This window comes from Amycolatopsis sp. (assembly GCF_025464955.1).
In the GTDB taxonomy this organism is placed as follows: Bacteria; Actinomycetota; Actinomycetes; order Mycobacteriales; family Pseudonocardiaceae; genus Amycolatopsis.
Genome location: NZ_JAODNM010000081.1, coordinates 1 through 83,582 on the forward strand (window position 1 = coordinate 1; position 83,582 = coordinate 83,582).

General features: G+C 67.2%; 79 protein-coding genes and 1 pseudogene. 37 read left to right on the forward strand and 43 right to left on the reverse strand.

The window, feature by feature from the left end; translation table 11 throughout:
* Positions 1 to 400: 400 nt before the first annotated feature.
* Complete coding sequence (locus JWQ81_RS18165; RefSeq protein ID WP_297543010.1) at positions 401 to 1,846, reverse strand: M4 family metallopeptidase; 1,446 nt, start codon at positions 1,844 to 1,846, stop codon at positions 401 to 403.
* Between the two features lie 403 nt (positions 1,847 to 2,249).
* Here JWQ81_RS18165 and JWQ81_RS18170 point away from each other — a divergent pair, with 403 nt between their 5' ends.
* Positions 2,250 to 2,492 (forward strand): hypothetical protein, encoded by a 243-nt coding sequence (locus tag JWQ81_RS18170; protein ID WP_297543012.1) that lies wholly within the window; start codon positions 2,250 to 2,252, stop codon positions 2,490 to 2,492.
* On the opposite strand, the gene JWQ81_RS18175 is transcribed toward JWQ81_RS18170, so the two are convergent.
* Positions 2,484 to 3,074 carry a hypothetical protein gene (locus JWQ81_RS18175; RefSeq protein WP_297543014.1) on the reverse strand — a complete coding sequence of 197 codons (591 nt, stop codon included), beginning with the start codon at positions 3,072 to 3,074 and terminating at the stop codon, positions 2,484 to 2,486. The genes JWQ81_RS18170 and JWQ81_RS18175 overlap by 9 nt on opposite strands.
* 286 nt (positions 3,075 to 3,360) lie before the next feature.
* On the opposite strand from JWQ81_RS18175, the pseudogene JWQ81_RS45000 reads away from it, so the two are divergent.
* The 3 genes and pseudogenes from JWQ81_RS45000 to JWQ81_RS18195 form a co-directional block, all read left to right on the forward strand.
* Positions 3,361 to 4,005 (forward strand): annotated as a pseudogene (locus JWQ81_RS45000) (serine/threonine-protein kinase); the annotation flags it as partial.
* Between the two features lie 91 nt (positions 4,006 to 4,096).
* Complete coding sequence (locus JWQ81_RS18190) at positions 4,097 to 4,651, forward strand: hypothetical protein (protein ID WP_297543020.1); 555 nt, start codon at positions 4,097 to 4,099, stop codon at positions 4,649 to 4,651.
* Between the two features lie 157 nt (positions 4,652 to 4,808).
* Entirely contained in the window at positions 4,809 to 6,257 is a 1,449-nt protein-coding gene (locus JWQ81_RS18195) for a hypothetical protein (protein ID WP_297543022.1), read from the forward strand.
* 11 nt (positions 6,258 to 6,268) lie between these two features.
* Here JWQ81_RS18195 and JWQ81_RS18200 read toward each other — a convergent pair whose 3' ends face one another.
* On the reverse strand, positions 6,269 to 8,401 hold the full coding sequence (locus JWQ81_RS18200; protein WP_297543024.1) for a diguanylate cyclase: 2,133 nt from the start codon (positions 8,399 to 8,401) through the stop codon (positions 6,269 to 6,271).
* A gap of 167 nt (positions 8,402 to 8,568) precedes the next feature.
* Here JWQ81_RS18200 and JWQ81_RS18205 point away from each other — a divergent pair, with 167 nt between their 5' ends.
* On the forward strand, positions 8,569 to 8,778 hold the full coding sequence (locus tag JWQ81_RS18205) for a hypothetical protein (protein WP_297543026.1): 210 nt from the start codon (positions 8,569 to 8,571) through the stop codon (positions 8,776 to 8,778).
* Between the two features lie 18 nt (positions 8,779 to 8,796).
* Here the strand turns inward: JWQ81_RS18205 and JWQ81_RS18210 are convergent, their stop codons facing one another.
* Complete coding sequence (locus JWQ81_RS18210) at positions 8,797 to 9,978, reverse strand: mannosyltransferase family protein (RefSeq protein ID WP_297543029.1); 1,182 nt, start codon at positions 9,976 to 9,978, stop codon at positions 8,797 to 8,799.
* A gap of 82 nt (positions 9,979 to 10,060) precedes the next feature.
* Between JWQ81_RS18210 and JWQ81_RS18215 the strand changes: the two genes are divergently transcribed.
* A complete protein-coding gene (locus tag JWQ81_RS18215; protein ID WP_297543031.1) occupies positions 10,061 to 10,342 on the forward strand; it encodes a hypothetical protein in 282 nt (93 codons plus the stop codon).
* A gap of 115 nt (positions 10,343 to 10,457) precedes the next feature.
* Here the strand turns inward: JWQ81_RS18215 and JWQ81_RS18220 are convergent, their stop codons facing one another.
* The 8 genes from JWQ81_RS18220 to JWQ81_RS18255 all read right to left on the reverse strand — a co-directional run bounded on the left by JWQ81_RS18220 (position 10,458) and on the right by JWQ81_RS18255 (position 21,511).
* The gene (locus tag JWQ81_RS18220; protein WP_297543033.1) at positions 10,458 to 11,012 is read right to left on the reverse strand and encodes a SigE family RNA polymerase sigma factor; all 555 of its coding nucleotides are present in this window, start codon (positions 11,010 to 11,012) and stop codon (positions 10,458 to 10,460) included.
* Positions 11,013 to 11,202: 190 nt separating this feature from the next.
* Complete coding sequence (locus tag JWQ81_RS18225; RefSeq protein WP_297543035.1) at positions 11,203 to 12,228, reverse strand: S1 family peptidase; 1,026 nt, start codon at positions 12,226 to 12,228, stop codon at positions 11,203 to 11,205.
* Between the two features lie 432 nt (positions 12,229 to 12,660).
* Positions 12,661 to 13,524, reverse strand: coding sequence for an ion transporter (locus tag JWQ81_RS18230; RefSeq protein ID WP_297543167.1), 864 nt, complete (start codon positions 13,522 to 13,524; stop codon positions 12,661 to 12,663).
* Between the two features lie 118 nt (positions 13,525 to 13,642).
* Positions 13,643 to 16,630, reverse strand: coding sequence for an arabinosyltransferase domain-containing protein (locus JWQ81_RS18235; protein WP_297543037.1), 2,988 nt, complete (start codon positions 16,628 to 16,630; stop codon positions 13,643 to 13,645).
* Positions 16,631 to 16,828: 198 nt separating this feature from the next.
* Positions 16,829 to 18,628 carry an acyltransferase family protein gene (locus tag JWQ81_RS18240; RefSeq protein WP_297543039.1) on the reverse strand — a complete coding sequence of 600 codons (1,800 nt, stop codon included), beginning with the start codon at positions 18,626 to 18,628 and terminating at the stop codon, positions 16,829 to 16,831.
* Positions 18,629 to 18,822: 194 nt separating this feature from the next.
* Complete coding sequence (locus tag JWQ81_RS18245; RefSeq protein WP_297543041.1) at positions 18,823 to 19,350, reverse strand: LCP family protein; 528 nt, start codon at positions 19,348 to 19,350, stop codon at positions 18,823 to 18,825.
* Positions 19,351 to 19,479: 129 nt separating this feature from the next.
* Entirely contained in the window at positions 19,480 to 20,421 is a 942-nt protein-coding gene (locus JWQ81_RS18250; RefSeq protein ID WP_297543043.1) for an alpha/beta hydrolase, read from the reverse strand.
* A 52-nt stretch (positions 20,422 to 20,473) separates the two neighbouring features.
* Positions 20,474 to 21,511, reverse strand: a complete 1,038-nt coding sequence (locus JWQ81_RS18255; RefSeq protein WP_297543045.1) for a lysylphosphatidylglycerol synthase transmembrane domain-containing protein — start codon at positions 21,509 to 21,511, stop codon at positions 20,474 to 20,476.
* Positions 21,512 to 21,684: 173 nt separating this feature from the next.
* Here JWQ81_RS18255 and JWQ81_RS18260 point away from each other — a divergent pair, with 173 nt between their 5' ends.
* Positions 21,685 to 22,314, forward strand: coding sequence for a TetR/AcrR family transcriptional regulator (locus tag JWQ81_RS18260; protein WP_297543047.1), 630 nt, complete (start codon positions 21,685 to 21,687; stop codon positions 22,312 to 22,314).
* A 3-nt stretch (positions 22,315 to 22,317) separates the two neighbouring features.
* Here the strand turns inward: JWQ81_RS18260 and JWQ81_RS18265 are convergent, their stop codons facing one another.
* The gene (locus JWQ81_RS18265; protein ID WP_297543049.1) at positions 22,318 to 23,688 is read right to left on the reverse strand and encodes an APC family permease; all 1,371 of its coding nucleotides are present in this window, start codon (positions 23,686 to 23,688) and stop codon (positions 22,318 to 22,320) included.
* 294 nt (positions 23,689 to 23,982) lie between these two features.
* Here JWQ81_RS18265 and JWQ81_RS18270 point away from each other — a divergent pair, with 294 nt between their 5' ends.
* Entirely contained in the window at positions 23,983 to 25,116 is a 1,134-nt protein-coding gene (locus JWQ81_RS18270; RefSeq protein ID WP_297543051.1) for a nitric oxide synthase oxygenase, read from the forward strand.
* 82 nt (positions 25,117 to 25,198) lie between these two features.
* Here the strand turns inward: JWQ81_RS18270 and JWQ81_RS18275 are convergent, their stop codons facing one another.
* From JWQ81_RS18275 to JWQ81_RS18290, 4 genes are read right to left on the reverse strand one after another with little or no spacing between them, the layout of a single operon-like run.
* Positions 25,199 to 26,662, reverse strand: coding sequence for a glycoside hydrolase family 3 protein (locus JWQ81_RS18275; protein ID WP_297543053.1), 1,464 nt, complete (start codon positions 26,660 to 26,662; stop codon positions 25,199 to 25,201).
* 3 nt (positions 26,663 to 26,665) lie between these two features.
* Positions 26,666 to 27,496, reverse strand: coding sequence for a carbohydrate ABC transporter permease (locus JWQ81_RS18280; RefSeq protein WP_297543055.1), 831 nt, complete (start codon positions 27,494 to 27,496; stop codon positions 26,666 to 26,668).
* Positions 27,493 to 28,479, reverse strand: a complete 987-nt coding sequence (locus JWQ81_RS18285; protein ID WP_297543057.1) for a carbohydrate ABC transporter permease — start codon at positions 28,477 to 28,479, stop codon at positions 27,493 to 27,495. The genes JWQ81_RS18280 and JWQ81_RS18285 overlap by 4 nt, the downstream gene beginning before the upstream one ends.
* Positions 28,479 to 29,759 (reverse strand): extracellular solute-binding protein, encoded by a 1,281-nt coding sequence (locus JWQ81_RS18290; protein WP_297543059.1) that lies wholly within the window; start codon positions 29,757 to 29,759, stop codon positions 28,479 to 28,481. The genes JWQ81_RS18285 and JWQ81_RS18290 overlap by 1 nt, the downstream gene beginning before the upstream one ends.
* Positions 29,760 to 30,216: 457 nt before the next feature.
* Here JWQ81_RS18290 and JWQ81_RS18295 point away from each other — a divergent pair, with 457 nt between their 5' ends.
* The 5 genes from JWQ81_RS18295 to JWQ81_RS18315 all read left to right on the forward strand — a co-directional run bounded on the left by JWQ81_RS18295 (position 30,217) and on the right by JWQ81_RS18315 (position 35,178).
* Positions 30,217 to 31,143, forward strand: a complete 927-nt coding sequence (locus JWQ81_RS18295; protein ID WP_297543061.1) for an aminoglycoside phosphotransferase family protein — start codon at positions 30,217 to 30,219, stop codon at positions 31,141 to 31,143.
* Between the two features lie 65 nt (positions 31,144 to 31,208).
* A complete protein-coding gene (locus tag JWQ81_RS18300) occupies positions 31,209 to 32,078 on the forward strand; it encodes an alpha/beta hydrolase (protein ID WP_297543062.1) in 870 nt (289 codons plus the stop codon).
* A gap of 67 nt (positions 32,079 to 32,145) precedes the next feature.
* On the forward strand, positions 32,146 to 32,646 hold the full coding sequence (locus tag JWQ81_RS18305) for an ArsR family transcriptional regulator (protein WP_297543063.1): 501 nt from the start codon (positions 32,146 to 32,148) through the stop codon (positions 32,644 to 32,646).
* Positions 32,647 to 32,677: 31 nt separating this feature from the next.
* Positions 32,678 to 33,805, forward strand: coding sequence for a serine hydrolase (locus JWQ81_RS18310; protein WP_297543065.1), 1,128 nt, complete (start codon positions 32,678 to 32,680; stop codon positions 33,803 to 33,805).
* An 80-nt stretch (positions 33,806 to 33,885) separates the two neighbouring features.
* Positions 33,886 to 35,178, forward strand: a complete 1,293-nt coding sequence (locus JWQ81_RS18315) for an ATP-binding protein (protein WP_297543070.1) — start codon at positions 33,886 to 33,888, stop codon at positions 35,176 to 35,178.
* Between the two features lie 40 nt (positions 35,179 to 35,218).
* On the opposite strand, the gene JWQ81_RS18320 is transcribed toward JWQ81_RS18315, so the two are convergent.
* From JWQ81_RS18320 to JWQ81_RS18330, 3 genes are all read right to left on the reverse strand, one after another.
* On the reverse strand, positions 35,219 to 35,767 hold the full coding sequence (locus tag JWQ81_RS18320) for a DoxX family protein (RefSeq protein WP_297543072.1): 549 nt from the start codon (positions 35,765 to 35,767) through the stop codon (positions 35,219 to 35,221).
* Between the two features lie 87 nt (positions 35,768 to 35,854).
* Positions 35,855 to 37,162 (reverse strand): MFS transporter, encoded by a 1,308-nt coding sequence (locus JWQ81_RS18325; RefSeq protein ID WP_297543074.1) that lies wholly within the window; start codon positions 37,160 to 37,162, stop codon positions 35,855 to 35,857.
* Positions 37,163 to 37,304: 142 nt separating this feature from the next.
* A complete protein-coding gene (locus JWQ81_RS18330) occupies positions 37,305 to 38,414 on the reverse strand; it encodes a cupin domain-containing protein (RefSeq protein ID WP_297543076.1) in 1,110 nt (369 codons plus the stop codon).
* A 153-nt stretch (positions 38,415 to 38,567) separates the two neighbouring features.
* Between JWQ81_RS18330 and JWQ81_RS18335 the strand changes: the two genes are divergently transcribed.
* The 5 genes from JWQ81_RS18335 (at position 38,568) to JWQ81_RS18355 (ending at position 43,703) form a co-directional block, all read left to right on the forward strand.
* Complete coding sequence (locus tag JWQ81_RS18335) at positions 38,568 to 39,575, forward strand: carbon-nitrogen hydrolase family protein (RefSeq protein WP_297543078.1); 1,008 nt, start codon at positions 38,568 to 38,570, stop codon at positions 39,573 to 39,575.
* 66 nt (positions 39,576 to 39,641) lie between these two features.
* Positions 39,642 to 40,544: a fumarylacetoacetate hydrolase family protein gene (locus JWQ81_RS18340; RefSeq protein ID WP_297543080.1), complete on the forward strand. Its 903-nt coding sequence runs from the start codon at positions 39,642 to 39,644 to the stop codon at positions 40,542 to 40,544.
* A gap of 2 nt (positions 40,545 to 40,546) precedes the next feature.
* Positions 40,547 to 41,302 carry an Asp/Glu racemase gene (locus JWQ81_RS18345; protein WP_297543081.1) on the forward strand — a complete coding sequence of 252 codons (756 nt, stop codon included), beginning with the start codon at positions 40,547 to 40,549 and terminating at the stop codon, positions 41,300 to 41,302.
* Entirely contained in the window at positions 41,302 to 41,988 is a 687-nt protein-coding gene (locus JWQ81_RS18350) for a GntR family transcriptional regulator (protein ID WP_297543082.1), read from the forward strand. The genes JWQ81_RS18345 and JWQ81_RS18350 overlap by 1 nt, the downstream gene beginning before the upstream one ends.
* Positions 41,989 to 42,086: 98 nt before the next feature.
* Complete coding sequence (locus JWQ81_RS18355) at positions 42,087 to 43,703, forward strand: amidohydrolase (protein WP_297543085.1); 1,617 nt, start codon at positions 42,087 to 42,089, stop codon at positions 43,701 to 43,703.
* 107 nt (positions 43,704 to 43,810) lie between these two features.
* Here JWQ81_RS18355 and JWQ81_RS18360 read toward each other — a convergent pair whose 3' ends face one another.
* Entirely contained in the window at positions 43,811 to 43,954 is a 144-nt protein-coding gene (locus tag JWQ81_RS18360; protein WP_297543087.1) for a hypothetical protein, read from the reverse strand.
* A 9-nt stretch (positions 43,955 to 43,963) separates the two neighbouring features.
* On the opposite strand from JWQ81_RS18360, the gene JWQ81_RS18365 reads away from it, so the two are divergent.
* Positions 43,964 to 44,302 (forward strand): hypothetical protein, encoded by a 339-nt coding sequence (locus tag JWQ81_RS18365; protein WP_297543089.1) that lies wholly within the window; start codon positions 43,964 to 43,966, stop codon positions 44,300 to 44,302.
* 36 nt (positions 44,303 to 44,338) lie between these two features.
* On the opposite strand, the gene JWQ81_RS18370 is transcribed toward JWQ81_RS18365, so the two are convergent.
* Genes JWQ81_RS18370 through JWQ81_RS18385 form a run of 4 tightly spaced genes read right to left on the reverse strand, consistent with a single transcriptional unit; the run spans position 44,339 to position 47,647 of the window.
* Positions 44,339 to 45,169 (reverse strand): alpha/beta fold hydrolase, encoded by an 831-nt coding sequence (locus JWQ81_RS18370; RefSeq protein WP_297543091.1) that lies wholly within the window; start codon positions 45,167 to 45,169, stop codon positions 44,339 to 44,341.
* Positions 45,166 to 45,840 carry a class II aldolase/adducin family protein gene (locus JWQ81_RS18375; protein ID WP_297543093.1) on the reverse strand — a complete coding sequence of 225 codons (675 nt, stop codon included), beginning with the start codon at positions 45,838 to 45,840 and terminating at the stop codon, positions 45,166 to 45,168. The genes JWQ81_RS18370 and JWQ81_RS18375 overlap by 4 nt, the downstream gene beginning before the upstream one ends.
* Positions 45,837 to 46,730 (reverse strand): VOC family protein, encoded by an 894-nt coding sequence (locus JWQ81_RS18380; protein ID WP_297543095.1) that lies wholly within the window; start codon positions 46,728 to 46,730, stop codon positions 45,837 to 45,839. The genes JWQ81_RS18375 and JWQ81_RS18380 overlap by 4 nt, the downstream gene beginning before the upstream one ends.
* Positions 46,730 to 47,647 carry a VOC family protein gene (locus tag JWQ81_RS18385; protein WP_297543097.1) on the reverse strand — a complete coding sequence of 306 codons (918 nt, stop codon included), beginning with the start codon at positions 47,645 to 47,647 and terminating at the stop codon, positions 46,730 to 46,732. Before JWQ81_RS18385 ends, JWQ81_RS18380 begins: the two co-directional genes overlap by 1 nt.
* A gap of 196 nt (positions 47,648 to 47,843) precedes the next feature.
* Between JWQ81_RS18385 and JWQ81_RS18390 the strand changes: the two genes are divergently transcribed.
* Genes JWQ81_RS18390 through JWQ81_RS18410 form a run of 5 tightly spaced genes read left to right on the forward strand, consistent with a single transcriptional unit; the run spans position 47,844 to position 52,308 of the window.
* Positions 47,844 to 48,758: a fumarylacetoacetate hydrolase family protein gene (locus JWQ81_RS18390; RefSeq protein ID WP_297543099.1), complete on the forward strand. Its 915-nt coding sequence runs from the start codon at positions 47,844 to 47,846 to the stop codon at positions 48,756 to 48,758.
* Between the two features lie 30 nt (positions 48,759 to 48,788).
* Entirely contained in the window at positions 48,789 to 49,937 is a 1,149-nt protein-coding gene (locus tag JWQ81_RS18395; RefSeq protein ID WP_297543101.1) for an NADH:flavin oxidoreductase, read from the forward strand.
* Between the two features lie 11 nt (positions 49,938 to 49,948).
* Positions 49,949 to 50,410 (forward strand): SRPBCC family protein, encoded by a 462-nt coding sequence (locus tag JWQ81_RS18400; RefSeq protein WP_297543103.1) that lies wholly within the window; start codon positions 49,949 to 49,951, stop codon positions 50,408 to 50,410.
* Positions 50,411 to 50,419: 9 nt separating this feature from the next.
* Complete coding sequence (locus tag JWQ81_RS18405; protein ID WP_297543105.1) at positions 50,420 to 50,815, forward strand: nuclear transport factor 2 family protein; 396 nt, start codon at positions 50,420 to 50,422, stop codon at positions 50,813 to 50,815.
* A gap of 47 nt (positions 50,816 to 50,862) precedes the next feature.
* Positions 50,863 to 52,308, forward strand: coding sequence for an FAD-binding oxidoreductase (locus JWQ81_RS18410; RefSeq protein ID WP_297543107.1), 1,446 nt, complete (start codon positions 50,863 to 50,865; stop codon positions 52,306 to 52,308).
* 371 nt (positions 52,309 to 52,679) lie between these two features.
* Here the strand turns inward: JWQ81_RS18410 and JWQ81_RS18415 are convergent, their stop codons facing one another.
* The 4 genes from JWQ81_RS18415 to JWQ81_RS18430 form a co-directional block, all read right to left on the reverse strand.
* On the reverse strand, positions 52,680 to 53,927 hold the full coding sequence (locus tag JWQ81_RS18415) for an HNH endonuclease signature motif containing protein (protein WP_297543109.1): 1,248 nt from the start codon (positions 53,925 to 53,927) through the stop codon (positions 52,680 to 52,682).
* Positions 53,928 to 54,303: 376 nt separating this feature from the next.
* On the reverse strand, positions 54,304 to 55,077 hold the full coding sequence (locus tag JWQ81_RS18420; protein WP_297543111.1) for a GntR family transcriptional regulator: 774 nt from the start codon (positions 55,075 to 55,077) through the stop codon (positions 54,304 to 54,306).
* A gap of 113 nt (positions 55,078 to 55,190) precedes the next feature.
* Positions 55,191 to 56,225, reverse strand: a complete 1,035-nt coding sequence (locus tag JWQ81_RS18425; protein ID WP_297543113.1) for a hypothetical protein — start codon at positions 56,223 to 56,225, stop codon at positions 55,191 to 55,193.
* A 519-nt stretch (positions 56,226 to 56,744) separates the two neighbouring features.
* Positions 56,745 to 57,146, reverse strand: a complete 402-nt coding sequence (locus JWQ81_RS18430) for a MerR family transcriptional regulator (protein ID WP_366942311.1) — start codon at positions 57,144 to 57,146, stop codon at positions 56,745 to 56,747.
* A 210-nt stretch (positions 57,147 to 57,356) separates the two neighbouring features.
* On the opposite strand from JWQ81_RS18430, the gene JWQ81_RS18435 reads away from it, so the two are divergent.
* The gene (locus JWQ81_RS18435) at positions 57,357 to 57,995 is read left to right on the forward strand and encodes a cyclase (RefSeq protein WP_297543117.1); all 639 of its coding nucleotides are present in this window, start codon (positions 57,357 to 57,359) and stop codon (positions 57,993 to 57,995) included.
* 205 nt (positions 57,996 to 58,200) lie between these two features.
* Positions 58,201 to 60,657, forward strand: a complete 2,457-nt coding sequence (locus JWQ81_RS18440) for a beta-L-arabinofuranosidase domain-containing protein (RefSeq protein WP_297543119.1) — start codon at positions 58,201 to 58,203, stop codon at positions 60,655 to 60,657.
* Between the two features lie 345 nt (positions 60,658 to 61,002).
* On the opposite strand, the gene JWQ81_RS18445 is transcribed toward JWQ81_RS18440, so the two are convergent.
* Entirely contained in the window at positions 61,003 to 62,334 is a 1,332-nt protein-coding gene (locus JWQ81_RS18445) for a S8 family serine peptidase (RefSeq protein ID WP_297543121.1), read from the reverse strand.
* Between the two features lie 222 nt (positions 62,335 to 62,556).
* Between JWQ81_RS18445 and JWQ81_RS18450 the strand changes: the two genes are divergently transcribed.
* On the forward strand, positions 62,557 to 62,856 hold the full coding sequence (locus tag JWQ81_RS18450; protein ID WP_297543123.1) for a hypothetical protein: 300 nt from the start codon (positions 62,557 to 62,559) through the stop codon (positions 62,854 to 62,856).
* 7 nt (positions 62,857 to 62,863) lie between these two features.
* On the opposite strand, the gene phoU is transcribed toward JWQ81_RS18450, so the two are convergent.
* The gene (phoU, locus tag JWQ81_RS18455) at positions 62,864 to 63,514 is read right to left on the reverse strand and encodes a phosphate signaling complex protein PhoU (RefSeq protein ID WP_297543125.1); all 651 of its coding nucleotides are present in this window, start codon (positions 63,512 to 63,514) and stop codon (positions 62,864 to 62,866) included.
* Positions 63,515 to 63,671: 157 nt separating this feature from the next.
* On the opposite strand from phoU, the gene JWQ81_RS18460 reads away from it, so the two are divergent.
* The gene (locus tag JWQ81_RS18460) at positions 63,672 to 63,908 is read left to right on the forward strand and encodes a hypothetical protein (protein WP_297543127.1); all 237 of its coding nucleotides are present in this window, start codon (positions 63,672 to 63,674) and stop codon (positions 63,906 to 63,908) included.
* 50 nt (positions 63,909 to 63,958) lie between these two features.
* On the opposite strand, the gene JWQ81_RS18465 is transcribed toward JWQ81_RS18460, so the two are convergent.
* Positions 63,959 to 64,924 (reverse strand): LLM class flavin-dependent oxidoreductase, encoded by a 966-nt coding sequence (locus tag JWQ81_RS18465; RefSeq protein WP_297543129.1) that lies wholly within the window; start codon positions 64,922 to 64,924, stop codon positions 63,959 to 63,961.
* Positions 64,925 to 65,116: 192 nt separating this feature from the next.
* Between JWQ81_RS18465 and JWQ81_RS18470 the strand changes: the two genes are divergently transcribed.
* The 4 genes from JWQ81_RS18470 to JWQ81_RS18485 all read left to right on the forward strand — a co-directional run bounded on the left by JWQ81_RS18470 (position 65,117) and on the right by JWQ81_RS18485 (position 68,029).
* A complete protein-coding gene (locus JWQ81_RS18470) occupies positions 65,117 to 65,653 on the forward strand; it encodes a YbaB/EbfC family nucleoid-associated protein (RefSeq protein WP_297543130.1) in 537 nt (178 codons plus the stop codon).
* Positions 65,647 to 65,982, forward strand: coding sequence for a type VII secretion target (locus JWQ81_RS18475; RefSeq protein WP_297543132.1), 336 nt, complete (start codon positions 65,647 to 65,649; stop codon positions 65,980 to 65,982). Before JWQ81_RS18470 ends, JWQ81_RS18475 begins: the two co-directional genes overlap by 7 nt.
* Complete coding sequence (locus JWQ81_RS18480) at positions 65,979 to 67,487, forward strand: hypothetical protein (protein WP_297543134.1); 1,509 nt, start codon at positions 65,979 to 65,981, stop codon at positions 67,485 to 67,487. The genes JWQ81_RS18475 and JWQ81_RS18480 overlap by 4 nt, the downstream gene beginning before the upstream one ends.
* A gap of 89 nt (positions 67,488 to 67,576) precedes the next feature.
* Positions 67,577 to 68,029: an SRPBCC family protein gene (locus JWQ81_RS18485; protein ID WP_297543136.1), complete on the forward strand. Its 453-nt coding sequence runs from the start codon at positions 67,577 to 67,579 to the stop codon at positions 68,027 to 68,029.
* An 81-nt stretch (positions 68,030 to 68,110) separates the two neighbouring features.
* On the opposite strand, the gene JWQ81_RS18490 is transcribed toward JWQ81_RS18485, so the two are convergent.
* Positions 68,111 to 69,535: an AlkA N-terminal domain-containing protein gene (locus tag JWQ81_RS18490; RefSeq protein WP_297543138.1), complete on the reverse strand. Its 1,425-nt coding sequence runs from the start codon at positions 69,533 to 69,535 to the stop codon at positions 68,111 to 68,113.
* A gap of 161 nt (positions 69,536 to 69,696) precedes the next feature.
* Between JWQ81_RS18490 and JWQ81_RS18495 the strand changes: the two genes are divergently transcribed.
* Positions 69,697 to 69,993: an antibiotic biosynthesis monooxygenase family protein gene (locus JWQ81_RS18495; protein WP_297543140.1), complete on the forward strand. Its 297-nt coding sequence runs from the start codon at positions 69,697 to 69,699 to the stop codon at positions 69,991 to 69,993.
* A 70-nt stretch (positions 69,994 to 70,063) separates the two neighbouring features.
* Entirely contained in the window at positions 70,064 to 70,885 is an 822-nt protein-coding gene (locus JWQ81_RS18500; protein ID WP_297543141.1) for an isocitrate lyase/phosphoenolpyruvate mutase family protein, read from the forward strand.
* Here JWQ81_RS18500 and JWQ81_RS18505 read toward each other — a convergent pair.
* Together JWQ81_RS18505 and JWQ81_RS18510 are read right to left on the reverse strand one after the other, a co-directional pair.
* Positions 70,825 to 71,103 carry a hypothetical protein gene (locus JWQ81_RS18505; protein ID WP_297543143.1) on the reverse strand — a complete coding sequence of 93 codons (279 nt, stop codon included), beginning with the start codon at positions 71,101 to 71,103 and terminating at the stop codon, positions 70,825 to 70,827. The genes JWQ81_RS18500 and JWQ81_RS18505 overlap by 61 nt on opposite strands.
* A gap of 19 nt (positions 71,104 to 71,122) precedes the next feature.
* Complete coding sequence (locus tag JWQ81_RS18510; protein WP_297543145.1) at positions 71,123 to 71,308, reverse strand: hypothetical protein; 186 nt, start codon at positions 71,306 to 71,308, stop codon at positions 71,123 to 71,125.
* Positions 71,309 to 71,883: 575 nt separating this feature from the next.
* Here JWQ81_RS18510 and JWQ81_RS18515 point away from each other — a divergent pair.
* Positions 71,884 to 72,936, forward strand: coding sequence for a YbhN family protein (locus tag JWQ81_RS18515; protein WP_297543147.1), 1,053 nt, complete (start codon positions 71,884 to 71,886; stop codon positions 72,934 to 72,936).
* A 27-nt stretch (positions 72,937 to 72,963) separates the two neighbouring features.
* Here JWQ81_RS18515 and JWQ81_RS18520 read toward each other — a convergent pair whose 3' ends face one another.
* The gene (locus JWQ81_RS18520; protein ID WP_297543149.1) at positions 72,964 to 73,989 is read right to left on the reverse strand and encodes a right-handed parallel beta-helix repeat-containing protein; all 1,026 of its coding nucleotides are present in this window, start codon (positions 73,987 to 73,989) and stop codon (positions 72,964 to 72,966) included.
* Positions 73,990 to 74,249: 260 nt separating this feature from the next.
* Here JWQ81_RS18520 and JWQ81_RS18525 point away from each other — a divergent pair, with 260 nt between their 5' ends.
* Both JWQ81_RS18525 and JWQ81_RS18530 read left to right on the forward strand, forming a co-directional pair.
* Positions 74,250 to 75,161 carry an oxygenase MpaB family protein gene (locus JWQ81_RS18525; protein WP_297543151.1) on the forward strand — a complete coding sequence of 304 codons (912 nt, stop codon included), beginning with the start codon at positions 74,250 to 74,252 and terminating at the stop codon, positions 75,159 to 75,161.
* Positions 75,162 to 75,254: 93 nt separating this feature from the next.
* The gene (locus tag JWQ81_RS18530; protein WP_297543152.1) at positions 75,255 to 76,670 is read left to right on the forward strand and encodes a hypothetical protein; all 1,416 of its coding nucleotides are present in this window, start codon (positions 75,255 to 75,257) and stop codon (positions 76,668 to 76,670) included.
* Positions 76,671 to 76,729: 59 nt separating this feature from the next.
* Here the strand turns inward: JWQ81_RS18530 and JWQ81_RS18535 are convergent, their stop codons facing one another.
* From JWQ81_RS18535 to dnaE, 7 genes are all read right to left on the reverse strand, one after another.
* Positions 76,730 to 77,956, reverse strand: a complete 1,227-nt coding sequence (locus JWQ81_RS18535; RefSeq protein WP_297543154.1) for a styrene monooxygenase/indole monooxygenase family protein — start codon at positions 77,954 to 77,956, stop codon at positions 76,730 to 76,732.
* 43 nt (positions 77,957 to 77,999) lie between these two features.
* Positions 78,000 to 78,629, reverse strand: coding sequence for an ATP/GTP-binding protein (locus JWQ81_RS18540; protein ID WP_297543156.1), 630 nt, complete (start codon positions 78,627 to 78,629; stop codon positions 78,000 to 78,002).
* Positions 78,604 to 78,981, reverse strand: coding sequence for a DUF742 domain-containing protein (locus JWQ81_RS18545; protein WP_297543158.1), 378 nt, complete (start codon positions 78,979 to 78,981; stop codon positions 78,604 to 78,606). Before JWQ81_RS18545 ends, JWQ81_RS18540 begins: the two co-directional genes overlap by 26 nt.
* Before the next feature lie 24 nt (positions 78,982 to 79,005).
* Positions 79,006 to 79,443, reverse strand: a complete 438-nt coding sequence (locus JWQ81_RS18550) for a roadblock/LC7 domain-containing protein (RefSeq protein ID WP_297543160.1) — start codon at positions 79,441 to 79,443, stop codon at positions 79,006 to 79,008.
* A complete protein-coding gene (locus JWQ81_RS18555) occupies positions 79,440 to 80,693 on the reverse strand; it encodes an ATP-binding protein (RefSeq protein ID WP_297543162.1) in 1,254 nt (417 codons plus the stop codon). The genes JWQ81_RS18550 and JWQ81_RS18555 overlap by 4 nt, the downstream gene beginning before the upstream one ends.
* A 252-nt stretch (positions 80,694 to 80,945) precedes the next feature.
* Positions 80,946 to 81,410: a hypothetical protein gene (locus JWQ81_RS18560; RefSeq protein WP_297543163.1), complete on the reverse strand. Its 465-nt coding sequence runs from the start codon at positions 81,408 to 81,410 to the stop codon at positions 80,946 to 80,948.
* A gap of 169 nt (positions 81,411 to 81,579) precedes the next feature.
* A partial coding sequence (gene dnaE / locus JWQ81_RS18565; RefSeq protein WP_297543165.1) for a DNA polymerase III subunit alpha occupies positions 81,580 to 83,582 on the reverse strand: 2,003 nt, incomplete at its 5' end.

Sequence of the window (83,582 nt, forward strand, 5' to 3'; positions counted from 1 at the left end):
TCGGACACGTCACCGAGCCAGGCACTCCACTCACCACACTGGCCCAGTTCCACGACTACCTGACCGCTTCGGGCATCACACCGGAAGACCCCAACAAACCAACGCTTTAATTATCGGCAAGGCCTTAGGGGTGTCTGGTGGTTGGTCGGTTGAGGTGGCGGGATCGGCTTTACTGCAGCAAGGACCGGGGCGAGCTGGTGAACGCGCAAGGGGGTCCGAGGGCCTGTCGCGTCATGTCGGGACTGGCGGGGCTGGTGTGGCGTTGTGACGTGTCGTGGAGGCCACCTTCACGGCGTAAGGCGTACTCAACTAGGCCATGACGACGTCTCTGCCCTACCGAGAGCGTCCAACGCATTCAAGGTGGCCCCGAGGGGCCCGTGAACGTCGGCGACCAGCAACCCTACTTCGGGTCCTGCTCAAGCTGGGTGGCGGTGACAGCGCCGGCGACCTGGGTGCAGTCGTCGGCGGTGATGCCCCCGGTGCCCGCCTGAGCCAGCGTGGTGCACGAGGAGTTGAGAGCCTCGCCCACGTCCTTGAACGTCGCGCTCGGCGTCAGGGTGTTCTCGACGCCCCACCAGACCTGGACAGCCTTGTCGAGTCCGATCCCCTTGACCGTCTGCCCGTTGAAGGTGTCCCCGTCGGTGATCAGGTAGTCGGTCTTGTTCACCACGCCGTCGTTGATGTGCACGTCGGGGTTGTTGGTGTCCCAGCCCGGGCCGTTGACCATGTCGGGCTGCGCCTTCAGCGACGAGCGGGGGTCCTTCATGTTCCGGATCGCGCCGAGCGAGGAGCCCGCGCCGAGCAGCCAGCGGTTGGTGCCGGTGTCGTTCGGGTCATTCGAGGTGATGCCGATGAACTTCCCGAACACGTCGGAGAGGCCCTCGTTGATCGAGTCCGCCTGACCGCCCTGAAGCCCGGAGGTGTGCTGGGTGACGCCGTGGGTCAGCTCGTGGCCGGTGATGTCGTCGGTGGTGACGCCCTCGCCGAAGGCCATCTGCTCACCGTCCCAGAACGCGTTCGCGAACGGGCATTCGTTCGCGGTGCAGATCCGCACGGTGCCGCGCAGAGCTTTCCCAGTACCGTCGCCGTAGTCCGCACCGATGAGGCCGGTCAAGTCGGTGCCCACGAACTTCGAGTAGAAGTCGGACGCTTCGCCGAAGAAGTTGTAGACGTTGTTGACGTCGGTGACGCTGGATTCGGCGCCGCCCTCGGCCCGGGTCACGTCGAACGCGGTGCCGCAGCGGACCGCGGTGTTGCTGTTGTCGTCGACCACGGTGTGGTTGGCGTCGCAGACGTCGCGGTTGACCGCCTCGTGCACCTCGGACCACGAAGCCAGCACCTCCTGGGTGCCCGCTTTGACGACCTCGGTCCACTTGTCGTCGAGGTTCTTGCCGTGCACGGTCACCTGGTAGGTCGGGACCGCGACGGAGTCCCCGCGCGCACCACCGAGCGTGGCGTCGAACCAGAACGGCTTCGCGGCTTCAGCGGTTAGGGTGGTCGCCGGCAGGCCACTGCGCTTGACGACGTCAGCGATGGCTGTCGCCGTCGCGCCGGCGTCGCTGGCGGGGAACTGCCCAGCGGTCTTCTTCGTGGTCTTGCCGTGCGTAGCGACAACCTTGCCCACGCTGTTCAGCGTCTGTACGAGCTGGCCACCGAACACCGGCACGCCGGAGAACTCCTGCTGGAACCGCACCACACTGCCGAACGGCATCGCCTTGGCGCCCAGTTGCTGCATGGACGACTCGGCCGCCGTGGCCGGTGCGGCCGTGGCCATCGCCGTGGACGCCAGCAAGACCGCTGTCGCCCCGGCGATCACGACGCCCGGAATTCCTCGTTTGAGTGACACTGACTTACCTCCGCAGGATTTTGATCACCTGGAGTGATCTCCATGAAGGATGACTTGCCCATGCGGATGAACACACCATTCGAAAGTAGGTAATTCACCACCCTGTCTGAATTTCCGAGATCAAGTGACCAACAGGAGAGCTTGTCGCGTTTGGCCTCGCCGCGCAGTCATGTGACATGGACCACAGAGAGGTTGCGGGTCTCCCTGCGTTACGCCCGATGCCGCGTAACACCCTCGGACCACCCGGACCAGCGCACTGTCGTACCCAACGTCGGCCGGGTCCTGGGAACAAGTTCTGGGGATATAGCTACCAATCCCTGACTTGCGTGGTGAGATACACCTATGCGGTCAACTCCGAACCGGCTTCAGCGAGCCGGTTGAGCCAGGCCAGTACGCTGCTCGCATGGCACCCGAGGAAAAGTCGCCGCTGAATCCGGAATCCGTGCTGGCGGCCGCGTTCGCCGACCATGACTTCATCGGCCCGATCGGCAGGCAAGCCGTGCACATCCAGACCAGTGACGTCGAGGTCGACGGCTCCGGCCGCACGTTCATCGTCGTCGACGCCGTGACCGACCCGCCGGACTACGCCACGAAGTACCGCTACCGAGTCACTTTCGACCGCGTGGAAGCAACACCGTCAGTGTGAGACAGGCAGTCGCAGGAGCTGGGGCTTGAGCTCGATCCAGGCCCGCAGTTCGTCGGCCACCGCAGCTGACTTCAAGTGGGGCAGGGCGGGTCCGACCTCGTGGATCTGGTTTCGCAGCGTGCGGGACAGCCGAATGTCGGCCGGGCCGAGTGCCCGGCCGGCACTGAGCCCGGCGGCGTCCGACCAACTGCCGTAGATAGGTCCACCAGTGGGTCCGCTCGCGGCCTGCATCAGGTTGTGTTCGTCCAGCCACGCGATCCGCCGCGCTTCGGTCAGCGCGAGCAAGTGGGAAACATAGCCCTCGAACGAGTCTTCGCGTTCTCTGAACCGCTCCCAGGCCGACGAGTCCGTGCCGGCGCTGAGCATCTTGAGTACGGCGCCTGCTGTTGCCCCCTGCCCGGCCTCTTCCGGGTCCGACACCGCGATGAGTCCCATCCTGGACGTGGGCTCCCAGTACTCGGCAATGCCGTCGCCCCAAGCGTGACGCTCCTCCAGCGGGAATCCGCGAGCTTCCGTCGCCGCGCGGAGCTCGTCGACGTCCAACGAAGGCCGGGACCTGCCGTAGCGTTCCACCAACGGCACCCCGACCTGCTTCTTCCGGGATTTGCGGGCGAGCCAGGGCAGCCGGTGATCATCAGCTCGACGAAGAAGTCCAGGTCGCTCACACCTACAGCATCGCAGGCAGTGACAAGCGGTCATCCGCGTCGAGAAGGCGCGACTGTCCACGCCGATGGCTTAAGGTGGTCACGCATTGCTGAGGGGGCGAGCTGCCCTGAATCCACGGGCGGAGTGGCGAGTGCAGGTCGGCCAGGTGGTCAGCGGGCGGTACCGGCTGGAGGAACAGCTGGGTTCGGGCGGCGGCGGGGTCGTGTGGCGGGCCACCGACGTCCAGCTGGGCCGGGTCGTCGCGCTGAAGCGGACCCTGCCAGGCGACGCCGAGCGGCAGGCGGAGCTGATCGGCAGGCTCCGGCAGGAGGCCCGGCTCCTGGCCATGCTGAACCATCCCAACGTCGTCACGCTGCACGACGTCGTCGACGACGGCCCGGAGTGCTGGCTGGTGATGGAGTACGTCGCGGCGCGGAGCTTGGCCGAACAGGGCCAGTTGGCATCCGAACGGGTGGCAAAGATGGGCGTACAGCTCGCCGACGCGCTGCAGGCCGTGCACGCCACCGGCATCGTGCACCGCGACATCAAACCCGCCAACGTCTTCGTGACCGGGAACGACACCGTCAAGCTGGGCGATTTCGGCATCTCCCGGGTCATCAGTGCCGACGAGACGATCACCAGCGCCGGGACGGCCTTGCTCAGCGGAACGCCGGGCTACGTCGCGCCCGAGGTGGCCCGGGGCGGGTCGCCGACAGCGGCGTCCGACATCTTCTCGCTGGGATCCACCCTGTTCGCCGCGATCGAGGGGGTCTCACCGATCGGCGACAAAGCCGACAACGTGCTGGTGCTCATCCGGCGCGCGGCGGACGGGAAGATCGCGACCTCTCAACGCGGCGAGCACCTGACTCCGGTGCTCGCCGCGTTGCTGCAGGTCGATCCCGCGAAGCGGCCCACCGCAAGGAAGGCCGCCGCTCGGGGTCGGCGCACTCGTCGTCGTGGTGGCCGTTGTCGCCTGGGTCCTGTTTTCCGGCGAGACTCCGGCAACCCGTGCCGCGCCGCCTGTCCCCTCCTTCGGAACCATCGCCACGGCGGACCCGTGCTCCCTCATCGACACCACTGCGCTCGGCAAGTTCGGCGACCCCAACCTGGTGAGCGACAACGACAACTTCAACCAGTGCGACGACATCGTGAAATCCGACGGCGGCGAAGTCAATATTACCGTGGTGCTGGAAAACGAAGCGCCGCCCAATACCATTCCGGACGGGACGATCGAGAACACGCCAACGGTGAGCATCGTGCGGATTCCCGAAAGTCGCGGGCACTGCGACCGGCAGATCCTGCTGCTCGCCGACCACCACCGCGTGGTGATCAGTGCCCAGCTCAACAAGAAGCCCGTATCCCACGACCTGTGTGGTATGGCCGACGCGACCACCGCGACCGCGGCCGACGAGATCGTCGTGGTCGACGTCACCGGCACAAAGGGCGCCGGCCATTACTGCGACTTGGCCCAGCAGGTCGCCGTCACCGTGGCACCGGCGCTCCCCGGCCCCTAACGCTCGGGAAAGTAACACAGGCCACACCGGACACTCAAGAAACGCAGCGTCGCGTTGGCAGTAAATGGATAATTCCGCCGCGCGCCGGGTAAGACTGTAAGGTTACGCGGGACTTTCCCCACGCTGCCCGAGAAACCGCGAGCGAAGCGAGAAAAACGTGAAGACCACCGGGCGATCCACCGATTCCGCGGCCGCGTTGGAACGGGGCACCGAACACGATTACTCCACTAGTCGTACCGGTGTGGTTCCTTTGGCGGAACGGCGTTCCCGCTACCATTTCCTGTCGCTGTGGATCACCCTCGCCGCCGGTTTCACCTATCTTTTCCTCGGCTTCCAGTATCACGACGCCGGCTATTCGCTGGTGAAAGCCGTCGGGGCGGGCGCGATCGGCGCGATCGCCTACCTCATCTACGCGCTGCCCGCGGCCTATCTGGGGTCCACCACCGGTCAGACGCACGCGCTGCTGACCAGGTCGATCCTGGGCCGGGTCGGGTCGGCGCTGGTCACGGTGCTGCTCATCGGCATCGCCGCCGGGTGGACGGCGTTCGCGTTCAACCTGCTGGCGACCCTCTACGACGGGCTGTTCGGCTGGGGCCACATCGTGGTGATCAGCGTGGTGCTCGCGGTGGTCGGCATCACCAACAACCTGTTCGGCTTCACCGGAATCGCCGCGTTCGCGCGGTACCTGGTCGCGCCGCTGATGATCCTCTGGATGCTCTACCTGGTGATCAAGGGCTTCGCCGAGATCCCGGCGTCGGTGCTGTCCTCCGGCACCGGCGGCGACACCCTGCCGTTCCTGTCCGGGATCGGGGTCGCGATCGGCTCGGTGATGTGGGGCAACGAGCCGGACACCTGGCGGTACGGCAAGCCGAAACTGTTCTGGCCGGCTCTGCCGATGCTGGTGGCCTTCGCCGTCGGCCTGGTGCTGTTCGTGGCCGGCGGCTGGATGATGGCCCAGCTGTCCAAGGCAGGCCAGTTCGACTTCGGCCCGGCCTTCCGCTACACCGTCGAATACTCCCTGTTCGGGGTGCTGGCGCTCGGCGCGGTGGTCGCCACGGTGCTGCAGATCGCCATCAACGACGGCAACTACTACGAGATGGTCAACGCCGGGCAGAACGCGCTCGGTGGGGTTCGCGGCTGGCGCCGCTGGTACACCTGCCTGCTCATGGCCGCCATCGCCGCGCTGTTCACCTGGTGGTTCCCGTCGGTCGAGGACGGCTTCTTCAAGGTGGCCAGCTGGTCGTCCATCGCCTTGCCGTGCGTCACGGTGGTGATGTGCGTCGACCGCTTCGTGCTGCCGCGGCTCATCCCCGCCCGCCGCCCGATGGACACGATCCCGTCCTGGCGCACCGCCGGCGTCGCGAACTGGCCGGGGATCGCCGCGGTGCTGATCGCGGTGGCGTTCGGCGCGTGGGGCCTCGGCCTGCTGCCCGGTCAGGCGAGCATTCCTTCGGCCGGGCTGCCGGCTGTCGAGGCTTGGCTGCTGGCCGGAATCCTCTACACCGCACTGGCCTGGGCCGCCGGTCGAGGCTCGCGTTCGGCGGCCCTGCTCGGTTTCAGCAGGGAACCGCAGGCGGCCGCCGAATCTGACACCGACAACGGTTAGTCGGGCCAGGGCTAAGGCGTCAGCAGCGCACCGGCCTGCTGTCCCAGCTTGCGCAGTTCACCCAGGCGATCCTGCCGGTGCAGTTCCAGGAAGACGTCGACCACCGCGGAGTCGAACTGACCGCCCTTGCCTCGCAGCAGCTCCTCGCAGGCTTCCTCGGCCGGTTTCGCGGCGTGGTAGGGCCGATCCGCGCGCATCGCGGCCCACGAGTCGCAGACCGCGATGATCCGGGCCTCCAGGCTGATCTCCTGACCGGCCAGGCCGAGCGGGTAGCCCTGGCCGTCGACGCGTTCGTGGTGCTGGCGAACAGCGTCGGCGACGTCCGCCAGCCCGGGCACCACGCGCACCATCTGGAAGCCGTAGTCCGGGTGCTGCTCGACGAGTTGCCGTTCGTGCTTCGACAGCGCGCCGGGTTTGCGCCAGATGTCCTCCGGGATGCAGACCTTGCCGACGTCGTGCAGCCGCCCGGCCAGCTCGACCCGCCGGACCAGCGCCTCGTCCTCGCCGAGGGTCGCGGCCACCAGCGCCGACCAGCGGCCGACGGCGCGCCCGTGCTCACTGCCGGACAACCAGCCGTCCACCTCGTCGGCGACCCGCTGCAGGTAGGCCAGCAGCTCACTGGTCGGCTCGGGAACGGGCCGACCGGCGGGCAGCACCAGTTTCGCCGGCAGTGAGACATCACCCACGACGACGCGGTCGCGGCCCTGGGACTTGGCGGCGTAGAGCGCCCTGTCCGCGGCGGTGATCAGTTCCGACGGGGTGCTGCCGTGCCAGGGGTAGCCCGCGGTCCCGACCGACACGGTCACGGCGATCCAGACCTCCGGGGAGACCAGGAACGGACTGGACGCGATCTCCGTGCGCAGGCGCTCCCCGATGCTCGCCAGCTCCTGCGGACTGGCGTCCGGCACGACCAGTGCGAACTCCTCGCCGCCGTAGCGGGCCAGGAAATCGGCGTGGCGGACCGAATCGCGCAGCCGCCGGGCGACTTCGACGAGCACCCGGTCACCGGCCGGATGGCCGTAGCGGTCGTTGACCGACTTGAAGTGGTCGACGTCGACGATCAGCACGGCGACGTTGGTCCCCGCGCGGCGGGCCCTGGCGATCTCCATCGGCAGCTGGGTGCTGAAGAACCGGCGGGTGCGCAGCCCGGTGAGGACATCGGTGATGGCCAGCAGCCGCTGGTCGGCGACCAGCCCGGCGAGTCGCCCGATGGTGAGGATGAACAGGATGGCGCAGGCGGCGGCGATGACCGGGATGTCGCGCAGGGAGCCGAGCGCGTGCTGCACGAACAGCGTCGCCGGCGCGATGAGCGCGGCGGCCGCCAGCAGGAAAAGGCGGAACGGGGTCAGTCTCGCGTCGTCTTCGGACGCCCGCTCCGCGACCTTGCCCGCGGTCGGATGCAGGGCCGCGGCCCCGAGCGCGAGGTTGCCGCAAAGCCAGATCGCGTCCAGTGCGTTGCCCGTCTGGTAGGTGCCGTCCAGCTGCTGGATCACGTAGACGGTGTCCGCGGTGAGAATGGCCAACAGGTTCACGCTCAGCAGCACGAACGATCCGGGGCGGCGGCCGGGCCCGAGCAGGAGCCGCAACGCCACCGCGAACATCAGCAGGTCCATCACCGGGTAGAGCCCGGAGAAGATCTTGACCAGCGCCGACGAACTGCCCTGGGCCGAGGGCTCGATCAGGTAGAGCCACGACAGCATCGTCGCGGCGACCGCGACCGTGGCCGCGTCCAGCAGCCCGGCCCGGTCGTGGCCGGGTGTCCGGCGCCGGATCAGCAGGAGCAGGCCGACCACGACCAGCGGGTAGTGAGCCAGGTAGAGGCTATCGGCGGGGGCCGGGAACTCGTTGTCGTCGAGGATGTTGTGCGAGACGTAGAAGAAGACATCCGCGACCGCGTAGACGACCTGGCTGCAGCCGAGGACCAGCCAGGGCAGCCGCGCCCGGCCGGGCGGCAGGTTGTAGAGGCAACCCACCAAAACCGCGAGCGCCGCCGAAGCGCTGACCGCGCAGTACAACACGACCCGGACGACCGGCAGGGCTCTGACCTCGACGGAGACGTAGTACGCGACGATCACCAGTACCCCGGCTGTCAGATAAGCCAGCCACCAGCCACCCGTTGCCCTGTGCGCCTGCCGCGTACCCATTTGCACCTCTCGTCGGAACATCGGCCCCGCGCGGGCCGTGTTCGCCGTTCCAGCGGCAAGGGTATCCAACATCCGACACGCTGGGCACTGAACCAGTCACCATTGGTGAGAATTAGTGATTATCGGTAGTCCGCCGGGCATATTCGTCACGATTCGCCGACGCTCACGTGCGCACCGTACTTACCGAGGATACCGGCGAAGCGTTGTCCGGCGTCGGTTCCCCGGCTCAACGGGCACGGCGGATCGTCGCGACGGCCGGATGGATCAGCGGCGGCACCGCCCCGAGCGCGACCAGTACCGACGCGACGACGACCAGCGGCTTCCTGTTCCAGTACCCGACCGAGTTCACCGCCGAGGCGCCAGCCTTCCTCGACTGAAGCTCCCGCACAGGCCGCTCAGATGGCGTATCGCCAGCCGGTCAGCGAATAGGCGCTGAACCAGCAGCCCAGCAGGACAAATCCCACCGCCACGGTGATCTGGGTACTTCGCCGCCGCCCCGCCAGCCCCACGGCGACCGGCAGTAACAACGTGAAAGCCGGCAGGAGGAAGCGCGCTTTGGCGAACGGCAGGCCCGCGGTTCCGGTGATCAGGACGACCACTCCGGCCCCGTAGCCGGTCAACGGCCACGGAACCCGCGCGGTGAACGAAGACTTCGCCAGCAGGACAGCCAAAACCACGGTCCCGAGTACGACGAACGCGGTCATCGGCTCCATTACCGACGAGCCGGAAACCAGCGTGGACTTGACGAACTCCAGGGTCTCCTTACCGCCGTCGAACCTGGTCGCCCACCCGCGCCGCTCAAGGTCGAACCAGCCGGTCCAGCTGTTGGTCCGATTCGCCACGTAGAGCCAAAAGCCGAGTAGCCCCAGTGGGGAAAGGAAAATGCAGACCACCTCGGGCCAGCGGGCGCGTTTCCGGAACACTTCGATCAGCGCGGCGAACACGACGATTCCGATGAGGACGATCGCCGTCGACCGGGTGAGTCCCGCACCGACGCAGCACAACGCGGCGAGGAGCCACTTCTTCTCCAGCACTGCGACCAGCGTCCACGCGGCAAGCGCGGCGAACAGCGCTTCGGTATAGGCCATGGACAACGTGATGGCCATCGGAGCGCCGGCCCACAGCGTCACGAGCAGGATGCCGACCCGCGGCCGGTCGTCGACGAGCGTACCGATCCGGTGGATCCCGCACGCCGCCACGATTCCCGCGATCAGGCTCACGACCAGTGCGGCGTTGACGGGACTCAAGCCGGTGCCCGAGGCGAGCCCGCGCAAGAGCGTCGGATACGCCGGGAAGAACGCCAACGGCGTGTTGGGCGCGAAGTTCCCGGCGGCGTCGACCAGACCGTGGGTGATGCCACGGTAGCCGTGTTCCGCAATGGACAGATACCACTGACCGTCCCAAGCGGTCAGTCGGTCAAGCAGGGGCTTGTTGTAGTTACTGGCGAAGAGAGCCAGCAACGCGACGCTGAACGCCCTGACGATCAGATAGGCGGCGACGGCCTGCACATACGGCCGTCGGGTCCAGACTGTCGCCTCCTTGAGGGCCAGCGGCCGGCGTTCGAGAGTGGTGGTCACATCCACGGTCCTTTTTCGGGCAGCCCGAACGAACCCGGCGAGTCGGCATCGCCGCGGCGAGGATCGGGCTAGGGGTTACGGAGTGGTGGTTGCCCCGGCAGGGTGCGTCGGCGTTGTCCCCACGGTGCTGGAACTGCGGCCCGAAGACATCGGGGTGCTCGGGGTGTTCGGAGTCGTGCCGGTTCGCGACGTTGTCGTCGGACTCGGTGTCAGCACGTCGGTCGTGCTCGAGGTCATGGGTGGGGCAGCGGGCTGGTCCGCCGGTACCAGCTGGGCCCCACCGGCCGAACGCCCCACCGCGAGCGCGACGATGAGCACCGCCACCGCGGCCGTGCTCACCGCGCTCCCAGCAATGACCAGGTAGCCGCGAATCTTTCGTTTATGTCGGCCACGGCCGAGCAGCTCCGCCAAGTCGGCGGCAGTCGATGGCTGCTCCCGCGGTGCCGCGTGCAGGAGCAGGGAACGGATCTCGTCTTCGTTCATGTCCGGTGTTCCTTCTCCTCGCTGCGGAACAAGTCGTCGAACTGCGGACCGAGCTGCTTGCGCAAGGCGACCAGGCCGCGCGCGGCCTGGCTCTTCACCGTCCCCGGAGAACACCCCAGCGCGACGGCGGAGTCCTCGACGCTGAGGTCGCTCCAGTAACGCAGCACCAGGACAGCGCGTTGTTTCGGCGGAACTCCGGCCAATGCGGCCCGGACCGTCAGCTGCTGCGCCACATCCGAGTCTCCGAATCCCCGCGGTTCGGGGAGCTCACCGCTGACCTGCTCCCGCGACCGCCACAGGCGCCGGTTCTCCCGGAGGAAGAGCCGGAACATCACGCGGCGCGCGAACGCGTCCAGCTCGTCACGCCGAGCCAGCCTCGGCCAGATCACGTACAGCTTGAGAAAAGTGTTCTGCAGGATGTCCTCGGCGCGATGCCAGTCCCCGCAGAGGACGAACGCCGTCGAGCGCAAGGCTGGCGCCCGTGCCTCGAAGTAGGCACTGAACTCACCCTCCCACCCCGACCCGGCCCGGTGAGTTCGATCCTCTGGCACATCGTCCTCGCTGTTCGCCGAACTGGGGCTGACCTCGCCTGTCACCTACTTGCAGGCCTCGACCCCGCCGCGGGGTTGCACGACACCTCAGGAGACCTGGATCACAGCGCCCCCATCAGCCCGAACCACCCCCGAAACGCGACTCGCCGCCGGCTTGCGATCGCAAGCCGGCGGCGAGTTGTCGTTCAGGTCAGGCGAGCGTCAGGCCATAGGACGAGAGCTCGCGGGTCAACGGGTAGAAGTAGCTGGTCACGGTGTCGCCGCCGGACAGCGTGCCGAGGCCCTTCGCACCGTCGTAGGCCGGGCCGCCCGAGTCACCGTGGTCAGTGTGCGCGGTGGTCCCGAACTCGTGGTTGAGCACGCCGACGTCGAAGTTCACCGACTGGTCGACCGACCGCACCGTGCCGGTGCCGCCGCCGGTGGTCGAGCCCTGCTTCGAAATGCGCTCGCCGACGACCGGGGCCGCGGCGCTGGTGATCTTCTGGCCGGTGTTGATCGCACCGGGGCCGGTGCCGTTCGGCCGCGTGAGCAGACCGGAGTCGGCGCCGGGGCAGTCGCTCCGGACGACACGGGCGCCGCTGACGTTGCCGCCGGACCAGGTCCCGCCGAGGTTGGTGCAGTGGCCGGCGGTCAGCAGGTACGGCGTGCTGCCCTGCTTCACGTTGAAGCCGAGCGAGCACCGGGCGGAGCTGTTCTGGATCGCGTCACCGTCGGAGATGTACAGCTCGAGCTTGCCGGTCTTGTACTCGATCCGGGCGCTATCGCCGTACTGCCGGGCAGCGGCGATGACCTTGTCCGAGGTGGCCTTCGTCGCCGCCGAGTACACGGTCACCACGACCTGGTCGGTCGAGGTGTCGATGCCCCACGTCGTCTGCGGGACGTTTCGCACGCCGTCCAAGGCGTCTTTGACATTGGTGAGCGCGGCGAAGCTGTGTTTGACCACCTTCGCGGTGAGGCCTGCCGCCTCGACCTTCTGCGCGGCCGCGGTGTCGAGCACGTTGACGACGGCCTGGCCGTTGTCATTGAGGTAGTAGCCGCCGGACGCGGCACCGAGTGTGTCGGCCACCTGGGTCGCCTGGGTGATCGCCGCGGTCTGGGCGACCGCGAGCGACGCCTCGGCCGAGGGTGCGGCGTTCGCCGCGGGAGCGCAGAGCGCGCACGCGAGCGCGGCCGACGCGAACACGGTCAGACCGGTGAGGGTTCTCCGGGATGTCATCAAATCCTCCGGTTCATCTTGGGGGAGAAGACTTACGTGAGGGACGTACAACACGGTGGGGCAGCGAGGAACGATTCCGGTTTGTCGGGTTCGGCGCCACCGACGAAGGTTCGTTATTAACCAAGCGCCCTCGGAAAATCGGTACAAATCGGACGTATCAGGATAAAACCCTAATGGGCTGAACGAGTGCAATTCCGGATAGCTGCAATTCTGTGCCACTGGACGCACCGGATAGCTGCTCTTGTGTCGTATCCGTGGGTCCTGTCCAGGGCAGCAACGACCAGGTCGAATGGGCGGTCGTAGCTGAGCTGAGGGGCAGAGACGTCGTGAAGGCCTAGTTGAGTGCGCCTTACGCCGTGAAGGTGGCCTTCACGACAGGTCACAGAACGACGCCGACTCGCGGTAAATGACGTACCCGGTACCAGGACACCGCTAACCGCCTGGTTTGCCGCGATGGTTCTGGTCGAACTCGCGCGCCGCCGAACGCTGGGTGCGCACGGCGAGCAAACGCTCCTTCTCCGCGGAATCCTGTTCGTTGAGACCGAGTTCCACCGCTCGCCGGATCTGTTCGCGGTTGTCCCGGACGACCGACGAGAAGAAGTCGTCGATCCGCGGATCCAGCAGTACCTCCAGGATCACCCGGAACGAGGTGTCGACCGCGGCGTGCACGATTTCGCCGTGGAACGGAATGCGCCGCAGTTTGCTCAGCTGCGGGTCTTCGGTGAGTTTCTCGGTGATGATCGCCTGCAGTTCGGCCTTGTTGTCACTGAGCGACTTGGCGAGGTTCTCGGGATAGTTCCCGGTTTCCAGTACCTTGACGACCTCGTCGAGCACCGCGACGGTCACCGGTTTCTTGATCGCGTTCACGATCGGCTCGGACAGTTTGTCGACCAGCCGGTAGGTGAACTGCTCCCCCACCGCCCGGTCCGCCGCGCGGCCGATGCGGACCAGCAGCAGCACGACGGCCAGGAAGTGGTGCGACGCCGCCGCCGGGTAGGTGAACGGGATCATCGCGAACAGCTCGTACCAGTTGCGGGTCAGGAACCGCACGTCCCAGTGGCGCTTGCGCCAGCGCCACACGAACTCGACGAGGAACATCGCGCACACGGCACTGTCGACGTAGAAGATCCACAGCCAGGTCGCGTGGGCGGGCGGGCTGAGCACCACGAACCCGAGCGCGCCCACCGAAATCACCGCGAGCACGAACATCACCCAGTCGTCGGCGTGCACGTTGCCCGGGAGGATCCCGCTGTTGAGCTCGGACGCCGGTTTCCCGGTGTGACGGGTGGTGGCCATACTCGCGTCTCCCAGTTCGGCGTCGACGATTCGCGGATGCCCGATCATGGCACGCGCACCTGCGATGAGCCGGTTGGCCGCACCGCCGCGACGACGACTTCTCCCCCGATCCGACGGTTCAGGAAGGCGTCTTCCAGCCCCCGAGGGTCTGGTGGCCGAGGTGCAGGTCGTAGGCGTTGTCGGCGTACGGCCGGGTGAGCCGGTAAACCGTGCGCAGCGGATAGCCGGGATCCGTGCTGAGCACGGTGTACATCCTCGTGACCGTCGACGCGCGGACCTGCGAACCCAGCAGGCCGCCCATCCCGGCCGCCCAGGTACCGCCGTTGCGGATGTCGTACTCGCTGCCGACCGGACCGAAACCGTAGCCGAGGGTGTACGACACCGCACCGGAGATCCCGTTGGTGATGGCCGGCTGGCCCATGCACGGATACAGCCAGTCCACCTGCCAGTCGATCAACGCGCGCCCGTCGCGGGGCAGGAAGTCGGCGACCGGGACGAGATCGCGCTCGGTCGGCAGGGCGAAGGCGAACCAGTTCTGCGTCGCGGTCGCGGTCAGCCTGACGGCGACCATGCCGGCAGGCAGGTTGCCGCCGTCGGTGATCGCGACGTCCCGCCAGCCGACGTCGTCCTCCGGAACGGCGTACTCCTTGCTCCCAGCCACTTTCAGGCCGTCAGGAGTAGACACCGCGAACTCGGCGTCGATCCGGTTGGCGCCCCCGATCTGCCCGCTCATCGTCGTCACCAACTGGTGCTGCGGAGAGAGGTCCGCGGGCAGGCGCAGCCACGGGGTGGTCATTCGCGCCGGCGAGCCGGACTCGTTGCCGTACACCGTCGCGGTCGCAGGTCCGGCTGCGGGCGGGCTGCCTGGCCACCACACGTCCACGGCGAAACCGTCGGTCTGGACAGCGCCCGACAGCACCTCGAGCGGACGCGCGGTGTCCGGGTCGGCGACGCGGAGTACCCGGCCCTCGCCGCAGTTCCGGCCGAGCGGGTCGGACACCGCATCGGCCCACGGGGACCAGGTGTCCCAGGTGCGCACGGTCGCGACGGCGAACCCACCCACCAGGAACACGAGTTCACCGACCAGGAAGCAGCCCACGAGCAGGCCCGCGGCCGACCCGGGGGCGAACTGCCCGCCGCGCCGCCGCGTGACCAGGTATCCCCCGGCGAGCGCGATCCCGACCGCGACCAGTGGTGTCGGCCCGGCCAGCAGCGGTTCGCCGGTCCCGGGCACGCCGGGCATCGAGGTGTCTGCCCACCAGTTGCGGCCCTGCCCGGCCAGCCACACCCAGCCGCCTGTCGCGGCGAGCAGCAGCATGCCGGCCGCGAAGACCACCCGCCGATCGGGCGCCAGACGCTTGACCAGCGCAGGCAGGGCCAGTGCGAAACCGCCCAGGAAGATCGCCGCGACCCCGGAGAACGCCCCGAAATGCCACGTCCATTTGGACGGGGTCACCACCAGCAGCCCGAGTCCCAGCACACAGGTCCACCCCGTGAGCCACACCGTGCGCGGCAACGGGCGCCGACGGCGTCGGGCGAGCACGCACACCACGACGAAAACCGGGATGACCATCAGGAGCAGCAGCACCGGTGTGCGCAACGCGTAGTTGCCGAGCGCGGTATCGCCCAGGAGATCCCGGTAGCGGCTCAGTTCGTCTTTCACCGGGTCCGCGACCACCTCGCCGGAACCACCGAAGGAAGCGCTTCCCCGGAGGAAGTCGTTGAAGGAACCGTCCGCGAAACCGGCGAACGCCGAGATGGCCGCGCAGGACAGGATGCCGAGCACCGTGCCCACGGCCTCGGACACCGACTCGGAGTTGCGCCGGATGAGGCGGGCAGCCGACGGGATGCTGAGGAGTAGTGGAAGGACTACCAGCGTTCCCGCGGTGTGCGCGATGAGGCCCAGTGACGCCGCACCGACGGCGAGCCCGAGGTATACCGGACGCTGGCGACGATGGGCGGCGAGCAGCGCGCCGACAGTGACGGTGAGACAGGCGGCGACCGAGGCTTCCTGCCTGGCCCCGAAGTCGAACGGCAGCCACCAGGCCAAGAATAGGAGCGCCGGGACTATCAGGCGTCGGCCTTTGGCCAGATCGCCGAGTGCGCCGCGTACACCTGCCCAGGTGAGGAGCGCGAACACCAGGGACGGGACGCGCAGCAGTACCGGCGCCGAGCCCAGTTTGACCCACCACGAATAAACCCACAGCAACCAGGTGAACGGTACGTAGGAATTGTTGTGGTACATGTAGTAATTACCGACGAAACCGGCATGGTCGTAATTCCTCGCCATGGCGTACATCCAGCCGTCGTCATGGGTCATCGGCGCGAGGAACAGCCATCCCAGCAAAGCCGCGCCGACGAGCAGATCGGCCGCACCAGGCCGGCGGCGCGCCCGTTTACGCCGTTTTCGCCCGCTGATCACCAAACAGGTCACGGCCGTGATTGCGCTCAGCGCAACGATGACCATAAGCGCCACTTTCACGGGCGACGGAACGGTGGAAAAACGATCGTCGACGCCAACAGTGACAGCCAAATCCGGACCGGGTAGCGTCGTGACAGCCGTGATCAACGCGTCGACGTCCGGCAGGGCGGACTCGCCCAGCCGATGCCCGTCCCTGCTGAAAACCAGCTGACCGGCGTCGGTCGAGATCCGATAGCGGCACGAGTCCGCCGGCACCGGGTCGCGAAAAAGTATTGTTGTGCCCAGCGTCGCGACGAGCGCCCCGTCCTCGGCGGTGAGGGCGAGCCCCTGCCTCTGATCCGGTTGGTCCGGATCGGTCGTGGCAAACAGGACATGCGCCGCGCGCAGGGTATCGGTCGCCGCGGCGGCGGCCACCGCACGGCAGGTGAATTCCGCCGTCAGGCTGGACGGCTTTCCCGCTTCGAGGGAAAGCAGGGTGGACACCGGTTCGCTCGAATGCTGCGGCCAGCTCACCGTCGGATCATTGACCGTGACCGGCGCGAATGGTAACGCCAGCGCGCCGGCAATCGTGACCAATCCGGTCAAAATCCCGAAAAACCTGAGTTTCTTTCCCGTTGAGCGGTACCCTTTCGGCTCGACAACGACGTCCGCGAGCGCGCTTCCGAGCATGGGCGGAGCGGACATCGGGACTCCCTCATGAACGGCAGGCGTGTGTCGGCTCGCAGCGACACTGCGCGGGCAGCACAATAATGCCGGTTCAGAGGTCTTGGATGTCTGTGGATTTCACTCGAATTCGAAGTTACGACATTCGGGGGTAACACCAGACCACTTTCTGTTGCGCCGCATGCAATCTCGACGTTTCGCAGCACCTACCGGCAGCGCTCACTGCTCGGTCGCGGTATGGGCGACCAGATCGGTGTAAGGCTGGAAAGCGCTGGGGCGGAGGTGGATGCCGTCCGAGTAGAGCAGGTCGGTATGCGCTTGGGCGAACCCATGCCAGTCGGCGACGCGGACGTTGGGGTATTTGGCCGGCATCGACGAGATGAGCTGGTTGTTGATGCCCTGCCAGTCCCGGTCGACATACAACGTCATCAGGACGACCCGCTTGCGGTCCCGCAGTTTGTCCAGTGCCGCGGTCAGCCGCGACTCGCCGATCAGGCCGTTGTCGCCGACGTGCAGGACGACGACCGGCGCCTGGTTGCCGCTGTCGTGGTCGGCGACGACCTGGTTGAGCACTTTGGCGGCTTGCGCGCCCTCCACAGCATCGGCGTTCACCGAACCGAAGGTCTGCTTCATCGTGGGCACCGCGCCCAGCATTACGGAGTCGCCGTAGGCCGAAACGGACAACGCGCTGGCGGCGATGCCGCTGACCGCACCCGCAGCACCCCCGGTACTGGCGGAGCCAGCCGAAGCGGCGGGGCTGTCGGTGCCCCGCACGACGAAGGTCGCGGCCACAATGACGGCGACGACGAACGCGACCAGCGCCACGCCGGGAACCGGCCCCAGCCGCCACGTCCGCAGTGTGCGCCAGGTGTTCCGGAAGCCGTTCTGCCGAAGAGGTTTCTCGATCATCTGATAACTCATTTCCGTGAGGGTGAAAACCAGGACCAGTCGGACGAACAGCAGTGCAGGCCCGTCGAGCGCGAGATCGAGGCCCGGCCGGGTGAACTGGAAGACCGGCCAGTGCCAGAGGTATAGGCCGTAGGACCGCTTCCCGATCGCGCGCAGCGGCTCCCAGGACAGCCAGCGAGCCACCGCTGTCTCGCGTGTCACGGCCGCGGTGAGGACCACCGCCGTGACACTCACCGCCGGCAGCCCATAGGAGTAGAAGCCCGGGCGGTAGGAATTCAGCCAGGGCACCGCAGCGATCAGCACCGCGAGACCGGCCAACCCCGCCAAACCCAGCCACCGAGGGGTACGACCAGGAGAAGCCGGAAGCCCGAGCTGGTCGCCATCGCGCAGCAACGCGAGCCCAGCGCCCAAAAGCAGGCCGAACGCGTGACTGTCGGTGCCGAAGTACCACCGCGAACCGTCGTTGTCATAAGGCACGCTCGCCGCGACGGTGCCGACCACCATCCACAACGCCGACGCTGCCGTCAAACCGAAAGCGACGGTCATCGCCAGCGCCTTCCTGGCGCGCCAAGTCGTTCCCCAGGCAAGGATCCCGGCCAGTACCAGCGGCCATACGAGGTAGAACTGCTCCTCGACCGCCAACGACCACAGGTGCTGCAGAACCGGCGGACGACCGGTCGCCGCGAAATAGGACCGGTGGTGCAGCACGTACCACCAGTTGGAGACGTAACCGAGCGCGGCCAGGAAGTCCCCGCGGAACTCGCGCAGCTGATCGCGCCCGGACACGGTCATCGCGACCGCCGTGGCGAGCACCACGACCACCAGTGCCGGGAACAGTCGTCGAGCACGGGCGACCCAGAACGACCTGAGCTCGATACGCCCCCGGACGAGCGCGCGGGACCACAGTTGCCCGGTGATGAGATAGCCGCTCAACACGAAGAAGACGTCGACGCCGATGGCTCCACCGCTCGCCCACGGCAGGTCCGCGTGAAAGAGGATGACCATGACCACGGCGAGGCACCGGAGACCGTCCAGCGCCGGATAGCGTGTGGATCGGCGGTCGATTTCCGCCATCGACGGCCGAGCGAGCTGAATCTGGGCATGGTTCACCCCGGGACCGTCCTTTCTGGATTCGGCGGGAAGTGCTACGACACGGTCTGCGGTGGTGGAATCTGGTCGGCGCGCACCTGGTTCCACAAGGTCGTCGCGCCGGGTTCCTTCGGAATCAACCGGTTGTGGTCGGCCGGGTAGAGCGAATGGGCATTGTCAGGTATTCGATGTTCTGCGGATCCACAGCGGACAGTTCATGGGCGAAGGACAGCAGCGGCGCCAACCCGGCCATCGATCTGGATCACGTGGTTCATCCGGAGCCCGGTCAGCGTCTCGGTGGCCTTGACCGCACACGCCAGCCCGCCGGTGTTCAACGCGGTGTTGTACATCGCCAGGCCGACCGCAGCGGGACGGCCACCGCCGGACGGGCACGAAGGTATGCGCACCATGGTGTCGCGGGGAATGCTGACCACCGTGGCACGCCGCCGATCGGCCGACAGGTGCACCACCATGGCGGTGTCCGAGCGGCTCCCGGTGTCCTGGCCGTAGGCCGCGTCGGCACCGGCACGGCTGTCCGAGCCGAGCAGCAGGATGTTCTCGGGCGCGCCCGCGGAATCCGCCCCCGCCGGCCGATCCGTGCCCAGCGCGGCGTCCACGTCCTGGCCCGCGATGTTCGCGTCCAGTTTGGCGTACGCGTACCCGGCACCGGCCGGCAGGACGATCAGCACCGCCAACAGCGTGAACCACCGTTTCGGATGACGACGCCTGGCCTCAGTAGTCATGCATCCAACAGTGCGGCCCGCGGGTCATCTCCCTGCGCGCGCTCTGTCACAGCTCTGTAATGCCCATCGCAACTCGCCGTCGAGTTGCGGTGCTTGGCGTCCGCAACCATCGCAACTCGCCGTCGAGTCTCAGAGTCCTTTGAGGAACTCCAGCAGGGCGGCGTTGACCTCGTCCGGGCGTTCCTGCTGGATCCAATGCCCACAGCCCGGCAGGTCCAGCACCCCGGTCAGGTTGGGCAGGATCTCCGGCAGCCGCGGAATCGTGTCCGGCGAGCTGAACGAGCGAACCGGGTCCCGGTCGCCGGTGATGTACAGCGACGGCGGCGTGATCTGCGTGTTCTGCCAGGGCGTGGTCAGTTCCCAGTTTCGGTCGATGTTGCGGTACCAGTTGAGCCCGCCGGCGAAACCGTTGCGCTCGTACTGGGCGACGAACGCCGCGATGTCCTCGTCGGTCAACCACGACGGCAGCGTTTCGGGTTCGCGTATGGGGTCCAGGAACCCGCCGCCCGGCGCGGTCAGCAGCGGCTTCGGCGCCTCACCCGCACCCCCGGCGAGCACCTTGCGGAACGTGGTAGTGACATCCCTGCTCAACTCGGCCTCGGCGATCCCGGGCTGCTGGAAGTAGATCTGGTAGAACTCCTCGCCGAAATGGCGACGCGCGATGCTCAACGGCGGTGCGGGTGAACGACGAGCGGGTGCGACGCTCAGGCCGGCGACGCCGCGCACGATGTCGGGCCGCATCAGGGCGGTGTTCCAGGCGACCGGAGCGCCCCAGTCGTGGCCGATGACCACGGCCCCCTCTTCGCCGAGCGCGCCGATGAGCCCGATCACGTCACCGACGAGGTGGAAGATCGTGTACTGGTCGACCCCCTCGGGCCGGTCCGTGCCGCCGAAACCGCGCTGGTCCGGGGCAACGACGTGGTAGCCCGCATCGGCCAGCGGCTGAAACTGGTGGCGCCACGAGTACCAGCTCTCGGGCCAGCCGTGCAGGAGCAGGACGAGTGGTCCCTCACCCTGCTCGGCGATGTGCATCGTGATCCCGTTGACCGATACTTCGCGATGAGTGGGCAAGACGTCTTCCTTACCTGGATGATCACTGACTTTCCCACCGTAGCAGGGGAGATCAGGCGCGAGCTTGCCGCCGCGAGAGGAGCCACCAGGCGCCGAGGCCGATCGGGATGATCAGCCAGCAGGACAGCAGCCGGTAGCCGAGCGCGGCGGCCGCGGCGGTGGCGTTGTCCGCGCCCAGCACCAGCAAACCGGCGGTGAGGCTGGTCTCGATGATCCCGAGACCGCCGGGGCTCAGCGGGATCTGCCTGATGACCTGGATGGTCAGGTACACCGCGCCGAGCTGCACGATCGAGATGTGCAGGCCGAACGCGTGCCCGACCAGGCTCAGGCACACGACGTCGGTCGCCCAGTTGGCCGCGGCCAGCCCGATCGCACCCGCCCAGTAGCGGCCCGAGAGCGAGCGGATCTCGATCCACTGGGTCCGCACGGCCGCGCGGATCTTCCCCCAGCGCGTGCTGACGACGGCGACGTCGAGGACGGGCCGGACCACCGACTGCACACCACCGCGGCGCTTCACCCACGTCACAGCCAGACCGGCGACCAGCACACACGACACCGTCGTCACCACGGCCCCGGAATGACCCACCGCGCCGAACAGCGCGACCGCTCCCCCGCCGACGCCGTACAACACGAACAGCCCCGCGATCGAGGCGATACCGGACAGCACCGTGACTGTGACCGCGGTGGCGCGCTCGGCACCGATCCGGCGGAACTGGTCGACCGCGAACGCCGCCGACACGATGCCGCCGGCGGGGAAGGTCATCGACATGGCCGAGCGGCTGTAGGTGATCGCCAGCACCGACCGCATCGGGGCGCCGACGCCGAACCCGGAGAACAGCCACTGCTGCTGGCGGGCGAACAGCCACATCGACAGCACCTCCGCCACCGCGGCCAGCCCCAGCAGCCCGAGGTTGACGCGGTCGACGGCGGCGACCAACTCGTCCCAGGCTGGGAACTCACGACGGACGAACCACACTGTCACGATGACGACCAGCCCGACCGCGGCGAGCGACATCCACCGGCGCCGCCAGGGCGCGGCCGACGTCTTCGCTTCGGTGGCGGTGGTCAGCGGAGCTGTCGCGCTCGTCATCGCCGACCTTCCCCAGACCGAGGGTAAGCGCTGGTCAGCGCCACGGCCGAGGCCTTCTCGGTGATGATGATCATGAACCCCTCGCAAAGTCGTCAATCGACTACATAGGTTAGAGTAGTCTTAGTGACCGACTAAGTCGCCAGTTGACTACATCACAGGCCCGGGAGGCATCGATGGTCACCCCCCAGCCGGCCGCCGAGCCCTGCGGACCACGTCGCCGTGACGCCGCGGCGACACGCAGCGACCTGCTCACCGCCGCTCGGCTGCACCTCACCCGCGGCGGGTTCGAAGGCACCAGCACGCGGGAGGTCGCCGCGACGGCCGGCGTCAACCAAACCCTGGTCTACCGCTACTTCGGCTCGAAGGAAAAGCTCTTCGAGGAGGCCGCAGCGCAGTCCGACGCGCACCGGGAAGCCCAAAAGGCACTCAAGGACGTCCCCCTCGAGCAACTGCCTAAGACCCTGCTCGACGTCGTGCTCGACGCGGGCACGACCTGGGGCGGCTCCGGTCCGCCCGACGGGTTCATCGCGTTCCTCACCGCCGCGAGCCACGATTCGATCCGCGAGCTCATCTGCGACCGGCTCACCACGACGTTCAGCGAAGACCTCGGTTCGCGGCTGCCGGGCGCCGACCCCGAACTCCGCGCGGAACTCTTCGCCGCGACGCTGATCGGCCTCAGCCTGATGCGGCACAAGATCGGCACCCCCGCGCTCGCCGTCACCGACCGGGACACACTGGCGCCTTACGTGGACTCGATCGGCCAGGTCCTCTTCGCCGCACCGGCGACCAAGGCCCCCGAATAGGCGCTACTGCTCGACGTCGGCGGGTGCGTCCAGACGGCTCGGCAGACGGCCGCGGAGCAGCCAGTAGACGACGAGCGCGACCAGCGCGAGCCCGAAGGCGATGATCAGGTCGCGGCCGGACTGCTGGGTGAGCGCGATGACGACCCCGGCGATCGCGATCACCGGCGGCAACGGCCACAGCGGCATCTTGAACGCCCGCACGAGTCCCCGATCTCGGATTCGGCTGACCACGGCAGACACCGCTACCAGCACGTAGATGGTGACGATCACGACGCCGGTGAAGGTGATCAGGTCCGCGAGCGAACTGAACACGCACAACAGCCCGTTGCCGACGAACAGGAACGCGAACCCGTAGACCGGCACCTTCGACTTCGCCGACACGTGCCCGAAGAACCGGCCGACCGGTCCGGGGAACAGCCCGTCCCTGGCGGCGGCGTAGTAGATCCGCGCGTAACCGAGGTTGGCCGCCAGGCCCGTGTCGAACATCGCCACCACCACGCCGGCCAGCAGGATCGTCGCGCCGACCGGCCCCATCACCTGGTGGGCGATCAGGGACAGCGGCGAGTCGTCGGCCATCGTCGCCCCGAGATCACCGATGGCGAAGGTCGCCGCGATCACCGCGAGCACCTCCACGACGACGGCGATCCCGACCGCGGCCATCACGGCCCGGGGCAGCGTCCGCCGCGAACCGCGAGACTCCTCGGCGAAGTACAGCGGCCAGTCGTAGCCGTTGAACGCGAACAGCGCCGGAACGACCGCGGCGAACAGCCCGGCGGTGCCGACGCCGCCGAGTACGCCGCCCTTGGCCGTCGTCGGCTGCGTGAACGGGTGGCTGGCCGGGTCGACATGGCCGAACGCGAGCACGGTGAACACGAGAATGACGGCGAGTTCGAGGACGAGCATGGCGCCGGCCACCCAGCTGACCGGCGTGATCCGGCCGACCGACAGCGCGGTGACCAGCACCATCATGCCCAGAGCCACCCAGGCGACCGGCAGACCGCCGGGCACCAGCGAGGAGAGGTAGGTCGACGCCGCCGTGAGGATCGACGCTGTCGACGTCAGCCCGAGCAGCAGGAACAACACGGCGGTCATGCCACCCCAAACCGGCCCCAGCGCGCGCCGCACAATCGTGTAAGCGCCGCCGGCGGACGGGAAGACAGAGCCGACCTCCGCGTAACACAGCGCCATACTCACCGCGATCACGGCGCCGATCACGAACGCCCACACCACCCCCGTGCCCGCCGAATCCAGGCCCGAGCCGTAGACGAGGAACACCGACGTCGTCGGCGAAATCGCCGAGATCGCTATCGCCAGCACGTTCCACGGCCGCAAAGCCGCAGCCTCCAGTCCGCCCGCGGGCGCGCTCCTGATCATCGACGAAGGATGCCAGACGGTGCGGTTCGCGGCGAGCCATTCCGGCGTCCCGGCAGCAAGAATTCACCGAATAGCGCGGACGGAAAGTCCTTTGATCACCATCAATGGTGAAGTCGAGGTAGCGCTGAGCGATGACGATAGGCCGAACGGGTTTTCCTCTTTCCGGCGATCTTTTCGTGACCAGTGGGAATGGGAATGCGCGTTTGATCGACTTGATTCGACTGAGTTCCGGCCGTGGAATCCGTGGCAGGATGCCACGGATTGACGCAGCAGCCCCGACGACAAGAGGTACTGGTGACGACTTTCGAGTCGCGAGTGAGGGAAACCACGCGCGAGGAGATCGTCGATCCGGCGGAAGCGGAGGACTTCCTTCGGCAGTTCCACGCCGAGGAACCCGCCGCGCGCGAACAGAACCTGCGATCGAGGATCGAAGAGGCGCGGGCGGAGATCGGCGAAACGGGCGGATACCGCCACACTTCGGCAGAATTGGCGTTCGGTGCCCGCGTCGCCTGGCGCAATTCGGCGCGCTGTATCGGCCGGCTCTACTGGCGCGGCCTGCGGGTCCGGGATCGGCGGAACGTGACCGAGGCCGCCGACATCGCCGCCGAGTGCGTCACGCACCTGCGGGCGGCCACGCACGGCGGGAAGATCCGCTCGGTCATCACCGTGTTCGCCCCCGACACCGCGGCCGGCCCCGGACCGCGGATCTGGAACGAGCAGCTCATCCGGTACGCCGCCTACCCGACGCGTGACGACTTCGTCTGCGGCGACCGGCGATCGCTCGCCTTCACCGAACTGGTCCGCGCGCTGGGCTGGAACCCGCCCGCCCAGCGCGGGCCGTTCGACGTGCTGCCGCTGGCGATCGGGCGCGGCCGGGACCGGCCCGAGCTGTTCGACCTTCCCGGCGACGCCGTGCTGGAAGTACCGCTGATCCATCCCGACTTCGGCTGGTTCGCCGAGTTCGGCCTGCGCTGGCACGCGGTCCCCGCGATCAGCAACATGTGCCTCGAGATCGGCGGCGTCCGGTACCCGGCGGCGCCGTTCAACGGCTGGTACATGGGGACGGAGGTCGGCGCGCGCAACCTGGCGGACGTCGACCGGTACGACCTGCTCCCCTCGATCGCCCACGGAATGGGCCTGTCGACCGAGTCCGAGCGCACGCTCTGGCGCGACCGCGCGCTGGTCGAACTGACACTGGCCGTCCAGCACTCCTTCGACGTCGCGGGGGTCACGATGACCGACCACCACACGGAGTCGAAGCGCTTCCTGACCCATCTCGAACGCGAGGAGAACGCCGGACGGCGATGCCCGGCGGACTGGAGCTGGATCGTCCCGCCGGTCTCGGGCAGCCAGACGCCCGTTTTCCACCGCTACTACGACGAACCCGACGACTCCCTCCGCCCCGCCTTCCTGCCGCCGGATCGGTGAGGGCGGGCGCGAAAGACCCCTCGGGGCCACCCTTGTGGCGTTAGAAGCCACAAGGGTGGCCCCGAGGGAACGCCACACCCCCTCAGGAACCCGCCAGGTATTCCGCGGCGGTGCGGAGGCTGACGTAGGAGCCGCTAAAGGTGTCGATGCGGTCGCCGTCACCGTGGTCGAGGCCAGGTGCTCCGGTCTCGACACGGATGTAAGCCAGGCCGGCCGTGGCCAGGGCGGCGAGCATCGAGCGCACGGTGGCGTGCCGGTGGGCTTCGCGGGTCACCACGACGACGTTCCGGAACCCTTCTGCCGCTTCGAGAACCGTGTCGACGTCGACGCCGGACACCTTGAGCGCGCGGCTGCCCGGGACCAGCTCGGTCAGGTGCGCGCCAAGACCCCAGGGCATCGGGCCGGCCGCGATACTGGGCTCCGACACGACGTCGACGACCAGTGCCGGACCTTCCAGCCGGGGGTTTCCCTGGATCCGGAGCGCCTTGCGGGCCGCTTCGAGGCCGAGCCGGCGGTCCACCGGTTCGACCCGCGCCGGGGCCGGTGGTTCACCCAAGGCGGCCGTGCGTGCGGACGCCTCGGCCAGCCGTTCGATCGGCAGCTCGCCCGACTCGACGGCCGCGACGATGGTGGCGGTGATCCGGTCGAGGACGTCCGCGTCGAACGCGGCGCCGCCGATGCACAGCGCGTCCGCGCCGGCCGCCAACGACCGGACGGCCGCGCTGCCCAGGCCGTCGTGCCTGCCCAACTCGCCCGAGACCGCGCCCATCTCCAGCGCGTCGGTGATGATCGCGCCGGTGAACCCGAGCTCGCCGCGGAGCACTTCGGTGAGCGCCTTGGCATTGAGTGTCGCGGGCTGGTCGCCCCACGCGGGGACCACCAGGTGACCGGTCATGATCGACCGGACGCCGGCCCTGATCGCCGCGGCGAACGGGACGAGCTCGACCGCGCGCAGCTCCTCCTCGGTCCGCTGCAGTACCGGCAACGCCACATGCGAGTCCTCGGTGGCCGCGCCGTGCCCCGGGAAGTGCTTGGCACACGCCGCGACGCCGTACTTCTGCATCCCGGTCACGTACGCCGCGACGTGCGGCGACGCCCGTACAGGATCCGAACCGAACGCCCGCACCCCGATGATCGGGTCGTCGGGCGTCAGCGTCAGATCCGCGCACGGCGCCAGGTTCACCGTCACTCCGCAGGCCGCCAGCCGCTCACCGAGCGCGGCCGCGACCGCGGTGGTCAGCTCGACGTCGTCGGCAGCGCCGAGGGCGAGCGGGCCGGGCACGAACGACCCGGTCGCGACGTCGAGCCGCGTGACGTCCCCGCCCTCCTCGTCGACACCGATCACGACATCGGCCCGTTCCGACCGCAGGCCGGCGGTCAGCGCGGCCACCTGCTCGTCGTCGACCACGTTGCGGCCGAACAGGATCACCCCGCCGAGGCCCTCACCGAGTCTGCGGCGCAACCACTCCGGCGCGGTCGTGCCCGCGAAACCGGGCAGCAGAACGGATTCGGCGAGCTTTCGTGGAGACTCCGCAGCAGAGGACAACAGCTATCCCTTCACCGCGCCGGCGGCCACGTTGGCCACCAGCTTGCGCTGGACGAGGAGGAAGAACACCAGTGCGGGCACGGCGTAGATGACCGACGCGGCCATGATGCCGCCCCAGTCGACGGTGAACGCCGTCCGGAACGAAGCGAGCCACACCGGCAACGTCTTCTTGTCGTCATCGGTCATGAACACCAGTGCGAAGAGGAACTCGTTCCACGCGGTGATGAAGCTGAACACCGACGTGGTCACCAGACCGGGTCCCAACAGCGGCAGCGTGGCCCGGCGGAACGCGCCCGTCCGGCTGCAGCCGTCGATCATCGCTGCCTCTTCGAGCTCGTACGGGATGCCGTTGATGAAGCCGTACAGCATCCAGACCGTGAACGGCAGCGTCGTGGCGAAGTACACCAGCAGCAGCGACGGCAGCTGGTTGAGCAGCCCAGCGTCCCGCATCAGCAGGTACAGCGGGATGAACAGCGCCTCCACCGGCGCCAGCTGGGCCACCAGCACCAGCAGCAGGAAGCCTTTGCGGCCGCGGAAGCGCATCCGAGCCAGGGCCGCGGCGGCGAGCACGCCCGCGACCAGTGCCAGCAGTACCGAACCGATCGTGACGATCAGGCTGTTGGTCAGCGCGGTGAGCAGGCCGGCCTTGGACAGCGCGGTGGTGAAGTTCGAGAACGTGGCCGAGAACGGGATCAGGTCGTAGCGCGGTGACAGGACGTCGCCGGGCGTCTTCAACGCCGTGGTGAACAACCAGTACGTCGGGAAACCGAACAGGATCGCCGCGAACACGCCGATCACCGACAGCCCGATCCGCTGGGGCAGGGTCTTGTTCACGAGAGGTCGCCCTCCTTCGTCCGGACCAGCAGCTGCACGTACCTCGCGGTCAGCAGCAGCAACATGAGCAGCATCAAGGATGCGATCGCCGACGCGGCGCCGAAATGGCTACCGCCGATGCCCTTGAGGTACAGCGAAATCGGCAACGTGGTGCTCCCGCCGTCCGGGCCGCCCTGGCGGATCGCCCAGACCTGCGCGAACACCTTGAAGTCCCACAGCACCGACAGGAACGTCATCATGGTCATGATCGGCTGGATGGCAGGCCAGCTGACCGCCCAAAACGCCTGCCATGGGCTGGCGCCGTCGATCCCGGCGGCCTCGTACTGCTCCTTCGGCACCCCCAGCAGCCCGGCGTACAGGGTGAACGCCACGAACGGGACGGCACCCCACAGGATCAGCAACCCGATCACGGTCAGCGTGGAAAAGCCGGTGGAGAACCACGAATAGCCGATGAAGCTGTGGAACCCCAGCTTGTCCAGCGTCTTGTTGAGGATGCCGTACTGCTGGTCGAAGATCCACTGGAAGACCGTGGTCGTGGCGACCACCGGGGTGGCCCAGGCCAGCACCAGCGTCACCTGCACGATCACCCTGATCACCGGGCCGAGGTGCCGCATCAGCAGCGCGACGGCGAGGGCCACCAGCAGCGTGGCGAGCACGATGGCGAGGGTGAACACCACCGTCCGGATGGTGATCGTCCAGAAGCCGGGGTCGGTCAACGTCGCGGTGTAGTTCGCGAACCCGACCCACACCGTCTTGCCGCTGACCAGCTCGCCCAGGTCGAGCTTGCGGAGGCTGATCCCGAGCATCTGCACCGTCGGCCAACCCAGCAGCACCAGGATCGAGACCAGTGCGGGCAGGATCAGCAAGTACGGCGCCACGCGTTCGCCGGTACGTCCGCGCCGCCGGGGCGCGGGAGGGCTGACAGGCGGCGACGCCGGCGGGAGGGTTCCCGTCGGCGTCGCCGCTTCCTTGGTGGATGTCATCAGCCGATGAGCTTGTTGAGCGCGGCGTCGGCATCCGCGGTCGCCTGGTCGATGCTCTTCTTACCGGTCAGGTAAGCGGTCATCATGTCCTTGAGCGGGTTCTGACCGGACTCGACGTCGCCCCACTTGGGGCTGGCCGGCACGGCGCGGCCGTTCTTCGACGCCACGGCCATCACGGCGCCGAGCGGGGACGAGTTGAGCGCGCTGACGTCGGTGGACGTCCCTGGCACGTAACCGGCCGCGGCCAGCTGCGTCTGGTACTTGTCGGTCGAAAGCAGTGCCAGGTAGGCCTTGGCCAGGTCCTGGTTCTTGCTGTTGACCGGGATCGCCAGGTTCGAGCCGCCGAGGAACACCGGCGCGGTCTGGCCCGGGGTCTTGCTCGGGATCGGGAAGGCGCCGGTCTTGTCGGTCAGGCTCGGGTCGGTCTTGGCCGCGGTGGCCAGCTCGTAGGGCGCGCCGATGAACATCGCGACCTTGCCGCCGCCGTAGATACCGGCCTGGGCCGGGTTGCTCTCGTCGTTGTCCTTCGGCGCGGTGGTGCCGGAAGCGTCGACGAGCTGCTTGTAGAAGTCCAAACCGGCCTTCGAGCCCGCACTGTCAAGCGAGGCCTTGAAGGACGAGCCGCTGGCCGTGGCGATGTCGCCGCCGTTGTCCCAGATGAACGACAGCAGCGTGTACCAGTACTGGCCCGGCAGGTACAGCGACTGGAAGTTGGGGTCGCTGCCGAACTTGGTCTTCAGCTTGGCGATGTCGGCCAGCCACTCGGCGTCAGAGGTGGGCGGCGCGGCGATACCGGCCTGGGCGAACAGGTCCTTGCGGTAGATCACCTCTCGGTTGGCGGCGTAGAACGGCACGCCGTAGGTCTTGCCGTCGAACTGGCCCGAGGCCTTCAGCCCGGCCAGCCACTGCGGGCCGTTGAAGGTGTTGACCGAGCTCGTGAGGTCGGTCAACACGTTCTGGTTGGCGAACGCCGGGGTCTGCGTGTTGCCGATCTCGATCACGTCCGGCGGGGTGCCGCTGGCCAGCGCGGTGACCAGCTTCTGCTGGATCCCGTCCCACTGCTGGACCTCGTACTTGACCGTGGTGCCCGGGTGGGCGGCCTCGAACTCCTTGTTCAGGCCGTCGGTCAGCGTGGCCGGCGCGGAGCCGGACATGAGCCAGACGGTCAGCGTTGCGTTCTGCGGCGCGGAGCTGGCGGAACTACCGCCGGAGCCGGCGCAGCCCGCCGTCAAGAGAGTCATGGCGGCGGCGCCCGCCACCAGCTTGAGCCAGCGCTTCACTCGTGCCGTCCTTTCGATGCCAACCCGGCGACCGGACGCCGCCAGGTGGTATAGACCAATGCACGGAGAGTGGTACGTACCACAGCGGGTGTCAAGGCACTTGCCAAGACGTTGTGTAACAGTCTGGGTTCGCTCACTGTGGGTCACCGTGCGGACACGGCAGAACACCGGGCCCGACCAGCGTTGGCGACCGCCTGTCGTCCGAATTGTCGTTCTGCGGCAATATCTTTGACCTGGCCTTTGACCAGCGCGAATACCGATGACCGGGACAAGCCGCGCGGTATCCGTTGTCCCGCCGACAATTCGTCGCCCGGTACCGGCACCCGTTAGTAATTCTTGACATGCGTGACTATCTTGACGATCTTCGACACAAAACCCGTGGACAGGACGGGGCACCGTCGAGTGGGATGAAACCGGTCAATCCCGACGATCTCGAGCCCCGACTTGGAGCGCCGCCATGCCCCGTTCGCGTCCTGGCGAAGTGGCCATCGAAGCAGGTTTGGTACGCCGCCTGCTCGCGGCGCAGTTCCCGCGATGGGCGGATCTTCCGGTCAAACCCGTCGGCTCGCCGGGAATGGACAACATGACCTTCCGGCTCGGTACGGACATGTCCGTCCGGCTGCCCCGGCTGCCCCGCTGGGCCGGACAGGTCGACCGGGAGCAGCGGTGGTTGCCGGTCTTGGCCCCGCACCTGCCGCTCGCCGTTCCCGTGCCACTCGCGAAGGGCGAACCGGGCGAGGGCTACCCCTTCGGCTGGTCGGTCTACCAGTGGCTGGACGGTGAAAACGCCGTCCCCGAACGCCTTGGCGATCCGCGGCAGGTCGCCGCCGAGCTGGCGGACTTTTTCGGCGCGCTGCAGCGGATCGACCCCACGGGCGGCCCGTCGCCCGAGTGGAGCAACGGTTTCCGCGGTGTGCCGCTGGCCGACGAGCGCGATTCGTCGGTCGTGGGCAGCCGGATCGGAGCCAAAATCGCGGCCTGGGACGGACTTGCCGACACCGACGCCGTGACGGCGGTTTGGGAAGCGGCGCTGGCGGCGCCGAAGTGGGATGGCCCGCCCACCTGGATCCACGGGGACCCGGCGCCCGGGAACCTGCTGGCCACCGACGGCAGGCTGAGCGCCGTCATCGACTTCGGGACGGTGGCGGTGGGTGATCCCGCCTGCGATCTCATCGCCGCGTGGACGTTCCTGCCCACCGGCGCCCGGGAAACCTTCCGGGCCGCGATGTCGGTCGACGACGCGACCTGGGCGCGCGGTCGTGGCTGGGCACTGCCCGCGCTCCTGCCCTCCCCCGACGAGCTGTCGGACCCGCAACGCGCCGAACGCGTCCGGCACCGGATCGACGAGCTGATCGCCGACCACCGGCGGGGTTGGCGCGGCTGATCCCGGGGCCCCTCCCGGACAAGCTTCGCTGGCCGGGGCACCTCCCGTTTGACATCATGAGCGTCATGACGATCTTGAGCCTGCCCGACGGCAGGCAGCTGAGCGTATGCATCTCGGGCCCCGAGGACGGCACTCCGCTGATCTACCACCACGGCACCCCGAGCGGCCTGAACCAGATTCGCGTCCTGCGCCGCGGCGCCCATGAGCGTGGGCTGCGATTCGTGACGTACAGCCGTCCCGGTTACGGGGAGTCCACGCGGCTGCCTGGCCGCGACGTCGCCGCGGCAGCATCCGATGTCGAAGCGCTGCTTGATCACCTGGGCGCGTCGCGGTGCCTGGTCTCCGGCTGGTCCGGCGGCGGACCGCACGCGCTCGCGTCGGCAGTCCTGCTGCCCGAACGGGTGGCGGGCGTCCTGGTCATCTCGGGGGCCGCGCCACACGACGCGACGGGTCTGGACTTCCTCGGCGGAATGGGCGAGGGAAACCTCGAGGAGTTCGGGCTGGCGGCCCAGGGTGAGGCCGCGCTGCGTCCGGCGCTCGAGACCATGGCCGGGCCGATGGCTACCGCGGACTTGGCGATGCTGACCGCGGACATGGGATCGCTACTGCCCGACGCCGACCGAGACGCCCTCACGGGCGAGTTCGGCGAAGACCTCGCCGAGGCGATCGCCGCAGGCGTCCGTGGCGGCGTCGACGGCTGGATCGACGACGACCTGGCGTTCCTGCAACCGTGGGGATTCTCCCTTGACGAGCTGGCCGTCCCGAGCTTCGTCTGGCAGGGCAGCGAAGACCTGATGGTCCCGTTCGCGCACGGTCAATGGCTCGCGAAGAACCTCCCCGGCGCTGTCGCCCACCTCGAGCCCGGCCAAGGCCACCTGTCGATCGTCGCGACCTTCGCCACCACCATGCTCGACGAACTCGCCCACACCCTCTAGTACTACGTAATTCCGTAGATAAGGAGAGCCTGTTTACGGAATCTACGGAATATCGTAGGATCCGTCTGTGGATACGGAGAGTCGGCTCGCCGAGCTCGAAGCCAGGGTGACGGCGTTGGAGAGCGAGAAGCCGGCACCGGGCGGAGGGCACGACCCGGACGTCTTCTGGGCGTTGATCGGGCTGCGAGAGCGGGTGAAGGATCCGAACGGTGCGGTCCTGTTCACCGGCGCGGTGAAGCTGCCATCCGGCGAACACTACGAGTGGCAGCAGGGCCACCTCACCGACGACATCCTCGGCGTGGACTGGGCGGAAGTCAGTGGCTCGTTCGCCGCGCTGGGCCATCCGGTGCGCCTCCTGCTGCTGGGCCGCATCCTCGGCGGCATCCGCTCGGTGGCCGAGCTCCAGGAGCTCGACGAGGTCGGCACCACCGGCCAGCTCTACCACCATCTGAAGCTGCTGGTGGCGGCGAACTGGCTGGAAGTCGCCCACCGCGGCCACTACGTAGTGCCCGGACATCGGGTCGTCCCGCTACTGGTCCTGCTCGCGGCGGCGCGGCCGCCCGGTTGACACCCCGCTTGAGCTACTGGAGGGGAAACGCATGCCCACTTTCACCCGACGCACCATGATCGGCACGGTCGCGGCCGGTGCTGCGGCTTCGCTGCTGCCGTCGACGCCGGCAGCCGCATCCGGCACGGTCAAACCGCAGGTCGACGCGACGCTCACCCGAGCGATCGCCGCCGGCTTCCCAGGACTCGTCGTCGGGGCGTTCGACGGGAACGACGGGTACGTCGCAGGCGCGGGAACGACGGCCGGCCCAGGTTCGCCGAAACCCGACGGCCGAACCATCTACCAACTCGGTTCGATCACCAAGACGTTCACCGCGCTCCTGCTCGCCGAGGCCGTCGAACAGGGCGTCATCCGGCTGGACGACCCGCTGGCCCGCTACCTGCCCCGTCAGCTGACGCTGCCCAAGCCGGCACACGGCGAGATCAGGCTGCGCGATGTCGCGACGCAGAGTGCCGGGCTTCCGTCGCTGCCCCCGAACCTCCTGACGCAGCCCGGATTTGATCCGCAGGACCCGTACGCGACGTACACCGAGCAGGACCTCGCCGACGGCTTGCGCGCGACGAAGCTCGTGAGCCAACCAGGCACGGCCTACCTGTACTCCAACCTCGGAGTCGCGTTGCTCGGGCAGGCCATGGCCAACCTCGCGGGCACGGACTACGCGAACACCGCGCGCCGCTTCGCGACAAGTCCACTGGGCCTCCGTGACACGACTCTCGGGCTTACCTCCGAACAGTTGGCGCGTAAGGCCTCCGGACACGCCACGGACGGCACGCCCACCCCGGACTGGCACCTGCCGACGTTCGCCGGCGCCGGCGCGCTCTACGGGACAGTCGACGATCAGATGCGCTACCTGCACGCGTTGTTCGGCCAGGCACCCGTGCGGCTGCGACCAACGCTGAAGCTCGTGCAGCAGCCGATGTTCACCCCACCGACGACGGCCAACCTGCGGCTCGGCCTCGCCTGGCACATGACGCCGCTGCCGACCAGCAAGCGGACCATGGTCTGGCACAACGGCGGCACGGGCGGGTTCACGACCTTCACCGGGTTCTGCCCGCAGACCCGCACCGGCGTCACCCTGCTGACGAACATCTCCAAGCTGGACCAGGTAGACGAAATCTCCGTGAAGCTTCTGGACGCGCTGGACGCCCGGCACGGCTGATCGAGGACGAACGCTTGACGTGGCAAGGTCATCCTGCGAACCTCAGGCGACCCGAACGGGTCGCACAGGAGGACAGCTGAATGGTCGAGGCGAGCCTGGGCGCGCCGCCACTCGCCTTCATCCGGGGACTTCTCTTGCGGGGAACCCCCATGCTGGCCCTCCCGCCGGACCAAACGCCCGACCACACGGTCCCGGCGATGGAGCGACTCGCGGACTCGCTTGTCGTGCGGGCGTTCCGGTTCGCGATGCTCATCCCGCTGCTGTACCGAGTCGCCGCGTTCCCCAAGGTGCTGACCGGGTTCATCGTCTCGAACGGCTCGCTCGGGCTGGCCTCCGTGCTCGGCGTCTCGATTCCGGCCGTGGCGCTGAACATCGTCGCCGTCGTCCGGCTGCTGCGCGGGCGCGGTACGCAAACCAAGTTGGCTGGCCGGATCGTGGTCGCCGACCTGGCGGTGGGGCTGCTGGTCAACCTGGTCGTCGCGGTGACCGCCCCGGTGTCGGTCCAGCCGTTCGCGATCGACGTGGCGTGGACCTGGCTGGTCGGCACGATCACGTTGTGGACGTTGTCGTTCGGCGTGCCGGCGGCGATCGTGCTGCTGGTCGCCGCCGCGCCCTTGCGGGTGTTGCTGACCTGGGCCGGCGGAGACGGCGTAAGTCAGACGCTCGCGGTGAACCGCGGCGTGGGCGGGGTGATCGCGCTGGCGGTGGCGATCGTGACCGCGGGCGGCGCGCTGATCCTGGTCGGCGTCGGCACCCGGTTCGCGCTGGGCATCGGCATCGGACGCGGGCGCGACGCCGAGCGCCTGCACAACCAGCGTGTGCTGCACGACAGCGTGTTGCAGACGCTCGAAGCGATGGGAACCGAGACACCGGGCGACGACGAACAGGCGGCGGAGCGGTTGCGCGAGATGCGCGTCGCCGCGCGGGCCCAAGCCGCAGAACTGCGTCGCGCGCTTATCGAGCCGGCGTTCGAGGAACCGTCGGCAGGTCTCGCGGCGGACCTCGCCACGCTCGCCACCGAGATGACCAGGGAAGGCCTGCGAACCGATCTCGTGGCCGCGGCGAGCATCACTAGGGACAGCACCCTGCCGGAACCCCGGCGCGCGGCGATGCGCGAAGCCGTCCGCGAGGCGTTGCGGAACACGGTCAAGCACGCCGGCACCACGCAAGTCGTGCTGCGCATGGAGGAACGGGACGGCGGCATCACCGTGATCGCCCGCGACCACGGACAAGGCTTCAGCGTCCAGGACCGCCCGGCGGGTTTCGGCATCAGCCAGTCGATTGTCGCCCGGCTCGCCGAAGTCGGCGGCCGCGGCACCATCGATTCCAGCCCCGGCAACGGAACCAGAGTGACCCTCTGGGTTCCGCGCTAACTCGCTTTGTCCGTTGAATCAGGCTTGTGGCCAGGAACGGTCACTTGCGAAGCGTCAGCAGGACAAGAAGCGCGAGCGCGATACCGACAGCCACTGCGACAATGCCGAACGCCATCCGGTGGGTTCGCAGTCCGGGAATCAGCCGGTCCACTGCGAACCGCCCGGGACCGCTGAGGGCGAGGGTTGCTGCCACCGTGGCGACAGTCAGTTCGTACTCGAAGCCCGTGGGGATGAAAAAGCCTCCGTGCCATTTGACCGCGACAGCGTTGATCATCGTACCGACGATGGCCGCTCCTGATAGCGGTGTCAGTAGTCCCACGGCCAAGCCGAGACCGCCTAGAAATTGAGATCCGCCGGCGACCACCGCCATCACCTGCCCGCCGGTATAACCGACCGATGTGAAATAGCGGGCGGCGCCGGCCAGTCCGGGGCCACCGAAAGATCCGAACAGCACCTCTGCGCCGTGGGCGGCCATGGTCGAGCCTACAACGAGGCGCAGCAGGAGAAGTCCGATGTCATGTGGACGCGTGGGCTCGGCCGTCGAGAGTGGTGTGGACGCGAGGTGAGCAGTGGAGGACGTGGTGGTCATACCTATCTCTCTCCATAGCAGCAATTGAGTGACAATCGACTGAAGGACGCGGGCGAGCGTGTCAAGGCCGCCGAACCCGGGTGCGGCTCACTGTTCGAGGATGACCAGGGCACCGTTCACTACGTTTCGGCTCCTGTGCCTGCTGTAGATCGCCATCGTGCCTGCCCCGAGGATGACCGGCACGCATCCGAGGAGCACGATCATTCCCGCTGACGCGCCGACGGAAATCAGCAGACCGGCGAGCGCCGGGCCGATCACGGACCCGATGCGCCCCAACGCAGAAGCCCAGCCGACCCCGGTGGTTCTGGCGGCCTGTGGGTAGAGCGAGGCGGCCACACCGGCTTGCCCGACCAAAGCCGCGGTCAGCCCACCGCCGATCCCGGTGAACACCAACAGCACCGCCGCCTTGCTCAGCGGAACGGTCGCCACAGTTGCCATGAGTCCGGCAGCTAGAACGCAGGTCACCATAAGAACACGAACTGTCGGCCAACGAGTCGAGCAGACGATGACCACCAGCGCACCGGCTAGTCCACCGACGCCCAGGGCCGCAACCCCCAAAGGTGCTGCTGTCCGGGTGAATCCGTAGCCGGTCATGAAGGTCGGCACCCAGGAGGACAAGCCGTAATAGGCGGCGAAAAGGAGGAAAGCGAACGCCCACAACAGCACAGTTCGAACAGCAAGGCCACCAGTGAAGATCTCCCTCACTCCGGCGGCCTGCGACTGCTTCGGTTCGTGCTGCGAAGGCGCCGGGGTTTCCTTCCGCAGAAATCGCCACAGAAACGGGAGCAATAATGCCGGACAGACTGCGCCGACCCAGAACATCGATGTCCAGCCGTAACTCGTGATCAGCCGGCCGGCGGTGAGGCCGCCGAGCAGTGCGCCACCGGATATTCCCATTGTCACCAGTACGGCGATCATCTCACGACGGTGGCCAGGATTGTGGGCGGTGGCGAACGACACCGCAGCGGGCAACACCAGTCCTAGGCCGACTCCGCCGATCAGGCGGACGATGGTCATCGTCTCGATGTTGGTGGACAACGCGGTGAACACCGATCCCACGGCGTAAAGGCAGACGCCGGTCAGGATTACCGTTCGCCTGCTGAATCGAGCTGAGGCTCGACCACACACCAGGTAACCGATCACCACACCGATGTTGGTGACGGTAAGTGGCGCGGTGAAGGCGGCCGGACTCACCTGCCATTGTTTGGCGAGCGTCGGTACGGCGAGCCCGAGCGATGTTGTGTCATAGCCGTCGAAGAGTACGGCCAGGAAAGTCAGTATGACGACCGGCCAATTCGACAGGGTCCCCCCACTGTCCGCCGTCGCTCTACCGCGTAAAATGGAATTATCCATCTGCATTACCTCACTATGGGTGTACACAGCACGAACCGTCATGGTGGGTCGCGAAGGCCACAACAGACAAGGATTGAGCGGATCGGAATCCAGGCCGCGCTCGCTGAGCCGGCCATGATTACCCGATTGTTGACGACCGAGAGGAACGCCGTCAGAAGTCGCCGACGTTCGGCGCGTTGTTCATTCAGTCGCTGTACTGGTGCCCACCGTTTTCGGTGTAGGCATCCTCGGCGTAGAGATCGAGAGTGTGGATGAAGGGGAAATCGTTGAAGGAGAACAAGCACGCGTCGTCGCTGCCGCTATCGTTGGCATGCTCGTGCCAGGCCCAGGAGGGGACACAGAATATGTCGTTCTCCTGCCAATCGAACCGGTTGCCGTTGATGATCGAGTGACCGCGACCCTTGGCGACGTGGTAGACAACCGATCCGGTGTGGCGGTGCGCGGTAGTGGCCAGTCCGGGCGCGAGCAGTTGCATATGCGCGCCCATCGTCGGCATCACGGATCCACCGGTGGCCGGGTTGACGTACTCCATGATCACGCCGTCGTAGGGCGAGCCGCCGGTAACCCTGGCTTGGTTGAGCAGCGCCTCGTAGGTCATCTCCCACGGATAGGCGAGCAACGGCGAATACCGCTTCTGCCAGCTGCGCCCGACAGGCTTGAGAATCCCGGCGCCGTGTTCGAGCAGGGAGGCGCCGATGACTTTGCCTGGTTGCTGATGCAGGTCGGGGTGTACTTCGTAGAAGTTCGCGTCCACCGTGTTGACCAGTGGGATATCCAGGCCGTCCTGCCAGATGACCGGAGTGTCCGCCGAGTCGTTGCCGTGTTCGTGCCACGTGCCGCTCGGGGTGATAGCGAAGTCACGAGGGCCGACTTCGAGACGATCCCCGTCGACGATCGTCCAGGCACCTTGGCCCTCGACGACGAACCGCAGGGCTGCCGCGGCATGGCGGTGGGCGGTCATCTTTTCGCCGGGGTTCATGATCTGCAGTCCACTGTAGAGGAGGCCGACGGCCGCGCTGAGCTCTTTCCGGCCAGGGTTGACGAGCATGACGACCCGCCGACCGGCGTCATCGCCGCTGACCAGTTTCGCGGCGTCGAGCAGGTGGGGCCGCAGTTGGCGGTAGCTCCACAGCACAGGCACTGACTTCGGCTTCGGGTACCAGGGCTCGATGTCGTTGGCGACCGTCCAGAGCGCACCCGCGTTCAGTTCGCCGAGAGCATCGTAAAAGCGCGTCAGCTCAGCGGTGTCCTGCACTCGTGCGCGGCCGATCATGCCGTCCTCCGTGCTGGTCATCGACACTCCTGTCCGTTTCGTCCTTGGTTTACCGGTCGCCGCCGCTGCGGGGTTCCCTTGCGCCAGACACTATCGTGATATTTGATCAAATGCTAGGATTTGCTCAAGCGGCTCTCCACATCGACTCCCGCCACCGACGCGACGAGGCCAAGGATGACTCAGTACCCCCAGTTCCGCGCCGCGGCAGTACAAGCGGCCCCGGTTTTCCTGGACACCGCCGCGACAGTTGACAAAGCAACGCGACTGATCGCCGAAGCGGCCGCCGAGGGAGCACGACTAATCGCGTTCCCCGAGGTCTTCATACCTGGATACCCCTACTGGAACTGGACGATGACGCCGGTCGACGGCAGTCCCTGGTTCGAGCGGCTCTACCGGGCCTCGATCGACATCCCCGGGCCAGAGGTCGACGCGCTGCGAGCCGCGGCCAAGGAAGCCGGTGCCTATGTGGTTATCGGCGTCAACGAGCGTGACCCGTACTCGATGGGCACGCTCTACAACTCGATCCTCTTCATCGGCGCCGCCGGGGAACTCCTCGGCGTCCATCGCAAGCTGGTGCCGACCTGGGCGGAAAAGTTGACCTGGGGCCACGGAGACGGAAGTTCACTACGCATCTACGAGACCGAGATCGGCCGGCTGGGTGGTTTGGCCTGCGGTGAGAACACCAACACCTTGGCTCGCTTCAGCCTCTTGGCCCAGGGAGAGCAAGTCCACGTCGCGGGATACATCGCACTACCGGTCGCGCCGAAAGAGTACGACATGGTCGAAGCGATCAAGGTCCGCGGAGCGGCACATTCCTTCGAAGGCAAAGTCTTCACGGTTGTCGCGTGCGCCGCGATCACCCCTGAGATCGTGGACCTGGTCGCGAACAACGACGAGGCAAGACAACTCCTGCAACGTCCGCACAGCGCGTTCAGCGGCATCTTCGGTCCCGACGGCGGGCTTCTCACCGAACCTCTCATCGACGAGGAGGGCATCGTGTATGCCGACATCGACCTCAGTCGCTCGATCCAGCCGAAACAGATGCACGACATCATCGGCCACTACAACCGGTTCGACGTCTTCCAGTTGCACCTGAACAGGCAGCCCCAGCGTGCCCTGCACACCACCGCCGCCCCGCAGGTTCCACTCTTGGGCCCGCTGCCGGACGATCCACGCCGATGACCATCTGAGCCGACCCGTACGGCCCCGGCGATATCCCCCCAAGGCCCGAACCGACAAGGAATCCTCATGCGACTTGTGACCTTCAGCCTCACGACCACCGAGCAATGCCGCCTCGGTATGCTCGCGGACGAGCACACCGTCATCGACCTGGCAGCCGCACTACGCGACGTCATCGACATACCGGCAACGCTGCTCGGCTACATCGCGGCAGGTCCTGCGTTTCACGCGGCGGTGATTCGACACGTCGCCGCGGCGCCACCGTGGCCGGCCACGGTGCGCTTCGGAATCCAGGACCTCGTGCTCCACGCTCCACTCCGGCCAGGCAAAATCGTCGGCGTCGGGTTGAACTACGTCGAGCACGTCGAAGAATCAAGTCGCGCTCTCGACACCGACCAGCAGCGTCCCGAGCGGCCAGTACTGTTCAGCAAGCCGGCCACCGCGGTGATCGGCCCGAACCAGCCCATCCTCCACGACAGCCGCCTCACCGCGCAGCTCGACTGGGAGTGTGAGCTCGCCGCCGTTATCGGATCCGTCGCACACGCGGTCGACGAGGACCACGCCCTCGGCCACATATTCGGATACAGCATCATGAACGACATCAGCGCACGGGACCAGCGACGCTCAGGCCAATGGTTCTTCTCCAAAGGCCAAGACAGCTACGCACCGTTCGGCCCGGTAGTGGTCACTTCCGATGAGATTCCCGATCCTCACGAACTCACCCTTTCCCTGGATGTCAACGGCGAACAACGCCAACACGGCAACACCAGAAACATGCTGTTCACCATCCCCGAGCTGATCGCCGACATCACCTCCGGCATGACACTGGAACCCGGTGACGTCATCTCCACCGGTTCACCACAGGGCGTCGGCGCCGCGATGACGCCCCCGACGTATCTCCGGCCCGGCGACATCGTGTCAGCGCATATCGAACGCATCGGCACCCTCTCCAACCCGGTGAAGGCGGTCTGATCATGGTCCAGCGCGCTTATCGCATCGGCCAAATCGTGCCCAGCTCCAACATCACCATGGAGACCGAGATTCCTGCCATGCTCAACGCCCGGCAGGAAGTAAGACCGGAACGCTTCACCATGCACGCGTCCCGGATGCGCATGCGGGAAGTGACCGCCGAACAGTTGCGCTCGATGGACAGCGAGTCCGATCGCTGCGCCGCCGAACTCTCCGATGCGCGTGTCGACGTCTTTGCCTACGCCTGTCTTGTCGCGATCATGTCGCGCGGCGCGGGCTATCACCGAACCGCCGAGCAGCGCCTGCGCCAGACCGCGATGGACAACGGCGCGTCCGCACCAGTAGTCAGCAGCGCGGGAGCGCTGATCGCCGGACTGGACGCGATCGACGCGACCAGCGTGGCCCTCATCGCCCCGTACCAACGCCCGCTCACCGAACAGGTCGTGGACTACATCGCCGGTGAAGGCCATCCGGTCACCGAGTTCATCGCACTGGAGATCACCGACAACCTCGCGGTCGGCGCCCTCGACCCCTTGGCGCTGGACACGATCGTCGACAGACTCGACCACACCAGAGCCGACGCGGTCATCCTGTCAGCCTGTGTGCAGATGCCTTCGCTGGCGGCTATCCAGATCGTGCAGGACCGGATCGGCAAGCCGGTGCTCTCAGCCGCTGTCGCGACGACCTATCAGATATTGCGTGAACTCGACCTGGAGACCTACGTACCCAACGCCGGCGAACTACTGAATGGGAAACATTGATGGCACCGACCGGACTCAACAAGCCCACCAGGACGACGACAACACAACAGGCGTACAGCAGCGTCCTGGAAGCGATACTCGACGGCACGTTGCCGGCCGGTGCGCCACTACGCCTGCAGGACCTTTCCGAATCGCTCGGAATGAGCATGATGCCCATTCGCGAAGCTATCCGGCAGCTGGAATCAGCCGGTGTCATCGAGGTCGAGTCGCATCGAGGGGCACGCGTCCGTGCGGTATCCCCGCACGATTTGGAAGACACCTACCTCACCCGTATCACACTTGAGGGCATCCTGTGTCGCCGCGCGGCGGAAAACTTCACCGACCAGGCAGCCTCCGACGCCCGCGCCGCCCTCGAACAGCAAAAGATCCAGCTGCTCAGCGGAAACATCTCGGCAGCGCGCGACGCCCACAAGGAATTCCACTACGCGATCTACCGTGCCGCTGGATCGATGTGGATGCTCAGGTCTGTCGAACCGGTGTGGAACAACAGCGAGCGTTACCGAGCCGCGACGATGAACGACGACGACGTACTCACCCTGCGCCGACTCGAACATGAACGAATCCTGGAAGCGTGCGTGCGCCACCGCCCCGACGACGCGATGCAGGCGCTTCGCTTACATCTCCTCAGCACGGTCCAGCACATCGACAAAGTCGTGTCGGCCAGGCTGGCGAAACTTGCACCGTAATGGCTCGATCGCCAACGGTCTTGCCGTCGACATTGGCGACCCACAGCGCGCCGCTTGCCCACTACGGCCGGCGGAGAACGAAGGACAATGGAGTGAGCATGACTGAGCACGAAGCGGATCTGGTGATCCGAGCAGCATCGATACATACCCTTGTACCCGACCAGCAACCGCAACGCGCGCTGGCGGTCCGCGGTGATCGCATCGTGGCCCTGTCGACGGATTCGGTAGGTCTCGCCGACTGGGTCACCGCCTGCACCACCGTCCTCGATCTGCCGGAGGCCACAGTTACGCCGGCCTTCGACGACACGCATACTCACCTGATCTTCGCCGGGCACAGCGCACGCGACGTGCCGGTCCATCAGGCCGGAACCATCCCCGAGTTCCTGGACCTGATCAGGCAACGAGCCGCGAGCACCCCCGAAGGCGACTGGATCCGCACCACCACCAACTGGCAGGAGATCAATCTCCGCGAGCGGCGGATGCCCACCGCCGCCGAACTGGACACCGCGACCGACCGCCATCCGGTATTGGTCAAGCGCGGCGGGCACAACGACGTCGCCAATTCGTATCTGTTGCGGCTCGCCGGCATCACTGAGAACACCCCGGTGCCGACCGGCGGTGTGATTGAGCGCGATGCCGGTGGAACGCTCACCGGCCGGCTCATCGACACTGCGATGGGTCTGGTGGAACGGCTTCTTCCCGCAGCCGACCCGGCCGATCGCGTCGCCGGACTACGCATCGCCAGTAGCCAGTACGCGGCAACCGGCATCGGGACGGTCCGCGACTGCGCTGTCTCCCCCGACGATTTCCTGGCACTACTGGCCAGCCGCGAAGCGGGCGCGCTGCACACCAGGGTTCGGGCACTGATCTCCGCAATTGGGCTGACCAGCGCGGCGGAGCTCACCGACCTGCTCGACACCATGGAAGACTGGCGCTACCGAGGAGACCCGTGGCTGCGGGTGTGGGGTGTGAAATTCTGCTTGGACGGCGGGCTGGAAGCCGCCGCCACCGAACAGCCTTACCACAACGACCACGACTTCTGCGGAACGCTGCTCTGGGAACCACCCGCGCTGGTCGAGGCCGTCGAGGCGGTGGTCAGCCGAGGCTGGCGAGTCGGAACCCACGCCAACGGCGACCGGGCGGTACGCGTCCTGCTCGACGTCTACGAGCAGGTACTGCGGCGCAACCCCGGCCTGCCGGCTGGGGCTTTGGTGATGGAGCACGGTAGTCTCGCCGGCCCCGAACAACGCGCCCGCGCGGTCGCCCTCGGCGTTCCGGTCACCATCCAACAGCCACTGTTGCACGATACAGCCGAAGTAGGGATCGGATTCTGGGGCGAGCAACGGGTCTCGGACCTCTTCCCCGCCCGGGAATGGCTCGATGACGGCGCGCTGGTCACCGCCGGGTCCGATTTCCCGGTCGGCCAGTTCGGTGCGATGCGCTCGATCTGGGGTATGACCACCCGGCAAACCGTCGCCGGGGTCCAGGGCGCCCAGCATGCTGTCAGCTACGCAGAAGCCGTCGCCATGCACACCACCAACGCCGCGCGCCTGCTCGGCGAAACCGACCTCCGCGGCATGCTCACCACGGGTCGACTGGCTGATCTCACCAGCTGGCCGCGGGATCCGGCGCTGTGCGCGCCCAACGAACTCCGCGATCTCAATCCGACGCACACAATCCTCGGCGGCCGGTTTGTCCACGGTCAGAAACCGTGAACAAACCGGCCGGCTGAGGTAGTGGAAATACGAGTTCACCAGCACCACAGATCCACGCCGCAGCTCCTGGCGACGAGTGTTGAACAGCTCGGGTGTGGCTACCCCGGTCAACCGACCGTCGTTTCCCCGGCGTCCGCGACCATGCGAACGAGGGTGTCGACAAGTTCGCCTGCCGTGACGCTCCACTTGACTGCGCCGAGGGTGCAACTGAGTTCCATGCCCGCGATGCCATGGGCACTGGTGATCAGCAAGGCGCAGTAGTGCGCTGCCTTCTGATCCCCCACGAGGGTGGCGACGATGGCAAGGAACTCGTCCTGGCAGCGACCGGCCGCGCGGCCGGGTCAAGCGCCGGCGCGCTGACCATCTCCTGGTACAGGTACGGCTGGTCCCGGCCGACGCCGATGAGGGCGAGGAGAGCGCCGCGCAGCCTCTCGGAGGCCGACCGGGCCGCGTCGGTCCGCAGGGCGTGCACCCGCTACACCATCGGCCGCGATGCCGCCCTGATCACCCGGCTGACCCGGATACTGCCCGACCGCACGCTCGACCGAGTCATCTCCGCCAACCTGCGCCGCCACTACCCGAAGGCGGCCTCCGTATGACCCATCTCGACCTCCAACGCTGACGCGGTTCACCTCTCAGCCGAGCAGGAAGTCCCGGACGAGGCGGGTGAAGTCGGCGGTGCGCTCGATCATCGACCAGTGCCCGCATTTCCCGAACACCGCCAGATCAGCGTTCTCCAGCAGGTCCACGAGCTTGTACGAGTTCGACACCGGGATCACCCGGTCCTCTCGGCCGTGCACGACGAGCGTGCGGTGCGGGAGGCGACGCAGCTCGTCCTCGGGCGTCGCCATCGCGGAGACCCAGCGCTGGCGCGGTGCCGGGAACATCGCCGCGAACGCTTCCTGGAAGCCCGGCTGGACACTGCCTTCGTAGCGCACCCTGGCGAGTTCGTCGTTCACCAGCGTGCGGGAGTACGCGAAGACATCCAGCACCCGACGCATGTTCTCGAACGAAGGTTCGTAGCCCCAGACACGGTCCAGGCCCTCGGTGATCTCGAACTCGACACCCATACTGCCCATCAGCACGAGCTTTCCGACCCGGTCGGGGTGGCGCGCGGCGAGCCGCAGGCCGATCGCGCCGCCGAAGCTGTTGCCGACGAGGTGGGCCTTCTCGATGCCCAGCGTATCCAGCAGGCCGAGCGCCTGGTCCACCCAGACGTCGAGCCCGTAGGCGATCCCCTCGGGCCGTTCGGTGTAGCCGAAGCCGGCCATGTCCGGGGCGACGACGTGGAAATCCTTGGCCAACGCGGGAATCACCAGGCGCCAGTTCGCATACGCCGTCACCCCCGGCCCCGAACCGTGGACCAGCAACACGGTCTGGTCGCCGTCGCCGGCATCGAGGTAGTTGGTGCGGATTCCGGCGGCCTGGACGGACCGGCCGATCTCCGGCTGCTCAGCGGTGGTCATGCTTGCCTTCCTTCGGTGGTGGTCCGGAGCAGGTGCGCCCACAGGCGGTCGAGCAAGGCCGGCGCGGCCGCGCGCCAGGCGTCGACGTCTTCGTCAGCAAGCGGTCTCGGCTCCCCCGCCTGCCGGGCCTGGACGTGGACACGGCAGGCCACGTCCAGCAGCCACATGCGAGCGACCGCGATTCCTGGCGTGACGCCGGTGGTGACCCCGCCATTTCCGCGCAGTACCAACGCTTCGCTGTCGCCGAGGGAGTCCGCCGCTGACGCTGCGAGCGCCGCGGACCGCAGGAGCCGCGTGCCTGGATGCACCGGGACTCGGCGGCCCAGCCAACTCGCCTGGCCGTGCAGCGGCGCGAGTTCGGTTGCGACGGCTCCCGCGACGAAACTGGATTCCGGTTGCGCGCGCGCCACCGCCAGTACGTCGGGCCGCGAGCGGTAGACGGCGAGGTGCAGCCACGTCTCCGGTGGGGCACCTGCCGGGAGTTCGTTCGCGTCGAGAGGCACCAAGACAACCTCACCCGCGCCGACGTACGTCAGATCCACGGGCGGCGTGACCAGGATGTCGTCCCCCAACCGCGCGGAGACGTGGCCGAAAGCCGTGACGAGGCTCAGCCGGGACATCACCCTGGCCGCCTCGGCGACCTCGGTGGCCAAGGCGGCAGAGGCCCTCACTTGACGGACGCTTTGGACCGCAGCTGCGGCTGGGTGGTGGTCCGGACGGGCTCGCCGAGCCACATGTCGATCGAGCCGAGCTCCGCCGGGTCGAACGTCCGCGGCCGCCACGCGGACTCGTCCTCGATCCGGCGTACCCCGAACGAATACTCGTAGGTGAACCCTTCGGGGCCGAGGAAGTAGAGGAACACCGCGCCGGACTGCGGATGCCGGCCCGGCCCCATTTCGATCTCGACCCCGTGATCGAGGAGGAAATGCCAGTTGCGGAAGATGTCGTCCAGCTCGGCGACCTGGAAGTTCATATGGCACAACCCCGGCCCGTCGCCGCGGAAGACGGCGACCTTGTGGTGCACCGGATCGATCCGCATCAGGGCGGCGGCGTCACCGATCCAGTCCGACACCCGCGCGTTGAACGTCGTCGACCAGAACCGGTGGGCCTCTCGCACATCCGGCGCGTCGAGGCAGACGTGTCCGAACTCGGTGATCCCCGATCCGCGCGACAGCCGGACCGGCCGCCCGAGACTTTGCTGCCCGGCAACGAGTTCAATCCGGTTGCCGAACGGGTCGTCGAGCGCGACGTAATCCCCGACTCGGCGCGACCGACACTGTTCGCGGTCGCCACGATCGACAGCGAAACCGCTTCGTTCCAACTGCGTCTCCGCGTCCTCAAGCGCGTTCTCATCGGCCACGGTGAAGCCCGAGGCGATCACTCCGGACCCGCCTTCGACCAGCGCGAGGGTGTGATGGCGCGAGTCGGACCGCAGGTGCGCGACGCCGGGCTCGCCGCCGTCGGAGAGTTCGAGGCCCACGATGTTCGTCGCGAAGTCCACCGCTGCGGCCAGGTCGGCGGCCCCTGACCGCACGTAGGCGATGTCAGTCAGCTCGATCATCAGTGTTCCAGCATTTCGGGGTTGACGATCCCCCACTGGTTGACCGTGGCGAGGTCCACCTCCCAGGTCCGCGGCCCCATCGGATACTCCTCGTGCCAAGGCCGGGGCTCCCAGTACCCCTTGGCCTCGTCGTGGACGACGTCGATCTGGGTGAAAAGCTCGATCGTGTTGCCGTCCGGGTCCTTGTGGTAGGTGAACAGGTTGTGCCCCGGGCCGTGCCGCCCCGGCCCCCAGGCCAGCCGGAAGTCGTTCTTGGCCAGGTGGTCGAGCATGGAGATCAGATGGTCGGGGTCGCGCATCTCGTAAGCGACGTGGTGCATCCCCGCGAGCTTGGTGCTGGCCATGAAGTTCGCGGCGTGATGGTCGGCGTTGCAGCGCAGGAAGACGAAGAAGTCCCCGACGGTGTCGGACCATTTGAACCCCAGCAGATCCTGGTAGAACTTCTGCATCGGCTCGAGCGCGGGCGTGAAAGCCGCGACATGGCCGAGTTTCGTCGGCCGCAGGGGGGTGTAGCCCTTGGTGCCGCTCGGATCCTGCGCGGTGATCAGGTGCAGCGGCACGTCTGTGCCCGGTTCGTCGAGCACGAGGACGTCCGGCGTGCCCGGCCCGATGTCGCTGCGCCGCTCGACGTCGTAGCCTGCCTCGCGCAGGCGCCGCTGGGCGTCGCCGAGCTCCTCCCACACCTCGTAGCCGACCGTTGTGCGTCCCTTGGCCTCGCCCTTGGTCAGCACCACGCAGTGGTGGTCCGTGCCGGTGGTGAGGAAGGCCGTCTCCGGCGACTCGTCAACGAGCACGAAGTCCAGGACCTTCGTGTAGTACTCGATCATCCTGGCCGGGTCGGGGGTCTCGAAGCCCACGTAGCCCAGCTTGGACACCCGAACCGCCGGGGAGTCGGAGTCGCTGCCTTGGGTCGTCATCCTGCTCGTCCTCCTGAGAACCGCATCGTCCGTTGCCTGTATTGACTGTATGCACTTTGGCCGCATCTGTCGAGCGGAGATATACCAGACCACCGCCTTGATGGCTTGACTGTGGCCGCCGGCGGCGGCACTATGATTTTACCAACTGCATGCACTTTGTGCGTGCGAGGGCAGTGGCTGCCGAAGGGAGAGGTCGATGACAACCTGGGGACTGGTGAGCGCGCTACCGAAAGGCGGCAGTGAGCCCCACCCGGCCGCACTGGTGGGCGATCAGGTGGTCGAGGTGCCCGCGCTGACCGGCTACGCAGACGTCCTCGACGTCGTCCGCGACTGGGAAGCTGTCGCCCCGGCATTGCGCGCCTGGGATCCGGCGGGGGCGAAACCGGCCGGCGAACTCCGGCTGCTGGCACCGATACGCTCGCCGCGCAAGCTGATCTGCGCGGGCGCGAACTACCTCGCCCACGCTCGCGAAATGGGCATCACCGAGCTACCGCCGGGCCTGAAGCCGTACTTCTTCCTGCTTCCGCCGACCACGATCGCCGGCCCCGGCGACCCCGTGGTCATCCCCGACGACGACACGGCGCGAGTCGACTGGGAAGCCGAACTCGCCGTGGTGATCGGACTGGGAGGCCGCACCATCCCCGAGGATCGCGCGCTCGAGCACGTCGCCGGATACACCATCCTCAACGACATTTCCGCGCGCGGATTCCACGCGCGGAAAAACCCGCTCGCTCCCCCATTCACCTACGACTGGCTCGCGTCCAAGGGGCTCGACTCGTTCTGCCCGCTGGGGCCATCGCTCGTCCCGTCCTGGTTCGTACCGGACCCGCAGAACCTGCCGATCCGGTTGTGGCGCAACGAAACCCTTCAGCAGGACGGCTCCACGGCGGACATGATCTTCTCGGTCGCCCAGCTGGTCGCCACCGCCAGTACGATCATGACCCTGGAACCCGGGGACATCATCGCGACCGGGACGCCGTCGGGCGTCGGCGTCGCGCAGGGCATCTCGCTGGCCGACGGCGACCTGGTCAGGATCGAGATCGGCCCGCTCGGTGTCCTCGAGAACCCCGTCACCCGCGTACCCGTCGTGATCACCGCGGGTACCCCCTAATCCACTGTGGAGCGAGTGATGGTTCGGACGATGACGTTTGAAACGCTGTTCACACCGCTGAGGATCGGTGCGCGGGTCGCGCCGAACCGGATCATGCTGGCGCCGATGTCCGTCTGTTATGGCGATGCCGACGGATACGTGACCCCCGCCCAGCTCGAGCACTACGGACGTCGGGCGCAGGGCGGCGCCGGGGTGGTCGTGACGGAGAATTTCGCGGTGAGCACGGCTGGGCGGCAAATGCCGCGCCAGACGCTCGTGGCCTCCGACACCCACCTTCCCGGGCTGAGCGCGCTGGCGGCGGAGATCAAGCGCCACGGCGCGCTGGCACTGGTGCAGCTCGTGCACGCGGGACGGTACGCCGGGCCGTGGGATGTCTACGATCAGGCGCGCAGGCTGGCGCCGTCCGCGGTCCCGTTCGAGCTGACGCCGGGCCGCGTAGTCACGCCTCAGGAGATCACCGAAGCCGAGATCGAGGAAAGCATCGAGGCCTTCGCACACGCCGCATGGCTCTGCGAACAAGCCGGATTCGACGGCGTGCACGTCCACGCGGCCCAAGGTTTCCTCATCTCGGAGTTCTTCTCGCCGCGGATGAACCATCGTACGGATCGCTGGGGTGGCGACTTCGCCAACCGCGTCCGGCTGGCGTGGGAAGTCGTCCGGGCCGTCCGCGAACGTACCAGCCCGGACTTCGTGCTCGGCGTCCACCTGCTCGTCGACGAACTGATGCCCGGCGGATGGTCCGTCGAGGACGCGGCACGACTCGCACCTCTGTTGGTCGAGGCGGGAGCACAGTTCCTGTTCCCCGTCCCGGCGACATTCGAGGCGTTGCGGTGCGAACCCAACATCGGACTCTTTTCCCGCCGTGGGTACGGAATCGACTCCACCCGCGCCATCAAGTCCACTGTGGACGTACCAGTGGTGGCGAACGGCGTCCTCGGCGACCCGCACGACGCGGCCGCGGTACTGGAACGGGGCGACGCTGACGCGATCGGCCTCGCGCGGCCGCTCTTCGTCGATCCGGACTGGCCGTCGAAAGTCGCGGCGGATGAGATCGGTGCCATCCGGACCTGTCCGTGCGATCCGCCGACCTGCCTGCGCACCCAACTGACCGGGGCGATCTGCGATCACTGGCCGCCCGACGCCGTCGAGCGCGGCCATCTCGGCTACCAACACCCGTAAAGGAGGACGTGATGATCTTCGTGACCCACAGCCTGCCGGTGAACGAGCCAGGCAACCCCGAGGTGACGCGGGAAGCGCTCTGGGAAGGCCTGGTGGCGAAGGCGAACAACGCGCTCCCGTTCGTCGCCGTCATGACGCACTGCGAGGTGACGCAGCGGCACAGCGACACGGTGTTCGACCGCGAAGTCGAGGTACACGGCGATCGGCTGACCGAGCGGATCACCTTGGAGGAGCCGGATCGGGTCATCTTCACCCGGTTGAGCGGGCCCGTCCTGGGCACTATCACCAACGAAATCGAAGAACAAGATGGCGCACTCGGGCTGCGGTTCAGTTTCGCCCTAGCTGTGCGCGGTGTCCCCGGCGGTTCACCCGAGGAGCACGGCCACGCCGACCGGATGGCCGTCGACTACCGCAAAGCGGTCGAGTCCACGCTTTCCGCTATCCGCAAGGTCGCCGCCGGCGCTACGGTGTAAGGACCAATCATGACCGACTGGGTTACCGACTACTTCGCCGTAGTCGACGCGATGGACTTGCAGTCCTTTGTAGATAATCATGCTGAAGATGCCGTGGTCGTCTTCGGAAACAACCCGCCCGCCGAGGGCAAGGCGGCGATCTCCGAGGCGATCGGCGGCTTCTGGTCGATGATCGGCGGACTGCGCCACGACCGGCGCCACCTCTGGTTCGTCGACGGCGGCACCGCGGTCCTCGAAGCAAGCGTGCACTACTGGACCAAGGCGGGCAGTGAAGTCGTCCTGCCGTGCGTCTCGCTGCTCGACCGACAGGACGCGCTGGTGACGTCACTGCGCGTCCATATCGACCTCGCCCCGCTGTTCGCCGAGATCACCACCGAATCCGGCGATCCCCTACCGGCCCGGTAACCGGCCGCCACCACCATCTCCTTCCCCAGCAGGAAAGGCAGCACCCCATGACCTCGACCCCGTTGACCGCCACCGGTATCGGCGACGACGTGCTCACCGACCTCATCGACCGCCTGGCCGGTCGGTTCGACGGCGAGATCATCACCCCCGACCACCCGGAGTACGACACCGCCCGCACGCTGTGGAACGCGATGATCGACAAGCGTCCCGGTCTGATCCTGCGCTGCACGAGCACTGCCGACGTCGTCGCGGCCGTGAACGCCGCACAGGTCCACGGACTCGCGCCCGCGGTCCGCGCCGGTGGGCATTCGGTGTCCGGCAAGGCGATGTCCGACGGTGGTCTGACCATCGACCTGGGCGGGATGCGCGAGGTCACTGTCGACGCCGAGCGGCGGCTGGTCCACGTCGGCGGTGGCGCCCGGCTGGGCGACGTCGACGCCGTGACGTCGCAGCATGGGCTGATCGTGCCGGCCGGGATCATGTCGGAGACCGGGGTTCCCGGCCTCGCGCTCGGCGGCGGCATCGGCTGGTTCTCGCGCAAGTACGGGCTCACCTGCGACCAGTTCGTCTCGCTCGAGGTCGTCCTGGCCGACGGGTCGGTCATCGAAGTGTCCGAAGAGGAGCATCCCGAGCTGTTCTGGGCGCTCAAGGGCGGCGGCGGTAACTTCGGGATCGTCACCCGCTTCACCTTCAAGGCCTACGAGTTCGGCCCGATGATGCGCATCGGCATTTCGCTGTACCACCCCGAGGATGCGGCGGAGGCGCTGCGAGAGTATGCCGCGATCGTGCCGACGCTCTCCCGCTCGGTCGGCTGGCACGGCGCGCTCAAGGACGGTATGCCCGCACTTCCCTTCGTACCGCCCGACCTGGTCGGCAAGCGGGTGCTGATGCTGTTCTCGATGTGGCTGGAGGACGCCGAAGACCCGGCAGGCGCGGAAGTCGTCGAACGCCTCGGCGCGGTGGGCAAACCGTGTCTGCAGGTGACCGAGGTGCTACCGTTCGCGGCGAAGGTGCAACGGTTCATCGACGAGGAGTTCGCCGACGGACATCGTTACTACACCAAGGAAGCACACGTCACCGACCTTGCCGACGAAGCCATCGACACTCTTGTCGAGTTCTGGAAGGACATGCCGATGCGCGGCGAGGTCGAGCTCATCGGTCTCGGCGGCGCGATCGGCGATGTGCCCGAGGACGCCACCGCGTTCTCCAACCGCAACTACTCGCTGTGGCTGAACTTCGCGATGAGCTGGGACGACCCGGCCGACGACGAGGACCACATCGCCCGCACCCGCACCATCGTCGGCGATCTCGCGCCGTGGATCGGCAAGGGGATCTACGTCAACATGCTCAACTTCGACGAGATGGACCGCGTCGTCGAAGCCTTCGGCGGCCCGGAGAAGTACGCCCGTCTCGGCCGCGTCAAGGCCCGCTACGACCGGGAGAACTTCTTCCGCATGAACTACAATATCCTCCCCGTCACCGACGAGGAGTAGCCAGCAGCGACTGGGTGCCGGGTGTGACGTGCTGGTGGTGAAGATGGCCTAGTAGCGCCAAGAGGCGGGCCGGGTCCGCCACCCCCGGCGGACTCCGCCAGCCGCGTCAACGGCACCAGGCCCGGGCTCGCGGCGCTGGGTTCCCGCCTACTGAAGCAAGGACCGGGGTGACGACGGGCACGGCGTACGGATCCGAGGGCCACTCCCGTCACGTCGTAGTACCACCGGTCCCGACCTGACCACAGTACCGCTGTCGGCTTTCGCAACTCGCCGGCGAGTTGCGAAAGCGGGGGAATGCAATCAGGGCTCGTCAGTGTCGCGGCCGGATGATCCGGTCGCGGCACTCACGAGCCCTGAAATGGGATATTCTGTTACACGTGGCAGGTGTTGCGCCTGGGTCTTCGAAGCGGATCGAGATAAGCGGGCGGGATGAAGTCCGGTCTCCCGTCACCGCCCATCCGCACTTCCCGACCACCACAATGCACCAACCTATGGTGGCGTTCACATAAGAGGGTGAGGTTCTCGAAGTTGGTTTGGCCACCATTAGCCCAAAACACAATGTGGTGACCCTCGGTATGTTTGGCGTGTTTATTACAACCGGGAAAAGCGCAGCCGCGGTCTCGCATGACGAGACGGCAGCGTTGCCCGGGAGTGATGAATCGCTTCGATCGCCCCAAATCCATCGGCTCACTGTCCGAACCGAGAACAGCGGGAATGATCTTGCAGTCACACGCCAACATCCGTGCTTCCGCTGCCGTGATGACACCACCGAAGTCGAGCATCGCCACCCCGATCCCGGACTTCAGCGTCTCGTAGTCCACGGTGACCGCCACATGCACACGATCACCACCATGAGTCGGGATCTTCTTCACCGTCATCGCGAGCCGGACCAGGTCGACCAGCGCGTCGGCTTGGCGTTCCCACTGACTGCGGGTGTCGCGGCCTTCCTCTTTCGTCGAGTGCGGCTTCGCGAGTGGATCCAACGCTGCCCGCAACTGCGCGTAGGCCAGGTTGTCCAGCTTGCCTTTGAGCGTCGCGGAGCCGTCACGGTGTTCCTGGAACGCCAGCTCCCGCTGCGGTCGCTCCGGCGGATCCTTCGGCTCCGGCCCATCCGGATCGAACGTGTTCAACAACCGGTCACCGGCTTTACGGACCTCGAGGGGTGTCGCCTGCCGGGCAAGGTCGACCAGGATCTTCTCCGCACCCGCACGATCCCGAGCAGACACGGTCGCGGGCATCTTGATCATGGTGTTCACGATCTCGTCCACATGCGCGGGAGTGATCTCACCTGCGCGTGCCGCAGCACCGGCCAGTGGTGCGATCGCGGGGATCTCCGTCCCGCCCAGGGTGCTGGAGGAGTTCACGGCCTTACCCCGGATCACGATCCGCTTCGCCGCCGCCGGGCCGATCTGGGTGACATCATCCAACCACAGTGCCGTGTTCAGATACTGGTAGACAACCTTCACACCCTCGGTCTCCACCTTCGCCGCCAACACACCAAACAGCGCGTCGCACTCGTTGTAAATCCGCGCCAGTTGGCGGGCGATCACAGCAGCTTCCACCGGATTCGCACGCCGAATCTCGGCAAGCGAGGGAAACCGGATCACTGAGCTGGACACCCTTTTATTCTACCGCGAGTCGAACGCACATTCGATACCCTTTCAGGTGATTCCGCTAATTGCGGAAAGTAGTCATCGATTGGCCACGAAAGTCACTTTCACCGCGAATTACGGTGCAAGAAGTGCCTTTCGCGGCCACTGCCCGCAAAGCGTTTCACTCACTCATACACCAGGCCTACGAGGCTGGTTGCTTAACGTAATTGACGAAGTGCGAACGGCGTCATCCGTGCGTTCACCGCAAGGAACGTTCCGTTTCGGCCACTCGTGAGCAAAAGCACCACCAACGCAAAGAGACAGGCCCTCGCATCCGGTCCACGAACCCCAGTCCGCCCCGGTCCTTGCTGCAGTGGAGCGGACTTGACAGGCGAGCCGACCGTCACCGATCCGCCGAGGCGATGGGGGCCCAGTCGGCGGTGGTTCCGGTGGCGAGGCGGACGGCCGCGTCGATGGCCGGGGCGCTGCGACCAGGAGCCACGTCGGCGATGACGCGCAACGCCGTCCCCGACAGGTGTTCGGCGGTCCGGACGACGGCGGCTTGGGCGTCCCCGGTGCGGACGGCGTCGAACATCGCGATGTGCTCCTCTTGCCGGGCGCGGAACTCCACGAGGTGCTTGGTTTGCACCAAGCGCACGTATCGCTCGCTCTGCTCACCGTAGGAGCTGATGGTGCGCAGCACAGTCGGCCCGCAGCGCCCGACCAGGAGCCGGTGGAAACGACGGTGCGCAAGGGACCAGCTGACCAGGTCGTCGGCGTGGTGCGTCCGTTCCATCTCCCGCAGAGTGGCCGTCGCGTCACGCACCTCGTCGCGGGTGAGGCGGCCGGCTGTCAACCTGGTGCCTAGGCATTCCAGGCTGATCCGCGCCGCGTACAGCAGTTCGAGCTCACCCGGGTCCAGGCCGATCACGCGGCTGCGCTGGTTGGGCTCGGCGGAAAGCAGGCCTTCCTCCTGAAGCATGCGGAACGCCTCCCGCATGGGAGTCCGGCTCACCGCGAAGATGCGGGCCAGTTCCGCTTGCTTGAGCTGGGTGCCGACGGGGAAAATGCCGACCACGATCAGTTCGCGCAGGTGGGCGTGCAGGTCGACGGTCGTCTGCCGTGGATCGCGGATCCGCAGCCCGGTCTGCCCGGCGAGCAGCTCTTCCAGCGACACCGGTCACCTCCCTCGAACCTCACCGCAGAGTGTATGCATTAGCTATGGATAAAGATACTCTATGCTGGTCAGATACCTCGAGAGGGTTTCAAACTATATACACCTTGAGCCGCTCACGTCTGGAGCAGGCGCACCAGGCAGCCGTCGAGTTGGAGGAGTTGCCCGGCACCCCCGTGGTGATGGGTGGGCGAAAAGCCGGGAACAGTACTCAGCAGTGAACCATCGACTGGATCCCATGTAGACAGTCCCGTGTCGTCAGAGCTGAACAGCCGTGAGCCGTCACTGAAGAACCGACCGGCCGGTCCCTCGAACGTGAGCAGTTCCACCGCCATCTTGAGCTGCCACCCTTCGCGTTCGGCGATCCGGCCCGTGTCCAAGATCCGCGCCCACGGACGCATGACGTCCTCGGCAAGCCCCGCAACCGCGACGCGGTCCGGGCCGATCCAGGTCATCGCGTGATTCCAGTAGTCCGTCCGGTCGCAGAGAAGGAACCGGCTCGGCCCGTCCTCGGACTCCCAGACGTGGCCATCGAGCCAACGGCCGATCTCCCACACGCTGGGCAAGCCGACGGGATGCCACACCCAGCCGTCGTCGACGATCCGCTTTCCGTCAGGACTTACGTACAGCGCACCGTGGTAGTAGTCGAGCTCGTGCTCGTCGCCAGGACCGACGCCCGCCCGTTCGGTCAGGAGTGCTCCCGTTCGAGCGTCTGAGACGTCCAGCCGGTTCGACTTCGTGCGGTGGACGACGAAGCGCCGCCCCTTGTGTTCGGCGAACGCCAGCGAGAACGGCACGGTCTCCTCGTCGTCGCCCTGATTGTCCAAAACGATCGTGACCTGGCCCGTGCCCAGGTCGATGACCTCACCGTAGCGGCCGAAGTCGTTGACCACCGCGGCGAACGCACCGTCTGCCGAGGCATGTAAACGCCGCCGACACTCGTAGCCACCCCACGATTCATGATCGGCTTCGGACACGCCGGGCGTCGCTGCGAGTGTTTCGTGGTCGCCCGTGGCCAGGTCCCATCGGCTGATCGTGCCGTCCTCACCCAGTGCAAGCCAGGTCGGCTGAGCACCCACCGGTGCCAGGTCGACAACAGTGCCCAGCCGCTCGGGGACCGGAAGCTCACGGACGTCATCGCGCTCGGTCAACGCTGTCGACTCCCCTCGAAGGAAGTCGACAGCCTAGCCTCGATCCTGGCGGCAGACTTTCCCGGATTGGCGGCCGGGAGGCCGGCGTTGCCGACACTGCGCGGGTTCTACCGGGAGCCAGACTTGACGGTCGAAGACACCCCGGCAAGGTTTCGGAAATCGACCACCAGGTCGGGCCGCTGCCGCCGCGTTCACCGTCATTGTGCCGACCGGTGCCGCTTTCGCCATCGACCATGTCGGTTGCGGTGACCGGAACGACTTGTTGAAGATCTGGTCGCACCTCGGCAATCACCTACCCGAACCATCCGCCACTGGTCGCGTCCATCCGGATCAGCTGACGAGTCGACCCAACCGGCTCTCCGAATAACCGAAGCGCTACAAGAGCACGGTGTGCGCGGTCACGCCGGCCTGCCTGACCGCGCCCACCGGCGTGGCCATCTTTGACAAAACTTCGAATGCTTTCAGCAAACCTGCTTCCACCGGATTGCCGACAGCTCCGAGAAGGCAGAGGTGGTCGCCTCAGGCCTCGGAGAGGGCAGGCTGCCCGGCGAAAAGCTCGATCTTGAACCGGATGTGCTCCTGGTGCTCGCGCAGCCGCTCGATCTGTTCCCCCACGCGCCGCTCGTGATCGCGCAAGACGTCGACCCGCTCGTCCCGCGTGCCGTCCCCGTCGCGGAGCAGGTCGACGAACCGCTGCATCTCGGCGATGGGCATGCCGGTGTCGCGCAGGCACCGCAACAGGTGCAGGAACCGCAGGTCTTCGTCGGTGAACGTCCGCCGCCCGCCCGCGGTGCGGCCGACCTCGTGCATCAGCCCGATGCGTTCGTAGTAGCGGAGCGTGTCGATGCTGAATCCGGTTTGCACGGTCACTTCGGCAGGCGAGTAAGAGTTCACCAACCCAGGATCGCACCTGGAGTGCACTCCAGGTCAAGCTCCGGGTCCGCCGGAAGAACAGGCCCGCGAGTCCCACCCACATCCCGGCGAGTCCCACGCAACCCCCAGCAAAACATGAAAAATCTACGGATTTCTCTTGACGGGTTGGTCACCATGCTGGTTACTATCTAAGCGTCGCGCGACTGTGCTGCTCTCCAACGCTGCTCTCCAACCCTCCTCACCCCAGGCAGGTGGACAATGAAGTCAGCTCTGCGCCGTATCAGTACCCGCGCACTGGCCGGAACAGCGGTCGCGCTCCTCCCCATCGTCGTGCTCGCGTCGCCGGCTTCCGCGGCGACGACCGTCAACTTCGACTGCCAGGCGAACGCGCCCATCGTCGGCCCGCAGAGTGCGAGCCTGTCCCAGGACGCCACCGTCACTGCCCCGGTCACCGTCGCGGCCGGCGCCAGCCTCGACATCGTCGTCAACCCGGCGCCGACCACCGTCCCCTCGACGGTGTCCAGCTTCACGATCAAGGACCTCACCGGGTTCGCGTTCAAGATCCCGGTGCCCGCCAACACGACGTACGTCAACGCCACGCTCACCGGCGGTTCGGGCCTCGGCTCGACCCCGACGATCACGGAGTCCGGCGGCGTCGCGACGGTCAACTTCGACGGCCCGATCGCCGGCGGCGCGACCTTCCAACTGCCGACCGTGACCATCTGGCTGACGGCAGGCGCTTCCGGCACCATCGAGACGCACCTCGGTGGCACCAGCTTCACCGACCCGGGGCTGACGTTCACCACCGTCGTCAGCTCGTTCCTCGGCGACATCTCCGCGCCGACAGCCTGCTTCCCCAACCCCAGTCCGGTGTTCAGCACCACGACCATCGGCTGACCGCACACGACCAAGAGGCTCGGTTCCCGCCCGCGGGCGGGAACCGAGCCGTGGTCGGCGATTGGGCTCTTCGGCTCGAGGTTGGTCTGAACCATGGACAACGCGACCTGGCTCGTGCTCTCCTCTTCGGCACCGAACACCGTTTTCATGCGTCAGTTTTACAACGTTGTAAGAGCTTCGCCTCGGCCTGACCAGGGAGTTCACCGTGCCTCTGAACCGCCGCCGTTTCCTCACCGGTGCCGTTGCCACCGCCGTCGCCGGTAGCGCGGGCAGTCGCCTGACGGCCTCCGCTTCGGTGGCTTCCCGGCTCACGCCGGCTCGTGGCGGCCTCTACACACCCAACGCTGCTCCCCTGCAACCGACGGCTTTCCTCAGACTTCCGCCCGGCGCCATCACGGCCCGCGGCTGGTTGGCCGGCCAACTACGGCTCCAGCTCGACGGCCTCTGCGGGCACTACCCGGAGATCTCGCACTTCCTCGACCTCTCAACCAGCGGCTGGACACAACCCGCCAACCGCGCCTGGGAAGAAGTGCCCTACTGGCTGCGTGGATACGTCGACCTCGCCGCAGTCACCGGCGACGCCAACGCGCTGGCGACCGCCCGCCAATGGATCAACGCCATCCTGGCCACTCAGCAATCCGACGGCTTCTTCGGCCCGAACCCATTGCGTACCGAGCTCAACGGCGGCCCGGACTTCTGGCCGTTCCTGCCGATGCTGCAGGCGTTGCGCTCCTGGCAGGAGTACACCGCCGACACCCGCATCGTCGGCTTCATGACCAAGTTCTTGCACTACATGGACGCCCAGGGCCCGGGCGCGTTCACTTCGAGCTGGGTCTCGGTGCGCTGGGGCGACGGACTGGACAGCATCTTCTGGCTGTTCAACCGCACCGGTGACACGTTCCTACTGGGGCTGGCGGACAAGATCCACACCAACGGCGCGAACTGGGCAGGCCCAATTCCCAGTCTGCACAACGTCAACATCGCCCAGGGCTTCCGCGAACCCGCCCAATACGCGCTGCGCAACGGGTCCGCGGCGCTGACCCAGGCAACCTACAACGTCTATGAAACGGTGATGACCAGCTACGGCCAGTTCCCCGGCGGAGGCTTCGCCGGGGACGAGAACGCGCGACCCGGCTACGGCGACCCTCGCCAGGGTTTCGAAACCTGCGGGATCGTCGAATTCATGGCCAGCCACCAGCTTCTGACGCGCACGACCGGAGACCCGGTCTGGGCCGACCGCTGCGAAGAACTCGCCTTCAACTCCCTGCCTGCCGCCCTCGACCCCGCGGCCAAGGGCGTCCACTACGTCACCAGCGCGAACAGTGTGGACCTCGACAACAGCCCGAAAACCGAAGGGCAGTTCCAGAACGGCTTCGCCATGCAGGCGTTCAAGCCCGGCGTCGACGTATATCGCTGCTGTCCCCACAACTACGGCATGGGCTGGCCCTATTTTACCGAGGAACTCTGGCTCGCCACACCGGACCACGGCCTCGCCGCCGCCATGTACGCGGCCAGCACCGTCACCGCCATGGTCGCCGACGGCACCACGGCCACCGTCACCGAGGACACCGACTACCCGTTCGCCGACACCGTCACGTTGACCGTCACCACGCCCAAGGCGGTGGCGTTCCCGCTGTATCTGCGAGTCCCAGGCTGGTGCAGCACACCGGACATCCGCGTCAACGGCACGGCCGTCGCCGCCTCCCCCGGTCCGTCCTTCGCCAAGATCAACCGCACGTGGAACCGCGGCGACAGGGTGACCCTGAGGCTGCCGCAGCAGACCACCGTGCGTACCTGGGGCGCGAACCACGGCTCGGTGTCGGTCGACCACGGCCCGCTGACCTACTCCCTGCGCATCGGCGAACAGTACGACCGCTATACCGGGAGCGACCAGTTCCCCGAATACGACGTGCACGCGACCACGCCGTGGAACTACGGCCTCGCGATCGAGCCCACGGCACCCGCGGCGGCACTCACCTTCACCGCGGCGGGGGGCACGCTCGCGGCCGACCCCTTTACGCAGCAAGGAAACCCGCTGACCATCACCGCGCCTGCCCGTCGGATCGCCGAATGGACCGCCGACGACCAGCACGTCGTTTCCCCGCTGCAGGACAGCCCCGCACTCAGCAACGCGTCCATCGAGACTGTCACCCTCATTCCGATGGGCGCGGCCAGACTACGGATCACGTCGTTCCCCACCGCGTCGCCGGCCGGGCACCGATGGATGAGCGCTTCGACGACCTACCGGATCCAAAACCGCAACTCCGGCAAGCTACTGGGCGTCGACCACATGTCCACAGCGGACAGCGCGCTGATCGTCCAGTTCGCCGACAACGGCACCGCCGACCACCTCTGGACGTTCATCGACAACGGCAACGGCTACTACCGCATCCGGAACCAGAACTCCGGCAAAGTCCTCGGCGTCGACCACATGTCCACAGCCGACAGCGCTCAAGTCGTCCAGTTCGGCGACACCGGCACGAGCGATCATCTGTGGGCACTCATCGACAACGGCGACGGTTACCACCGCGTCAAGAACCAGAACTCCGGAAAGGTGCTCGGCGTCGACCACATGTCCACAGCGGACAGTGCGCAGGTCGTCCAGTTCGCCGACAGCGGGACCGCCGACCACCTCTGGAAGCTGCTGCTCCCCGGGCAGTAACCAGGCTGTTCGGTCGCATGTGTGGGGGTCGCGAGCGTAGTACGCAACTCGACGGCGACTTGCGGCATCCGTGGGTCCCCGGGGTGTGATTGATGCGTGCTGGTGGCGTTACAGCGGCAAGGACCGGGGCGAGTAGGGACTTCCTCGCTGATCTGAGGGCCGGTCGTGTCGTGTCGGCGTGCGGTCACAAGCGCTGTCGGTGGCCGAGTGTGGGACTCGGCGCCGTGAACGTGGGACTCGCGGGCCGCGTCGGCGAGTCCCACGCTCCGACTCGGAACCAGCCAGTCCCATCAGCCCCTCAACCATCACGGATCCACGGATAGAGCACAAGAACCACAAATGTGCTTAGAACGCCCCGAAGCCGAACGGGCTGCCGAGCCCGGTGGGGCCGTCCCAGCCTTTCGCCGCATTGCAAAGACGGCTGTCGTAAGTGGGCGCCGCTGTCTCCGGGTGGGCGTCGCCCACGGTGACGCACCGGCCGTTGCTGATCGCGCCGTTGGTGCCGGAGGTGATGTCGTGGAACGCCTCCGGCTGCGCCTGGTAGAGCGTGTTGGGGCCGAGCACGGTGGCGAGATTGTTTCGTGCGGCGTACATCCCGGCGATGAACGGCGCCGACGCGCTCGTGCCGGCCACGACCGTCCAGCCGAGCGCATGGTGCTGGCTCGGGCTGTAGCTGTCATAGATGGCGACGTTGTCGGCGACCGCGGACACGTCGACGCCCGTTCGACCGCCGGAACACAGTGACGCGGTCGACGCCGCCTGACCCTCGGGCGACGTCGCGCGGGGGGCACAGCTGGATCCGCCGGTGCTCCACGCGCCTTCGGTGAAGCGACCGGATTCCTTCACCAGCTCGGTGCCGCCGACCGCGGTGACGGTCGGCAGGGCTTGCGGCCACAGGAAGTCAGCGCCTTCGAACCCTGCGTCACCACTGGATGCGGCGATCGCGACACCGCGGTGGGACAGCTGCGCAGCCACAGACCCGTGCAGCATGTGGTCGTCCCCGGGGATCCCGTAGCTGATGCTCACCGCGTTCGCACCGTGCGCGATCGCAGTCTGGACAGCGGTTCCGAAGGCGTCGGCGTAGCCGTCGAAACTCACTGTCTTGGCCGGATCACTCCCCGGCTTCGGCAGGACGGAATGCGGCAGCTGCACCTCGAGCAGCGAGCAGTCCGGGCACGCGGCCGAAGCCATGTCGACGTCGAGCGAGGTTTCGACGCCGATCTGCTCGTCGATGTCCTTGTCGTCTGCGGCGGTGGCCGGGGGCAGGGCGGGGCCGCCGTCGTAGGACAGCTGCCGAAGACAGCCGTTCGCGGCCGAACACACCGGCAATCCGTACTGGGCGCGATAAGTGGCGAGGTCGCCGTCGAGGTTCGGGTCCGCGCCGACGTCGATGATCGCGACCTTCCCCGAATTTGCCGAATATCCCGAGATCTGGTGTGCCTGTTGGAGATCCGGCGCGCCCCATCCCACCGGGACGCCCGCGGCCGGGACGTCGGCGTCGCCCGCCGGTGAGATGATCTTCTCGACCTGGCAGGCCAATCGGGCGAAATCCCCACCGCAGATGGGCTCGAATCCCACCGCCCGGGCCCGCCCACCGGACGCCGAGGCGACACCCGCCGGCACGACCACGGCCGCGACGAGCACTCCGGTAAGGAACACGAATCCGGAACGCGTCATGGAAACTCCTTATGGCGGTGGCACTTCGGCCCTATCATGCACGACGTCCAGCCGGCGCGCCCGCTATGTCCAAAGTGGAGCATGCGCGCCGAACTGCCGACATTCACCCCATCGCGTGATCACCGCCGGACGCGGCGGTTCAGCCGGGCCACCCCGTTGTGTCCGGTGGACAACCGCGGGGCGGATCTGCGGGGCGGATCCGGCCGCACTACTGTCTCCGGCATGGCGATCAGCGTGGCCGTCCGTTCCCAGGGGGGCGAGGTCGAGCAGACCTGCACCCATCTCGCACTCGACGTACTCTGTGAACGTGCCAGAGAGCTGGACCTGCCGATGCTCGGGCTCGTCGACGATTGCGACGACACGGTCTTCAACCGCTCGCAGATGCGCCTGGTGGTGGCTGAGCTGCGGCGGCTGGCCGAGGAGTCACCCGGCAGGCGCGCCGAGGCCGCCCGGCAGGTGCTCGACCTGACCACGCAAGTCGAGCGCCGGCCGCAGCGCTACCTCGTCTTCAACGGAGACTGATCAACCCCTAGCCGCGAGTGGGCTCGATGCCCGTCTCGGCGAACTCCAGCCGCTTGGAGACCGAGACTGCCTGGTCGCCGAAGCGTTCATAGAACCGCGCCAGCAAGGCCAGGCTCGTGGCCGAGCGGACACCGTGCTGCCAGTCACCGCCGGTGATCAACGTCAGAACCTGGGCATGCAGAACGTCCAGGGTGTGGTCGGTCTCGTCGAGTTCGGCGAACGCGCCGGCCGCGTCGCTGGAGAGCAGCTCGCCGATCCGGTCGGCCATCCCGGCCGCGACCGCGCCCATCTCGGTGAACGCCGCTTCGAGCTCGGCCGGCACCGCGCGCTCAGGATGGGTGAAGCGGGCCGTGTCGGCGATATGGGCGGCCAGGTCGCCCATCCGCTCGATCTTCTCCGCGCAGTACACCGCCGCGAGGATCGTACGAAGGTCGCCGGCGACCGGTGACTGCAGCGCGAGCAGCGATTGGGCCTGCTCCTCGCACTCGGCGCGGGCGTGGTCGAGGTCGGAGTCGTCGCCGAGAACCTGTTCGGACAGCGCCAGGTCCCCCGTCAGCAGCGCTCGGCTCGCCAGCCGCATCGACTCCGCGGCCAGCCCGCACATATGCGCCAGCCGCTCACCGAGCAGGGTCAACTCGCCGTGGAAGCTCTCTCTCATGCCACGAGCTTATGGCCAGTGCCAACAAAGCCGGTGACCAGGCCTGACGGCAGCACGGTGCCACTCGTTCGGGGGGTTGCGGGAACCCGGCGGTTCCGGCAGGCGACCAGTGCGTCGTAGTGACCGTCCACGAACCTCAGGAATTCGGGAGCGACCCATGATCGACGAGACCGCAGCAACGCCCGGACTACGGCATGTCGCGACGTTCTGCGGCAGCTGCAACTGCGGCTGCCCCGAGGTCTACCTGGCCGACGAGTCCCCCGCCGAACGCCGGGTGGTGATCACCGACGACTTCGGCCAGCGCGTCGAAATGAGCATCGAGCAGCTCGAGGTCCTGGTTACCGACATCAAGGCCGGTGTCCTCGACGAAGTGCTCACCACTTCCGCCCACTGAACCGCGGGACGTGTCGGTGCGGCCGCGTCGTGCCGACACGTCGCGAGGTGTCAGGTACGCCACCAGCCCAATGCCGGCGCGATCTCGGTGGCGATCAGCCGCAGCCGTTCGATCGCCGGTTCCGCGGCGGAGTGCCCGTGGCGGACGACCGGCAGGAACCAGCTGTCGGCGTTGAGATACCCGAGCAGCGCGGGATCGGCGTACAGGCTCTCGATCACCTCGGACGTCGTGCCGCGGTGCACGTTGAGCCTGTCCAGATACTCCTCGGTGGACAGCGCGGCGACGTCTGTCAGACCGCGTCGGGTGAGGTTCTCGCGGTGCACGGCCACCGCCGACACGAGTTCGTCACGCGCGGCTTTCCGGTCCTCGGCCGGAAAAACCGTGCGGACGATGCCGAACCGGGGCCGGCGGGCACCGGACAGGTAGGCGTTGGCCAACGGTCGCTGCCCGGTGTACGGATCGTGCCCGGCGGTGCCGAGCAGCAGCCCGTCCCCGACCTCGCCGATCACCGCGGCCCGTTCGAGATCGCCGGTCGACTGCCACAGCCGCCCGTCCGCGGTGGGCGCCGGCGGCCGGAGGATATGGTCGCCGCCCGGTTTCGGTTCGCCCCGCAACGCCGAGCGCAGGGCCCCAAGCCGCTCGTCGAAGAGCGCACGGCGGTTCGCGGGATCGAGGCCGAACACCCCGAACGCCTCGTTCGGCCCACCGGTGCCCAAGCCCAGTTCGAACGCGCCGTGGGAGCTCGAATCCGGTGTCAGGTTCTCCATTGGCAACACGATCATCGCCGTGCCGAGCCGGAACCGCGGCAGCCGTGAGGCGAGCGCGCCAAAGGACACCATCGGCGACGCCCGGCGCCCGTAGTCGGCACGGACGTGGTGCTGGGCGACCCAGCCGCCGTCGAAACCGAACGCCTCGGCCGCGGTGAAGACGTCGAAGAGCTCCTTCAGCAAGGTGCCCTCGTCCTTGCCCGCCCCGTCCAGGTGGGTGAGGAACCCCAGTTTGAACGCGCTGCCCATCGGATTCCCCCAGGTTGCCGAAAAAAGCTGTATCGCACCAGGTGACCAGCGACTATCGCGAGGGTCAACGTGTCCCGGTCCGTGGACGACGTGGTACACGGCCATTCCGGCGCGCCCTTGTCATGCGCCAGCCACCTCGGGTTCATTCGATCGGTGGGAGTTGGTTCGCCGCGCTCGTTACCGTGCGGAGTCGTGGAACAGCAGGAGCAGCTGGACGACTTCCAGCGCCAGGTCGACGAAATACGGACCAAGAGCCAGCTGCTGCAGGAAAAGCTGGGCGAGACCAAGGCGACGGTCCGCTCACGCGACGGGCTGGTGACGGTGACGGTCGCCCCCAACGGCGCGTTGCAGGATCTGCACATCGACGACCGCGCGCTGCGAGGGGTCCCCAATGCGGCACGCCTCACCGCGACGATCATGGAGACCTTCGGCCGCGCACAACGTCAGGCCGCACGTGAGGTCGCCGACCTTCTGGAACCGATGGCCGGCGGGACGGACATGATGCGGGTCGTGCGGAGCTTCCTCCCGCCACCCGAAGAACCGGAAGAACCCGAAGCGGCACAACAGGAATCCCCGCCGCCTCCGGTCGCGCCGCCGCGGATGCCCCCACCGCCCCCACCACCTTCGGCGCCGCCGCAGGCACCCCAGACCCCGCAGGCACCGCGTACGAAACGCTCCCGCGCCGCGGACGGCGATCAGACTGACGACGGCGAAATGGACCCATGGTGAGCAACGGCGGTTTCGAGGTCGACCCGGCGGAGCTCCGGAAGTTCGCGTCCTACCTCAGCGACACCGCGCACGCGGAGATCGTCGACGCGGCCAACGGCGTCCACTCGGCCAACGGGTTCGACAACAGCGCGTTCGGCATCTTCGCGGCCCAGATCCTCGCCATCCCGGCCAGGATCGCCATGGCCGCCGTGACGGACAACCTGAACAAGCTCGCCGACGAAATAAGCCAGGCCGCGCAAAGCACGGTCACCGCGGCGACGACCTACCAGCAGCACGAAGAGTCCGTCACGCGCACTTTGAACACGATCAGCCCGGGAGATGGACTTTGAGCCAGTTGGACCTCACCGCCGACAACTCGACCGCGGGGCTCGGCGTCGCCGACAGCTGGCACAGCGTCGCCACCTCGATCGAGGCGCTCAAGACCGCGCACGGCGGCGACCGCGCCGCGGTGGCCGTCGAGATCGGTGTGACCGTGGCCAGCGGAGTCCTGGACACGGTCGCGTTCGTGCTCGACCCGCTGGCCAAGCTGATCTCGGCGGGCCTCGGCTGGCTGATCGAACACGTCAGGTTCCTGCGCTGGCCGTTGGACCAGGTCGCCGGCAACCCGGACCAGATCAAGGTGATCGCCACTCAGCTGCACACCATCGGCGAGAACCTCCGCAACGCCGCGACGGACCTCGACAGCGCGCTCAAGGCCGACCTCCCCACCTGGAAGGGGCAGGCGGCCGACCAGTTCACCGCGGCGATGAACGGCCACAAGACCCACATCGACGACTCGGGGCACGCGGTCGACGTGGCCGGCTACGTGGTCGAAACGACGATGGCGCTCATCGCCGCGGTGCGCGCGCTGTTCCGCGACATCATCACCACGATCCTCGGCGACATCATCTCCACCATGCTCATCGCGCTGGCGACCGCGCCCCTGACCTTCGGCGCGTCGATCGTGGCGGGGGTCGCCGAGGTGATCACCGTGGTCAGCGTGCAGGTCGCGTCGATGCTGGCGAAACTGGCCAAGGCGCTCGGGCTGGCCGGCCGCAGCGCCGGACGCCTGCACGATCTCGGCGACCTGACCCACGGCGAAAGCACCGCGGGCGGTCACGCGCTGGGCGACCTGCCGCCGCGCCCGGCCAACCCCACGCCGCCGCATACCCCGGAACCGACCCCTCACACGCCGACGGACGACACCCCGCCGGCCACCCACGACGACACCCCGCCGCCCGCGCACAATGACGACGGCTACGGCCCTCAGCAAGACATCTACAACGAATACCACGACGGGCCGTCGAGCTCGAACAGCAGCACGCACAGCGAGGACGGCTACGGTCCCCAACAGGACATCTACGACGAGTACCACAACACCCCCGGCGGAGACGGCACGTCGACCCACTCGTCGGACGCCGGCGGTCCGAGCGTCCACGGCGAACCGGCGCCGACTCCCACGCCGACACCCACCCCCACACCGCCGCCGAGCGTCCACGACGAGCCCGCGGTCGCCGCGCCTGACCCGAAACCGACGGGTCCGGTGTCGGTGCTGAAGGACCAGGACATCGCCAAGCTGAAGGCGCACGAGGACTGGCTCAAGAAGGTCTACGAGGGCCCCCAGAACAAGGCGAAGTTCGTGGACAACTGGATCAAGAAGACATACCCGGACGCCTACCCATACATCAAGGGGATGTCCGACGCGAAGAGCAGCAAGAACTGGGTCGGCTGGGTCGACAAGAACTTCGTCCAGGTCGACAAGCAGCTCACCGGAATCCAGGACCAGGCCGACAAGGCTTGGGCGCAGTCCGACTCGCAGTGGCGTGAGCAGCACCCCGACCCGGCCGCCCCCTGAAAGTCCACTGTGGACTTACAGCCCGTCCTGCGAACTACCGAGGAGTACCTTAACCTCGGATAAGGTACGTTCGCAGGACGGGAGTGGTCATGGTCGACGTCGTACGAACATTCACCGTGCCCGAGCCCGTCGACGTCATCGTGGCGTACCTCAAGGATTTCGCGAACGCCGAAAACTGGAATCCGGGCACGGTGTCGTGCAGCCGCGTCGACAACGGGCCGATCGAGGTCGGATCGAAGTGGCACCACGTTTCCGAGTTTCACGGCAGGACGATCGAACTGGCCTACCACCTCGCCCGGTACGAACCCCGGCACCTGACTTTCCTCGGCGAGAACGAGACGGAAACCTCGACCGAGGATCTCAAGTTCGTCCCGGTCGCCGAGGGAACCTCGATCACCTACCACGCGAACCTCGTGTTCGACGAGGTCGGCAGACTCGCCGATTCGCTGCTGAAGCACGAGTTCGACAAGTTCGGCGACGAGGTCGTGGCCACGATGACCAGGACTCTCAGCAGCCAGCCGAAAACGTCAGGACTCCCCTAGCCGGGCCGACCGGAGTCGCGGCTGATCCGAGAATGAAGAGCCTGGCGTGGTCGGCCGCTTCACCGTTCTACCCCAACCCCTTCAGCGGCCTGCCCCGGATTCGCGATCGAATAATTCGCACGAGTTTCTGAACTCCGGCCGGGCGTAGGTCACCAAGTGCGTCGCGGCGACAGCGCGCCATGGCTGCCAGTTCGCGGCGAGTTCCTCAGCCGAGCCGGTGGCCCCGATGGTGCGCAGCGCCCGGCGCAGGTCCGGATCCGAGGACGGGAAAGCGTCGCGCTGGCCGAGCCGGAGCGCTACCTGGTGCGCCGCGGTCGACCCGATGCCCGGGATCGACGTCAGCGACGACACGAGGTCAGCCAGCCCAAGACTCCCGTCGAGCATGACGTCGCCTGCTGCCACGCCGACGGCGAGCGCGCGGACGGCCTCAGCGGTCCGCCGAGGAAGGTCGATCGCACCGAAGTCCCCGTCCGCCAGCAGTTCGGCGGCCGGGAAGAGGTGGGTGAGCCCGTGGTCGAGGCCGGGAACCGCGCGCCCGAACGTCCGGACCAGCGTTCCCATGCGTTCCGTCGCTCGAGGTAGGCCGCAGTTCTGCGCGACAACAGCATGGACGGCGACCTCGAACGTGCCCCAGGCACCCGGAACGCGAACTCCCGGCCGCGCGGACACGAGCGGCCCGATCGTCGGATCGGTGGAGAGGCGCGCCATCGCGGATCCGGTGTCGGCGTCGACGCCCACCAGCCGGCTCACCCGTTCCACGACGTGGATCAGGCCCTCCCAGTACGGAAGGTGCGCCCGGAGCAGCAGGTGGTCCGCACCACCGGGATGCACCTCCAGCACGCCGGCGTCACCGTCCAGGCTGATCGTGCGGCGGTAGACGCCGCCCTCGACCGACTCCACCCCCGGGACGGCGCGATCGGCGAGGAACGCGAGAACGGTGTCCCAGTCGAACGGAGGTCGGAACGGAAGACGCAGGGTCAACCCGCCGTCCGCGGCGAGCCGGTCGGCCCGGCGCCGACGGTCGCGTAACTCACCTGGCGGCGCGCGGAACACTTCGCGCATGTCGCGGTTGAACTGCCTCAGGCTCCCGAAGCCGGACGCGAACGCGACTTCCGCGAGGTTCAGGTCTGAGTCGTCCAAGAGCCGTCGGGCGAAGTGCGCGCGCCGCGACCGCGCGAGCTGATCGGGCGTGACGCCGAGAGTGTCGGCGAACAGTCGACGCAAGTGGCGCGGCGAGACTGCGAGGCGTGTGCCGAGAGCCGCCTCGGTTCCTTCGTCCAACGTGCCTTCGATGATGAGCTGCACCGCACGGCAGACCAGTTCGGGCGTGTCCGCGCCGAGCGGACCGGCCACGCGGTACGGGCGGCAGCGGAGGCAGGCGCGGAAGCCGGCCGCCTCCGCCGTCGCGGCCAGTTCGAACGTGCGGACGTTCTCGGCGAGGGGTTTCGCGCCGCATCCGGGCCGGCAGTAGATCCCGGTCGTCACCACGGCGGAGAACGTTGTCATGGCTCCCAGGTATAGGCGCTCCGGCGGAGGAGCGCTAGCCGTATTCGGACGTGCTCGTCAACGATCATGTCCGAATACGGCCAGACTTCGCCCCGCCTGACGGGTGATCCTTTGAACTCAGCGGCGCACGGCACTGTGCGTCAGACCCGAGAGGATTCTCCGTGCTCACCAAGGTGTTCCCCATCAAGCTCAAGCCCGGCAAGCAGGCCGAAGTCGAGGCCATCGTCGAGCGTTTCGCGCCGCAGGGACCGGTGCGGGAGCCCGGGACGCTGTCGTTCCGCGTCTACCGCGATCCGGCCACTGTGGATTACCTGCTCTTCGTCGAGCATTTCGCCGACCAGGCCGCCTATGAGGCCCACACCGGCTCGTCCGCGTACCAGGAGTTCATCGTCGGACAGTTCGCCGAGCACATCGTCGAGTTCGTGGAGATCGACCACGAACTCCTCGTCGGCCTCTGACCCACACCGCGGGCTCGTGGGCGTTTCGGCGTCCACGAGCCCCCCTTTTTTCTTTGTCGAGGGAGAAACCGTGACGCTGAAGGCCAAGGCGGAATCATTGCGGGCGTTGCACGACACGCTGCTGATCCTGCCGAACGCGTGGGACGCCGGAAGCGCCGCGCTGATCGAGCAAGCCGGCGCGAAGGCGATCGCCACGACGAGCGGAGGTATCGCCTGGTCCGTCGGCCGGTCCGACGGACAGAACCTGACCAGGGCCGAGATGGTCGACCGGATCCGGCGGATTGCGTCCACAGTGGACATCCCGGTCACCGCCGACGTCGAGGGCGGGTACGGCCCCGGCCCCCAAGACGTCGAGGCGACCGTCGAAGCCGTCGTCGGCGCCGGAGCCGTCGGGGTGAACCTCGAAGACTCGCGGGCTCCCGGTGGTCCGCTGTTCGACGTCGCCGCACAGGCGGCTCGCGTCCGGGCCGCCCGGGCCGCCGCGACGCGGGCGGGTCTGCCCGAGCTGGTGATCAACGTGCGGACTGATGTGTTCCTGTACGCCGTCGGCGCGCCGGAAGGGCGGCTCGACGACGTCCTCGACCGAGCGTCGGCTTACGCGCACGCCGGTGCGGACTGCCTGTTCGTCCCCGGTCTGGTCGACCTCGACGTGGTGTCCGCGCTGGTCAAAGCCTCGCCGTTGCCGATCAACGTGATGGCTGGGCCGGGCGCGCCGACCATCGCCGAACTCGCGTCGGCAGGCGTGCGCCGGGTGAGCGTCGGCACCGCCATCAGCCAAGCGGCCTACTCCGTCGCCCGGCGCGCGGCCGTCGAACTGCTCACCAGCGGCATCTACACCGAACTCGACGGAGCGCTCGACTTCGGCACCCTCAACGGCGTCTTCGATCGCTGACCGTCAGCTCCCAACGAAACAGGAGCCGACAGCGGCAGGTCGGCCAGCAGGCGAAGGTCGCGCTCGGATGGTGATCCAGCTGGAGCGTCGGTGACGGTGAGCGCTTCGTAGTCGAGAGTGAGATCACCGACCACCGGGTGCCGCAGTCGCTTGACACCGTAGGTGTGCTGGATGACGTCGTGCTCCGCCCACCAGCGACGGAAGTCCGTGTCCCGCAACGAGAGTTCGCCGATCAGCTCAGCGAGCTCGACCGGATTGGGTGGTCTTGATGCCGTCGGTTTCGGTTTTGGTGACCACGAGTTCCAGCAGTGCGGTGTACCGGTTCATTTCCCGGGTGATGACCCGGGCGTAGTCGACCAGTGTCGCCGGATCGGCACGCCGGATATCGTCGGGATCGGGGAGGTTGATCGTTACGCTGGGCACTCCGTTATTCTACTACGGATCGAACGTTTATTCGGAACACGTTCAGGTGATACCTATTATCGCGGAACGTGATCATCGAGTGGCCGCGAAATCCACTTCCGCAACAAATTGCGGTACGAGAAGCGACTTCGCGGCCGCCGCCCGCAAAGCGTATCACTCACAGATGCGCCAAGCCCGTGACGCCGGTTGCTTAACGTCATTGCCGAAGTGCGAACGGCGTTATCCGTGCTTTCACCACCAGGAAAGTCTCCCTCGCCACTCACGAAAACGCAGCCACCAACCCAAAGAGACAGGCTCAAGATCCGCCGCTGCAGAACCCCGGACCTGACGACGGAACCGACCCAGCGCTGTCAGCCGACGAGGGCGACCGGCAGAATCCTCCCGCCCAGATCCGGAAAATCACTGGCACACCCGACGTGAAACCCACCTCAAGATCCACAACGATATTCATCGGTGGATCCAGGTTCAACGCCACCAAGGTGGCCCCGAGGGGTCGCGAAGTGCCGATCACCCGGCGGGAGCGCAGACTCACGGGCAGCACGTGGGCCGGTCGCGTGCGGGACGACGGGAGCACGATGACCACACCGCAGGCCGGTCCGCTGCCGGTGACGCGGCGGCCGACGTCCGGGCCGCGGGTGATCGTCCGGATCCTGGTGGGCGGGGTGATCACCGGCGGGCTCGTGGTGCTGCTGCTCACCCACCACGACCTGGTCGCCGAACTCCTCGACGCGATCGGCGACGCTCGGCCATGGTGGCTCGGGGTGGCGGTGGCGGCGGAGGTCGTCTCGATCGCGTCACTGGCCCGCCAGCAACGCCGCCTGCTGAGCGTCCACGGTGGACACTTCACGCTCCGATCCGTACTGGCCACCACCTACGGCGGCAACGTCATCTCGACCTCGCTGCCGGTCGTCGGCGCGGCCGCGGCGGCAGTGTTCGCGTTCCGCCGCTACACCCGCCTCGGCGCCGAGACGACGATCGCCGGCTGGGCACTGATGATGTCCGGCATCTTCTCCAGCATCAGCTTCGGCGCCGTCGTCGCGACCGGAGCGATCCTGACCGGGCACACCGGCGCCGCGATCTCCGGTCTCCTCGGCCTGGTGTTCGTCGTGCTGCCGGTGTCCGTCATCATCCTGGGCATCCGCCGGCCGCGGATCCAGGCCGGGGTGGAACGCCACGCGATCCGCTTTGCCGGCGTCCTGCGCCGACGGCTCCCGAAAATCGGCGGGCGCGTGCGCGACGAGGGAATCATCAACGGCGTCGACAAGATTGCCTCCTTTCGTCTCGGCGTCGGCGGGATGATCCACGTCCTGGCGCTGTCCCTGCTCAACTGGCTCGCCGACGCGGCGTGCCTCGCCGCGGTGCTCATGGCGGTCACCGGGACCGTGCCCTGGCAGAGCCTGTTGCTCGTGTGGGCGGCCGGAGCCGGTGTGTCCACGCTCAAGCTGACCCCGGGAGGCATTGGTGTCGTCGAGGCCGCCCTAGTCGCCGCGCTCACGGGGATCGGCTTCACGGCGTCGATTGCGCTGGGTTCGATCCTGCTCTACCGGGCGGTCAGTCTCTGGTTCGTGGCGGGCGTCGGCGGCGTGACCCTGCTGACGCTGCGTGCCCGCAGCCGCGTCACTGCCTGAACCCGACGCCCGCCTCCACGAACCAGGTCAGCGTCCGGCGGTGGCCGGGATGTTGCTCAGTCCTTTGCCGCCGGTGCTGGCGTTGGACGCGCCGACGACGTTCGGCAGGGACTTGCAGGAGCTCTGCGAGGTCACGTTGATCGCCCAGCCGGTCGACTTCGTCACCGTCAGCTTGTTGCCGGTGAAGACGTTCCCGCAGCCGTTGCCGGAGTACACGTTGTGCACCTGGAACGTGTCCAAGTAGGCGTTGCCTGCGGTGTTGCCGGAGACCGTGTACTGGTTGCCCTTGACGTCGATGGTCGAGTCGCCGGAGTTCTTGTTCTTCTCGCCGGTGCCGTCGAGGGTGTTGCCGGAGATCAGGCCGTCGTGTGTGCCTTCCTTGATATCGATCCCCTCGGCCGCGACCCCCGGGCCGATCTTGTTGTTCAGCACCTGGATGTAGTTCCCCGCATCAGGACCGCCACCATTGCCGTAGCACGCCCAGTTGCTGTTCGCGGAACCGAGATAGACGCCTTCGCCGTAACTGGGCTGTTCCAGGCCGGTGTTGTAGACCGTGGAATTCTTGATCACGCCGTATGCGCTGCTCTTGCGGAAGTGCACGCCCTCGTAACCGATGTCGTGCACGGTCACCCCGTCGAGCGTGACGTGCTGGGCGCCGTCCAGCACGATGCCCTTCTTGGCTTTCGTGACGGTGAAACCCTTGAGGTTCCAGTAACTCGCGCCTTGCAGCCACAAGCCGTAACCGACCTGTCCGGACGGGCAATCGGTGTTACCGGGATTGAACAGCGGGTCGCTCAGTACGGCGCCCGCCCCGCCGGTGAGCGTGATGGGCGAGGAGGCAGTACCCGCGCGGGTGGCGACGAATTGGTCGGCGTAGCTGCCGTCAGCCAGCGTGATGGTGTCGCCGGGGCTCGCCGCCGCGAGCGCGGACTGCAATTGGGCGGATGTGCTCACGTGGTACGTGGTGGCCGCCTGCGCGGTCGGCATGGCTGTGACGGCCAAAGCCAATGCGCCGGTGACGGCGAGTACTACGGAGCGCCAGTGCCTGGACATGAGGGTGTTCCCTTCCACGGTGGACGGCTTCGTTGGCTCCACGGATGGATCAGGCGGCGGAGGAGAATTCACATATATGGTTATTAGTCATGCATGTGAACGCTTCGACCTTAGTTCACCGGTGCACGGTTGGGGAATCCTCCACATGACGTAACGCCGTAGCACCCATCTGCCGAGCGGCGGCCATCTTGACACGGCCGTGAACAGATCGTCTAATGATTCTGGCAACACACGTGGACAGATACCGCAAAGGGGCGATCATGACCGCAGCAGCTTTCCGCGGCGGACCGGGCCAGCTCGAACAGCGGTCACGCCGGCCGATCGGTCCGGGTACGCGCATGTGGGACGAGATGGGCCTGATCACGTTCTCGATCACCGCGGGCACGGCGTTCCTGCTGCAGACCATGGAACCGACGATCTCCGCGGTCGTCGACGAGCACTCGACGTTCCGCACGGACGCCGTCGGACGCGCTGTCCGCAGCATCGCGTCGGTGATGATGTGGGTCTACGGCGGCGACGAGGCGCTCCTCGAGGCCGACCGCCTCCGCGAGATGCACAAGACGCTCAACACCGTCGACGGGCAAGGCGTCCGGCACACCGCGTTGTCCTCGGGCCCCTGGGCCTGGGTCCTGCTCACCGGCACCTACGCGTTCGTCGAAGGTGCCGAATACTTCTCGCGCCGTCCGCTCACCGAGGACGAGAAGGAGGCCTACTACCAGGAAAACCTCCAGCTGATGCGGAACTTCTCGGTGGCGGAAAAGGAAATCCCCGACACCTACGCCGAATACATCCGGCATTTCGAGGATGTCGTCGAAAACCACCTGGTGCCCACGCAGACCACCCGCGACTACCTGCGCCTCACGAAATCCCTCCCGCTACCACCGGCGTTCCCCCGGGTGCTTCTGCCGTTGTGGCGAGCCTTGACCGCGCCGGTCGGACGCCTGCAGTACTTCGCCACCATCGGCACCACGCCGGAAGTCGCCCGCCGCAAGCTCGGGATCGAGTGGACCGCGAAGGACGAGCGGAACCTGCGCGCGCTCGGCTGGGTCATCGCCCGCGCGGTACCGCTGCTCCCCGAACGGCTGCGGTATTTCCCGATCGCCTACGAAGCCCGTCGACTGGAACGAGACAGGCAGCGCCTGCGCAAGCTCATCGATCTCCGGCCACGGTAAGCCACCGGCCGTTTTCCGCGTTTTCGCCCCGGCTCGGGGTGCCAGGTGAGATCCTCCAGCTGATCCGCCCGGTCCCCGAGACGAGGATTCCGCATGAACCGAGCTACCACCCGCGCGGCTGCCATCGTCGGCTCCGCACTGGTCGCGTCCGCGCTGCTGGGCGGGGGCACGGCCCAAGCGGCCGATACCCCGTTCGCGTCCACCGTCTTCAAGGCGACGCACAACAGCTACTCCGGCAACGTCGACGGCGCCAAGAACTCCATCCCGTACCAGCTCGACCACGGCGTGCGGTTCGTCGAGTTCGACATCCACGACAACGGCTACGACACGCTGCACGACTACGCCATCGGGCACAGCGGGCCGGGCGACCTCGTCGACCACGCCGGCAACCCGGCGTCCAACGCGCTGCGCGACTGGCTGAACGTCGTCGCCACCTGGTCGACCGCACATCCGACGCACGCTCCGATCGTGGTCATGGTCGACATCAAGGACAACCTGACCGACAACCCATCGTTCGCCGCGGGCAACCTGACCGCGCTCAACCAGGAGCTGGCGACGGCGTTCGGCACGAGCCTGGTGCGGCCCGGTGACTACCCGAGCGGCCTGCCGTCGGTGAACACGTTGCGCGGCAAGGTGTTGACCCTGCTTTCCGGCGACGCGCAGACCCGCACCGAATACCGCCGCGACGTCGGCTACGACCCGGCCGTGGCGATCAACGGCCACGGCCAGATCGTCGAAGTGCACGATTCCGGCGGTGGCGCCCTTGGGTACTGGACCGGGACGTACGGCGCCGACGGGCGAGTGACGTGGATCCGCCACGGAAAGTACGACAGCGGGCAGACACCGGCCGTCGCGCTCAACGACAGCGGGCAGCTCGTCGAGGTGCACCAATCGCAGAACGCCACGACATTGTGGTCCCGTGTCGGGCAGCTGGGCTCGAACGGCGAGATCACCTGGTCCGCCGGCAAACAGGACGACTCGGGGGTGCTGCCGACGGTCGCGTTCACGAGCCCGACCGGCACCGCGGTGCACGAGATCCACCGCAGCCAGGGCAGCACCCAGAACTGGGCCTGGGACGGAGTCGCCGCGGCGTCGTCGGTGACATGGAGCGGCAACGCGAAGACGTCCGCTGCCCGCTACGACAAGACATCCGCCATCCGCGGCAGCACGCGGGTGTCCGTGACGACGGGCGCCGACGGCCCCACTCCGGCGCAGACGTTGCGCTACTCGACCGACCGAGTCACCGGCGGCCGGATCGGCTACCCGCAGAACGCCTTCGACGAGTACCAGGAGGGCGACGCCGCAGAACTGCAGCAGGGAGCCGTTTTCTACGCGGCGCCCGCGACCAGCTCGTCGTTCATCACGTCGGCCCGCCAAGCCGGGCACGTCGTCCGGGGCTGGGACTTCGACTCCGCGAGCCTCGCGACGAACCCATTGGCCAACTACCCGGCGACCAACCACCCTGACGACGCCTGGTACCAGACCGTCACCGCCGGCGCGCCCGAGTAGTTGTCCGTGAAGGCCACCTTCACACCAGATTGCGCAATGAAGGTGGCCTTCACGGAACGCTAGACGCTGGCGAGGTAGGCTGCGGTCTTCTCCGGGTCCAGGAACCAGTTCTGGAAGTCGGTCGGGTCGGAGAAGCCGTTGGCGAACCGCTTCGCCACGGCCGGGTTCTCCCCCGCCGCGCCGATGATCTGCATGACGTGCGGGGGCGGCGGCTGGAGCATCGCGTTGGTCCAGATCGTGACGTGCTGGGCGTAGGCCCAGTAGTCGTCGAACGTGCTCCGCATCCACGCCGCGTCGAACGGCTTGTCCCCGTTGGCGAGGATCGAGTCCAAATAGGACGCCGCGCATTTGCTGGCGTTGTTGGAACCCTGCCCGGTGATCGGGTCGTTCGCGACGACGACGTCGGCCATGCCCAGCACGTTGTAGCCCGACGGCAGCGATCCGACGGCGTCGCGGACGACTGGGGTGTAGCCGCCGGCGAGCGTCGCGTGGGCGTCGGTGAGCACTGCCTTACGGCTGCGCTCGTACTCCCACGGCAGGAACTGCTTGGTGAGCGCCAGGATGCGGTCGAGATGCTCCTGCGGGCCCGGCCGGTCGGAGAAGCAGTCGAGCGGACCGCCTGGGATGCCCTCGAAGAACATGATGTCGCAGTTCCCGCTGAGGGTGTACGCGGGGATCTGGAACAGCTCGCCGACACCCGGGATGATGTTGAAGCGCACTGCCGCCTTGTCCGGGTGCTCCGGCCGGGGTTCCATCCCGTGCACGTACGCCAGCGCCAGTGACCGCTGCGGCGCGGTGTACGGCGAAAGCTCCGGGATGCGGTCGAACAGCTGCACCAGCTCGCCCTTGCCCGCCGACACCACGACGAGGTCGTACAGCTTGGCGAGCGCGTTGAGGTCCGAAGTCGCGACGCCGTGGATGATCAGCTTCCCGCCGCGCTCCTCGAACAACTCCAGCCAACCGGCCATCTTGACCCGCTGGTCCACCGACTGCGCGTACTCGTCGAGCTCACCGAACCAGTCCAGCGCGCGGCTGCTGTCGGGGGCGGCGATGGACACGCCGAGGCCCTCGACGCGCACGGTCTCGGACTCCCACAAGTTCAGGCTGTGATCGCGCTCGTGCTGCAGCGCGGCCCCGAACATGCACTGGGTCGACATCACCGAACCGGCGCGGATCTCCTCCGGCGTGCGAGCCGACATCACCGTGACGTCGTAGTCGTGCTCACGCAGACTGAGCGCGAGCTGCAACCCGGACTGGCCGGCTCCGACGATCAAGACCTTGCGCATGCTGGACGATCCTCCCAGTTCTCAGGACACTGAAGAACCGCGCTCAAGCGCGGCTGTAGACGGGGGCGAGCTCCCGCCCCGGCCCGGAAAGCACGGCACGCTCGAGTGTGTGCTGGACGAGAACTTTCAGGGTCGCCACCGCGGAAGCGGGCACCCGGGCGTCACACGTGACGAGCGGGATGTCCGGGCTGAGCGCCAGCGCGTCACGCACATCGGCGAGGTCGTACCGCGGCTGTCCCTCGAACTCGTTGACCGCGACAATGTACGGCAGGGTCGAGTCGTTCTCGAAATAGTTGATCGCGGCGAACGACTGCTCGAGCCTGCTGGTGTCGACGAGCACGATCGCACCGAGCGCGCCGCGCGAGAGGTCGTCCCACAGGAACCAGAACCGCGCCTGGCCCGGCGTGCCGAACAGGTACAGCAGCAGGTCGGAGTGCAGCGAGATGCGGCCGAAGTCCATCGCGACGGTGGTGGTCGTCTTGGACCCGCCCGGCGGCAGGTCGTCGTCGACGCCGTCGCCGGCTTCGGTCATCCACGCCTCGCTGTTGAGCGGGGGAACCTCCGACACGGATCCGACGAGCGTGGTCTTGCCGACCCCGAACCCGCCGGCGATGACGATCTTCGCCGAGATCGTCAGCATCTCCGCGTCAGACGGGGAGCCGATTGAGTCCATCGAGGATCCTCTCGAGCACGTTCGTGTCGTTCTGGTAGGCGGACGCGGTGGGGTGGATGAAAACGGCGCCCTGCGAGGCGAGGTCGCTGACCAGCACCCGGACCACGCCCAGCGGGAGGTCGAGGCCCACGGAAAGCTCGGCGATGGAGATCCGCACCCGGGCGCGCTCGTACAGCGACTTCGACTCGGGCATCAGCGACTCGCTGAGCAACGGGTCGAACCGCGGTACCGAGATCAACGTCTCGACCAGCAGGGTCTGCCGGGTCCAGGTCCGTCCACCGGTGAAGGCGTAGGGCCGGATCCGCCTGCTGCGCATCTTGAGGGGGCGGTCTTGGGTGTCGTCAGTGGACACAGGAATCACGTCCTTGTCCGGATCTCAGTGCGGCCTGCGGGCGGTGAGCACGCGGCGGAGATCCGCGCGTATTTCAGGGGTCAAAGCATGACCTGCGTTCTTGACGAACTGCGTCATCTCGTAGGCGACGACCTTCATGTCGCAGTCGGGTCCGGTGAGCACGGCGAGTCCAGCGCCGGCACTGATGCCCATGAAGAGGAAGTAGCCGTGGGTGAGCCGGATGATGATCTGCTCGCAGGCGCCCTTGCCGAACAGTGCCGCGCTGTTGCCGGCCAGGCTGAGCAGGCCGCTGGAGATCGCCGCGAGCTGTTCGGCGGCATCGGTGCTGACCGAGTCCGACGAGGTGAGGGGGAATCCGTCCGACGACATGATCAGCGCGTGGCTCACGCCGTGCACCTTGTCCACGAAGTCGTTGAGCAGCCAGGCGAAGTCGGCTTTGCTGCTGTTCTCGGCGGTCGTCACTGGGATCCTTCTGGTGTTTCGCCTTCTGCGTGCCGTCTCAGCTCGTCCCGAGCGGCCTGCTCGCCGTCGGTGAACGCGCCGAGGTCCGCGATCAGCTGGTCGTGGCCATCCTCGCTGAACCCGCCGCCGAACCCATCGCCGGACCCGTTGCTGTCCGCGAACAGCGGCGGTCCCGCGGTGGACCCCTTGATACTGTGGGAAACCCGTCGCGGCAGGCCGCCGGCGGTGACCCCGTCCGAACGCGGCTCCGGCCGCGGCCGCGGACTCGGCTTCTCGGCCACGGAGCGGCTCCGCAGGGGCAGCCCGGTGACTGTCGCCTGACGTCCCTGGGGGCTTGCCGCGGCGGACGCGAGCGGGGAGACGCCCGAACTCGCGCCGTTCGCGCGCGGGAAGACCACGGTCTGCGAGCCTGACCAGGCCGGTTCGGGGAGTTCGGACACCAGCCCGGTCGGCAGGAGGACCGTGGCGATCGTGCCGCGCGGGGTCCGCCGCTCCAGGCGCACCGTCATGCCGTGGCGGTCGGCGAGCCTGCCGACCACGGCGAGACCCATGTGCCGGGCGGAATCGCTGTCGAGCGGGGGCGCGTTCTCGATGCTTTTGTTGAGGTCGGCCAGCCGGGCCGACGGGATGCCGATGCCCTCGTCCTCGATCCGCAGCAGCACACTCCCCTGCTCGGTCAGGTGCGCGCTGACCCCGACCGCGGAGTTGGGTGAGGACTGGTTGGCGGCGTTGTCGAACAGCTCGGCCAGCAGCCGGCTCAGGTCTTCCGCGGCGAAGCCGACCACGCCAAGTGAAACGACCCGGCCGATCGTGATGCGGGAGTAGTGGTCGATCGAGGACATCGCGGCGCGCATGACGTCGACCAGTGACGACGTCTCGGACGCTGCTTCACCGGCGTCGCGCCCGACGAGCACCCGCAGGTTCTCGGCATTGCGGCGCAGCCTGGTCGCGAGGTGGTCGAGCCGGTACAGCTCGCCGAGTCGCTCCTGGTCCTGCTCCTTGGCCTCCATCTCCTCAAGCTGCGCGAGAAGCGAGTCGACGAGGTTGAGGTCCCGCAGCGCGACGCTGGAACAGATGCCGACCAGCGCGTCTTCGCCACCGGTCGACCGGGGCGCGCTCGGCGCCGCCTCGATGATCCGGGGCGCCTGGACCGGCACGGCAGGCTGGGCGAGGAAGTGGGCAGCGGCGATCCGCGAGCGGTCCAGCAGCACCCGGGAGCGGTCCAGCAGTTCTCGCGCCCGCGTCGCCATGTGGTCCACTTCTTTCCGCTCGCAAGCCGGTTCCGACGTCGTCGCTGAACGCGGTACCGCTCATCGGCACCGGCTGACGACAACGTCGGTTATGCAAGCAGAACGCGTCGACACTGTCCACAAGCTGTCTATGTTCGATCGCTGGGAGTGACACGTGATCCCGTTCGTCGGTCCTGGTGAGCGCGTCGCCCTAGGCCATTCGGACGAACTTCTCAGTGACCGGTATCTCGCCCGCTCCTGAGTTCGCCGGGCTCAACAGCAGCGGTCGTGCTCCGGGAGGGATCCGACGTCACGAGGTTCGATCGCCTGCGCGCGCAGTTCCATGTCCGCCCGGCCGGCGCGCTTCGCGTATTCGACCAGGTCGTCGTACTCGGCCCGGGACAGCCAGCCCCGGTCCCAGCCGATCTCGAGCCGCATCGTGTGGAGCAGCAGCTCCAGCGAGTCCTGGCTGTGCCCGCCCAGTCGCTGGACGAACCGCTCCGCGACGTCGACTTCCCCATCGCGCCAGGCGATCATCGCGAGCAGCAGCGATGTGGCCGCCATGATGTCCTCGCGGTGGATGCCGCCCTCGGCCGCCAGGTGCTCGGCGAGCTGAAAGCTCCTCGTCCCGGCGCCGGCGGCACCCTCGGCCTGCACGGCGTCGAGCAGCGCCCTGATCTGGGCGGTGACGTAGTCATCCCCATTGTCGTCCCCATTGTCGTCCCCGTTTTCGGTCATGCCTGGTACCTCCCCGTTGCCCGCGCGACCCGGAGTCGAACGGCTGCCGCGCGGTCAACGAAAAAGAGCCTCGCGTCTGACGCCAGATACATCGAACGCCGAGCCGCGCTCACCCAAGTGGAGGTACTGCCCGAACGGGCAGCAGTCCTCGGTCAGCCGTCGAAGTCGGTCAGACCGACGCCGTGATACCCGGAATGCCTTTGAGCTCCCCGATCAGCATGGAGCTGACCTTGACCGGGTAGTCACCCAGCGCGAACACCGTCTGCTGCCGCTGGCCGATCAGCTTGAGGTGCACCGGGGTCTCCCCCTTGTGCGCGAGCAGCGTCGACTTCAGCTCGCTCACCACGGCCCGGTCGACCTTCTCCGCGGCCGCGAGCAGGACCAGCGGCGCTTCCTCGGAGCCGTCGCCGACCGACGACAGGTCCAAGGTGGCCAGATCGCCGCCGAAGACCGACATCTTGTCCTCGCGGAAGTTCACTCGGCCCTTCACGACGACCGCGTTGTCCTCGATGAGTTCCTCGCGGAACATCGAGTACGACTTCGCGAAGAACAACACCTCGACGGCGGCGTCCATGTCCTCGATCGTGCAGATCGCCCAGGGCTCGCCCTTCTTGTTGACCCGCCGGTCGATCGAGGTCAGCAGGCCGGACAGGACCAGCTCGCCTTCTTTCGGCGGGTCGTTGACGATCGCGGCGATCGTCCTCGGCGCGGCCTTGCGCAGGATGCGCTCTGCGCCGTCGAGCGGGTGCGCGGACACGTACAGCCCGAGCATCTCCCGTTCGTAGGCGAGCAGCTGCTTGCGGGGGTACTCCTGGTCGCCGAACTTCAAGTGCGCCAACGGGGACGACGACACTGCGGCCTCATTGTCGTCCGCGGAACCGAACAGGTCGAACTGGCCCATCGCCTCTTGCCGCTTGAGCGGCACGACCGCGTCGACCGCGTCCTCGTGGACCTGGATCATCGCCAGCCGCGTGTTGCCGACCGAGTCGAACCCGCCTGCCTTGATCAGCGACTCGATCACTCGCTTGTTGCAGGCCACGAGCTCGGACTTGTCGAGGAAGTCGTTGAAGGAGGAGTACTTTCCCTTCTCCTGACGGCTCTTCATGATCGACTCGACCACGTTGACACCGACGTTGCGAACGGTCCCCATGCCGAAGCGGATGTCGTCGCCGACCGCGGCGAACCGTAGTTCGGACTCGTTGATGTCCGGCGGGAGGACCTTGATGCCGAGGCGTCGACACTCCGACAGGTACAGGGCGGCCTTGTCCTTGTTGTCCCCGAAGGAAGTCAGCAACGCGGCCATGTACTCGGCCGGGAAGTTCGCCTTGAGGTACATCGTCCAGTACGTGATCAGGCCGTACGCGGCGGCGTGGCTCTTGTTGAACGCGTAGCCGGCGAACGGGAGGACGGTGTCCCACAACGCCTTGACCGCTTCCGAGGAGAACCCGCCCGGGAGCAGGTCACTGGCGCGCATACCGGCTTCGAAGCCCTCGTACTCCTGGTCGAGGACCTCCTTCTTCTTCTTACCCATCGCCCGGCGCAGGGTGTCCGCGCGGCCCATCGAGTACCCGGCCACCTTCTGGCCGATCTGCATGATCTGTTCCTGGTAGACGATCAGGCCGTAGGTGTCGGCCAGGATCTCCTTCAACGGGCCTTCGAGCTCCGCGTGGATCGGGCTGACCTTCTGCTTCTTGTTCTTGCGGTCGGCGTAGTCGTTGTGCGCGTTCATGCCCATCGGGCCCGGCCGGTACAGCGCGAGGACCGCGACGATGTCGTCGAACAGGTTGGGCTGCATCCGCCGGAGGAGGTCGCGCATGGCGCCACCCTCGAGTTGGAACACGCCGATGGTGTCACCCCGGCCGACCATCTTGTAGGACTCTTCGTCCTCGACGCCGAGCGTGTCCAGGTTGATGTCCACGCCGCGGTTGCTCTTGATGTTCAAGATCGCGTCACCGATGACCGTGAGGTTCTTCAACCCCAGGAAGTCCATCTTCAACAGGCCGATGTTCTCGCACGACGGATAGTCCCAGCCCGTGATGATCGAGCCGTCGTCGCGCTGCCACAACGGGATCGCGTCCATCAGCGGCTCGCTGGACATGATGACCGCGCAGGCGTGCACACCGGCGTTGCGGATCAAGCCCTCGATGCCCCGGGCCGTGTCGAAGATCGTCT

Excerpts from the sequence above, each read along its gene's own strand:
- JWQ81_RS18170 (WP_297543012.1), top strand. The coding sequence starts at position 2,250 with ATGGCACCCGAGGAAAAGTCGCCGCTGAATCCGGAATCCGTGCTGGCG.
- JWQ81_RS18200 (WP_297543024.1), bottom strand. The coding sequence starts at position 8,401 with ATGGGTACGCGGCAGGCGCACAGGGCAACGGGTGGCTGGTGGCTGGCT.
- JWQ81_RS18225 (WP_297543035.1), bottom strand. The coding sequence starts at position 12,228 with ATGACATCCCGGAGAACCCTCACCGGTCTGACCGTGTTCGCGTCGGCC.
- JWQ81_RS18230 (WP_297543167.1), bottom strand. The coding sequence starts at position 13,524 with ATGGCCACCACCCGTCACACCGGGAAACCGGCGTCCGAGCTCAACAGC.
- JWQ81_RS18235 (WP_297543037.1), bottom strand. The coding sequence starts at position 16,630 with ATGTCCGCTCCGCCCATGCTCGGAAGCGCGCTCGCGGACGTCGTTGTC.
- JWQ81_RS18245 (WP_297543041.1), bottom strand. The coding sequence starts at position 19,350 with ATGACTACTGAGGCCAGGCGTCGTCATCCGAAACGGTGGTTCACGCTG.
- JWQ81_RS18255 (WP_297543045.1), bottom strand. The coding sequence starts at position 21,511 with ATGACGAGCGCGACAGCTCCGCTGACCACCGCCACCGAAGCGAAGACG.
- JWQ81_RS18260 (WP_297543047.1), top strand. The coding sequence starts at position 21,685 with ATGGTCACCCCCCAGCCGGCCGCCGAGCCCTGCGGACCACGTCGCCGT.
- JWQ81_RS18265 (WP_297543049.1), bottom strand. The coding sequence starts at position 23,688 with ATGATCAGGAGCGCGCCCGCGGGCGGACTGGAGGCTGCGGCTTTGCGG.
- JWQ81_RS18285 (WP_297543057.1), bottom strand. The coding sequence starts at position 28,479 with ATGACATCCACCAAGGAAGCGGCGACGCCGACGGGAACCCTCCCGCCG.
- JWQ81_RS18295 (WP_297543061.1), top strand. The coding sequence starts at position 30,217 with ATGCCCCGTTCGCGTCCTGGCGAAGTGGCCATCGAAGCAGGTTTGGTA.
- JWQ81_RS18300 (WP_297543062.1), top strand. The coding sequence starts at position 31,209 with ATGACGATCTTGAGCCTGCCCGACGGCAGGCAGCTGAGCGTATGCATC.
- JWQ81_RS18310 (WP_297543065.1), top strand. The coding sequence starts at position 32,678 with ATGCCCACTTTCACCCGACGCACCATGATCGGCACGGTCGCGGCCGGT.
- JWQ81_RS18315 (WP_297543070.1), top strand. The coding sequence starts at position 33,886 with ATGGTCGAGGCGAGCCTGGGCGCGCCGCCACTCGCCTTCATCCGGGGA.
- JWQ81_RS18320 (WP_297543072.1), bottom strand. The coding sequence starts at position 35,767 with ATGACCACCACGTCCTCCACTGCTCACCTCGCGTCCACACCACTCTCG.
- JWQ81_RS18325 (WP_297543074.1), bottom strand. The coding sequence starts at position 37,162 with ATGACGGTTCGTGCTGTGTACACCCATAGTGAGGTAATGCAGATGGAT.
- JWQ81_RS18330 (WP_297543076.1), bottom strand. The coding sequence starts at position 38,414 with ATGACCAGCACGGAGGACGGCATGATCGGCCGCGCACGAGTGCAGGAC.
- JWQ81_RS18335 (WP_297543078.1), top strand. The coding sequence starts at position 38,568 with ATGACTCAGTACCCCCAGTTCCGCGCCGCGGCAGTACAAGCGGCCCCG.
- JWQ81_RS18340 (WP_297543080.1), top strand. The coding sequence starts at position 39,642 with ATGCGACTTGTGACCTTCAGCCTCACGACCACCGAGCAATGCCGCCTC.
- JWQ81_RS18345 (WP_297543081.1), top strand. The coding sequence starts at position 40,547 with ATGGTCCAGCGCGCTTATCGCATCGGCCAAATCGTGCCCAGCTCCAAC.
- JWQ81_RS18350 (WP_297543082.1), top strand. The coding sequence starts at position 41,302 with ATGGCACCGACCGGACTCAACAAGCCCACCAGGACGACGACAACACAA.
- JWQ81_RS18355 (WP_297543085.1), top strand. The coding sequence starts at position 42,087 with ATGACTGAGCACGAAGCGGATCTGGTGATCCGAGCAGCATCGATACAT.
- JWQ81_RS18370 (WP_297543091.1), bottom strand. The coding sequence starts at position 45,169 with ATGACCACCGCTGAGCAGCCGGAGATCGGCCGGTCCGTCCAGGCCGCC.
- JWQ81_RS18380 (WP_297543095.1), bottom strand. The coding sequence starts at position 46,730 with ATGATCGAGCTGACTGACATCGCCTACGTGCGGTCAGGGGCCGCCGAC.
- JWQ81_RS18385 (WP_297543097.1), bottom strand. The coding sequence starts at position 47,647 with ATGACGACCCAAGGCAGCGACTCCGACTCCCCGGCGGTTCGGGTGTCC.
- JWQ81_RS18390 (WP_297543099.1), top strand. The coding sequence starts at position 47,844 with ATGACAACCTGGGGACTGGTGAGCGCGCTACCGAAAGGCGGCAGTGAG.
- JWQ81_RS18395 (WP_297543101.1), top strand. The coding sequence starts at position 48,789 with ATGACGTTTGAAACGCTGTTCACACCGCTGAGGATCGGTGCGCGGGTC.
- JWQ81_RS18400 (WP_297543103.1), top strand. The coding sequence starts at position 49,949 with ATGATCTTCGTGACCCACAGCCTGCCGGTGAACGAGCCAGGCAACCCC.
- JWQ81_RS18405 (WP_297543105.1), top strand. The coding sequence starts at position 50,420 with ATGACCGACTGGGTTACCGACTACTTCGCCGTAGTCGACGCGATGGAC.
- JWQ81_RS18410 (WP_297543107.1), top strand. The coding sequence starts at position 50,863 with ATGACCTCGACCCCGTTGACCGCCACCGGTATCGGCGACGACGTGCTC.
- JWQ81_RS18435 (WP_297543117.1), top strand. The coding sequence starts at position 57,357 with ATGAAGTCAGCTCTGCGCCGTATCAGTACCCGCGCACTGGCCGGAACA.
- JWQ81_RS18445 (WP_297543121.1), bottom strand. The coding sequence starts at position 62,334 with ATGACGCGTTCCGGATTCGTGTTCCTTACCGGAGTGCTCGTCGCGGCC.
- JWQ81_RS18450 (WP_297543123.1), top strand. The coding sequence starts at position 62,557 with ATGGCGATCAGCGTGGCCGTCCGTTCCCAGGGGGGCGAGGTCGAGCAG.
- phoU (WP_297543125.1), bottom strand. The coding sequence starts at position 63,514 with ATGAGAGAGAGCTTCCACGGCGAGTTGACCCTGCTCGGTGAGCGGCTG.
- JWQ81_RS18460 (WP_297543127.1), top strand. The coding sequence starts at position 63,672 with ATGATCGACGAGACCGCAGCAACGCCCGGACTACGGCATGTCGCGACG.
- JWQ81_RS18465 (WP_297543129.1), bottom strand. The coding sequence starts at position 64,924 with ATGGGCAGCGCGTTCAAACTGGGGTTCCTCACCCACCTGGACGGGGCG.
- JWQ81_RS18475 (WP_297543132.1), top strand. The coding sequence starts at position 65,647 with ATGGTGAGCAACGGCGGTTTCGAGGTCGACCCGGCGGAGCTCCGGAAG.
- JWQ81_RS18485 (WP_297543136.1), top strand. The coding sequence starts at position 67,577 with ATGGTCGACGTCGTACGAACATTCACCGTGCCCGAGCCCGTCGACGTC.
- JWQ81_RS18490 (WP_297543138.1), bottom strand. The coding sequence starts at position 69,535 with ATGACAACGTTCTCCGCCGTGGTGACGACCGGGATCTACTGCCGGCCC.
- JWQ81_RS18515 (WP_297543147.1), top strand. The coding sequence starts at position 71,884 with ATGACCACACCGCAGGCCGGTCCGCTGCCGGTGACGCGGCGGCCGACG.
- JWQ81_RS18520 (WP_297543149.1), bottom strand. The coding sequence starts at position 73,989 with ATGTCCAGGCACTGGCGCTCCGTAGTACTCGCCGTCACCGGCGCATTG.
- JWQ81_RS18525 (WP_297543151.1), top strand. The coding sequence starts at position 74,250 with ATGACCGCAGCAGCTTTCCGCGGCGGACCGGGCCAGCTCGAACAGCGG.
- JWQ81_RS18530 (WP_297543152.1), top strand. The coding sequence starts at position 75,255 with ATGAACCGAGCTACCACCCGCGCGGCTGCCATCGTCGGCTCCGCACTG.
- JWQ81_RS18535 (WP_297543154.1), bottom strand. The coding sequence starts at position 77,956 with ATGCGCAAGGTCTTGATCGTCGGAGCCGGCCAGTCCGGGTTGCAGCTC.
- JWQ81_RS18540 (WP_297543156.1), bottom strand. The coding sequence starts at position 78,629 with ATGGACTCAATCGGCTCCCCGTCTGACGCGGAGATGCTGACGATCTCG.
- JWQ81_RS18555 (WP_297543162.1), bottom strand. The coding sequence starts at position 80,693 with ATGGCGACGCGGGCGCGAGAACTGCTGGACCGCTCCCGGGTGCTGCTG.
- JWQ81_RS18560 (WP_297543163.1), bottom strand. The coding sequence starts at position 81,410 with ATGACCGAAAACGGGGACGACAATGGGGACGACAATGGGGATGACTAC.